Origin of the sequence: Paraburkholderia caledonica (assembly GCF_000383275.1) — a bacterium.
Classification (GTDB): Bacteria; Pseudomonadota; Gammaproteobacteria; order Burkholderiales; family Burkholderiaceae; genus Paraburkholderia; species Paraburkholderia caledonica.
The window spans coordinates 458596-573938 of sequence record NZ_KB911036.1 but is presented as its reverse complement, the minus strand read 5'-3'; the positions used below and the strand labels follow the sequence as shown (position 1 = coordinate 573938).

The following is a 115343-nucleotide window of genomic DNA, read 5'->3' as shown; positions in this document are numbered from 1 at the left end:
TTCGTCGATGCGCGTATGGATACCGAGCGTCAGGCCATAACCCGTCGTGCGGATCTGCTCGAGCAACTGGTCAAGCTGACTGCGACGGTAACGCACCACATGCAGCACGGGCCCGAACACTTCGCGCTTCAATTCGTCGATGCTGTCGAGCTCGATCAGCGTCGGCGGCACGAACGTGCCTTGCGCGCAGCCCTCCGGCATCGGCAGTTGCTCGACCTTGCGGCCCTTCTCACGCATTGCCGCGATATGCGCGTCGATGCCGCGCTTCGCGTCAACGTCGATCACCGGGCCGACGTCGGTCGACAGGCGATCCGGATTGCCCACCGTCAGTTCGCGCATCGCCCCCGTCAGCATTTCGAGCGTGCGGTCCGCAACGTCGTCCTGCAAACAGAGAACGCGCAGCGCCGAACAACGTTGACCGGCCGAATCGAACGACGATTGCATCACGTCCGCCACCACCTGTTCTGCGAGCGCCGACGAATCGACGATCATCGCGTTCTGACCACCTGTTTCGGCGATCAGCGGAATCGGTTTGCCTTCCGGGTCGAGACGGCCCGACAGCGTCTTGTTGATGAGACGCGCGACTTCGGTCGAACCGGTGAACATCACCGCACGCGTGCGCGGGTCGGCGACGAGCGCAGCACCGACGGTTTCGCCATCGCCCGGCAGCAATTGCACGGCACCGGCAGGCACGCCGGCTTCGCGCAGAATGCGCACGGCCTGGGCGGCGATCAGCGGCGTTTGCTCAGCCGGCTTCGCGAGCACGGTGTTGCCGGCTGCGAGCGCGGCGGCCACCTGGCCCATGAAAATCGCGAGCGGGAAATTCCACGGGCTGATACACACGACAGGTCCAAGCGGACGATGCGTGTCGTTCGAAAATTCGCTGCGAATCTGAGTCGAGTAGTAGCGCAGGAAGTCGATCGCTTCGCGAATTTCCGACACCGCGTTCGCGAGCGATTTGCCCGCTTCGCGCACCACGAGGCCCATCAGCGTATGCATCTGCGCTTCGAGCAGATCGGCGGCACGCGCGAGGCAATCGGCACGCGCTTCTACGGGAGTTGCTTGCCAGATCGGCGCTGCGGCAACCGCGTGCGCCAATGCGGCGCTCACATGTTCAGCACTCGCTTCGACCACCGTGCCGACGAGGTCGCGATGGTCCGCCGGATTGCGCACGTCGCGCGCATTGCCCAGAACGATCTGATCGTCGGCGAGCATCGGCGCGGCGCGCCACGGATGATTCGCGCTCGCCAGCAACGCCGACGACAGCGACGCGAGACGATGCTCGTTCGACAGATCGAGACCCATCGAATTGAGACGCTCCGCGCCGTACAGATTGCGCGGCAGCGGAATCTTTGCGTGCGGCGCACCGAGCGGAACGATCTTCGACGCTTCTTCGACCGGATCGGCGATCAGATCCTGGATCGCGACGTTTTCATCGGCGATGCGATTGACGAACGACGTGTTCGCGCCATTCTCCAGCAGACGTCGCACGAGATACGCGAGCAGCGTTTCGTGCGTGCCGACCGGTGCATACACGCGGCACGGACGGTTCAGCTTGCCTGCGGACAGCGGGCCCGTCACTTCTTCGTAGAGCGGCTCGCCCATGCCGTGCAGGCACTGGAACTCGTACTGACCGGGATAGTAGTTGTTGCCCGCGAGGTGATAGATCGCCGACAGCGTGTGCGCGTTGTGCGTGGCGAATTGCGGATACACCGCGTCGGGCGCGCCGAGCAGCTTCTTCGCGCATGCGAGATACGACACGTCCGTATAGATCTTGCGCGTGTAGACCGGATAGCCTTCGAGGCCATCCACTTGCGCACGCTTGATTTCGGTGTCCCAGTACGCACCCTTCACGAGGCGCACCATGATGCGGTGACGGCTGCGGCGCGCGAGGTCGACAATGTATTCGATCACGAACGGGCAGCGCTTCTGATAAGCCTGCACCACAAAACCGATACCGTTCCAACCGGCGAGTTCCGGATCGAAGCACAGCGCTTCCAGCAGATCGAGCGAGATTTCGAGGCGGTCGGCTTCTTCGGCGTCGATATTCAGGCCGATGTCGTAACGGCGCGCGAGGATCGCAAGCGAACGCACGCGCGGCAGCAACTCGCTCATCGTGCGCTCCTGCTGCGAGCGCGAGTAACGCGGATGCAGTGCGGAGAGCTTGATCGAGATGCCCGGACCTTCGTAGATGCCGCGGCCGCCAGCCGCCTTGCCGATCGCGTGGATCGCCTGCTCATACGACGCGTAGTAACGCTGCGCGTCCGCTTCGGTCGTCGCCGCTTCGCCGAGCATGTCGTACGAATAACGGAAACCGCGTGCTTCGTATTTGCGGCTGTTCGCCAGCGCTTCTGAAATGTTTTCGCCGGTGACGAACTGCTCGCCCATCAGGCGCATCGCCATGTCCACGCCCTTGCGGATCAGCGGCTCGCCGCCCTTGCCGATCAGCCGCGTGAGCGCCGACGAAAGGTTCGTCTCGCTGTTGGTGGTGACCAGCTTGCCGGTGATCATCAAGCCCCAGGTCGCGGCGTTGACGAACAGCGACGGCGCCTGGCCGACGTGCGATTTCCAGTCGCCCTTGCTGATCTTGTCGCGGATCAGCGCGTCGCGCGTCGCGCGATCGGGAATGCGCAGCAAGGCTTCGGCGAGGCACATCAGTGCGACACCCTCCTGGCTCGACAGCGAAAATTCGTGGATCAGCCCTTCGACGCCGCCGCCCTTACTCTTGCCGCGCAGCGTTTCGACGAGCTTCGCGGCGAGCGCTTGCACGTCACCTGCGAGATTGGCCGGCAAGCGCGCCTGACCCAGCAGGAACGGCACGCATTCCGGCTCCGGCCGGCGATATGCCGCGGTGATGGCCGCGCGCAACACCGATTGCGGTTGCACGTTCTGCGCAAAGTCGAGGAACGGGTGCGCCGCACCGTCCTCGTCCGGTTCGACCGACGCGCCGTCAGCCATGTCGGCGGAACCCGCCACGCCCGACAGTTCCGGCGGCAGTTGTCCCTGCTCGATCTTTTCCAGGTACGCGAAAATCGCCTGTTTGATCAGCCAGTGCGGAGTGCGTTCGAGGCGGGTGGCGGCATCTCGCAGCCGGGAACGCAGGAGGTCGTCGACCTTGACGCCAAGGGTGGTGCTAGCCATGTTTCCTTCTTCGGATACCAGACGAAATGCTGGCGAAAGACAAAAGTTGGCCGAATCGTACGCCTCCCAATAAAAAGGTGCAACCGGCATAGCGAAACGGTTGCACCTCGCTCAATCCCTTGCCTGTCGGGGCTTTCCGGCCGGTCCCCGTGAGAGGGCGAAGGCCGGTAAGGATCGGTATTTTCCCTGGCCAGATTTCTTTTCTTCGAACCCTTATCAAACCGGCGGGCGCGCCGTTATAGAGGACATAGCGGGCGCGGGGTCACGCGCGCACAAAAACGGTACGGGGTGAGGACAAGCGAAATGGAAAAGTGGCTGGTCGTATTGAGCATCTGGGCGATGTGCGCAACCTGCGCCGTGCTGTTTATCCGCGGCGCGACGGGCGGCTCAGACAAACGTGATGCGTCCGAAGGTCGGGAACGCGCGACGTCGGCCGCATCATCCGGTGACGCGCAGGCGGCATTGAACGACTGAGCGCAGCGGCGGCGCGATTAGCTGCGCGGTGTGTCCGGATGCCTGGCCTGACTGGCTGCCGCAGGCGTTTTTGCGGCGGGTTTGCCAGATCTGCCGGCCGTTCCCGCCGGGAAGTGAGAAGTGAACACTGTGAGATCCACCATGCTTTGTTCCAGCGACTACAGATCTTCCGCTCGCTATCGACAACTCGCGGCACGCGGCGCGCACGTTTCGTCGCGGGCATCGGCGGTGTTGGGTACGCGGACACGCACGCGCGCCGCGACTTCCACCGCAAGCTATTCGAACACGGTCCGAGCACGCGCCCGGAGCGCGCGCAGCCGCTGTCGATAGTGATTGATTGCTGATCCGAGTCGCGCCGACGCAAACCCGGGGGCACAGGCGCCGGCTCAAATATCGAGCGGGTCGACTTCGAGGTTCCAGCGAAGCACGCCCTTCAACCCGCGCAATAACGGCTGCCACGCGCGCAACGTGGCCTGCAGCGCCGCGCGCGACGCACTTTCTATCAGCAACTGCGCGCGGTGGACGTGCATCACCTTGACGATGGTGAGCGGCACCGCGTCGTAGACGGTCACGCGTTCGGCAGCCGCAATGCCCGTCAATTCGGCCGCGCCCTGCTGCAGAAAAGCGAGCGCAGCTTCGAGCGTGCGGCCTTCCGCACGCAGCAACGCCTGGTACACGAACGGCGGCAAATGCGCGTCGCGCCGCTCGGCCAGCGTCGAATTGGCGAAGCCGACGTAATCGTGGCGCCCAAGCGCGTGATAAAGCGCATGGCGCGGATAGCGCGTCTGCACCAGCACCTCACCTGGCAAACCCGCGCGGCCGGCGCGGCCGCTGACTTGCATCAGTTGCGCGAAGAGGCGTTCGCTCGCCCGAAAGTCGTGGGAAAACAGTGCGGTGTCGGCATTCAGCACGCCGACTAGCGAAACGCGCTGGAAGTCGTGTCCCTTTGCGATCATCTGCGTGCCGACCAGAATGTCGACTTCGCCCGCGTGCACGTCGGAAAAGAGCGCCTGCGCGCTGCCTTTGCGGCGGGTGCTGTCAGCGTCGATGCGCAGCACGCGAGCGCCGGGCACCGCACTCGCGAGCGTTTCTTCGACGCGCTGGGTGCCGCGACCCATGGGTGCAATGTCGACATTGCCGCACTCGGGACATGAGCGCGGAATTCGCGACTCCCAACCGCAGTGATGACAGCGCAGCGCGCGCTCCGGCTTATGCAAAACGACATACGCGCTGCAACGCGGACAACCGGCGACCCATCCGCAGGCATCGCAAGCAAGCTGTGGCGCGTAGCCACGACGGTTCAGAAACACGAGACTCTGTTCGCCGCGCTCTAGCCGCGTCTTCAGCGCGGCAATCAACGGGCCGGACAATCCTTCCACTGAAGCGCGTCCGCGCCGCCGCTCGTCCTCGAGATCGATCAGGCGCACCGTGGGCAGCACTGCATCGGCGACCGCGCGGCGCGACAAGGTAAGCCGCTTGTAGCGCCCCTGATCCGCCTGCCACCAGCTTTCGAGCGACGGTGTGGCCGATCCCAGCACGACCGGCAGGCCTAGCTGCTTTGCACGATAGATGGCGAGGTCGCGCGCCGAGTAGCGAAGCCCTTCCTGCTGCTTATAAGCCGGATCGTGCTCTTCATCCACGACGATGATGGCGAGCCGGGGCAGCGACGCGAGCACCGCGAGGCGCGTGCCCAACACGATGCGCGCGTGGCCCGCATGCGCCGCGAACCAGTTGCGCGCGCGCTCTCCCTCGGCAAGACCGCTGTGCAACGTGACGATGGCTGTGTCCGCAAGCGCCGCGAAGCGGGCGCGGAAAGCCGCTTCGAACTGCGGTGTCAGGTTGATTTCGGGCACCAGCACCAGCGCTTGCGCGTCTGCATTGGCGGCAAGAATCTCGGCGAGCGCGCGTAGATAGACTTCCGTCTTGCCGCTCCCCGTGACGCCATGCAACAGGAACGGCGCGAAGCCGTGCGCGTCGCGAATGGCTTCGACGGCGGCGGCTTGTTCGTCTGTGAGCGTAGGAAGCGGCTGCGACGGCGCCGGCGTGGCCGCGGCGGCAGGGGGTGCCGTGGCGGCATCGACCACGTCGAGCGCGACCCAGCCCTCGGCTTGCCATGCCGCGAGCGTCGAGATAGCTTTAGGGTGCAGCCCGCGGGCGTCGGCGGCACTCAGGAACTCTCCAGCGGCAAGCGCCTGGGCCAGGTTTCGCAGCGCAGTCGCGCGCGCGGGCAGAGCGTCGGGCAAGGCCGCGCGACCTTCCGGCGTGAGCCTGTAGCGCTCTTCCGGCGCGAGCAGCCGTGACCAGCGCGAGGCGTCACGCAGCGCTTGTGGAAGCGCCGGTAACGCCACTTCGCCAAGTCCACGTTGATAGTAATCGGCAGCGAACGCAGCTAGCGCGAGCCATTCAGCCGACAGCGGCGGGCATCCGGTGCAAACGCCGTTCACCGACCTAAGACGATCGGCGGGAACCTCACTGTGACCAGTCACTTCGCACACGAGGCCTACCACGTCGCGTTTGCCGAACGGCACGCTAACGAGCGTTCCCGGTACGGGCGACTGCGACGAATCGCAGCGGTAATCAAACAGGGTCGGCAGTGGATGGTCCAGTGCGACGCGGACGAACGCTTCACTCATTCGGCTGCGCGGATGCTGGCAAGGGCGAATGGCGTCATTGCGCCGCAGGTGGCAATCGAGATTGCCCCACTCTGGGGCGAGCCGCCGAAGTTAAAGTAAAGCTTCAATTTCGCCGCTAAGTTTTGGATTCCGCTGAACAATTGCTCTCGACCCCGGCTGCCTGTGGATAACTTTGTTGAGAACTTCGCTCCGAAAGCCCGGAAACCGCGCCGCAGCGGCGTTCTGTGGGGTTCCGCACACTTCTTCGGGAAGCCGCCAAACCCTTGCCACGTAAGGCCGAGATCAAATAAATGCGCGTTCTGCAAGGGTCAGGACAGGACTAAAGGTTCTACCGCGCCGCAGCGTGATGAATGTGTATAAGTCAAGTCTTGACAACTGCGAGACCGCCATCTGACGGCCCGCACGGTGCGAATTTTTCCTGAGTGGCAGAGCCCAGCGCGCTGCATCGCAACATAAAACGGCAATTATTACAGCGTTTAAGCCGGTGCGTGTGCGCCGCTGCGAATGGCGCGGCTATGACGATGGACTTCGTCGACGAGCTCTGCAACGTTTTCCGGCGGCGTGAATTGCGAGATGCCATGACCGAGGTTGAAGACGTGGCCCGGATGATTTCCGAAGCTGTCCAGCACGGCGCGCGCTTCCATTCGGATCGCCGCTGGCGGCGCGAACAACACCGACGGGTCGATGTTGCCTTGCAACGCCACCTTTGCGCCTACCTGTTCGCGCGCCTTACGCAGGTTCACCGTCCAGTCGAGGCCAACTGCGTCTACGCCAATGTCCGCAATCTCATCGAGCCACAGCCCGCCGCCCTTCGTGAAGGTGATCACAGGCACTTTTTCGCCGTCGTGCTCGCGCTTCAGTTGACTGACGACCTGCTGGATATAGTGCAGGGAGAAGCGCTGATAGGCGCCGTCCGCGAGCGCACCGCCCCACGTGTCGAAAATCATAACGGCTTGTGCGCCCGCTTCGATCTGTGCGTTCAGATAAGCGGCAACCGAATTCGCGTTGATCTCGAGAATGCGATGCATCAGATCTGGACGTGCGTACAGCATGGACTTGACCGTGCGGAAGTCCGCCGAGCCGCCGCCTTCGACCATGTAGCACGCCAACGTCCACGGGCTGCCCGAGAATCCGATCAGCGGCACGCGTTGACGGCCTTGAGCGTCGGTCAGCGCGGTGCGGATCTCGCGAACCGCGTCGGTTACATACCGCAACGTGGCGTCGATGTCGGGCACCGCGAGTCGCGCCACATCGTCTTCTGTGCGCACAGGGCGCGCAAACGTCGGTCCCTCGCCCGTGACGAACTCCAGACCCAAGCCCATTGCGTCGGGCACGGTGAGAATGTCGGAGAACAGAATCGCGGCGTCGAGCGGGTAGCGCTCAAGGGGCTGCAACGTGACTTCCGTTGCATACGCGGGATTCTTGGCCAGCCCGAGGAAGCTGCCAGCGCGAGCCCGCGTGGCGTTGTATTCCGGCAGGTAACGACCCGCCTGCCGCATCAGCCAGACAGGCGTGTAGTCAGTGGGCTGGCGCAGCAGCGCGCGCAGGAAGGTGTCGTTCAGAAGTTTATGGGCCACGTTGCATGCGACTAGGAGCAAAGGGGCATTTTACCGGACAGCGCGCACCGCATCCTGCTTGATGCAGCCAATAACTGTGATTTGCGAACGGTTTGAAGCCCATTTTCCCGGTCTGCGGGGATCGACGCAACCTGGTCGAATGGCCAATGTTCAAGCGGAAATCTCCTGGCTATTATCCAGCGGCCTGACCATAACAATGCACAATCAAGGAGACTCAATGAATAAGGCAGCAGTCGCATTGCTCGGCGTCCTGACGGGCGCTCTCATGCACACCGGCGCGGCGCAGGCGCAAGCATCGGCCACCACCGCGACACCTTCCCGGCTCGATGAAATCCCCGCGCGTGGCATCTTGCGCGCATGCACGACGGGCGACTACAAACCGCACTCGTTCTATAGGGCAGACGGTCAGTTCGAGGGCATCGACATCGATATGACAGAGTCGCTGGCCAAGTCGCTCGGCGTCAAAGCGGAATTCGTGAAGACTTCGTGGTCGAACCTGATGAACGACTTCGTGGCCAAATGCGACATCGGCGTGGGCGGCGTTTCGCCGACGCTGGAGCGGCAAAAGCGAGCCTTCTTCACCCAGGCGTTTATGGTGGACGGCAAGACGCCGATTGTCCGATGCGACGACGTCGACAAATACCAGACCGTCGCACAGATCGACCAGCCGGGAACGCGTGTAATCGTCAATCAGGGCGGCACGAACGAACGTTTCGCAAAGCAGTTCCTGTCGCACGCATCGATGACTGTTTATCCGGACAACGTGACGATCTTCAAGGAGATCCTCGCCGGCAAGGCCGACGTGATGGTGACCGACGCGTCCGAAACCCTGCTGCAGCAAAAGCTGAATCCTGGCCTGTGTGCCGTGCATCCCCAGAAGCCGTTCCAGTATGGGGAGAAAGCGTGGCTGCTGCCGCGCGGCGATGTCGCGTTTCAACAGTACGTTGACCAGTGGCTGCATTTCGCGCGGGCGACGGGTGAATATCAAGCCGTGCTGGACAAGTGGCTCAAGTGAGGTATTCCGCTCGGCCGCGTTCTTTCCCGGGGTGATTGCGGACGGTCGGCGGCCGCGCCGCTATATAGGGACGGTTTGCCGGTCGCATCATGTAACGGCGGCACGGAAAAGGCCGGCTAGAGGTAAACAAAGGTGAGCGCCAGGTGAATTCGTGAACCGTCCCTTACATTTTTGAAGGTCGCGCGGCGTTTATTGCGCCGCACTCAACTGCGCCGGTCGCTGCGCCCGATTTTCTCTGCACCGGGAACCAGTTGTAACAACAACGGTTTATTGTCGGAAAGATGAACGCGCAACTATTTCATGCGGAATCGACTTAACGCTTTATGCGGCGCTATGCTTCGCGAATATCATTAAACGGTCGTATTAAATTGCCGCGCAGTCATCGGTATATATTACTTTTTTAGCCCTTGAATTCCGCAATAAATCCCTCAGCGCCTTATCTGGCGGGCGTTACAACCTGAAACACTTTGTTACGGCGCTCCTTTGTTAATTCGCCCACAATGCCCTCAACGGTTTCAACACGGATGTGGCTGCGTGCATGGTGTGAGCGGATACGATGCACTTGCCGGTCGGCGTATGCCGAAGCCCTGTAAAGGGGCATCCCTGCTGGGACCGTAGTCGACGCCGGGTCGTCGTCTCAGTCGGTTCCTACATTGGTCTCCTCGCGCTAACCCCGTAGCGTGTGGTTTTTAGCGGGCTCCAGGCCCGCTTTTTTTTCGTCTAGCCAAACGTTTGCGCAGTGCAAGATGGCATGTTTTACATGCTTTTAGGCGCAATTTGCTGTTTTGCGGCGTATGCGGCGGTTGGCGTCGGCAGCACCTCGCTGCGCGGGCCCGCTCCCAAGCAGGTCACCCGCGTATCGCGCACTTATGGCTTGGCCGGGGCCCGTCAGGCCGTCTTCCCTTCCTGCAACTTCAGTTCGCTGATCATGCGCTCACGCATGACGAACTTCTGCACTTTGCCTGTTACCGTCATTGGCAGTTCGTCGACGAACCGGATGTACTTCGGCACCTTGTAGTGTGCTATCTGGCCATTGCAGAACTGCTGGATCTCTTCGGCTGTGGCCTGTTCACCTGGACGTAGGACAACCCAAGCGCACACCTCTTCGCCGTATCGGCTGTCTGGCACGCCGAAAACCTGCACGCTCTGGATCTTCGGGTGGCGGAAAAGAAACTCCTCGATCTCGCGCGGATAGATGTTCTCGCCGCCACGAATCAGCATGTCCTTGAGGCGACCGACAATGTTGCAATAGCCCTCGGCGTCGAGCGTAGCGAGGTCGCCGGTGTGCATCCAGCCGTCCACGATACTTTCTCGCGTTTTCGGCTCGTCGTCCCAGTAGCCTTGCATCACCGAATATCCTCGCGTGCATAGCTCGCCGGTCTCGCTCACCGGCACGATGTCGCCTACCGGATCGACTATCTTCACTTCGAGATGCGGCTGAATGCGGCCGACGGTGGTCGTGCGTTTGTCGAGCGGGTCGGTGGTCGAACTCTGGAACGAGACCGGGCTAGTCTCTGTCATGCCGTACGCAATCGTGATTTCGTTGAGGTGCATCCTCGACACGACTTTTTTCATCGTCTCGATCGGGCACGGCGAACCCGCCATGATGCCAGTGCGCAGGCGTGAGAGGTCGAAGGAGGCAAAGTCCGGGTGATCCAGTTCAGCTATAAACATGGTCGGCACGCCATGCAGCGCCGTGCACTGCTCTTGCGCGACGGCCGCGAGTGTCGCGGCGGGGTCGAAAGCCTCGCCCGGAAACACCATGTTCGCGCCCACCGAGACGCACGCGAGAACCGCGAGGACCATGCCAAAACAGTGATATAGCGGGACGGGAATGCACAGCGCGTCCTGCTCGCTCAGGTTCATGGCCATCGCGATATAGCGCGCGTTGTTGACCACGTTGCTATGCGTGAGCGTCGCCCCTTTCGGATTGCCCGTCGTACCGCTGGTGAACTGAATGTTGATCGCCTCGTGGCACGAGAGCGTCGCGCCGATCTCGTCGAGCTTCGCGACGTCGAGCGTGGCGCGCCCCTGCTCGATCACGTCCGAGAACGTGAGCATTCCGGGCGTTTCCGTGTCGCACATGCGGATCACGTAGCGCAGATCAGGCAGTCGTGCCGCGTGAAGATCGCCGGGCGCGTGTGTAGCAAGCTCGGGCGCGAGTTGCTGCAGCATTTCGAGGTACATCGACGTCTTGAAGCGCTCCGCCGCGACAATCGCCTTGCAGCCCACCTTGTTCAGCGCGTACTCCAACTCCGCAAGGCGGTAAGCCGGGTTGATGTTGACCAGCACCGCACCGATGCGCGCCGTCGCGAACTGCGTCAGCAGCCACTCAACCCGGTTCGGCGACCAGATGCCGACGCGGTCGCCCTTCACGATGCCGAGCGCCAGGAAGCCGGCGGCCAATATGTCGACTTCTTCGGCGAACTCTTTCCAGGTCCACCGGATTTGCTGCTCACGAAAAACCACGGCAGGCCGGTCGGGAAAGCGCTCGGCGGTCCTGCGCAAAAACTCGCCGATTGTCGCTTCGCTCAACGGAATCTCTGTCGATCCGCGGACATACGAGAGTCCGTCTTTCGGTTCAATGATTGCGCCTTCGCCTGACACTTGCGTCGCCATGGTGCTGTCTCCGTGAGCAAATCGCCCTATTGAAATGAATTTGAAACCGATTGTGCCACCGGTGGTTGCTTGCGCGGCATCAAGTCTTACCCGCAGCGGCCCGGCGTATTGGATGGCTGTCCATTGCTTGCGCCGGTCCGGACGGCCTCACAATCTCACTTACCTTTCCGTAAACGTCAAGTGAAGGATAAAAAAAAGGCAGCCACGCGGGCTGCCTTTTCTCTGATACGTGTTGCTTAGCTCTGACCGCGCAGTTTGCGCAGACGCTGGATCGCAGCAAGCTGAGCCGTCGCGTACGCCAGTTCCGCCTGGGCGGTTGCGTATTCGAGGTTCGAGCCCGTGTTCTGCAGCGCTTCTTCCGCACGTTTGCGCGCGTCTTCGGCCTTGGCTTCGTCGAGATCCTTGCCGCGAATTGCCGTGTCGGCGAGAACCGTCACTGCACCCGGCTGGATTTCGAGGATGCCGCCGGCGACGAACACAAACTCTTCCTCGCCGTTTTCAGCTTCGATGCGCACTGCACCCGGACGGATCCGGGTGATGAGCGGCGTGTGGCCCGGCAGAATGCCGAGTTCACCTGCTTCGCCCGGCAGCGCGACGAACTTCGCCTGGCCCGAGAAGATCTGCTCTTCCGCGCTGACGACGTCTACTTTAATGGTTGCCATAAGTGTCGACTCCTGTGGCGACCAGGGTTAGCGCTTTGGCGCTCGCTCTGGCCCCGTGCAAGGCTGGGTTAAGCGTAGTGAGAGGCGCCGGCTTTGCGGACGACTACCGTGCGGAAGTCATCGCGCGCGAGGCCGGCGCCCGCTTCGTTACACCCGACCTTTACTGGATCTTCTTGGCCTTTTCGAAGGCTTCGTCGATCGTGCCGACCATGTAGAAGGCTTGTTCCGGCAGGTGGTCGCACTCGCCTTCAACGATCATCTTGAAGCCGCGGATCGTTTCCTTCAGCGGAACGTACTTGCCCGGCGAACCCGTGAACACTTCAGCAACGTGGAACGGCTGCGACAGGAAACGCTGGATCTTACGAGCGCGCGCCACGGCGAGCTTGTCTTCCGGTGCAAGTTCGTCCATGCCCAGAATCGCGATAATGTCGCGCAGTTCCTTGTAGCGCTGCAGCGTTTGCTGCACGCCGCGCGTGATCGAGTAGTGCTCTTCGCCGATCACGTTCGGGTCGATCTGACGCGAGGTCGAATCGAGCGGGTCCACTGCCGGGTAGATACCCAGCGAAGCGATGTCACGCGACAACACGACGGTAGCGTCCAGGTGGCCGAAAGTCGTAGCCGGCGACGGGTCGGTCAAGTCATCCGCAGGGACGTACACGGCCTGAACCGACGTGATCGAGCCGGTCTTGGTCGACGTGATGCGCTCTTGCAGCTTGCCCATTTCTTCAGCCAGCGTCGGCTGATAGCCCACGGCCGACGGCATACGGCCGAGCAGTGCCGACACTTCAGTACCGGCCAGCGTGAAACGGTAGATGTTGTCGACGAAGAACAGCACGTCGAGGCCTTCGTCACGGAAGTGCTCAGCCATCGTCAGGCCGGTCAGCGCGACGCGCAGACGGTTGCCCGGCGGCTCGTTCATCTGGCCGTACACCAGCGCGACCTTGTCCAGAACGTTCGAGTCCTTCATTTCGTGATAGAAGTCGTTCCCTTCGCGGGTACGCTCGCCAACACCGGCGAACACGGAGTAACCACCGTGTTCCTTAGCGATGTTGTTGATCAGTTCCATCATGTTCACGGTCTTCCCGACGCCGGCGCCACCGAACAGACCCACCTTACCGCCCTTGGCAAACGGGCAGATCAGGTCGATAACCTTGATGCCGGTTTCGAGCAGTTCGGTCGACGGCGACAGTTCGTCGAACGCCGGAGCCTTCTGGTGAATGCCGCGAACCACGTCCGAGTTGATCGGACCGGCTTCATCGATCGGACGACCGAGAACGTCCATGATACGGCCGAGCGTCGGCTTGCCGACCGGCACGCTGATCGGATTGCCAGTGTTCTTGACGACCGTGCCACGACGCAGACCGTCCGATGCACCCAGACAGATGGTACGGACAACGCCGTCGCCCAGCTGTTGCTGGACTTCGAGGGTCAGTTCCGAACCTTCTAGAATGAGCGCGTCGTAAATCTTCGGCATGTCCGAACGCGGGAATTCCACGTCGATCACCGCGCCGATGCACTGTACGATCTTGCCTTCTACCAAAGCAGTAGTACTCATCGCTTTTCCTTTAGATACTCAATTCTTCACTCGCGCAAAGGCGCTGTTTCGATGGAATCGCCCAGACCGGTTGCCTGGACGGTGCGCCTCGGGGGCGCACGCAAGGCGACATGCTGACCAAGAAGGTCAGACGGCCGCCGCGCCACCGACGATTTCCGACAGTTCTTTCGTGATCGCGGCCTGACGGCTCTTGTTATACACAAGCTGCAGTTCGTTGATGACCGTCTTCGCATTGTCCGAAGCGGCCTTCATTGCGACCATACGGGCCGACTGCTCCGACGCCATGTTTTCCGCGACGGCCTGATAGACCAGCGCCTCGACATAACGCACCAGCAGTTCGTCCACCACTGCCTGTGCATCCGGCTCGTAGATGTAGTCCCACTGGGTGGTCGGCGTCGCGCTCTGCTCGTCCTTGCGCTCGAACTGATCTGCCGCCAGCGGCAACAGTTGCTCGATCACCGGCTCCTGCTTCATCGTGTTGACGAAGCGCGTGTATGCGAGATACACCGCCGAAACCTTGCCTTCCGAGTACAGGTCGAGCTGAACTTTCACCGCGCCGATCAGCTTTTCCAGATGCGGCGTATCGCCCAGATGCACGACATTCGATACCACCTTGGCGCGCAAGCGGTTCAGGAAACCCAAGCCCTTGGTGCCGATCGCAGTTGCTTCGATCGTCTTGCCCTGGCCTTCCAGTTCCTTGAACTTCTGCAGCGCTGCACGCAGCACGTTGGTATTCATGCCCCCGCACAGACCTTTGTCGGTCGTGACGAGGATGATGCCCGCCGTCTTCGCGCCTTCGTTCGACACCATGAACGGGTGACGATACTCGGGGTTCGCACGGCTCATGTGCGCAGCGATATCGCGGACCTTGTCGGCATACGGGCGAGCAGCGCGCATGCGCTCCTGAGCGCGGCGCATCTTCGATGCGGCCACCATCTCCATCGCTTTCGTGATCTTGCGCGTGTTTTGCACGCTCTTGATCTTGCCGCGAATTTCCTTCATTCCAGCCATTGCTTGCTCCTTGTCGGCCCGAGTTAGTGCTTCAACGCTTACCCGGGTCCCATGCAAAGCGATCGAAGCAGCGCGGGAGCATTCGCATGCGGCCCGCGCCGCTTCAAGGTCCGTTTATGCCTTGCGGATCACTCGCAGATCAATAAGCGCCGGACTTCTTGAAGTCTTTGACGGCCGTGTGCAGCAGGCCTTCGTCGTCCTTCGAGAGTTCCTTGTTGTCTTCGACGCGCTTGACCAGGTCAGCGTGGCTCGACTTCAGATATTCGCGCAGGCCCTTTTCGAACGGCAGAACTTGCGACACTTCCAGATCGTCGAGGTAGCCGTTGTTCGCGGCGAACAGCGAGATAGCGAGTTCCCACACTTGCAGCGGCTGGTATTGCGGCTGCTTCAGCAGTTCCGTCACGCGGCGGCCGCGCTCCAGCTGCTTGCGGGTTGCTTCGTCGAGGTCCGATGCGAACTGCGCGAACGCTGCCAGTTCACGATACTGCGCGAGGTCGGTACGAATACCGCCCGACAGCTTCTTCACGACCTTGGTTTGAGCCGCACCACCGACGCGCGACACCGACACACCAGCGTTAATTGCCGGGCGGATACCTGCGTTGAAGAGGTCGGTTTCAAGGAAGATCTGACCGTCGGTAATCGAGATCACGTTCGTCGGAACGAATGCGGTCACGTCGCCGGCTTGCGTTTCAATGACCGGCAGTGCCGTCAGCGAACCGCTCTTGCCCTTGACTTCGCCATTGGTGAACTTCTCGACGTACTCTTCCGAGACACGAGCAGCACGTTCCAACAGACGCGAGTGCAGATAGAACACGTCGCCCGGATATGCTTCACGGCCCGGCGGACGGCGCAGCAGCAGCGAGATCTGACGGTATGCCCAAGCCTGCTTGGTCAAGTCGTCATAAACGATCAGCGCGTCTTGACCGCGGTCACGGAAATATTCGCCCATCGTGCAGCCGGCGTACGGTGCCAGGTACTGCATGGCGGCCGATTCCGACGCCGAAGCGGCGACGACGATCGTGTATTCCAGCGCGCCGGTTTCTTCCAGCTTGCGGACCACGTTCATGATCGACGAAGCCTTCTGGCCGATCGCGACGTAGATACAGAAGAGGTTCTTGCCCTTCTGGTTGATGATCGCGTCGACTGCGACTGCGGTCTTGCCGCACTGACGGTCGCCAATGATCAGCTCGCGCTGGCCGCGGCCAACCGGCACCATTGCGTCGATCGACTTCAGACCGGTTTGGACCGGTTCCGAAACCGACTTACGCCAGATCACGCCCGGAGCGATCTTTTCGATCGCGTCGGTCTTCTTCGCGTTGATCGGGCCCTTGCCGTCGATCGGGTTACCCAGTGCATCGACCACGCGGCCGAGCAGTTCCGGGCCAACCGGCACTTCCAGAATGCGGCCCGTCGTCTTGACGATGTCGCCTTCCGAAATGTGCTCGTACTCACCCAGAATCACGGCGCCGACCGAGTCGCGCTCGAGGTTCAGCGCGAGACCGAAGGTGTTGCCCGGGAATTCGAGCATTTCGCCCTGCATCACTTCCGACAGGCCGTGAATACGCACGATACCGTCGGTCACGGAGATCACGGTGCCCTGGTTGCGAACGTCTGCGCTCGCTTCAAGGCCCTGGATCCGGCTCTTGATCAGCTCGCTGATCTCAGAGGGATTGAGTTGCATTATTCGCTCCTGATAGTCAATTCTGTTGCGTGCCAGCCGCTTCAGCGCGAGGCGCTTCAGGCCGTCAGAGCCGTTTGCATGCTGGCAAGCCGCGCGCGGACCGAGGTATCGAGCACTTCGTCGCCGACCGTCACGCGTACGCCGCCGATCAACGACGGGTCGATCTCGACCGTCGGCTTCAGCTTGCGTTTGAACTTGCGTTCGAGACTTGCGACGAGGTCGTTCAACTGCGCGCCCTCAAGCGGGAATGCGCTGACGATCAGCACATCGGCCGCCCCTTCGCGGGCGTTCTTCAACTCTTCGAACTGCACGGCGATTTCCGGCATCAATTGCAGGCGATGGTTGTCCACCAGCATTTGCACCAGATTCTTCGCTTGCGCGTTGTCCTTGAGCGGCGACTTGACCGCAGCCAGCAGCAGTTCGCTGACCTGGGCGCGGCTTACTTTCGGGCTCGAGGCGATCGACAGCACTTCGGGCAGACGCGCAACCTGTGCCAGCTCCTGCACGAGCGTGGACCAGGCGGCGATGTCACCAGCTTCGGCCACGCCAAACAGCGCTTCTGCGTACGGACGGGCGATGGTTGCAAGTTCGGCCATGATCAGAGCTCGGCTTTCAGTTGATTCAGCAGGTCAGCATGCGCTGCCTGGTCGACTTCGCGCTTCAGGATCTGTTCAGCGCCCTTCACTGCGAGCGCGGCGACTTCACCACGCAGCGTTTCGCGCGCCTTCACGACTTGCTGTTCAGCGTCGGCCTTCGCTTGCGCGATGATGCGAGCGGCTTCAGCCTGTGCTTGAGCCTTGATTTCGTCAGCGACTGCCACGGCGCGTTTTTCGGCGTCAGCGATACGCTGCTGACCGTCGTTGCGTGCCTGAGCAAGTTCCTGGTCGACGCGCTTGTGAGCGGCTGCCAGTTCTGCCTTGCCCTTTTCTGCAGCCGACAAACCGTCGGCGATCTTCTTCGCGCGCTCGTCGAGGGCGTTGATCAGCGGCGGCCACACGAACTTCATCGTGAACCACGCGAGGATCAGGAACACGACCATTTGCGCAAACAGGGTTGCGTTGAGATTCACGGTGTTTCCTTAAACGTTGCTAGTTCGGAAAGTGAAACGGCAAGGCGCTCATCGATTCTGTGTTCGATCAGCGCCTAAGTGCCCGTTCCGCCCTGCGCCTTTACCAGTTATAGCTCAGGCGCAAACTCCCGAGGAACCTCAGCCTGCCAGCTTCGACAGCAGCGGGTTCGCGAACGCAAACAGCATTGCCACACCAACGCCAATCAGGAACGCCGCATCGATCAGACCAGCCAGCAGGAACATCTTGGTTTGCAGCGGGTTCATCAGTTCCGGCTGACGAGCACATGCTTCGATGTACTTGCCACCCATCAGGCCGATACCGATACAGGCGCCGATTGCACCCAGGCCGATGATGATGCCGATACCGATGGCGGTCAGACCCTGGATGTTGGCGATGAAAGCTTGCATGATCACTCCTTTGTGAAAAGTCTTTTAGAACTGGTTGGAACTGGGATTTGAAAAACTACGATTCTTTAACGACTGCGCGGTTTAGTGCGTGTCGTGTGCCTGGCCGATGTACACCAGCGTCAGCATCATGAAAATGAACGCCTGCAGCAGAACGATCAGGATGTGGAAGATTGCCCACACGCTGCCGGCGATCACGTGGCCGATGAAGCCAAGCACCGTCGTGTCCGCGCCGAAGCTCCAGATGCTGCCGAGCAGGGCAATCAGCAGGAACAACAGTTCGCCCGCGTACATGTTGCCGAACAGCCGCATGCCGAGCGAGACCGTCTTCGCGACGAACTCGATGATGTTCAGTGCAAGGTTCGGGATCCACAGCAGCGGATGCGCGCCGAACGGAGCGGACAGCAGTTCGTGCACGAAGCCGCCGGCGCCCTTGATCTTGAAGTTGTAGTAAATCATCAGCGCGAACACACCGAGGGCGATGCCGAGTGTGCCGTTCAGGTCGGCGGTCGGCACGATGCGGTGGTGCGGGATGACTTCGGACAGACCAAGCCAGCCGATCACGTGGCCCGGCAGGTCGACAGGAATAAAGTCGAGCGCGTTCATCAGCGCGACCCAGACGAACACCGTCAGTGCCAGCGGCGCGATGAAAGTACGCGTGCCGTGGATCATCGACTTCGATTGATCCTCGACCATCTCGACCAGCATTTCGATTGCACATTGGAAACGGCCGGGCACGCCGGACGTTGCCTTGCGTGCAGCCATGTGCAGGATAAAGATGGTGGCCAGACCGCAAACGATCGACCAGAAGAGGGTGTCCAGATTCCACACGTGGATGTCGAAAATCGACGTCTGGTGTCCGGTGGAAAAGTTCTGCAAGTGGTGCGCGATGTACTCGGACGGATCCATTGCGCGCGTGCCTTCGCTAGCTGCCATATCGTTAAAGCCACCCAAATTGTCGAAAATCGTCTGAGGCCGCCCCGCCGCAATGCTGTATTGCGGGAACGCGCCGGGTGCGGATCCTGTCTTATCCGCACGCTCTCGCCGGCGCCGCGCGCCGGCTTTTGAATCTTGCTGTTACCTGTTGCCTCTTCAGCGCCACGCTAAAGCGATCCAGTACGTCTTGAGCGCGATGAGATAAGTCACGAGCAGCGGAACCCAGCGTGCGTCGTGATACCAGAAGGCGATGGCTACAAACATCGCGATCGTTGTCCCCATCTTGAGCGCTTCGCCGATCATCCAGCTCATTGCTGTTTCGGCGCCGCTCAGCGTTCTCAGCCGCGCCGCGAACAATGCGGCCGGCACCCAGCATATCGCCCCTCCCAGGAACGCGGACAGCGCAGCAGCGCCCGGCGGCTCATAGAACAGCCACCATACCAGCGTTGCGCCTAGGGACAAGACCATTTGCGCTGCCACGACCCTTAAAGGGGTGACGCGCGATGGACGGTTCACACTGGGACCAAACAGCTTTTCAGCCTCGGCCCGCGTGAGCGGAACGATATTTTCCTGCTCGGCGTCCCACGGTTCTTCGTGCGTGACTTGCTGAGCGGGAGACGCCTCTGAAAAGCTGCGTTTTTCGCGGTGCCCGTCTCGCCCATTTTTCGGCGCTTGATTCGACGTTTTGACCGCCATCGCAGTGTTCCGAAGTCTCGTTCCGGTCAGCGAGCTTTCGCTGCGCTTACGGGGTTGCCGTGCAATTAAATCCGGGCGATTGTAAGCGATAGTTGCAGGCAATTCAAGACTTTAGGCCGTTCAATAAACAGTGCGAAACGACTCCTCGCGATGCGGAAAAGGCTTCCGACGAATGGTCAGCCTGTCAACTGTAAGGCGGTCTTGCAAATGTAAAATGTGCTTGTTCATCGAGCCGTTTTTCGGGTCGACAAGCTGACTCGCAACTGTTGCAACAGCCGTGTCGAAAACGCAACAGAGCACAATGAGTTTGCCAAGCCGGCGCGGCGCGGCGCCTCCTCTGCAGACTGTTCGTCACAGCCGCCCAGGCGCCTATGCAGAACCAAAATTAGTTAGGATTCCCTGATATTCGGCCCCTGCTCGACCGTCGCAAACGGCGTTCGGCCGAGCCCACGAGTTCAACGTCCGGGAGTGCAATTGAGCGGCGCTCGACCATCTTTTTCGGCACCGCTCACCGAAGGATCTCCGGTCGTCAGACGCTCAAGCCGTGGCGTTTCCGCGCAACCGCACAAGAATACCCTCGAGCGCGTCCAGATCGCCGAAATCGACCAGCACCTGACCGCGACCGCGTCGGCCGAGCTTGATTTTGACGGTTGCTGCCAGCAGATCGGACAGTTCTTCTTCCAGCCGTCTCGTATCGCGGCCGCCGTCCGGGTTGGCGCGCGCCTTGACCGCCGGAGCCGCCTTCGTGGTCGCCGTCACCAGTTTCTCGGTTTCCCGCACGGACATCCGCTTGTTGACGACTTGATTCGCCAGCGTGATCTGCGTCGCTGCGTCGACCGCCAGCAGCGCGCGCGCATGCCCCATGTCGAGGTCGCCGGCAAGTAACATGGTTTGAACCGGTGTCGCGAGGTTGAGCAGGCGCAGCAGGTTCGACACGGCGCTACGCGAGCGGCCGACCGACTCGGCGGCCTGCTCGTGCGTAAAGTTGAATTCGTCGAGCAAACGCTGAATGCCTTGTGCCTCTTCCAGCGGATTCAGGTCTTCACGCTGAATGTTCTCGATCAACGCCATCGCGGCGGCCGCCTGGTCGGGCACGTCCTTCACCAGTACCGGGACTTCTTCCAGACCAGCAAGTCGAGCCGCGCGGAAACGCCGCTCGCCCGCGATGATCTCGTATTTGTCCGCCGACACCGGCCGCACGAGGATCGGTTGCATCAAGCCTTGTGCACGTATGCTGGCGGCCAACTCCTGCAACGCGCCTTCGTCCATCCGCGTGCGCGGCTGATATTTGCCCGCCTGCATTTTGCTGAGCGGCAACACGTTCGGCGCGCCGTCAATCACCACCGCCTCGGTGATGTCGGCGCTGCCGCCGAGCAACGCTTCCAGGCCGCGGCCCAATCCCTTCTTTCTTGCTACTGCATTCATCGTGCTTCCTCGATCCACTTAGGATGCTTGGGGCGCGTCATTCAGTGCGCGCACCCGCTCAATCATTTCCGCGCCGAACTGCACGTAGGCTTGCGCGCCGCGCGACGCCCTGTCGAACACCACGCCCGGCAGCCCATAGCTGGGTGCCTCGGCGAGGCGCACGTTGCGCGGAATCACCGCGTCGAACACCTTGTCGCCAAAGTGCTCCTTCAATTGATCGGAGACCTGCTGCTGCAGCGTGATCCGCGGGTCGAACATGACGCGCAACAAGCCGATCACTTTCAGGTCACGGTTCAGATTCGCGTGCACCTGCTTGATGGTGTTGACCAGATCGGACAGCCCTTCGAGCGCAAAGTACTCGCACTGCATGGGAATCACGACGCCATGCGCAGCGCAGAGGCCATTGAGCGTCAGCAGCGACAATGCGGGCGGACAGTCGATCAACACGAAGTCGTATTCGCTTTCGACTGTCGCAAGCGCGACCTTCAACTGCCGCTCGCGGTTCTGCACGCTGACCAACTCAACTTCCGCTCCCGCAAGTTCGCGGTTGGCAGGCAGTACGTCGTAGCCGACGGCTTCGGGACGCATCCTGGCATCAGCCACCGAGACCCCGTCAACCAGCACTTCATAGACGGTGTTGGCGCACGCTGCCTTGTCGATGCCGCTGCCCATTGTGGCGTTGCCCTGCGGGTCCAGGTCAATAAGAAGGACTCGCTGTCCCTGCGCTGCCAGGCTGGCCGCCAGATTGACTGCCGTCGTCGTCTTACCGACTCCGCCTTTCTGGTTCGCAACGCAGAAAATTTTTGCCATCGTTGGAGTGTCCCTTTGCTGCTTGAAGAAGTGATTACGTCGTCTATTCGGAATGGCGTCGTGCGCGAGTGAGGGCGGCTAGTCGCCTTCATCCACAAGAACCGTGACGAGGTGGCGCTCGGCATCGAGAAACGGCACGTCGAGGCGGACAATCTGTTCCACGTGGGCGCCCGCAGGCAACCGCTCGATTTCGTCATCGGGACGCACACCCTTCATCGCGAGAATGGCGCCCTGCTCTGCCACCAGATGACGGGCCAGTGTAACGAAATCGGCGAGTTCTGCGAATGCTCTAGAGACGATTACGTCGAACTTTGCCGACACTTCGGCGCCCGGCCGCAGCGTTTCTACACGCCCGGTCACGACCGAGAGGTTCGTCAGACCAAGTTCAGCCTTCGCCTGAGCCTGGAAGGCCGTTTTCTTGTGAACGATGTCGTTCACGGTCACGTCCCAATCAGGGCGGACGATCGCCAAGACGATGCCGGGCAAACCGCCGCCCGAGCCGACGTCCAGCACCGTCCCCGGGTTGCGCTGCACGAGGTGCGGCACGATCGAAAGGGAGTCGAGTATGTGTTGAATCAACATCTGCCGGGGATCGCGAATGGCCGTCAAGTTGTAGACGGCATTCCACTTCGCCAGCAGCGTCACGTAGTCGAGCAGCGTCCCGAGTTGCACATCGCGCAACTCGAGTCCGAGTTCGCCTACGCCATCGGTGAGAAGTTGGTACAGCGCTTCCCGGTCGGCCCCGCCCCTCTTCACCGTCATTGCACCACCGGCTTGTTATCCGGGTCCGGCGCGGCCGTCTTTGCGGGACGACGACCCAAGCCACGCTTGAGATGAACCATCAGCAGAGAGATGGCCGCAGGAGTGATCCCCGAGATGCGCGACGCCTGACCGATGGTTTCGGGACGGAATTGCATCAGTTTCTGCCGGGCCTCGAACGACAGACCTCTCACTTCGGCATAGTCGAGACCTTCCGGCAGACGCGTGCTTTCGTGCGCTTCGTTCCGCTCTATTTCGTCCGCCTGCCGGTCGATGTAGCCCTGATACTTGATACCGATCTCGATCTGTTCCTTGATCTGAGCCAGCAGTACGTCATCGTCGGCCAGTGTTTCCGGTGCAGCGCACGCGCCGTTTCGCAATGCCGAGACGCCGTCGTAAGTCACGCCGGGTCTGCGCAGCAAGTCCGCGAGGCTGTATTCGTGGTCGATTGGCTTGCCAAGCAAGGCCGTCGCTTCATCCGCCGACAGCGTCTTTGGATTCACCCAAGTCGTGCGGAGGCGCTCTGTTTCACGTGAAACAGCGTCGCGCTTGCGGCTGAATGCATCCCAACGCACATCGTCAACGACGCCAAGCTCGCGGCCAATCTCCGTCAATCGCATATCGGCGTTGTCTTCCCGGAGACTCAGCCTGTACTCGGCCCGGCTCGTGAACATGCGGTAAGGTTCTGAGACACCACGAGTCACGAGATCGTCAACCAGCACGCCCAAGTAGGCCTGATTCCGACGCGGACACCACGCTTCCTTGCCCTGAACGAACAGGCCAGCATTGATGCCGGCCAAGAGGCCTTGCGCCGCCGCCTCTTCATAGCCGGTTGTGCCGTTGATCTGCCCCGCAAAGAACAGGCCGTTGATCACTTTGGTTTCCAGCGACGCCTTAAGTCCCCGCGGATCGAAGTAGTCATATTCAATCGCATAGCCCGGACGGAGGATGTGCGCGTGCTCCAAGCCGCGCATGGACCGTACGAGTTCCAGTTGCACATCGAACGGCAGGCTCGTCGAGATCCCGTTCGGATAGAACTCGTTCGTGGTCAGCCCTTCCGGTTCCAAAAAGATCTGGTGCGATTCCTTCGACGCGAAGCGGTGAATCTTGTCCTCGATGGAAGGGCAATACCGTGGCCCTACCCCTTCGATCACGCCCGTGTACATGGGCGACCGATCCAGCCCGCCCCGGATGATGTCGTGCGTGCGTTCGTTGGTATGTGTGACCCAGCACGGCACTTGGCGCGGATGCTGTTCAGCGCGGCCGAGAAACGAAAAGACCGGTACTGGGTCGAGATCGCCAGGCTGTTCCTCGAGTTGCGAGAAGTCGATGGTCCGACCGTCAATTCGCGGCGGCGTACCGGTCTTCAGGCGCCCTTGCGGCAGTTTCAATTCCTTCAGACGCGCCGACAACGACACAGCCGCAGGATCGCCAGCGCGGCCGCCGGTGTAGTTGTTCAGTCCTACGTGGATCTTTCCGTCGAGGAAGGTGCCCGCCGTCAGCACAACGGCCCGCGAGCGAAAGCGGATTCCCACTTGCGTAACCGCGCCGACCACGCGGTCGCCCTCAACCATCAGATCGTCCACGGCTTGCTGAAAGAGCCACAAATTCGGCTGGTTTTCGAGCCGGTGACGGATCGCTTGTTTGTAGAGCAGGCGGTCAGCTTGCGCGCGAGTCGCGCGCACAGCCGGGCCCTTCGAGGAATTGAGGATGCGGAACTGGATGCCGCCCTCGTCCGTGGCCGCGGCCATAGCACCGCCGAGCGCGTCGACTTCCTTGACCAGATGACCCTTGCCAATGCCGCCGATAGACGGATTGCAGCTCATCTGACCGAGCGTTTCGATGTTGTGAGTCAGCAGGAGCGTCTTATTGCCCATGCGCGCTGAGGCCAAAGCGGCCTCGGTGCCGGCGTGGCCGCCGCCGACGACGATTACGTCAAATTCTGTGGGAAAAAGCATCGCGGATCTCACGCCAGATCGTCGCGTGAGCCTTCAAAGGAAAAAAGTATGGGCGAATTATAACGGGTTCGGTTTCGGCCCGAATTAGGCCGAATCGCCAGACAATAAAAAAGCGGCGTGTTTCACGTGAAACACGCCGCTAGAAACTGCACATGCGTTTGACTAGGCTGCCTTTTTGGCTAGCCCCAGATAGGTTTCGATCACTCGAGGATTCTGTGCCAAGTCAGATGCCGCCCCCTCCAGCGCTAGCTCGCCGGTCTCTAGAACGTAACCGTAGTCCGAAATCTGCAGAGCAGCGCGAGCGTTCTGTTCGATCAGAAGCGTCGCCACCCCGGTCTGACGCAGAGCGCTGATGATGTGGAAAATTTCTTTCACGATCAGCGGCGCGAGCCCCAAGCTAGGCTCGTCCAGCATCAGCAGATCCGGCTTGCCCATCAAAGCGCGCCCGACCGCGAGCATCTGCCGCTCGCCACCGGACAACGTTCCGGCTGCCTGCTTGCGGCGTTCCTTCAGACGCGGAAACAGCTGGAACACCGGCTCCATCTGGTCAAGAAAGTTGCGCTCACCCGCTCGCTTGCGCCGATAGGCGCCGAGAACCAAGTTGTCCTCGACACTCATCGACGCGAAAAGCTCGCGCTTCTCAGGCACCAGGCACATGCCGCGAGCCACGCGCTTTTCCACCGGCACCGCACTGACGTCCTCGCCCTGATACACGACCGCGCCCTTGGCATGACCAGTGGTCGGCAAAGCGCCCATGATGGCGTTCAGCAGCGTGGACTTGCCCGCCCCGTTCGGACCGATTACCGACACAATTTGCCCGGCTCGCACCTTGATGGCAGCGCCGTGGAGCGCCTCGACCTTGCCGTATCGGACGGACAACCCGTTCACGTCGAGAATGGGTGCAGCTACATTCATGAGGTTCTCCATTACTCCACTCCGCCAAGGTACGCTTCGAGCACCGCGGGATCTTGCTGCACTTCCTGCGGCAAGCCTTCGGCGATACGCGTGCCGAACTCCATCACGACGAGTCGATCAGTCAGATTCATCACGAAATCCATATCGTGCTCGACGAGCAGCACGCTCATGCCTTCCGCCTTCAACCGACGGAGCAAATCGGCCAGTTGCAGCTTTTCCTGATAACGCAGGCCGGCTGCCGGTTCGTCCAGCAGCAGCAAGGTGGGATCGCAGCACAGCGCGCGAGCGATTTCCAGAATCCGTTGCTGACCTAACGCCAGGCTTCCGGCTTCGTCGTACATGTGCTGTTCAAGGCCGACGCGGCGTATCTGGCGGGCGGCCTCCGCCATCAAGCGCGCTTCTTCTACGCTGTTCAAACGCACGATGCTTCGCCAGACGCCCGCATGCCCACGCAAGTGCGCGCCAATCGCGACGTTCTCCAATACCGTCATGCCAGGCAGCAGCTTGACGTGCTGGAAGGTGCGGCCAATTCCTCGCTTGACGATTTCACGTGAACTCAGCGCGTCGATGCGCTCGCCGCGGAACGTGATCTCGCCGCTCGTCGCCTGGAGCACGCCGGTCACGAGATTGAACGTGGTTGATTTGCCGGCGCCGTTTGGTCCGATCAGGCCAATGATCTGCCCTGCTTTGACTTCGAAGCTCACGTCGTTTACCGCGACCAAGCCGCCGAACTGCTTGCGAGCCTTGTTGACCGTCAACAGGTTTTCCCCGCCCGTCGGCTTGCTGCGCTGCGGCAAAGCTTCCGCCTGATCCGGCGGATGCGCGCGCGGGCCGCGCGGGAAAAAGCGCGCGACGAACGGCCACACGCCTTGCCGCGCATATTGCAGCAACAGCACCATCAAGATGCCGAACACGATCACTTCGAAGTTGCCGTTCTCGCCCAACAGTTTGGGCAGCAGCGTTTGCAGATAGTCCTGCAATACAGTGAGGATTGCCGCCCCGAGCACCGCGCCCCAAACGTGTGACACACCGCCCACCACGGCCATGAACAGGAATTCGATGCCGTGATTCAGACCGAAAGGCGTCGGGTTCACCGCGCGCTGCAAGTGCGCATACAGAAAGCCGGAAACCGACGCCAGCACCGCGGCGTAGACGAAGATGACGACGCGCATCCACGCCGTATTCACACCCATTGCTTCAGCCATCATGCCGCCGCCGCGTAAAGCGCGAATGGCCCGCCCCGGCCGGCTATTCAACAGATTCTGGACCGACACGACCGCGCCGAGCACGACCAGCCAGATCAGGTAATAGATATGGCGGCCGGACTCGAGATCGATACCGAAAACATTCAGCACTGGAATTCCGTTGATGCCGTCGTACTTGCCCAGCATCTCCAGGTTACCGAATAGATAGAACAGCGACAGCCCCCAGGCGATCGTGCCAAGCGGCAAAAAGTGGCCGGAGAGGCGCATCGTCACGAGGCCGAGAATCAGGGCGATCAGCGCCGTCACCAGCACCCCGGCGATCAGCGCAAGCCAAGGTGAGACACCGAAGCGCGTCGTCAGATACGCAGTTGCATACGCGCCGATGCCGACAAACGCGGCTTGCCCGAAACTCGTCATCCCGCCAATGCCGGTGAGCAGCACCAGCCCGATTGCCACGATCGAATAGAGGCCAATGTAGTTCAGCAGCGTGACCCAGTACTCGGGCACGTGGATCGGCTGCGGCAACACCGGCAAGGCGAACAGAACGACGAGGAAGAGCCAGAAGAACTTGTTTTTCATGATCCGTTTCATCGCTTCACTCCTCGTCCTCTTCAGCGTGCGGGCTGGCAAGACTGCGCCAGAGCAACACCGGGATAATCAGCGTGAACACGATCACTTCCTTATAGGCGCTAGCCCAGAACGACGAATACGACTCCAGCAGGCCGACTAGGATCGAACCGGCCGCCGCCAGCGGATAGCTCACGAGCCCGCCGATAATCGCCCCGACGAAGCCCTTCAAACCGATCAGGAAGCCCGAGTCGTAGTAGATGGTAGTCAACGGTGCCACCAGGATGCCGCACAGCGCGCCGAGGCCTGCCGCGAGCGTAAACGCGAGGCGCCCCGCTTGGGTCGTGCCGATACCGACGAGGCGCGCACCGAGTCGATTCACCGATGTCGCACGCAACGCCTTGCCTGAAATCGAGCGGTCGAAGTACAGATACAGCGCGCCGATCAGCACAACCGCTGTCCCGACGACCCACAGGCTTTGCCCCGAAATCGACAGGCTGCCGACGTTGAACGTTGCGTCCGAAAACGCCGTGGTGCGCGAGCCTTCCGCGCCGAACATCACGAGGCCAAGCCCGACCATCGCAAAGTGCACCGCCACCGCGACGATGAGAAGCAACAACGTGGTCGCTTCGGCGATCGGCTCATACGCGAGCCGGTAAACGAACGGGCCCATCGGAATCACGATCAGTAGCGTCAGCGCGATTTGCGCGATCATCGGCAGTGGATGCAGGAAGACGCCTTGGGTGAGCGCATACACCGCAATCGGAAACAGCAGATACTTGCCGACCAGCAGAGCCAGTGTGCGAGCCGCATGCCTGCGCCGCTCCGCGTGCCGTACGAGCCCCGCCACTTCGACCACGAAGCACGCAGCCCCCATTGCCATCAGCAGCCAGCAGGTGGCCGGAAATTTCTGTGTTTGCAACGCGGCGAGCGTAAGCGCGCCATACGAAACAAACTCGCCCTGCGGGATAAAGATCACCCGCGTTACGGAGAACACCAGCACCAGCGCGAGCGCGAGCAACGCGTAGATAGCGCCCGTGGTGATGCCGTCCTGCGCGAGGATCGCCGCAATTGATAGATCCATACTTCCTCGTCCTGAAGCGTCGAAATCGAAACTGGAAACAGTCGTGGCGGCGCAACCCTCAGCCGTCCATCGAACCGCAATGCCTGAAAGACGACCGCCGCGCTGAAGCACGGCGCGGCGGTCGGTGCCATTGTCGTTGAACACAATGGCAATGCGGCGTCATATGCCGCACTTCGCGAGAGGCGCGTACCGCTGTTGTATTAGTCGTTCTGCAGCTTCCACTTGCCGTCGACGATCTGCACGATCACGCGTGCGCGCTTGTCGAGGCCGTTGTGGTCAGTTGTCGTCGTGTTCATGATGCCGTGCGAGACCGGCAGTTCCTTGATGCTTTCGAGCGCGCTGCGCAGTGCCACGCGAAATGCCTCGGTGCCCGGCTGTGCGGTCTTTAGCGCTTCGGGAATCGCACGCTGCAGCATCTGGCCGGCGTCCCATGCGTGACCGCCGAACGTCGCGACCGAACCGGCGCCATACGCTTTCTCGTACGCAGCCTTATAAGCGAGGGAGGACTTCTTCACCGGATTCGATTCGGGCAATTGATCGGCGACGAGGATCGGACCAGCCGGCAGAATCTCGCCTTCGCAGTCCTTGGCGCAAACGCGCAGGAAGTCATTGTTGGCCACGCCGTGCGTCTGATAAACCTTGCCCTTGTAGCCGCGCTCCTTAAGCGTCTTCGCCGGCAGCGCAGACGGTGTACCGGAGCCCGCGATCAACACTGCGTCGGGATTGGCGCCCATTGTCTTCAGCACCTGACCGGTCACCGACGCGTCCGTGCGATTGAATCGCTCGTTGGAAACGATCTTCAGATTGTGTGCATTCGCCGCCGCGGTAAACACGTTGTTCCAGCTGTCGCCGTATGCATCCGCGAAGCCGATGAAACCCACCGTCTTCACGCCGTGATGCTCCATGTAATCAGCAATCGCGTCGGCCATCAGACTGTCGTTCTGCGGCGGTTTGAAGGCCCACGCACGCTTCGCGTCCATTGGCGAAATGATCGCGGCAGACGCGGCAAGCGAGATCACTGGCGTCTTGCCCTCGGAAGCGGGATCGAGCATGGCGAGAGAATTCGGTGTGACGGTCGAGCCGATAATTGCGTCGACGTGGTCTTCGTCGATCAGCTTGCGCGTGTTCTGCACGGCCTTGCCGGTGTCCGATGCATCGTCGAGGATGATGTACTGCACCGTCTTGCCGCCGATCTCCTTCGGCAGCAACGCGATCGTATTCTTTTCAGGAATCCCGAGCGATGCAGCCGGACCCGTGGTGGATAGCGTTACGCCGATCTTCACCTGAGCGATGGCGGCGCTCGCGCCGCACATCAACGCCATCGCGATGCCGGTGCGTACCCATTGTTTTGTCTTTGTCATTGCAAGTCTCCAAACGCTGCGAAGCGCGTATCTGTTATCCGGCTCGTGGGCCGGGTGTCTGAATCTAGTTATCGGATCCAGGTGTGCCAAGCATGGTTTTCCCTGCTCAACACACATGCCTTCTCCGTCTTTTATGTCACTCCCTGCTGCCTGCCGCCACTGCCTGCTGCCGCGATTCCTGAGTGCCTCGCCGAGCCGGCGGACACAAAACACTAACATGTTAGTAGTATTGCGTTGTGCATCGTTGACGGTCAATAGACTGCAACGCAAATGCGGGTTTGTCCTGAAGCCGCATAGCCACAAGTCTCGTGCGAAGCGGGCAATAAAAAAGACGCGTCGGACTGCACGCGTCTTTTGTTATGAGGTCCCCTATCGCTTTGCCTTCGCTCAGTCGCCGGACAACTTCCACTTGCCGCCGACAATCTCCACCATGACGCGCGCCCGCTGATCAAGACCGGCATGGTCGTTCGCGCTCATGTTGAAGATACCGTGCGACGCCGGCAGCTCTTTGGTTCCTTCGAGCGCTGCACGCAGCGCCTCGCGGAACGCCGGCGTGCCAGGCCGCCCTTTCTTCAGTGCGAGCGGAATAGCGCGTTGCAGCAGCAGGCCAGCGTCCCATGCGTGACCGCCGAAGGTGGACACGGAGCCGGCGCCATAGGCGGCTTCATACGCCCGCTTATAGGCGAGCGCGCTCTTCTTCACCGGATTCGAATCGGGCAGTTGCTCAGCAACGAGCAGAGGGCCGGCGGGCAGAAAGGTGCCCTCGCAATCCTTGCCGCACACGCGCAGGAAATCGTTATTCGCGACGCCGTGCGTCTGATAGTACTTGCCCTTGTAGCCGCGCTCGCGGAGCGTCTTCTGCGGCAACGCGGCAGGCGTACCGGCGCCTGCGATCAACACCGCGTCCGGGTTCTGCGACACGATCTTCAACACCTGACCGGTGACGGAAGCGTCGTTACGTGCAAAGCGCTCGTTCGCAACAACCTTGATCTTTGCCAGATCGGCGGCCTTGCTGAATTCCTTGAACCAGCTTTCGCCATAACCGTCGGAGAAGCCGATGAACGCCACCGTCTTCACGCCATGATTGGACATGTGCTGCGCGATGGCGGTAGCCATGAGAATGTCGTTTTGCGGCGTCTTGAAGACCCACGCGCGCTTGGCATCCATCGGCTCGACAATGCTGGCCGCTGCCGCAAGCGAGATCACCGGCGTGGTGCTCTCAGCGGCGACGTCTATCATGGCAAGCGAATTCGGCACGACGGTCGACCCGATCAGCGCGTCTACATGGTCTTCGCTCGTGAGCTTGCGGGCGTTTTTGACGGCCTGAGTCGAATCAGTCGCGTCGTCCAGCACGATGTATTCGATTTTTTGACCGGCCACTTCCTTTGGAAGCAGCGCGACGGTGTTCTTTTCCGGAATGCCTAGCGATGCGGCCGGGCCCGTTGCCGACACAGTGACGCCGATTTTCACATCTGCAAATGCATGGCTGCTCCATGCAGCCGAAATGCCCGTGGCGACCAATGCCGCACTGATCCAACGCAATGCCGACTTCATCCCGCTCCTCTATGCCCCGTTAAAACAATTCAGATTAAATTCGCAATTTAAATCCCGACCCAGCGGTCGGTGAATAAGGAGTGTAGCGGACGTGAGCCGCACGCGGCAAGCACTTTGCAGGGCGTCAGCGTGGGAAATGGAGCAATTATCGGAGACATAAAATAGGTCACCGATTTAGCGAAGGAATTGAACGAGGTAATTCAAAAAAGCAAAATAAAAAGCGCTGTTGGATATCAATCCAACAGCGCTTTCGTGTGGGCACTTAGTGCCTCATGTCTCCTCGTTCTCCACCTGCAAATTCGTGGTTCATCAGAACTGCATGAAGGTTAAACGAGCACCCAGCGTGCCACAACTAGCAATTACCCTAGTGGTGCACTGCGGCACTGAATTGGGGCAAGTTTAACCGGCGATGCGGCGCGATACATAAAATAAGGGCTCAAGTGGTTTGCCGACGTCATACTGCATGGCAGCGAAATCAGATCGGATGCCGAAGCAATTATCCGTGTGACCGCTTTCTCACGCGCGCAGCGGCCGCACCCGCGCGATGATCTCGCCGACAATCCCGCGCCTGAATGCGAGCACGCACGCAATAAAGATCACGCCTGTCACGATCGTTACCGACTCACCCAGCGAACGGAACCACTCGATGCCTGTTGTCGACGCGAGTGCGCCACCGATATCGCCGAGCCGATCCTCGAGTGCGACGATCAGCGCCGCGCCAAGCAGCGGTCCGAACAGCGTGCCCATGCCGCCGACAAGCGTCATCAGCACCACCAGGCCGGACATGGTCCAGTAAGCGTCGCTTAAAGTCTCGAAGCCCTGCACCACCACCTTTAGCGAGCCCGCGAGTCCCGCGAGTCCGGCCGACAGAATGAACGCTAGCAACTTGAAGCGATCCGTATCGTAGCCAAGCGACACCGCGCGCGGCTCGTTTTCCTTGATCGCGACCAGCACCTGACCGAACGGCGAATGCACGATGCGCACGATCAGCAGGAAGGCGAGCACTATCACGGCCAGCACAACAAAGTACAAGGTCACATCCGACGAAAGATTCAGCACGCCAAAGAGCTTGCCGCGCGGCACGCCTTGCAGGCCGTCTTCGCCATGCGTGAACGGCGCTTGCAGGAACACGAAGTAGACCATCTGCGCGAGTGCGAGCGTCACCATCGCGAAATAGATGCCCTGACGCCGGATAGCGAAAATGCCGACGATGAAGCCGAGGAGCGTCGCCGACGCCGTGCCTGCAAGCACTCCGAGCTCGGGCGAGAAGCCGAGCGTCTGCATCGCATAGCCGGTGATGTAGCCGGCCGACGCTAGGAACATGGCGTGCCCGAACGAGAGCAAGCCCGTGTAGCCAATCAACAGATTGAACGCGGCCGCGAAAAGCGCAAAGCACATCACCTTCATGACAAAGAGCGGATAGATGCCGAGCACGGGCACCGCGAGCAGCACCACCAGCAGCAAACCGTAGAGTACTTTTCTCTGCATCATTTTTCCTTGCCGAAGAGACCCGCCGGACGCACGAGCAACACGAGCGCCATGATGACGAACACGACGGTCGCCGACGCTTCCGGATAGAACACGCGAGTCAGTCCTTCGATTACGCCGAGCATCAGTCCGGTGAGAATCGAACCCATGATCGAACCCATTCCGCCGATCACCACTACCGCGAACACGGTGATGATCATCGGTTGGCCCATCAGCGGCGAAACCTGGATAACCGGCGCGGCCAGCACGCCGGCGAACGCGGCGAGCGCCACGCCGAAGCCGTAAGTGAGCGTGATCATCAGCGGCACGTTGATGCCGAACGCCTCGACCAGCTTGGGGTTCTCGGTCCCGGCGCGCAGATAGGCGCCCAGCCGGGTCTTCTCGATCACGAACCACGTCGCAAAGCAAACGATCAGCGACGCCACCACCACCCACGCGCGATAGTTCGGCAGGAACATGAAGCCGAGGTTGGTCGCGCCCGACAGCGCGGACGGCACGTCGTAGGGCTGGCCCGACGAACCATAGATAGAACGGAACACGCCCTCGACGACCAGCGTGAGCCCGAACGTGAGCAACAGGCCATAGAGATGGTCGAGCTTGTAAAGCCAACGCAGCATCGAGCGTTCGATCGCGACGCCGAACAGGCCGACGATCAGCGGTGCGAGCACGAGCATCGCCCAATACGGCACGCCGAAGTATGAGAAGCCCATCCACGCGAGCATCGCGCCGAGCATGAACAACGCGCCGTGCGCGAAGTTGATCACGTTCAGCAAGCCGAAGATCACCGCAAGACCAAGACTCAGAATTGCGTAGAACGAGCCGTTCACGAGCCCGAGCAGCAACTGGCTCAACATCGCGGGAAGCGGAATGCCAAAGATGTCCATTGAAGCCTTAACCCATCGTCAGGGTGAGATCGGTTGTGCACGATCCGGCCGGCACACGACAAGCGCTCATGACGCCGGCCGCGCGCGGCATATGAAAAGAACCGAAACGGACGGCTGCCCGCCCGCGCGCGGACAGCCAGCCGTCAGTCAGCTCTTCAACCCGCGCTTATTTCCACAGCGCGCAGCGGGTTTCCGACTTCGTCGTGAACGCCTGCTCGCCGGGAATCGTCGCGGTGATCTTGTAGTAGTCCCACGGCTCTTTCGATTCTCCCGGCGTCTTCACCTGCATCAGGTACATGTCGTGGATCATGCTGCCGTCCTGACGGATGTAGCCCTTTGCGTAGAAGTCGTCGATCTTGGTCTTTTTCAGTTGCGCCATGACCTTGTCGGCGTCCGTCGAACCGACTGCCTGCACGGCCTTCAGATAATTCATCGTCGCCGAGTAGTCGGCGGCTTGCAGACTCGACGGCATCTTGCGCATTTTGTCGAAGTAGCGCTGTGCCCACTTGCGCGTGTTCGCGTCCTTGTTCCAGTACCAGCTATCCGTCAGCACGAGGCCTTGCGTGGTTTCAAGACCGAGGCTATGCACGTCGTTGATAAACATCAGCAACGCAGCGAGCTTCATGCTCTTCGTGATGCCGAATTCTTTCGCGGCCTTGATAGAGTTGATCGTGTCGCCGCCCGCATTGGCGAGACCGAGAACCTGCGCCTTCGACGACTGCGCCTGCAACAGGAACGACGAGAAGTCCGACGCCGACAACGGATGGCGCACCGTGCCCAGCACCTGGCCGCCGCTCGCCTTCACGACGTCCGAGGTGTTCTTTTCGAGCGCCTTGCCGAATGCGTAGTCGGCGGTCAGGAAGTACCACGTCTTGCCGCCCTGCTTCACCACCGCGGAGCCCGTGCCCTTCGCGAGCGCCGTGGTGTCGTACGCATAGTGAATTGTGTACGGCGTGCATTGCTCGTTGGTCAGCGTGTCGGCGCCCGCCCCGATGCTGATGTACACCTTGTGCTTCTCGCCAGCGACGGTGTTCATCGAAAGACCCGTTGCAGAGTTCGTGCCGCCGACCAGTAGATCGAGACCTTCACGATCGAACCATTCGCGTGCACGCGAAGCGGCGATATCGGCCTTGTTCTGGTGATCCGCGTACAGCACCGTGATCGGCTTGCCGTTCACCTTGCCGCCGAAGTCCGCGACGGCCATGCGAATGGCTTCGAGGCCACCCTGACCGTCGATATCCGCATACAACCCCGACATATCCGTGATGAAGCCGATCTTTACCGCATCGTCAGCCGCTTGTGCGCTGCTCACGGTGATAGCGGCGCCGGCGGCGACCGCGAAACAAACTGAAGCAAGCCGCGCGAGTGGGTTCTTTTTCATTCCTGTCTCCTGGTTCATCGCTTGTGGTTATCAGAGGCAATTGGGCGCGCGCTGTCTATACGCCCAGTAGATCGTGCAGTGTCGGCATCTTGCTTTCGAGTTCACTTGCCCCGAAGTGCTCGACGATCGCACCGTGCTCCATCACATAGAAGCGGTCGGCAAGCGGCGCGGCAAAGCGGAAATTCTGTTCGACCATGACGATCGTGTAGCCGCGCGCCTTGAGCGTCACGATCATGCGCGCAAGCGCCTGCACGATGACAGGCGCCAGTCCTTCCGAGATTTCGTCGAGCAGAAGCAGACTCGCGCCGGTGCGCAAGATACGCGCGACCGCGAGCATCTGCTGTTCGCCGCCGGAGAGCCGCGTGCCCTGGCTCATGCGACGCTCCTGCAAGTTCGGGAACATCGAATAGATTTCTTCGAGCGACATCATGTGCGCCTTGTCGCCAACCGGCGGCGGCAGCAGCAGATTTTCTTCGCACGAGAGGGTCGAAAAAATCCCGCGCTCTTCGGGGCAATAGCCGATGCCGCAATGCGCGATGCGATGCGTGGGCAGGTTGATCGTTTCACGTCCGCCGATGCGGATCGAACCCGTGCGCCGTCCGGTCAGGCCCATGATCGCGCGCAATGTTGTGGTGCGCCCCGCGCCGTTGCGGCCAAGCAGCGTGACGACCTCGCCGCGGTCCACCGTCAGATCGACGCCGTGCAGAATATGGGACTCTCCGTACCACGCCTGCAGACCCGCGATCTCCAGCGCGGGCGCACCCGCCGCGGTGCCGCTCACTTCGAGGCTTTCGCGCTCGGCAATTGTATTCATGCGTGGGCTCCGGCGAGCGCCGCGTCGGCACTGCCCATATAGGCTTGCATCACGAGCGGATTCTTCGACACTTCTGCATAGCTGCCTTCGGCGAGCACTTCACCGCGTTGCAGAACAGTGATGGTGTCGGAGATGCCTGCGATCACATTCATGTTGTGTTCGACCATCAGGATCGTGCGACCGCTCGACACTTTTTTGATCAACGCCGTGACGCGGTCGACGTCTTCGTGACCCATGCCTTGCGTCGGTTCGTCGAGCAGCATCAGCTCAGGCTCCATCGCGAGCGTCGTGGCAATTTCCAGCGCGCGCTTGCGACCGTATGAGAGCTCGACGGTCAACACGTCGGCAAAATCAGTCAGGCCGACCTGCGTAAGCAGGTCCATTGCCCGGTCGTCGAGTTGGCGCAGCGTGCGCTCGCTCTTCCAGAAATGGAACGCGGTGCCGAGCGAGCGCTGCAAACCGATGCGCACATTCTGCAATGCCGTCAGATGCGGGAATACAGCGGAAATCTGAAAGGAGCGGATGATGCCGCGCCGCGCGATCTGCGCTGGCCGCTCATTCGTGATGTCCTCGCCGTTGAAGACAATCTGGCCCGCCGTCGGCTCGAGGAACTTGGTGAGCAGATTGAAGCACGTGGTCTTGCCTGCTCCGTTTGGACCAATCAGCGCATGGATCGAGCCACGGCGCACGCGCAGGTTCACGCCGTTCACGGCAATGAAGCCCTTGAACTCACGAGTGAGGCCGCGCGTTTCGAGAATCGTATCGCCGAGAATCATGTTCCCTTCCATACGGAGTAAGGCGAAGCACTACGATCTTACGCGCGAAACCCTGCGCGACTTTTTTGGACGGCGGCACCCCGTGCTCGCTCGTTGGCGTGGTGCACCAATCCGGACGGTAATCCATGGGGCAACACGCAGCATGGCTGCCATTGTCGCGCCAATGATGCAGCGCATTCATTGGGATTTGCACTTAGTGGATGACGCGTGTGAGCGATTGCGCACCGTAGTCTCCGACTGGAGACACGCAAAGCGTGCCGCCCTCGTCATCGCGCGTGTCACACAGCGGACATCGACACGGCCTGACCCGCATGCGCAGCAAGGCTGCCGGCCACGCGCGCACGGCGATCCTCGCGGATCATGTCGCTCGCGCGCTCGGCGATCATCAAGGTGGGCGAGTTTGTATTGCCCGATGTGATGGTAGGCATGACCGATGCGTCGACCACGCGCAGTCCGTCTACACCGATAACTCGTAGCCTGTTGTCGACGACCGCGCCGGGATCGTCGGTCGTGCCCATCCTGCATGTGCCGACCGGATGGAAGATCGTCGTGCCGACCAGTCCTGCTGCACGCTGCAGTTCTTCCTCGGTTTGATATTCGATGCCCGGCAATATTTCCCGCGGCTGATAACGGGCCAATGCCGGTGCCGCCGCAATGCGACGCGTGAGACGCAACGCGTTTGACGCGACATGGCGGTCGTAGTCGGTGGATAGATAGTTCGGCGCGATCAGCGGCGGTGCAGCGGCGTCTGTCGATTCAATATGAATGCTGCCGCGCGAAGTGGGCCTCAACTGACACACCGACGCCGTAAATGCATTGAACCGATGCAGCGGTTCGCCGAAGCGATCCAGCGAAAGAGGTTGTACGTGATATTCGAGGTCCGGACGCGTGAGCGAACGATCGTCGGGGTCCGACTTTGCGAATGCACCGAGTTGCGACGGCGACATCGACATCGGGCCGCTTTGAAAAAGCGCGTACTGCACGCCGATCATGAGCTTGCCCCACCAATGCGCGGATGCGGTATTGAGTGTGCGGACACCGTCGACCTGATAAGCCATGCGCAATTGCAAATGGTCCTGAAGATTTTCGCCGACGCCGCGCAGGTCGTTGACTACGTCGATACCAAGGTTCTGCAACCGCGCACCGTTACCAATGCCGGAGAGTTCCAGCAATTGTGGCGAGTTGACGGCGCCCGAACTCAGGATCACTTCGCAGCGGGCTTTGGCAAAGTACTCTGTTTCGTTGCCGCGATATTCGACGCCCGTGCAGCGGCGTCCGTCGAATACCACGCGCTGTGTGTGTGCGCCGGTGATGACGGTGAGATTGTTGCGCTTCATTGCGGGGCGCAAAAATGCTTTAGAAGCGTTCCAGCGAATACCTCGCTTCTGATTGACGTCGAAGTAACCGACGCCCGTGTTGTCGCCGCGATTGAAGTCGTCGGTGGCAGGAATGCCGGTCTCTTGCGCGGCCTTCGAAAACTCTTCGAGAATCTTCCATTTGAGGCGTTGCTTCTCAACGCGCCACGGTCCCCCGGCGCCATGCGATTCGCTCTCGCCCGAGTGGTGATCTTCGCTGCGTTTGAAAACCGGCAGCACGGAATTCCACGACCATGATGCGTCGTTCGTGACGCGCGCCCACTCGTCATAATCTTCGCGCTGGCCGCGCATATAGATCATTCCGTTGATCGACGAACTGCCGCCCAGGACGCGGCCGCGCGGATACGAAAGCGCGCGGCCGTTCAGGCCCGGTTCCGCCTGCGTTTTATAGAGCCAGTCAGTACGCGGGTTGCCGATGCAGTACAGATAGCCGACCGGCACGTGAATCCAGTGATAGTCGTCTTTGCCGCCCGCTTCGAGCAACAACACCTGCACATCCGGATCTTCGGTCAGGCGATTGGCGAGCACGCAGCCCGCCGTCCCAGCGCCGACGATGATGTAGTCGAATTCGCCTTCAAGACGCCGCCCGGAAGACGCGGCTTGCGCGTTGCTCATTGTTCCGTCTCCTAATCATTTTTCCCGGCCTATGTAGGACCGGTTTTTATCGATGCCTTCGGCGCGACAGGATCGCCGCCGCCGAAGGTCAACATCTCCAACTACTTTGCAACCGGCATGGTGAACTCAGCACCCTTCGCGATACTGTCAGGCCAGCGCTGCATGATGCTCTTATAGCGTGTGTAGAACCGCACGCCTTCCTCGCCGTATGCGTGGTGATCGCCGAATAATGACTTCTTCCACCCGCCGAACGAATGCCACGCCATCGGCACGGGAATCGGCACATTGATGCCGACCATGCCGATCTGAATCTGCCGCGAAAAGGCGCGCGCAATGCCGCCATCCGAGGTGAAGAGCGAGACGCCGTTGGCAAAGTCGTTGGCGTTGATCAATTCCACCGCAGACGCAAAGTCCGGCACGCGTACCACGCATAACACTGGTCCGAAAATCTCCTCGCGATAGATCTTCATATCAGTCGATACATCGTCGAACAGCGTACCGCCGAGAAAGAAGCCTTTCTCGTGACCGTCCACTCGATGACCGCGGCCATCGACCACGAGCTTCGCGCCCTCCGCGATGCCCGCTTCGATATAGCCGACCACTTTCTCACGATGCACGGCGGTCACCAACGGTCCCATTTCGGCGGCCGATTCCATACCGTTCATGATCTTCAGGCTTTCTACGCGAGGCGTGAGCCGCTCGATCAGTTCATCGGCGATATGTCCCACCGCAACGGCGACGGAAATCGCCATGCAGCGCTCGCCCGCCGATCCGTATGCAGCACCGATCAGAGCGTCGACGGCCTGGTCGAGATCGGCATCCGGCATGACGACGAGGTGATTCTTGGCGCCGCCCAATGCCTGCACGCGCTTGCCGTGCTTCGTGCCTTCCGTGTGGATGTACTCGGCGATCGGCGTGGAGCCGACAAACGAAACAGCGCTTACGTCGGGATGCACGAGCAGCGCATCGACCGCAACCTTATCGCCGTGCACGACGTTGAACACGCCGTCCGGCAAGCCGGCCTCCTTGAGTAATTCCGCGAGACGGTTCGACGCCGACGGATCGCGCTCCGAAGGCTTCAGCACGAACGTGTTGCCGCAAGCTATCGCGACCGGGAACATCCAGCACGGCACCATCATCGGAAAATTGAATGGCGTAATGCCGACGACTACACCGAGCGGTTGACGCAGGTTCCAGTTGTCAATGCCACCGCCGATCTGGTCCGTGAAGTCCGTCTTCAACAGATTCGGAATACCGCATGCGAACTCGACCACTTCAATGCCGCGCATCACCTCGCCCTTCGCGTCGGAGAACACCTTGCCGTGTTCGCGCGTGATCAGTTCCGCGAGTTCGTCGTGATGGCGGTCCAGCAATTCCTTGAACTTGAACAGCACCCGTGCCCGCTTGATCGGCGCGGTCTCGCTCCAGGCGGGAAACGCGGCGTAAGCGGCGGCCACAGCGGCATCAACTTCAGCGACGCTTGCGAGCGGCACACGTGCCGCGACGTCGCCCAGTGCGGGATTGAAGACGTCGCCGAAACGGCCGCTCGTTCCGTCAATCGCCTTGCCGTTGATGAAGTGGGTTAGCGCGCGTGTGCCGGCGTCCGCGCGGACGCCTTCTTCCTGATATGTCTCGCTCATGTTCTGTCCTCTCGGTGGTAGGCCATTCACAGATGGCTGCTGAGACTCTTCCGCCAAGACGCTGGCGTGCTCAAACGCCAGCGTAAGGCGCTTCGCCCCGCGAAATCCAATGAGTAATGCTCAACTGGACCATAAGCGGCGTTAATATCAGTGGATGGATCTGACTCTGCTACGCGCGTTCGTCACGGTTGCACGCGAGGGCAACCTCACGCGTGCTGCGGTGCAACTGCATTTGACCCAGCCGGCCGTTAGCCTGCAAATCAAGCATTTGCAGGAGACGCTGGGCGTGACGCTGTTCACGCGGACCTCGCATGGACTCTCGTTGACCCGTGACGGCCAGGCGCTTCTGCCGCACGCCGAGCGTGCGCTGGCCGCGGCGGGCGACGTGCAACGAGCGGCGCAATCGCTGCGCCAGGAAGTGCGCGGACGCTTGCGCATCGGCACGATTCTCGATCCCGAATTTCTGCGCCTCGGGGGTTTCCTCAAGCAACTGGTGGAGACGTGGCCGCACATCGAAACTGCTTTGCGGCACGGCATGTCGGGCTGGGTGCTCGATCAGGTCCGCGCAGGCGAACTGGACGTCGGCTACTACATTGGCGTGCCTTCCGAAGACGATGCGCGCGATGGGCCCGCCTTCCACACATTGACGCTCACACGGTTCCAGTACCGCGTGCTCGCGCCCGCCGGCTGGAGAGACCGCGTGAAAGGCGCGCGCGACTGGCGCTCGCTCGCCGCCTTTCCGTGGATCTGGACGCCGCCCGCTTCCGCACACAACCGCTTGCTGTCCCGCGCTTTTGGGGAGGCCGGCGTGAAACCGGTGAAGGTCGCGGAGGTGGATCAGGAGCCGTCGATGCTGGATCTCGTCAAATCCGGCGTGGGCCTGACGCTCGCGCGCGATGCGATTGCGATCGCCGAGGCTCACGCGCACGCGTTGACCATCGTCGAAGGCATTACCGTGCCCACGCAACTGAGCTTCATCACGCTCGACGAACGTAAGGACGAGCCGGCGATAGCCGCCGCGCTCAAGCTCATCGAACAGCAATGGACCGGCTGAACGCTTTGCGGCTGCGATATGAGCGGTCCTCATGACAGCGTTCGCGTGAATTCCACCGGATCATGGCGGGCTTAAACCGCGGCGTCATGCAGTTTTTGTTAGATTGACGGTTCTCTCACGCGCGCACGCCGTTGGCACCCGCCCTCACCCCTTTCGTTCCAACCGACTCTGTCCTTCCCGGCGGCTTGGCGCCGCTCACAGCACAAGCCGCCGACCACTCAATTCTTCGACAGGAGCCTGACATGGCACGCAACATCGAAATAAAAGCCCGCGCGCAACATTTCGAGCAACTGCGCGAACGCGCGGCGCAGCTCGCGCCGGACACGCCTTTAATCTTCCGCCAGCAGGATTTTTTCTACGACGTGCCGCGCGGGCGCCTTAAGCTGCGCCAGTTCGACGACGGCACGCCCGCCGAACTGATCTTCTATCAGCGTGACGACCGCGACGGGCCCAAGGCGTCGTATTACACGCGCAGTCCTGTGACGAACCCCGAAGCCATGCACGCGCTGCTTGCCACTGCGCTGACAACGCGCGGCATCGTGACCAAGGAGCGGCACGTGTATCTGGCAGGGCGCACGCGCATTCATCTGGATCGCGTCGACGGTCTCGGCGATTTCGTGGAACTCGAAGTGGTGCTCGCCCAAGACGACAATGAAGAAGACGGTCAGGCCGAAGCGCACGCAATGTTCGCGAGCCTCGGCGTTCCGGAATCGGATCTGGTTGCGGTCGCCTACGTCGATTTGCTGAGCCCGGACAGCGCGCCGACGCAAGTCGCATAAACCGCGCGCGCGGCCACCGTGCGTGCGTCAGGCGGCGGCCGTTCCCGGCGACAGATGGCCAAGCGGCAATGGCCCGTTGCGCTTGAACGTGGTGAGTACGATGTTCGAGCGCACGCTGTCGACGCCCGGCACGCGCATCAGCTTCTTCATCACGAAGGTGGACAGGTAGTTCAGGTCGGGCGCGACGATACGCAGCAGATAGTCGGCGTCGCCTACCACCGCATGGCATTCCAGCACTTCGGGCAAGGTGTCGATCTGCTGCTGGAATTGCTCGATGATCGAATCGCCATGATGCTTGAGCTTCAGGCTCGTAAAAGCCGTCACGCCAAGGCCCAGTTTCTCGGGCCGCAACACCACCCGATAACCGTCCACCACACCGATCTGTTCCAGCCGCTGCAATCGCCGTCCGATTTGCGACGGCGACAGCGGCACCTGTTCTGCCAGTTGCTGATGCGTTGCGCGCCCGAAGCGCTGCAGTACGTCGAGGAGTGCAAGATCGAAGTGATCGAGTTCTAGCATGTAGGGAATTTCATCGACTGTATTACCGCGTGTTAAAGAATTCGTCGTATTGAAAGGGCTTTGCAGGCGACGCGGGGCTCAAACCTTCAGTTCTACAGGCTATTCTTAAGGCGCACGTAAGAATCCCACGCTTGCTGCGCAAACGCGTCCAAACCATCACGCGTGAGCGTGTTCTGACGCTGTACAATCAGGAGCGCATACGGCTTGGAGAGCGCGCTTGCCTCCTTGCACAGAACGAGTTCGTCTCCGCTCGAAGGTGAGCGGGCGCGCCAGAAGTTGATCGCCGCTTCCAGTTCGTGAATGCTTATCTCGGACATGGCTTCGATTACCGGTGTGCGCCAGCAGGCTGCTCGACGACTGCTTCGTGGCCGGTTACGCCAGTTGGGCACAGCCACACCACACGCGGTCCGTGTAGCAGATCTGTGTAGCAGGCGCCCCGGCGAACCGCTTGCCCAAACGCCTAAACCCATTGTACTTGAGCGAAATCCATGCGACTCCTTCTGATCGAAGATGACCGTCCCATCGCGCGCGGCATCCAAAGCAGTCTCGAACAAGCCGGCTTCACCGTCGACATGGTCCACGACGGCATTTTCGCCGAACAGGCCCTCACGCAAAACCGGCACGAACTGGTGATTCTCGACCTCGGCTTGCCGGGCATCGACGGTATGACGCTGCTTTCGCGCTTCCGTCAGAGCAATCGCCACACTCCGGTGATCATCCTCACCGCGCGTGACGAGCTGAACGACCGTGTGCAAGGCCTGAATTCCGGTGCCGACGACTACATGCTGAAGCCGTTCGAGCCCACCGAACTCGAAGCGCGTATTCGCGCGGTAATGCGCCGTAGCGGCCCGCACGGCGACATGCCGCGTCCGGAAGTGTCGCTGGGCGGCGTGCGTTTATCGGGCGTCGATCGCCGCATTTTCAACGACGACAAGCCGCTCGAACTGTCGCCGCGCGAATTCGCCGTGCTCGAAATGCTGCTGCTGCGCCACGGCCGCGTGGTCAGCAAGGCGCAACTACAAGATCACCTCACGCATTTCGGCGGCGATCTCGGCGACACCGCAATCGAGGTCTATGTGCACCGTGTGCGCAAAAAGCTCGAGAACTGCCGTGTCGAAATCGTCACGGTGCGCGGCTTCGGTTATCTGTTGCAGGAAATCCGCCAGGCCGCATAATCGTCGTGAAGGCCGCAATCCGATTGCGGCCCGACGGCGCCGGGCCGGCGCAGCGCACTGCTTGCGCGATTCGCCGGCATCCGGCGAAACTTCACGGCGCGTTGCGCCTGCACTCTTCCCGCGCGTTCGATCATGCCCCAGCCGGCCGCCAATAGTCTGCGCCGCACGCTGCTGCGGCGCCTCGCTGCTCCTCTTTCGCTGCTCGCGCTCATGAGCGGCCTGATCGCCTACTGGCTCGCGTGGCAGTACACGCAGCACGTGGTCGACCGCTCGCTCGCCGACCTCGCGACCGCGATCTCCAAGCAGATCCAGATTGCGGGCCCCGAAGCGCCGATCACCGTGCCGCCGCTCGCGCAGGCCATGTTCTCGGATCCGGTCGAGCATCTCGTCTACCGGATCAGCAATGGCGAAACCGAAATCGCGGGCGATAAGAGCCTTCCACTGCAAGGCACGAGCGTTCGGCGCATGCATTACGCGTATGTGTTCGAAACCCAGCACCAGGGCGTCACCGTCCGCGTCGCGCAAGTGCGGGTCGATCAGCCGGTCGGCAATCCGATCGTCGTCGAAGTCGGGCAGCCGGTGCACCACCGTTTTCGTATCGCGGCCGAATTCCTCGTCGCCATCATGATGCCGCTGCTGTTGCTGCTGCTCGCCGGTTGGGTGATCGTCTGGCGAGTGGTCAATCAGCAGCTCAATCCCCTAACCGATCTCGCAGACTCGCTGAACCGGCAAACTCACACGTCGCTAGAACCGGTGGACGAAACCTATGTGCCCGTCGAAATCCGGCCGCTGACTGGCGCTGTGAACGCGCTGCTTGACCGGCTGAAAACCGCGCTCGACGGCCAACGCAAATTTATCGCCGATGCCGCGCATCAGTTGCGCACGCCGCTCACCGCCGTCAAGTTGCATGCGGAGCAGGCGGCCACTGCGCGCGATCCTCGGCAAACGCTCGCAGCGGTGCGCGAACTGCGTGCGGCGGCCGACCGCGCGGTGCGTCTGTCGAATCAGCTGCTGTCTCTTGCGCGCGCGGAGCCGGCCGAGCAGGCTGCACGTTTTGTGAACGTGGATATGGCCGCGCTCGCGTTCGATACCGGCGCGGAATGGGTGCCTCGCGCTTTGACTTCGCACATCGACTTGGGTTTTCAACGGCTCGACGACCCGACCAACGACCATCCGTTGATCGCGCGCGGCAATCCGGTTCTGCTTCACGAAGTAATCGCGAATCTGCTGGATAACGCACTGAAGTATGTGCCGCCGTCGCGCTTCGATGGAGGGCGCATCACGGTCACGGTCTCGCAGACTGTGATCGACGACGTCCGCATGGCCGAAATCGTCGTCGAAGACAACGGCGCGGGCGTGCCTCACACGCAGCAAGCCGATCTCTTCAAGCGGTTCTTCCGCGGCGACGGTCAGAGCGATAACGGTGTGGACGGCGGCGCCGGTCTCGGCCTCGCGATCGTTCACGACATCATGGCGTTACATCACGGCAGCGTGCATTACGAAGACGCATCGGAAGGCGGAGCGCGTTTCATCGTGCGTATTCCGCTCGTGCATGCCGCCGTTCCGGCTGGCCAGAAAGACGACGTGCAGCGCCACGAAAAAAAACCGGCGCATTCAGCGCCGGTCGATATGTAGCTGTGTGTCTGCTGAACGGGTTGCCTCGCCGTCATTCGCATGACGAACGGAGCAACTCGGGCGCTACTTCTTCTTGGCCTTCTTCGCCACCTTCGTTGATTTAGCCGATTTAGCAGACTTGGCCGTTTTGGCCGCACCCTTCTCTTTCTCGGGCGGTGCGAGCATCGTGCCGCGGCATTTGCGCGAGCCGCAACGGCATTCGTATTCCTTCTTGAGCTTCTTGGTCTGACGCGCGTCGATTACGAGGCCGTAGTCGTAGAAAATCTCCTCGCCCTCGGCGATGTCGCGCAGTGCGTGCACATACACGTGACCGTCGATCTCTTCGGCTTCGCAGTTCGGCGCGCACGAGTGGTTGATCCAGCGCGCGCTGTTGCCGTTCACCTTGCCGTCGATCACCTTGCCGCTGTCGAGCGCGAAGTAGAACGTGTGGTTCGGTTCGTCAGGATTATGCGGATGACGGCGCAACGCTTCTTTCCAGGAAATCCGCTCGCCCTTGTATTCGATTAGCCGCTCACCGGCCGCAATCGGTTCGAGCGCAAACACGCCTTTGCCGTGCACACCTGAACGACGCACGGCGATCCTGCGTGAACTCATTGAATGAATCCTTGTGAAGAACTGGGGATGAAGTCCGGCAGCCGTCGGAAAACGCCCGCGTCTGACGCGCTGATTTTTTCTGGCGCTGATAGCAAACGCGGCGCCCTGCGAGCGCCGCGTCGACTTGCGACGCTCATGCGCCACATCCGGCATCCTACACGCTGAAGACGGCTTCGTTCAACCGTCAAAAACGTGTGGCCGCGTCATGCCCTCGTTATCCGCTCGTTATGCCCTCGTATCGCCCGCGTTGTGCCCACGTCATGGCGATGTGCGGCTTCATCTTTGTCCGAACGAAATCTCGCCAAACAGCGCCTTTTGCTCGCGCGGTTGCGAACGCCAGTACTGCGGAGGCGCTTCAACCGTCGCCCCAAGTTGTGCCGCGGCGTGCCACGGCCAGCGCGGGTTATACAGCAGCGCACGGGCCAGTGCGATCAGATCGGCGTCGCCCTCTTCGATCAGTTGCTCGGCATGAAGCGGATCTGTGATGAGTCCGACGCCAATGGTCGTAAGGCCCGTCGCTTTTTTGACGGCCTTCGCGAACGGAATCTGATAGCCGGGTTCAAGCGGGATCTTCTGCAATGGCGACACGCCTCCGGACGACACGTCGATCCAGTCGCAGCCGCGCTTTTTCAACTCCTGCGCAAACGCGATCGTGTCTTCGAGCGACCAGCCGCCTTCGACCCAATCCGTCGCGGACACGCGCACGCCAACTGGTTTGTCGGCGGGAAACGATGCGCGCACGATGTCGAAGATTTCAAGCGGAAAGCGCATGCGGTTTTCGAGCGAACCGCCGTAGTCGTCGTCACGTTGGTTCGCGAGCGGCGACAGAAACTGATGCAACAGGTAGCCGTGAGCGGCATGCACTTCCAGTGCGTCGATACCGAGGCGCGCCGCGCGGCGGGCCGATGCCGCGAAGGCTTCACGAATGCGGTTAAGCCCCGGCGTGTCGAGCGCCAGCGGCGGCTCCTCGCCAGCCTTGTGCGGCAATGCCGAAGGTGCGTGCGGCAACCAGCCGCCTTGCGATACGGGAATCAACTGACCGCCTTCCCACGGCGCCTGGCTCGAAGCCTTGCGCCCCGCATGCGAGAGCTGCATCGTCACGTTGATATGCGAATGCTTGCGAATCGCGGCGAGCACCGGCTTGAGCGCAGCTTCAGTGGCGTCGTCCCATAAACCGAGATCCGCCGGCGTAATGCGGCCGTCCGGCTCGACGGCCGTCGCTTCGATGCACAACATGCCGGCACCGGATAACGCAAGACTGCCAAGGTGGATCATGTGCCACGCGGTAGCCTCGCCGCGTTCGGCGGAATACTGGCACATCGGCGACACGACGATGCGATTCGGAAGCGTCACGCTACGCAGCGTGAGTGGAGAAAATAGCGCGCTCATGGATCACCGCCCAGTTAAAACCCGAGAGCGAACGAGCATAGCACCGCAGGTCGTTTGCTGCAGGCAGCGAGGTGTCGATAAGAGTCGGCGTTGCGACTGCCGATCGTGTTCAGGCGGTCAGACAAACGGGACGCTCGAGCCACCGCTTGGACCTGTCAACGCGGCGCCAGCTTCAGTCCCGAGATCCGCTCCCGCTCAGGGCTTGCGTTCCACCTGATCCAGCCATTCGCCGAACATGCGGCAAGCGGCGGCTTCCAGAGCCGGACCGAATTGCGCAGTCTCCGCGCGCAACTGGCGTGCGTCGATTCCATGGCCGACGAGCTCACCGGCGTTGCCGATCAGCCAGGGCTCGAAGCGGTCAGCGCGAATCTCGGGATGACATTGCAACGCGAGCACATGGTCGCCCCATGCAAACGCCTGGTTTTCGCACGCGCTCGTGGATGCAAGACGCGTGGCGTTGGCGGGCAGATCGAAGGTATCGCCATGCCAATGCAGCATGGATGTCTGCGCGCCATCGAGATGACGCACCGGCGATGCGCGCCCGGCATCGGTCAGCGTGAGCGGTTCCCAGCCCAGTTCGACATGACCCGCGGGATAGACCCGCGCCCCAAGCGCACGCGCGATCAATTGCGCGCCGAGACAGATGCCGAGTGTAGGCAGCCCTGCCTCGATGCGTTTTTCGATCATCGAGAGCAGCGGCACGAGGGAGGGATAAAGCGCGTCGTCGGTGGCGCTGATCGGGCCACCGAGCACCACCATCAACGATGGCGAGACGGGATTCGGCGCTTCAATGCGCGCAAAGCCGACGTCGAGATAACGGACGGGACGTCCACGCTCGCCGAGCACCAGTTCGAGACTGCCCAGATCTTCGAAGTACACGTGGCGAATGGCCAGAACTTCCTGATTCATCAGCCTCTCACTTCGCGGTTGACTGGAGACCTGCCGCTACGCGGCGCCGAACGGCTGGGCGGGCGGCGAAGGCCGCCTGCCGGAACCGGCTTTGCAGTGTAGCGGATTGTCAGGAAAGCAGCCGCCTTATTGGGCGAAGATCTTCCAGGTCTTCTTCTGCGTAGCGGCGTCAGCGGTTTCATGCACCGCGCAATCGAGACGCAGGTCCGTGTCCGCCATGTTCAGATCGAGAAGCGCGCAGTGATGCGGCGTCTTCTTCGGATTCTTGCTGGGCTCGAAATGCGTGCAGCTCAGGCACATGCGGTGGGGCGGAATGTGGCCCTGCGCTTCCAGTTGATGAACCGTCTTGAGCAGCGTGCGGTAGAACATGGCTTGCTCGTCGTCGCGCAAGGTGCCGACTGCTTTGGCTAGAAAGTCCGGCCATTGCGCAGCGCGCTTGGCGGCTGTGCGGCCACGAGCGGTCAGGCGGACGGCGAGCGCGCGGCCGTCGTCGAGTGCGCGGCGCTTTTCGACAAGCCCCTTGGTTTCAAGCGTGCTGACGGCGTCGCTCGTGGTAGCGGCGGTCAACGCCGTTTCACGCGCGATTTCTCCGAGCCGCATCGGGCCCTTCCGCTGCATCAACAGAACCAGGATTTCGCCCTGCGTGGGTGTAAGACCCGCGCCCTCCGCCCACTCCCAAGCCTGGCTTCGCATGGCCGTGCTCAGTCGCAAGAGACTGTGGGTGACTCGCCCGGTTGCCTGTTCTCCGTATACGCCTTCGCTCATAATCTTCGATTCGTTTATTTACAGCTTTTGTGCGGTGCCGGACTTATTCGCCGGGAACGCCCGTAGCCTGTGTGGGGTAGCCCCGCCCAAAACAGGACGAGACGGATTCGACTATCTCAAAAATTCACCGCCTTGCAAGCCAAAGCAGTTAAGACGACATTCTATGCGAGAGCGGCGAATCGTACAGCTAAGTTATCCCATGCAAGTTGTGGATAACCATGGGACAACATGGGGGAATACATGTGCGCCGATTCTTGATAAGCGTCTGCTGCAAGTTTACCGGTCTTAAGTTGTCCTCGTTTACCGCCGCCCGCGCACTGCTCAACGGCCTACTTATGGTTTACGCAGCGCCTTGACTTTGCAGGGAATTATTCAGTTGTCCACAGCCCGTGGCAATGCTTGTTAACTACTACTACGTATGTATACGTACAAATTCGAAAAACCTTAAGGGCCCCGAACTGGAAAATTTAATTACGAAAAAAAACCCGCCGTCGGCGGGTTTCTTACGTTTGAATACGAAGCGCGCCCCGCGCCTCGTTATGCCCGCCACTTCAGACACTGCTGGCGAACCGCCTCATGCAGCGACTTTTCTTCTTCGACCACGCCTCTGAGCCACGTTGCGTCGTTGACCTGGCCGCGTGCAATCGTGCCGATCTCGGCCAGTGCGTGGCCCGAGGCCAACGCCTCGCCGTGCGGTGCGATCAGATCGAGCGTTTCGAGAATGTCTTCGGCAATCGTCTTGCGTTCGCCGGTTTGCGGATTGATGCAAGTGCCCGCAAGTCCGAAGCGGCATGCCTCGAAACGGTTGAACGTGTAGACGAGGTAATCGTCTTCGTGCGGAGTGATCGGCTTGTCGAGCAACAGATGGCGTGCGAGCGTCTGGATGTAGCACGCAATTGCCGCCGCGCGATCCACCGACAGCGGCGTATCCATCACGCGTACTTCGATGGTGCCGAAGCCGGGCTTCGGCCGGATGTCCCAGTAGAAATCTTTCATGCTGTTGACGACGCCGGTATGGACCATCTTCGAGAAGTATTCCTCGAAACTGTCCCATGTCAGCACGAACGGCGCGCGGCCCGAGAGCGGAAAAGCGAACACGGAATTCAGGCGTGCCGAATGAAAGCCGGTGTCCACGCCCTGCACGAACGGCGACGATGCCGACAACGCAATGAAGTGCGGGATGAAGCGTGACATGGAATGCAGAAGGAACAGCGCGCTGTCCGGATCGGGGCAGCCAATGTGCACGTGCTGGCCGAACACCGTGAACTGCTTGGCCAGATAGCCGTACAGCTCCGAAAGATATTGAAAACGCGGCGTATCCACGATCTGCCGCTCGCTCCATTGCTGGAAAGCGTGCGTGCCGCCGCCGCATAGGCCGACGTTCAGATGATCGGCCGCCGAAACGAGCGTATCGCGGATCTTGCGCAGATCGGCGAGCGCCTGTTCGTGCGTCGTGCAAATGCCGGTGGACAGCTCGATCATGCTCTCGGTGATTTCCGGCGTGATGTTGCCGGGGATCTTCTGATCCTTGACGAGGCGCAGCAGATCCGAGCCGGCTTTGGTCAGATCATAGTCATGCGTATTGACGATCTGCATCTCGAGTTCGACACCGAAAGTAAACGGCTTCGAATCGATGAAGGGTTCGAGTGACATAGCGTCCCCTGAGTGAGGTCGGCCGGGCAGTTGTCAGGCGCCCAGCCGTTTATTTGAGCGAATATGTGGATTAATGCGCGGCCGAAAGCGCGAAACGCTTATTCTTCGCGCCGTTCGGCGACCAGCGCGAGGCTGCGATACACGAGCCATGGCCCGAGAATTTGCAGCACGACGATCGAACACATGACAATCGCCCGGAGTTGCGGATCGAAGTTCGGATAAAGGTTGTACGTGTCGTCGACCAGCAAATAGGCCAGTGCCGACATCGGCGACAACGACAGACCGAGCGCCATGCCCTGCTTCCAGTTCAGACCGCTCGGCTTCGCAAAGGCGAGCACGCCGACAAGTTTCGCGACAAGACGCGCAACAATCAGGCCCAGCGCGGCAACACCGCCGAGCGCAATGTCTTTCCACTCGAACGACGTGAGCGTCAGCACGAACAGAATCACGGTGAGAAGCCACCCTGCGGTGCCGAAATGCTGAGGCCACAATTGCGGCCGCGCCTCCAGATTTTTCACAATAATGCCGGCGGCAAGCAGCGCGAGAATCGTCGACAGCTTGAACAGATGCGCGACCGCAATCGCGAGCAGCACGAGTCCGAACAGCGCGACGAACGAATGCTCGTCCTGCATGTTCATCCGGCGATAAAAGAACGTACAGGTGCGCGCGAGCAGATACGCGAGCACCAGCGAGCCGGCAAGCAGATAAAGCGGCTGAAGGATTGTCGCAAAGACGTTGCCGTAGGCTTCCTGATGCAACCAGCTCGATACCAGTTTTTCGATTACCACCGCATACATGCTGTTCAACGCAGTGAGCGTCAGCAAACGCTGCGTGACCTGACCTTCCGCGCGGAGCTCGGTCTTGAGCTGGATCACCATTGCAGGCGACGTCGCCATGGCGATTGCGGCGAGCACGGTCGCCACCATTAACGGCACGTTCAGGAACAGCAGCACCGGCAAAACCAGTGCGAAAGTCAGTGTCGCTTCGGCGACGCTCGACATGACGAGCCACGGGTTACGGCGGATCCAGCGCAAATCGAGCCGGCTTCCCAGTTCGAACAGCAGCAAGCCGAGCGCGACATCGAGCAACGGTCGCGCGGCCTTGGCCGATTCTGCGTCGATCACACCGGATCCCGCCGCGCCGGCAATCAGACCGATGACCGCATAGCCGGAAATACGCGGCAAACGCCACGCGCGATAACAGAGTTCGCCGCATAAACCCGCGGCAAGCAATGCGAGCCCCGCCCAGAAAATGGCGTCGGGTGCGAGCGGCCAGGCGGGGAAAAATGAAAACGCCGAATTCATCGTTATGGGTTCTCCTTTGCAGCAACGGCAGATGACACGAACCGGCGCAAACCGGCGCGAACACCGGCAAGCGGGTGCGCGCACAAGGCGCTCACTTTCGCAAACGATTCGCGTGATCCGCGTTGCGAGTTTTCAACGAGCAGATGATTCGAACGCGCCGCAGTCGCAGGGAGCCGGCGCATTCAGGGGTGCGGCCGTAGCAACCAGCACGGCACGGTGAAAGAACGCCGTCGACGTTGAATCAGAGTCTGATTGAACGGCACCGTTCCGTTGCTGCGGGTACTGCGAGAGCAGGCACCACGCGGAAAAGAACGGCGATTGTGCCATAGCTTTTTCAGCTTTAACCGAAAAGACGCCAACATGCAGGCAAAACGGTAAAAACATACTTTATCTTGCCGACGTGTGGAAAAAGCGACCGTTTTTCCCGCTCCTTTGGACTCATCGCCGGCGGTGTTGCGACGCTTGCCGACGAAGTTTGCGCCGTCGGCATGTGTTTTTCAGGACAGTGATTAGACAGAGTCGCACACCGCGCCGGGAGGGTTTGATGCGGGCGTCAACGCGTGAATCAGCTCGGGCCTTGCTGTTTACGTGTTTACTGTATGTATACGTAGTAACAGTTAACAAGCTGCACTGGATTCTGTGGATAACCGATGTTTACCGAAGTAAATCAGCGTCTTGCAAAGTTCATAACGGCAAGCACAGCGTGTGCGATGGCAGCGCGTATACGAGGGTAACTTTTCGCGGATTTCGACGGCGGTCGAGTTACCCCGTTTACATCCACAACGGTTCCACACGAGTTGCGCAGGTAAACAATGCGGTTATCCACAATTTGCGGTGGATAACCGGCCGCACTCAGACACGACCATTAACTGGCGATGCTTCCCTGCCGCAACGCCCGCAACAGAAAGCGTGCGGGGTCGATGTCTTCAGCGAGATCGCGCTCCAGCGGCCAAGGCTCGCTTTCTATCTGCGAGGCGATCAGTTCCGCGCCGAGCGCCGCCCACACGAGACCACGCGAGCCATAGGCGAACGCGCTGTAAAGGCCTTCCATCCGTGGCAAATCGAGCGGCCATGCGCCGCGCAAACGCTCGGCGTCGCGCGTGGCGAGCGCTTCATCGGCGACGTTGCCGATCATCGGCATGCGGTCGCTCGTCACGCAGCGAAATGCGACTCGGCCGGCGAGCGCTGCTGGATCGGCATTCGCGGCAACATCTGCGAACGCGGGCATCATCTGCGCAACGCGCTCGATATTTTCCAGATGACCGCCGGGCCGAAGCGACGTATCGGTGTCGTCGAGTTCATACGTGGCGCCCGTCAGCGTGACGCCGTCGGGTAGCGGTATCGCGTAGCCGTCGCCGATCACCGGCAACCCGAGCGAGGGCGCCGAGCCCGCGGGCAGCAAAGTGAGTTGCCCGCGTATGCTGCGAGTCGGCGCATGCTGCAACCCGGCGATGCGAGCCGCATCGTGTGCCCCGGCGACGATGACAACCGGCGCGCGCACCAGCTCTTTACCGCTGGTATCGAACACGCTCCACTGGTTGCCCAAACGCTCGACGCGTCCGACATCTACTCCAAAGCGCCGTTCGAGCAGATCGCCCGCCGCGGCACACTGCGCGGCACAAAGCGATGCCGGGTCGATCCAGCCGCCGTGGGGAAACAGCCAGCCGCCCCGCGCGAGCGGCACGCCGGCGAGCTTTTGCGCATCCGCGGCGGAGACCGGCGTGACGAATTCCGGCGGGTAGCGCAACGCCGCGATGGCTTCGCTCATGGAGTGCGCTTCGTCGTCGTTCTCGGCGATCTGCATCAGGCCCGGCGCGCCGCGTGACGGCGCGTAACCGAGCCGTTCGAGCGCCGCCCAGCGCCTGAGCGCATACAGGAAGCCGGCGCGTGTGACGCGCGAAGCGACGCTGTCGTCGCGCGAAATCATCGGATGGAACACGCCGGCCGGATTGCCCGACGCGTCCTGCGCAACCGACGCGTGCCGTTCCAGCGACGTCACGCGCCAGCCGCGAGCGGCGAGCCGCTCGATCACCGAGCATCCCGCCAGACCGGCACCGATCACGACCGCATGCCGCTCGCCGGGCGCGAGTGGTCCGACCGGCGACGGCGGTTCATGACGGCGAACGCGCCATCGCGGCGCGAAGTGGCCGGCCAGCATTGCCCGCTTCCAGCCGAAGCCTTCGACCTTGCGATACTCGAACCCGCACTGGGTTAGCGCGCGCTTGATGTCGCCGGCGCTGCTGTATGTCGAGAAAGTCGCGCCCTCGCCCGCGACCCGCGCCAGCGACTTGAAGACGGCGGGCGTCCACAGTTCGGGGTTTTTCGCCGGCGCGAAGCCGTCCAGGTAGAACGCGTCGGCGCGCAAGCGCAGGGTCTGCAAGCTTTGCTGAGCATCGCCGAAGACTAGTGTGAGGACTACGCGTCCATCTTCGAACTCGATTCGATGCGTGCCTGGCACGAGCATCGGCCATTCGTCAGCGAGCGATTGCGCGAGCGCCGCTATCGCCGGATCGCCGATGGTCGCGGCGTACGCCCGACGCAGATCGGCGAGCGTGAACGGATGTTTTTCGGTGGATACGAAATGGAGTCGCTCGCAACGCGACGGATCTGCGCGCCACGCAGCCCACGTCACCAGGAAGTTGATGCCCATGCCAAAGCCCGTTTCCAGCACGGTGAAAATGCGCCGCCCGTGCCAGCGTTCGGGCAGCGCATTTCCGCGTAGAAACACATGGTCGGCCTGCTCCAGACCGCCGACGGCGCTGTGATAGATATCGTCGTAGAGGGGCGAAAACGGTGTGCCGTTGTCCCGGAACGAGAGGACGGCGGGGATTAGCGGATCGGTCATGCGTGACGCAAAGTGACGCCCGCGACGAGCGGGTCGAACGTTACCGCCGGCGCGCGGCTCGCCGGGCGGCGAAGAAGACGCGCTGAGCGTTGGCAAAAACCAACGTCAAAGCCCCGTCCGTGCTGGGTTTCGGCGCTCGCGGCGTGCTCAGATACGCAAAAAGTACCGTTTCCTTGCTGTATCTGTTCTAAAACCGCGTAATTCTTCGAAACCCTTGTCCTGATTGGGTTTGCGCTGCGCTATCATAGCAAGCGCCGCGAGAGGAGCGGCAGCACGGCCGACGGACACTTGCTGTCCGGCGCTTTCGATCCGGAGGGGCTCCGGAGCCGTAGCTGCTTAACGGCGTGGCGCGCGCACGTATAATCGGCGCGTTCGCGCTGTTCGTGTCAACCTAAACTCAGAAAGGAACCTTAATGAACAAACAGGAACTGATCGACGCCGTCGCAGGACAGACGGGCGCCAGCAAGGCTCAAACCGGTGAAACGCTGGACACGTTGCTTGAAGTGATCAAGAAGTCTGTGTCGAAGGGTGACGCGGTCCAGTTGATCGGCTTCGGCAGCTTTGGTTCGGGCAAGCGCGCAGCGCGTACGGGTCGCAATCCGAAGACGGGCGAAACCATCAAGATTCCGGCCGCAAAGACCGTCAAGTTCACGGCTGGCAAGGCGTTCAAAGACGCAGTCAACAAGCGCTAAGCAGATTACTGCCAGGCAGTTGACACCCGCCAACGGCGGGTTTTTTTCGCCTGCGCTCCGCCCGTGAAGGTTGCGCGAGACGGGCGCGGTGCTGCGCCGCGGCCCGGATCTCGGCTTTCACGCTAATACGAAAGGCCGCTCAGTCGTGGCGATGCGTGACCTCGCCGTGACCGTGGTCGTGGTCATGGCCGTGGTGGTCATGATCGTGATCGTCTCCGTCGAAATCCCACGCTGGGAACGGGTCGGCGAACTGCTGCCAGCCTTGCGGTCCTAAGGCGTATTCGGCGTCGGTGAGAAGGCACGCGTCGAATTTCGCGGACCACAGCGCCGGGTCGATACCCACACCGATCATCACCAGCTCCTGCCGACGGTCGCCGATGCTCAGGTCGTCCGGCGCGCCGTGCCAGTCGGCGGCAATTTCAGCGGCCAGTTCGTCGTCGGCTTCGGGCCATTCGCTGCGGTCCTGGGCCGCCCACCACATGCCCGCGGGACCGTGCCGGCAGGCGCCGCCCGCCTGAGACAGCGAACCGGCGATGTCGTTACGCGTCGCGAGCCAGAAAAAGCCTTTGCTGCGCAACACGCCCTTCCACTCCTCATGCAGCAGCGCCCACAGGCGTTCCGGATGAAACGGACGACGCGCGCGATAAACGAAATTGCCGATGCCGAACTCGTCGGCTTCACTGTGATGGCTATGCCCGTGCGCGTGCTCGTGTTCATCGCTGTTGAGCGCCGCAAGCCAGCCAGGCGTGCTCGACGCCTCGTCGAAATCAAAGCGGCCCGTGTTCAGCACCTGATCGAGCGGCACGGCGCCGAAGCGGCTCACCACCTGCACCGCCCGCGGGTTGATTCGCGCGAGAATGCGTTGCAGACGCGTGAGTTCGTCGGCGCTGACCAGATCGGCCTTGTTCACCACGAGCACGTCGCAGAATTCAATTTGCTCGACCAGCAACTCGACCAGCGTGCGGTCGTCCTCTTCGGTGGCGGCAATGCCCCGTTCGGCAAGCGCATCTGCCGAGCCGTAATCGCGCAGGAAGTTGAACGCGTCGACCACCGTCACCATCGTATCGAGCCGCGCGACGTCGGATAGCGACGCGCCGTCGTCGTCGACGAACGTGAATGTTTCAGCGATCGGCATGGGCTCGGCCACGCCGGTCGACTCGATCAGAATCGCGTCGAAGCGTTTTTCCGCGGCGAGGCGTTTGATCTCGACCAGCAGATCGTCGCGCAGCGTGCAGCAGATGCAGCCATTCGACAATTCGACCAGCTTCTCTTCGCTATGCGAAAGCGCGGCGGCGTCTCGTACCAGCGTCGCGTCGATATTGACGGCGGCCAGATCGTTGACGATCACGGCGACCCGCAAGCCGGCGCGATTCGCGAGGATGTGGTTCAGGAGCGTGGTCTTGCCGGCGCCCAGAAAACCGGAGAGCACGGTGACGGGCAATGGCGGCTGGTTCATCGCAGTACGGGAAAGCTGGAAATTGGAGGGCTTGCCGGGCGCAGCATTGCTGCGTGAGCGTCGAAACGGGATCGACGCTCGAGCGCCGGCGGCAGCACGAAGCCGCATTGTGCATCAAATCCGGGAAGGCAAGCAGCCAGCGGCCGGCAGCCGGCTATGGACCGGGTCGATCGGCGGGCGGATCAACGGGCAGTCAAAGGACTAATCAGCGTGCCGCCCAGTGGCGTAATCAACAAGCCACTCAGCGCACAGCCGGCATCAGGTTCCACTTGCGCAGAATCGCGGCGATCTGTTGCGCGTACTTGTCGCGCAACGAGGGCGTCTCCGAGTGATACGCGCCGATCGCTTGCCACGTATTGCCGTACTTGTTCATCTGACGGCGCAGATGCCAGGCCGCGATATAGACGTTCTTGCACGGCTCCATCAGCGTGCCCTGCGAGATGCCGTATTGAGCAAGCGTGGGCAAGTGAATCGAGTTGATCTGCATGACGCCGTAGTCGGTCGAACCATTCGCGTTCTTGTGCTGCGCGTCCGGCCGATTGTGCGACTCCTGCCACGCGATCGCGCGCAGAATCAGCGGATTGACCTTCTGATATTTCGCTGCCTCGTCGAAACAATCGGCGCGCGCCGGCCCGGCTAATGCCAACAAGGTAATTCCTGCCAGGGCGGTAACGAGGGATCGATTCATCGGTCAAGCTGACTTGGCAAAACCGCAAGGGTAAGGCTTCGTAATGCGTTGCGTCGGCCATTGTTCAGACGCAGGAAGCCGGAAACCGCACTGTGGTCGGGCGTTGACGCAACATCGGGGAAAACCCGCGTTGGCAACAGCGAACCGGCGGCTCGAACGGCTCGTATGATACCGGCAGGCCGATACCCGTCAAGTTAGCTAACAGACATAAGAGCGCGGAACACGAAGTTCCGGCGCGGTTTTCAGTGCGTATCGGTTGCCTTTCAATGTCCCGACGAAGCGGGCGGATGCTGGAGGAAACTCTCGGCGCCTTTCCATTTGTGACAAATCCGACATGAAAAACTGTTACTGTTCACTTTTTTCGGACATTGGATGGCCAGCATTTTAGGGCGGGATTCCGCCTACCTGGCCCGCCAGCAGACCGACAGACCGGCGCTCTGCTCCCATGTCCGCGCTGCATGACCGCCGGCGGCTCGAGCTGCCGGCATCGACATTACATTCCATGAGAAGAAATCGTATGGCTTTGCGTCGCGTCGCAACGGCGTTGCTGGTGGCTGGACTGATCACTGCGCAGACGGCGGACGCACAGGTGACCCTCAACTTCGTCAACGCCGACATCGACCAGGTGGCCAAGGCGATAGGCGCTGCGACCGGCAAGACGATCATCGTCGACCCGCGTGTCAAAGGTCAGTTGAATCTCGTGTCGGAAAACGCAGTGCCCGAGGACCAGGCGCTGAAGACGCTGCAATCCGCGCTGCGCATGCAGGGCTTCGCGCTGGTACAAGACCACGGCGTACTAAAAGTCGTACCCGAAGCCGACGCCAAATTGCAGGGCGTGCCGACCTACGTCGGCAACGCGCCGACTGCGCGAGGCGACCAGGTCGTCACGCAGGTATTCGTGCTGAAAAACGAGTCGGCCAACAATCTGTTGCCGGTGCTGCGCCCGCTGATTTCGCCGAACAACACGGTGGCCGCTTACCCCGCCAACAACACGATTGTCGTGACGGACTACGCGGACAACGTGCGGCGCATCGCGCAGATCATTGCCGGCGTCGATACGGCGGCCGGCCAGTCGGTGTCGGTCGTGCAACTGAAAAATGCCAACGCGCTCGACATTGCCGCGCAACTGAACAAGATGCTCGACCCGGGCGCGATCGGCAGCACGGACGCGACGCTCAAAGTGTCGATTACCGCCGACCCGCGCACTAACTCGCTGCTAATTCGCGCGTCTAACGGCGCGCGTCTTGCCGCCGCGAGAACGCTCGCGCGCGAACTCGATGCGCCCACCAGCATGCCTGGCAACATGCACGTCGTGCCGTTGCGCAACGCCGAGGCGACCAAGCTCGCGAAGACCTTGCGCGGCATGCTGGGCAAAGGCGGCGAAAGCGGCTCGTCGGGAGGAACGAACGAGGCGAACGCGTTCAATCAGAACACCGGCGGTGGGCTCGGCGGCAACAATTCGACGGGCACCTCCGGCACTCCGCCGCTGCCGTCGGGCGGGCTCAACAGCAGTTCCATGTCCTCGCCGATGGGCGGCTCCGGTGCGGGCGGCTATGGCTCGAACAGCGGCAATGCTGCGGGCGGGCTGCTCGGTGGCGACAAGGACAAGAACGACGACAATCAGCCGGGCGGCATGATCCAGGCGGACGCCGCGACCAACTCGCTGATCATCACCGCGTCGGAACCTGTGTACCGCAATCTGCGCACGGTGATCGATCAGCTCGACGCGCGCCGCGCGCAGGTCTATATCGAAGCGCTGATCGTGGAACTGAATTCGAACACGAGCGGCAATCTCGGCATTCAGTGGCAGGTCGCGAACAACTCGCTTTTCGCGGGCACCAACCTCGCAACCGGTTCGAGCAACAGCATCATCAACCTGACCGCGGGCGCCGCGGCGGCCGGAGCCACTGGCGGTCTCGCCACGGCGCTGGCCACGCAAGGCGTGCAGCAGGGTTTGAACATCGGCTGGCTTCACAACATTTTCGGCGTGCAGGGTCTCGGCGCATTGCTGCAGGCGCTCTCGCAGACCGCCGACGCGAACGTGCTGTCCACACCTAACCTGATCACGCTCGACAACGAAGAAGCGAAGATCGTCGTCGGCACGAACATACCTATCCAGACGGGTTCGTATTCGAACCTGACGAGCGGAAGTGCAAGCTCGGCTTTCAACACGTACGACCGCGTCGACGTGGGCCTGACGCTGCACGTCAAACCGCAGATCACCGACGGCGGCATCCTCAAGCTGCAGCTCTACACGGAAGACTCGGCGATCGTGAACGGCACGACCAACGCGACGACGAACCCGGCCGGCCCGCAGTTCACCAAGCGTTCGATCCAGTCGACGGTGCTCGCGGACAACGGTGAAATCATCGTGCTGGGCGGTCTCATGCAGGATAACTACCAGGTCAGCAACAGCAAGGTGCCGCTGCTTGGCGACATTCCGTGGATCGGCCAGCTGTTCCGGTCGGAGCAGAAGAACCGCAACAAGACGAACCTGATGGTGTTTCTGCGCCCCGTGATCATCAGCGATCGCGACACTGCGCAGGCTGTCACGTCGAACCGTTACGACTATATTCAAGGTGTGCAGGGCGCCTACCGGCAGGACAACAACCTGATGAAGGACAAGGACGACCCGGTGGTTCCGCCGATGCCCGTCGGCCCGAGCCAGGGCGGATCGCCGTTGAATCTGTTCGATCTCGACCAGATGCGCCGTCAGCAGATGCAGCCGCCTCAGCCACGTTCGTCCGCGCCGCAGCCGAATAACGGCACGCCCTACACAGCGCCCGCCGCCCCCGCGGTGAACGGCGCCGTGCAGAGCAACCCAGTGCCGGTTGCGCCGTCCACCGCATCGCCAGGAGTTCAGCCGTGAATACGCCGTCCATGCCGCCGTCAGCCTCAACGTCGCCGGCATCGTCGCGGGCCGCCGGAGTTGCATCGGCGGCAATGACAGAGCACGCCGACCATGCGGAGCGCGCGGCGCCGTCGGCGATCGCCGCGCGGCTCGTGCCCTATGGCTTCGCGCGCAGCGGCCAGATTCTGGTCGCGCATCAGCACGCCGACAGCCTCGAAGTGTGGATCAGCGAGCGTACGAGTGAAGCCGCGCTCGCCGAAGTGGCGCGCAATTTCGGCGCGGTGTCCGTGGTGCGTATTCCCGCCGACGAACTCGCGCAGGCGATCAACCAGGCCTATGCGCGCCAGGACGGCAGCGCGGCGCAGGTGGTCGGCGAAGTGGAAGGCGAAGTGGATCTGTCTCGCCTCATGCAGGACATTCCCGAGGTGGAAGACCTGCTGGAATCCGAAGACGACGCACCGATCATCCGCATGATCAACGCGCTGCTCACGCAGGCGGCGCGCGAACAGGCGTCGGACATTCACATCGAGCCGTTCGAAACGTCGTCGGTGGTGCGTTTTCGCGTCGACGGTACGTTGCGCGACGTCGTGCGTCCGAAGAAAGCGCTGCATGGCGCGCTGATCTCGCGGATCAAGATCATGGCGCAGCTCGATATCGCCGAGAAACGTCTGCCACAAGACGGCCGTATCACGCTGCGCGTGGGCGGGCGTCCGGTCGACGTGCGTGTGTCGACTCTGCCGACTGGTCACGGCGAACGCGCGGTGCTGCGTCTGCTCGAAAAGGACGCGACGCGCCTGAATCTCGAAGCGCTCGGTATGGGCGCGGACACGCTCGGCAAGTTCGACAAGCTGATCGGCAGGCCGCACGGCATCGTGCTGGTAACGGGCCCGACCGGCTCGGGCAAGACGACCACGCTGTACGCGTCGATGTCGCGGCTCGAAACGGCGACCACCAACATCATGACGGTGGAAGACCCAATCGAATACGACCTGGCGGGCATCGGCCAGACCCAGGTGAACGAGCGAATCGGCATGAACTTCGCGCGCGCGCTGCGCTCGATCCTGCGTCAGGATCCGGACATCATCATGATCGGTGAAATCCGCGACCTCGAAACCGCGCAGATCGCGGTGCAGGCTTCGCTCACCGGCCACCTCGTGCTGGCTACGCTGCATACCAACGACGCCGCGTCCGCCGTCACGCGTTTGACCGACATGGGTGTCGAGCCGTATCTGCTCGCGTCGTCGCTGCTAGGTGTGCTGGCGCAGCGGCTCGTGCGGCGTTTGTGTCCGGTGTGCCGCGAAAAGCGCGTCGAAGAAGACGGTCGCGTGCATTGGCATCCGGTCGGTTGCGACAAATGCGGCCAGTCCGGTTATGCAGGCCGCCGCGGCGTGTATGAACTGCTGCTGATCGACGACGAAATCCGCACGCTGATTCACCGTAATGCGTCCGACGCGGACATCCTCGCGGCAGGCCGCGCGCAAGGCATGCTCACGCTGCGCGAGGACGCGGAGCGCTGGCTCGCTTCGGGGCTGACGTCGCTTGAAGAAGTGATCCGCGTGACGGGCGGAGCATAAGCGCATGCCGGCATTTCGTTTTGAAGCGATCGACGCGGCGGGCAAGGCGCAAAAAGGCGTGCTCGACGCCGACAGCGCGCGCGGTGCCCGCACCAACCTCCGTTCGCAGGGACTCACGCCGCTTGTGGTCGAACCGGCGGCCACACGCACGCGCGGCGAGCGCAATCAACGTCTGTCGTTGGGACGGCGGTTGTCGCAGCGCGAGCAGGCGATTCTCACGCGTCAGCTGGCCAGTCTGCTGATTGCCGGCCTGCCGCTCGACGAAGCGCTCTCGGTGCTCACCGAACAATCGGAGCGCGACTACATTCGCGAACTGATGGCCGCGATTCGCGCGGAAGTGCTCGGCGGCCACTCGCTCGCGAATGCGCTGACGCAGCATCCCAAAGACTTTCCCGAGATTTATCGCGCGCTGGTTGCTGCCGGCGAACATACCGGCAAGCTCGGACTCGTGCTGTCGCGGCTGGCTGACTACATCGAGCAACGCAACGCGCTCAAGCAGAAGATCGTGCTCGCGTTCACGTACCCGACCATCGTCACGATCATCGCGTTCGGCATCGTCACGTTTCTGTTGAGTTACGTGGTGCCGCAAGTGGTCAACGTGTTCGCAAGCACCAAGCAGCAACTGCCCTTCCTCACGATCATGATGATGGCGCTGTCCGGTTTCGTGCGGAACTGGTGGTGGGCCGTGCTGATCGCGGTGGCGATTCTCTTTTATGCAGTGCGTTCGACGCTCAGACAAGCCGGCCCGCGCCTCGCGTTCGACGGCTGGCTGCTCACCGCCCCGCTACTCGGCAAACTCGTGCGCGGCTACAACACGGTGCGTTTTGCGAGCACGCTCGGCATTCTGACGGCGGCCGGCGTGCCGATTCTGCGCGCGCTGCAGGCCGCGGCTGAAACGCTCAGCAATACGGCCATGCGCGGGAACATCGACGACGCCATCGTGCGTGTTCGCGAAGGTACGTCGCTCTCTCGCGCGCTCGGCAATACGAAGACGTTTCCGCCGGTGCTGGTTCACCTGATCCGTTCGGGGGAAGCGACCGGCGACGTCACGACCATGCTCGACCGAGCGGCCGACGGCGAAGCGCGCGAGCTCGAGCGCCGCACGATGTTTCTGACGAGTTTGCTGGAGCCGCTGCTTATTCTGGCGATGGGCGGCGTGGTGCTGGTGATCGTGCTGGCGGTGATGCTGCCGATCATCGAGTTGAACAACCTGGTGCAGTGAGGGCGGCGTGAGGGTGGCGTGGCGGCGCCTTTGTGCGGCGGCCGTGCTGCGAGCCGATGCGGAGCGGCGTGTGTGTCGCCCGGCTCTGCTCCGTTTAGCGGACGTAGATCGTGGGACCGGCCGCGTTGGCCGGCAGGAATACTTCGGAATGCGCGCCATTGCGGTCGATAACGATCGAACGGGCGCGGACTTCGGAGAGTTTGGCGCCTTGCATCAGTGTGCTGCCGAGCGATACCGCACGCGGAGGTTCGCCGCCCACGCTGACAATGGCCGCGGCGCCTTCACGCAAAGCAAGAATGCCGAACAGATGCACGTCCTGGTTCGCGGTGCGCGTGAGCTGGCCGCCGAACAGCGTGGCGGCCTGATCGGTCGAGACCTGCGCGTGCGCGGCGGCTGCGGGCAACGGTGCGCCCGACGTCGTGGTGAGCGTGATGATCCAGTAGGTCAGCGTCGCGCAGAACACGGCGAACAGCGCAAGCGACAGAAGGCGGATTTGGATGGCGTTCATGCGCATCATTGTACGGACTATTGTGAAAATTGCGTTGGGTTGAAACCCCGCGATTGCATGACATTAAAATGACCGGCCGGGCGTGTTCAATGGCACCGAAAGTGCTGGACGCGAATCCCGCCCAGTCGAAAATTCACCTGAAAAGAGGTAGCAAGCTATGCAACTGTCGACCACTCGCCGCACAGCAATCGCGGGTCCGCGCAGCCGTCGTCAACGCGGCTTTACGCTGATCGAAATCATGGTCGTGATCGCGATTCTCGGCATTCTGGCCGCGTTGATCGTGCCCAAAATCATGAGCCGTCCGGACGAAGCGCGGCGCGTTGCCGCGAAGCAGGACATCGGCACCGTGATGCAGGCGCTCAAGCTTTATCGTCTGGACAACGGCCGTTATCCGACTCAGGAGCAGGGCCTGCGCGCATTGATCGAAAAGCCGGCCACCGATCCGGTGCCGAACAACTGGAAAGACGGCGGCTACCTCGAACGTCTGCCGAACGATCCGTGGGGCAACGGCTACCAGTATCTGAATCCGGGCGTGCACGGCGAGATCGACGTGTTCAGCTACGGCGCGGACGGCAAGGCGGGCGGCGAAGGCAATGACGCCGATGTGGGCTCGTGGCAATAGACGACAGCAAAGCACGCGTGACGATCAGGCCGCCGCTCGCCGCGGCCGGCACGGCTACGCGCGCGCGTGACTGCCGCCGTTCGGCTGCATGGAGCGCAATGAGCGCAATGAGTGCGAGAGCCGGCCGTCGACATGCGGCGGGTTTCACACTGCTGGAAATGATGGTGGTGCTGGTGATCGCAGGCTTGCTGGTGTCCTTGACCGCATTGACGATGACGCGCAATCCGCGCACCGATCTGAACGAAGAAGCGCAACGTCTCGCGTTGCTGTTCGAGTCGGCCGGCGACGAAGCGCAGGTGCGCGCGCGTCCCATCGCATGGCAACCAATGGACGGTGGCTTTCGTTTCGACATGCGTACCGAAGACGGCTGGCGTCCGCTGCGCGACGATCTGCTGAAGCCCCGTCAGTGGGAAGGCGGCGTGACCGGCGTGACGATCGACTATCCGGGTTCGAGTTCGCAAGCAAGCCGTGTTGTATTCGGCACCGAGGCGATCGACGTGCCGGTGCGCATCACGCTCTTCTCCGCTGCGGGGCGCGCGACGATCGTCGGCACCGGCAACGGCCGTTACGAGGTTCACTGACATGCGTCGTTGCAGCAGCACGGCGGCGCGCAAGGCCGCTAACCGCCAGCGCGGTTTCACGATGATCGAGGTGCTCGTCGCGCTCGCGATCATCGCGGTGGCTCTCGCCGCATCGTTGCGTGCAGTAGGCAGTCTCGCGAGCGGCGAAGCCGATCTTCACCGGCGCCTGCTGGCTGGCTGGAGCGCGGACAACACGCTCGCGCAATTGCGTCTTACGCATGCATGGCCGAACGTCGGCTCGACGAGCTTCGATTGTTCGCAAGGCAATCTGCAGTTGATCTGTACCGAGCATGTGACGTCGACGCCGAACCCGGTGTTTCGTCGCGTGGAAGTCATGGTGACGATGCCTGGGCGTTCCGGCAACCTCGCTCAGATGGTCACGGTGGTCGCGAATGAAAACAACCGTTCGCTCTGAGCGCCGCCGCCGTGCGGGCGCGCGTGGCTTCACGCTGATCGAGCTGCTGGTCGCGATCGCGATCATGGCGGTGATCGCGGTGTTGTCGTGGCGTGGACTCGATCAGATCATTCGCGGCCGGCAGACCATCACGAATGCAATGGAAGACGAGCGGGTCTTCGCGCAGCTGTTCGACCAGATGCGTATCGACGCACGTCAGGCCGCCTCGGACGACGAATCCGGCCAACCCGCGGTGTCGCTCGCGGGCGGCGGCTTGCAGATCGTGCGGCAATTAACCTTGCCCGGCTCCGCGCCGCGTTTGCAGGTCGTGCGTTACCGCGTCACCGAAGGACGCGTGATTCGCTATGCGTCGCCGCCGCTTGCGAGCGTCGGCGATCTACGCTCGGCGCTGCGCGGCGGCGAAAGCGAAGGATGGACCGGCTTGCCTTTGATGGGCGGCGTCGGCGCGATTTCCGCGCGCCTCTACGTGCCGAGAGTCGGCTGGACGACGCAGATGAAAGACGTGCAGGGCGCGATCACGGAGGCCGACAATAACCTCAAGGTGCCGCAGCTCGGCAATGCGCCGTTGCCGCGTTCGGTGACAGGACTTGAAGTGAGCGTGGGCGCGAAGTCGCTCGCGCGGCCCATCACTCGCGTTTTTCTGATCGGAGAATGACATGAGATTCTCCTCGCTTCATACGCGACGTTCTGCCGTTTGTTCAGCCTCGATCGATGGCTCGCGTGGCTTGGCGCAACGTCGGGCGACGCGAGGCAGACAGGGCGGCCAGGGACGTGCGCGACAACGTGCACAGCAGCGCGGCGCGGCCATTATCAGCGCGTTGCTGGTAGTGGCGCTGTCGGCGATTCTGGTCTCCGGCATGCTATGGCGCCAGCAGGTTCAGGTTCGCCGAATCGAGAATCAGCGCCTGCTCGCGCAGGCCCAATGGGTTTCGCGCGGTGCGCTCGACTGGACGCGTCTGATTCTTCGCTCTGAAGGCGATACCTCCGCAGGCATTACGTATCTGGGCGGCGTGTGGGGCGTGCCGATCGCAAAGACGAGACTTTCCGATTTCCTCGGCCAGATCGGCGAGGTCCGCGCTCAGCAGGGCGCCGCCACCTACCTGTCGGGATCCATTGAAGACGCTCAGGCCAAGTTCAATCTTCGCAACCTGGTTGCGAGCCCCGCGCCCGGGGTCATGCAACTGGACACGGAGCAGATCGGCGCATACCAGCGTCTGCTCGTGTCGCTCGGCTTGAGCGGCCAGCTCGCCAAGAACACCGCCGTGCAGGTGCGTGCGAGCCTCGCACAGTCGGCAACGCGTTTTCAGACTGTCACGTCGACGTCCGGCACGACAGCGACGGCGCCCATTCAAGGCGGCGCAACGAGCGGCGGCTTTACCGACAAGCCCGGTATCGAAGACGGCGACGACAGCGCGGCGCACGCGCCGTTGCAAATGACCAGCGTCGACTCGCTGCTCGACATTCCCGGCTACACGCCGGAGATGGTCGCGCGCTTGCGGCCCTTCGTCACCGTGCTGCCCACGGTGTCCGCGGTCAACATGAACACGGCCTCCGCGGAGGTCATCGCCGCGATTGTGCCGGGCATGAGTCTGTCGTCCGCGCAGGCATTCGTCGCGCGCCGGCAGACAGTGTTTTTCCATAATGCCGGCGACGTGCAGCTTGCTTTGCGCGGCGCGGGTGCGCAGACCGTCTCGGTCGATCCGAATCAGTACGACGTCAATACGAACTACTTCCTGATTCACGGGCGCGTGCAGCACGAGCGCGCCGAGGTGGATCGCACGACGCTCGTCTATCGCGACGCTTTGACTCACACTACGCGTATCGTGCGGGTGCAAGACCAACTATGAATAACGCCTTTCCCAAAGAGAGTGGCCTTTGAGCACGCTGATCGTCTTATTGCCGCCGCGTGATCCGGCGGTGCCGTCGCAGGAATGGCAACTGCCGGACTTGCCATTCGTGCTGCTCGACAAGTCGGGACGCACGCAGCGCGCCGGCCGCTCGGCGCTTGCGCTGCTGCCGCGCGCCACGTCGACGGTGCTGATGGTTGCCGCGCGCGACCTGCTGATGATGCCCGCCACGCTGCCGCCGTTGCGCGGCCCGAAGCTGCGCCAGGCATTGCCGAATATCGTCGAGGATCAGCTGATCCAGGACCCGCAAACCTGCCATATTGCCGTCGATTCGCAATCGGCCGCGGGCGGTCGTCAAATGCTGGCGATCATCGACCGTGGATGGTTCCGCTTCATCTACGAGGCTTTTTCCGCAGCCGGCCACCGGAGTCTGCGCGCCGTGCCGGTCACGCGTTGTCTGCCGGAAGCAACGTTGCCCGCTGTGCCGGCCGAAGTTGCCGAAACCGTGAGCGCGACCGAGCCGGCCATGGCGGGGGCGTCGCTCGCCGACGCTGCGCCGGTGCCGGTTGCGGCCGACACTGCGCCCCAAGTCGTGCCGATGGTGGCGGCGGTGCTCGGCACCGTGGTTCAGACTGCGCCCGCGATGCTGCTGGAAGGCGCCGTCGAAAGCGGCATGCCGCGCGTGGAGCTGGCGATTGCCCGCGGCGCGCAAGGCGAAGGCCTTGCCGTGCCTGCAAACGCGGTGAACGCGACGCTTGCCGCGCTCGCCGGCGCAACGCCGGTTTCGCTCTATATGCTGACCGAGGTTCCGGGCAACGAGCCGAGTCTTGGTGCGAGCAGTCCGGCACGTCTCGGCGCACTCGTGCACGGCGCGAGTCCGCTGCCCTTCGAGCAGCTTGCGCGCCGCGCGCTCACATGCCGCTTCGATCTCTGCCAGTTCGAATTTGCGTCGCAGCCATGGCGGCTCGACCGCGCGACGCTGCGCCGTCTGCGCCTGCCGGTGCTGCTGGCGCTCGGCGCGCTGGTGGTCGCCATCGTCGGTGCAAATGTGCAGTGGTTGATGCTTTCACGTCAGCGCGACGCGATCAGCACGCAGATGACCGAGCTTTTGCTGACCACCTTTCCGAAGACGACGGTCGTGCTCGATGCGCCCGATCAGATGTCGCGTCAGTTGCAGCAGCTGCGCGTGGCCGCCGGTGAGCTTTCGCCGGGCGATTTTCTGTCGCTCGCCGATGGCCTCGCGAGGTCGCTCCCGCCTGTGCCGGTCAACGGCATCGCCGCGCTGGATTATCACGACCGGCGTCTCGACGTTACCTTCAAACCTGAAGTGAAGCTCGACCCGGATTTCGCCAAACGCCTTGCGCGCAACGGACTGAGCGGCGCGATCGACAGCAACACCGGCAAGTGGACCATCAGGAACGGACAATGAAAGCTGAACTCGCGCAAACCTGGGCAGGCTTCTGGTACCAGCGAACCGACCGCGAAAAAGCGTTGCTGACGTGGGGCGGCGGCGTGCTCGCAGTGGTGATCGCGTGGTCGGTGCTGTGGGCGCCGGCGCAGGAGGGCCGCGCGCGTCTGCGTGAATCGTTGCCCACCTTGCAGCGGCAGCTCGCGCAGATGACCGCGCAGGCCAACGAAGCGCGCCAGCTTTCGGCTGCGGCACAGGGCGTTGCGCCGACCGGCGGTGCGCTGAAGGACGCGCTCACCGCGTCGCTGAGCGATCATGGCCTTGCGGCCACGCAAGTGCAGGTGATCGGCAACGCGGTGCAGGTGCAGATGAAGAACGCGTCGTTTCCCGCGTGGACGGCCTGGGTCGACGACGTGCGCCGCCAGTTCAAGGTGCAGGTCTCCGAGGCGCACGTGACCGCGCTAAAAGAAGACGGCCAGGTGGATGTCACTGCGTCGTTGCAGCCATCCACGGCGAAATGACCGCGCTGTCACGGGATCTCGCATGACTTACTGGATGCGGCGCCTGCGCGCCGTGCTGCCCTGGGTGCTGGTTGCGGTCCTCTCGAACGCCGCCGTGATGCTCGCGCTGTTACCCGCTGCGTGGATCACGCCGCAATTTGCCCGCCAGAGCGGCGGCCATGTGAACCTTGTCGACCCGAGCGGTTCGCTCTGGCACGGCTCGGCTACGCTGATGCTGGCGGCCGGCTCCGACATGAGCGCCGCGACGCTGCTGCCGGGACGGATTGAATGGCGCACGGCGTTCTGGCCGCTCTTCACCGGCCGTGTGCGCATGACCATGCGCCATAGCGAGGCAATGCCCGATCCGATTACCATCGACGCGACGCCGCGCAGCGCGAACGTCACCCCCGGCACGATAGGCGTCCCTGCTTCGCTGCTAAGCGGTCTGGGCGCGCCGTTCAACACGCTGGATCTGCAGGGCGACGTGCGGCTTTCGTGGTCCGACTGGCGCAGCTTCAACCGCGAGGCGTTCGGCCAGCTGACGGTCGCGCTGAGCGACGTGAGTTCGCGCGTATCGCCGGTAAAGCCGCTCGGCTCCTATCAGCTCGTGTTCCAGGCGGAGGGCGTCTCGTCGACGATCGAGTTGCGCACAATCAAAGGCCCGTTGATGCTGAACGGCCGCGGCGTTGTGTCGCCGGCTTCCACGTCATTTCACGGAACGGCGACGTCCGCGCCCGAGGCTCGCGACAATCTCGCGGGACTGCTGAATTTGCTGGGACGGCCGAGCGGACCGGACACCGTCACGTTGTCTTTCGCTCATTGAGCGCGGTGTGGCGCGGCAACGGGGAAGGTCGCACTTACGTCAGGCCGCGCGAGTTCTCAGACAAAATAAAAAAGAGGCATGCCCGGCTCAGTTAGCCGCTCATGCCTCTTTCGTATTTCAGCGCCGTGCGGCGCTTGCTCACGCCCGCGAGTTCTATTTGCTTTGCGCCTGAATCTGCGCCTGAGCGGGCATTGACGTTTGCGGGGCATCGCTTCGCGCAACCGGCGTCGACGGTGACGTGGATGACGCTGGCAATGGTGCTGGTGCGGCCACATCGCCGGTTTCGCGGTTCATCTGCGTGACGTCCCAGCCACCGCCCAGCGCCTTGACCAGACCGACCGACGACACCATCCGCTGACCTGCGATGGTCTGCAGCTTCTGTTCGGCCGTGAACGCCGTGGTTTGTGCGGTGAGGACGTTCACGAAGCCCACCGTGCCGGCCTTGTATTCGTTCGTCACGATGGCAAGCGCCTGGCGCGCCGATTCCACGGCCTGCTGCTGCACCACGATTTCCTGTTCGAGGATGCGCTGCGACGCGAGGTTGTCCTCGACGTCCTGGAACGCGGTCAGCACCGTTTGGCGATAGGTCGCGACGTTCTGGTCATAGGCGGCCCGGGCGGCTTCGGTTTGCGCGCGGCGCAGCCCGGCGTCGAACAGGGTCGCCGCGAGCTGCGGACCGACGGTCCAGAAGCGCGACGGCGCGGTCAGCAGTTGCGAGAACAACGAACTCTGGAAGCCGCCGCTCGCCGACAACGTGAGCGATGGGAAGAAGGCGGCAATTGCGATGCCGATCTGCTCGTTGGCTGCTGCAGCCTTGCGCTCCGCAGACGCGATGTCGGGCCGCCGCTCCAGCAGCGCGGACGGCATTTGCGCGGGCACGGCGGGCGGCGTCGCGGTGAGCGGCATCGGCGGAATTGAAAACGTGGAAGCCGGTTCGCCCACGAGCACTGCGATCGCGTGTTCGTCCTGCGCGCGCTGAACGCCGTTGTCGATCGCGGAGGCCTGCGCCGATTGCAGCTGCGTTTGCGCCTGAATGACGTCGGAGCGCGCGGCCACGCCCGCGGCGTACTGGTTCTGCGTGAGTTGCAGCGAGCGTTGATAGGCCGCGACGGTTTCGTCGAGCAGCTTCTGGTTCGAATCGAGCGAGCGCAGCGCGAAGTACGTCTGCGCGAGCGTGGCCTGCGCGGATAGACGAGCGTTGGCCAGATCGGCGGCCGCGCTTTGTTGGCCCGCCTTCTGCGCGTTCACGGAACGACCCACCGAGCCCCATAGATCGGGTTCCCAGCTGGCGTCGAGTTGCAGGTTGTAGCTGTTGATGACGCCCGAGCGGTTGCTCCCGCTCGCTGCAACCGCATTCGATGAAACACCGCTGCCGGAGCGCGTAGCGCCCGCGGACAAGCCGACGGTCGGGAAATACGCCGCGCGCGCCTCACCGACCAGTGCGCGGGCCTGACGGTAAGCGGCGGCAAATTGGGCGACGGTCTGATTCGCGGCGTTCAGCTTGTCTTCGAGCGCATCGAGCTGCGGATCCTGATAGACGGTCCACCATGCGCCGCGATCCTGCTGATCCGACGGTTGCGCGACTTTCCAGCCTGGCGCGGCTTCCTTGTACGAGGCAGGAATCTCGGCGTCTGGACGCTTGTAATCTGGACCGACCGCGCACGCGGCCACGAGGCCCGCGACGGACACAGCTACCGCGAGGGTCAGGACGCGCGGGGCAAAGGTCCGCGCGGACGAGATTCGGTCAGACTGCATGCATTGATTTCCTTCTGGACGCCGCGATGCCGCCGATGACGGCGCCGGCCGGTATGGTTTGCCGGCATGTTAGCGTAAGAGCCCGCTGGGCGCGGGAAACAGAAAGGTTAATGCGGCGAGCGATGCAGGTGTGTTACCGACGGTGTCGCGAAGGTTACGCGCTGTTACTGGCGAGCGGCGTGGCTTTCGATGAAAGCGGCGAGGCCACCCATCACGCCCGCGAGTCGACCCGCGATTCCGCCGATGCTGGCTTGCGCGCGAGCTTGCCCGCGGCTGCCCGGCATGGGGCGTCGCCGCGCGATTGGCAGGCGCTCGCCGGGTTTTGCGCGGGGGCGGCGGCAGTCCCGGCCAGGCGCACGGGCTCCGCTGCGATTTCGACAGATGTGCTGCTCGAACTCTTGCGCCCACGCCGATGCTCGACCCACGCCAGAATCGCGACCCCTACCGATCCGCCGGGCAGTACGAACAACACTGCAAATAGCGCGAGCTTCCACCAGCGATGCGGGCCCTGGAAGCTATGCAATGCTGAATCGGTCAATGAGCGGCCGAGGCCGCCGAGGGTATTTTTGAGGTACAGCATGGGAGGAACATCCTTGGGTCACGCCGCATCGGCGGCGGACAAAAAAGCGGTCAGAACATAGTCTCGGGTGGCGCGGAACGCGTAACTCGTTGCTTCGTATAATATTGACTATGCAAGTAAATTTCAAGATACTGATGCGCGATATGTGGGTGCGCTGTTGTTTTTCGGCGGTTCCTTCGGGGCGGTCTGCGAAAATCGCCATTGATCTTCCTGCTTAGGCAGCTAAACTTCGCTTGCCCAGCGATGTTCCGGATACAAGATGACAGACGGCCCCTACAAAGCAGATGAAATTCGGCTCGAGTCTAGTCTCGGCTATTACCTGTCGAAGGCTCGCAACGTGCTGGTTGAGCGCACCGACCGCGCGGTGAAGCCGCTTGGACTGACCGCCCAGCAGATCGGCGTCATTCTGATGCTGGCCGCCGGCCGGGCGAACACGCCGTTCGAGTTGTCTCGCGTTATGTCGTACGACAGCGGTTCGATGACGCGTCTTCTGGATCGCCTTGAAAACAAGGGCTTTGTGTCGCGCACGCGCAGTGACGCGGATCGACGCATGATCAAGCTGGAACTGACGCCGCGAGGCCACGACGCGGCGCGCCAGTTGCCGGACATTGGCGCTGCGGTGCTGAACGAACAGTTGCGTGGCTTCACAGCCGCCGACCTTGCCACGCTGATCGATCTGCTCGGCCGTTTCATTGCGAACGGCGTCGATCCGGATTCGAGCGCCGGTTGTGGCTTGTGTTCGCCAGATGAGTTGCCCGACGAGCCGCTTCACGATTCATCGCCGGAAAACGGCAAGCAGTAGCTGGAGCGCCAATTACAGGCCGTACTGCGCATATGTCTCTGTCTGGGCAGAGTGTGATGGTGCATATATGCGCGATGGCTGGATCGACGCGATAAACGTGGCACAACAATCTTTTCCGCGCTGAGGAGAAAAACACATGGACGCTACGGCTTCCAACGCTACTGGACCGGCGGCCCAACCCGCTACTCCGCCCGCAGCCGAACCGGCGCCGCTTACGGGCGGCGCGCTTGCGCTGCTGACGGTGGGCCTCGCGCTCGGCACCTTCATGGAGGTGCTGGACACGTCGATTGCCAACGTGGCCGTGCCGACCATCTCCGGCAGTCTCGGCGTCGCGACCAGCCAGGGCACGTGGGTGATCTCTTCGTATTCGGTGGCCTCGGCGATTGCTGTGCCGCTCACCGGATGGCTGGCACGGCGCGTCGGCGAAGTGCGGCTTTTCACGCTGTCCGTTCTGCTCTTCACGATCGCCTCGGCGCTGTGCGGTTTCGCGCAGAACTTCGAGTCGCTGATCATGTTTCGCCTGGTTCAAGGCCTTGTGTCCGGGCCGATGGTGCCGCTTTCGCAGACTATTCTGATGCGCTCGTATCCGCCGGAAAAACGCGGGCTCGCACTCGGCCTTTGGGCGATGACCGTGATCTGCGCGCCGATTTTCGGGCCAGTGATGGGCGGCTATATCACCGACAACTACACGTGGCCGTGGATCTTCTACATCAACGTGCCGATCGGCCTTTTCTCCGCGGGCTGCGCGTTCGTGCTGCTGCGCGGCCGGGAAACGAAGACCACGCAGCAGCGTATCGACGCGGTTGGTCTTACGTTGCTCGTAATCGGCGTGGCGTGCCTGCAGATGGTGCTCGACCTCGGCAAGGACCGCGACTGGTTCAACTCGACATTTATCGTGACGCTTGCAGTGATCGCGGTCGTGTCGATTGCGTTCATGCTCGTGTGGGAGATGACCGAGAAAGAACCCGTGGTCGACCTTTCGCTGTTCAAGGACCGCAACTTCGCGCTTGGCGTGCTGATCATCTCGTTCGGCTTCATGGCGTTCTTCGGCTCGGTGGTGATTTTCCCGCTATGGCTGCAAACCGTGATGGGCTACACCGCGGGCCTCGCCGGTCTCGCCACCGCGCCGGTCGGCTTACTCGCCCTCGTTCTTTCGCCGATGATCGGCAAGAACATGCATCGGTTGAATTTGCGCGTGGTCGCGAGTTTCGCGTTTATCGTGTTCGCGTTCGTGTCGTTCTGGAACTCCACTTTCACGCTCGACGTGCCGTTTAACCACGTCATCTGGCCGCGTATCGTGCAGGGTATCGGCGTGGCGTGCTTCTTTGTGCCGATGACAACCATCACGCTATCGAGCGTATCCGACGAACGGCTTGCGAGCGCGTCGGGTTTATCGAACTTTTTCCGGACCTTGTCGGGGGCGATCGGAACTGCGATCAGTACGACGTATTGGGAAAACGATACGATTCGCCATCATGCGATGCTGGTCGACAACGTGAACGTCTACACGCCGAATACGAATGCGTACACCGATGCACTCGCCGGCGTCGGCTTTTCCGGTGGCAGCATTACCGCGCAGCTCGAGCAGGTGGTGACTGCGCAGGCTTATATGCTCGCCACGAACGACTTCTTCCGCATATCGTGCGCGGCGTTCCTCGTGCTTGCGGTGCTCGTGTGGATCACCAAACCGCGCAAAGGCGTCGGTCCTTCAATGGGACATTGATCGGCGCAACGCTTCGCTCATTGACTGACGGCTTCGCCGGTCGTTGGCGTCACCGACTGCCCCTGCAACGCGTCGGGGTGCATGGCGGTGGGTGCGGGCTGCGACGGCTTCACATCGGGTTTCTGTGTGCCCGCCGCGGTGCCTCGAACGTATTGCTTGAAGTCGGCGCCCGCTTCCCACGGGTTCGGCGTGCAGCCAAGCGATCCATCGCAATGTGCGGCGAAGCCGATCGTCGCGGTGCCGTCGGGATTTGCGGTGCGGGTGATCTGATACGCGAGCGCGCGTTTGCCACCATCGGGGCCGGCCGTCTGAATCAGCGTGTCGGTCGCGGATTCGACTTTATATTTTGAGTTGTTCGTGACCCACGTCTGCGCGCGCTGCCACCAGAGGTCGCACTGAGCTTTGTTCGAACACGTCAGGGGCGTGGTTGCTATCTGCATAACGTCGGGATCGACTTGTCCTTGCGTTGAACATGCGGTCGCGGCAACCGCCGCCGTCGCAATGCACAGTGCGGCCAACAGACTTTGCTTCATCACGTTGATCCTCCCTCTCGCTAGCGTGTCGTAACAGTTTGGACCGTTACGCGCGGAGGGCGTTTCCTTTACGTCAAAGAAACCTGCAAGTCGTGAACGTTTTGCCGACGCGCCCGCTGTTGTCCGCGTCGATTACATAGCCGTTACCGCGCATGCACCGCACAATAAAAAAAGCGGCTACTCGAGCCGCTTTCGCACGTTGCTTCGCGCATGTGAGCCGGTGTGCTCAGACGCTGAAACGATTCAACGTGTACGCCCGATAAGCGGCGACAAATGCATCGAACGAGCCTACTTCTTCGCGTTCGAGCTTCGCCTGCTCCTCGAGCGATTGTTTGGCCAGTTCTGCAAACTCCTTGGCCTCGCCGGGCTCCAGCGGACGCGCGCGGAAGTAGGCCGCGTGCGCTTCGCTTTGTTCCAGACCGAATTCGAGGAAGCTCTGCTGCTTGTCGCGCATCGTCTGCAACACCCGCGCCGATGGCGTAAGCGACGGATCGGCAAGTTTCGCCCGTTGAATGGCAACCGAGCGCGCGTGCGCGTCGCCGCCCTGCAGTGCGTCGAGCGTGGCTGCCGCGGCTTCGATCTTGACGAATAGCTCTTCGGCCCATTCGATCATCGCGAGCGGATGGCCGTCACGGATCAGTTCGAGGCCGGGCTTGCGCCCTTCGGTCGTTACGCGCGCGAAGTTCTGGTTGGCGTCCGCGTAGGGTTGCGGCGGCAATGGCGCGCTGTCGTCGAGCGCACACACAAGCAGATAGGCGTCGAGAAAGCGTGACGTCTCCAGAGAAATACCAACCGGCTCGAATGGGTCGATGTCCATGCAGCGCACTTCGACGTATTGCACGCCGCGCGCGGCCAGCGCATGCAAAGGACGCTCGCCGGGATACGTCACGCGCTTAGGACGGATCGTCGAGTAAAACTCGTTTTCGATCTGCAGCACGTTCGTGTTGATCTGCACCCACTCGCCGTTTCGCTGCGTACCGATTGCCTCGTATGCCGGATACGGCTGGCTGACGGCCTTCGCAAGTGCGTCGAGATAACCGGGCAGCGTGTCGTAGTCGGCATGCAGCGCTGCTTGCGCGGTGGTGTTCGAGTAGCCGAGATCGCTCATGCGCAGGCTGGTCGCGTACGGACGGTACAACGTGTCTGCGTCGAAGGTTTCGAGCGTATGTTTGCGCCCGCGCAAGAAGTGGCGATCGAGCGCCGGCGACGCGCCGAACAGATACATCAGCAGCCAGTTGGTGCGGCGGAAATTGCGGATCAGCGCGAGATAACGATCCGACTGGAAATCGACGGCGCTCGCGGTGGTTTGCTGATCCGCATGCAACAGCCGCCAGACTTCCTCGTTCAGCGAATAGTTGTAATGGATGCCGGCAATGCACTGCATCGTGCGACCGTAACGCAGCGCAAGGCCGATCCGATAGACGTACTTCAGCTTGCCGATATTGGAGGTGCCGTAGTTCGCGATTGGAATGCCGTCGTCGGTATCGGGCAAGAGGCCGGGCATTGAGTTGTTCCACAGAATCTCGTCGCCGAGTTCTGCGTACACAAAGCGATGCAGCCGGTCGAGCTTATCGAGCGTCAGCGCGACGTCCTGCTCGGCCGGCGTGATCAGTTCGAGCAGCGCTTCGGAATAGTCGGTGGTCAGCGAAGGATGCGTGAGCGCCGATCCGAGCGCGCGCGGATGCGGCGTCAGCGCGAGTTCTCCGTTGTGGTTCACGCGCAGGCTTTCTCTTTCTATGCCGCGCAGGCCGTGCAGCAGCGCGTCGCGTTGCGGGCCAGAAGTCAGCACGGACAGGCGGTGCGAGAACGCGTCGGTCGTGCGGGATTGTGTGGTGTTTGGCATTGATGCGAGTCGGGCGTTGTCGGCCGCCATGTGCCGCTTCGCTGCTCACTGGCAGCATGGTGCGGTCGACAACGTTCGGCGGAATTTTCAGTAGCGGGCACTTTAACATCTCGCCACGGCGCCTGCTTGAGGCCGCCTCGGCGGGCTGTTCCGGCCGGTCTGACCGACTGTTTTCACGCCGGATTCGCGAATCTGGCCACGGAAATTCGGGTTATTGCGGGTATTGCGGCGGTGAGGTTTCTAGCGGGCGGCGGTGCGTGCCGCACCCACGTTCGATGCGGCGCGACGGAGCAACAGCGAAACGGCAAACCCGCGCGAGCCAGCAAGCAAAGTTAACCGCCGCGCGCGGCGCCGGCGCGGTCCGCCACTTCATTCCACAGATGCATCGCCGCGTAAGCACGCCACGGTCGCCATGCGTCGGTGCGTGCGCGTTGCTGGGTCGCCCGCACGAGCGACGGATCGCGCGCGGAGATCGACTGCATCAACACGAGGTCGAGTGCAGGCCACGCGTCGGCATCGCGCCACGCGCGCATCGCGACGTACTCGACCGTCCACGGGCCGATGCCCGGCAAGGCGAGTAATTCCGTGCGCAGGCTGTGCGCGTCGGCGGTTGCGCTGTCGAGCGGTACGTCGCCGCTCGCGACGGCGCGCGCGAAACCCTGCAGCGCCGCGACGCGTTTGCCCGGCATTCCGATTTGCGCGAGATTGACTGTTGCGAGGGCGTCTGGCGTCGGAAAACGCCACGCGGTGCTTGCGTGCGGATGCCCTTCGATACGCTCGCCCGCGCGCTGTACCAGTCGTCCGATGATGGTTGTCGCGGCCTTCACGCTGACCTGCTGGCCGACGATCGCACGTACCACGAGTTCGAAACCGGACCACGCGCCCGGTACGCGCAGGCCCGGCGCCGCTTCGATCAGCGGCGCGAGCCAGGGGTCGGCCGCCAGGGCGGCACCGATCTTCTTCGGCTCCGCGTGCAGATCGAAGATCCTCGCGATGGGTGCTGCAAGCGCGTCAGCGTGACGGCTCACCGGTCCCTCGATGCTTGCGACGAGGCAGCGCTTGCGTGGGTGCTGCCGCACGCTGAGCGTGCCACTGTCGCCGTCCCATTCGATTGCGCGGCGATAGGCGCCGTCTTCGACCGTCTCGACGCCGGGCGTCGCCCGTCCGCCGAAAAAGCGCAGCAGGCGCGGCCAGTCGAACGGCGATTTGTACGGCAGTTCCAGGGTTGCGACTTCGTCAAGCGTGCTCACGCGGCGTGGTCCAGTTTGGTAGCGACGGTTTCAGTAGGACCCGTCTGGGAATGGCTGGGTTCATCTGCGGAAACGTTGCGCGCGTGCTGCGCCTCGTTGTCCAGAAGAGCAACCTTGCGCGGCAAGCCCCAGCGATAGCCCGCAAGCGCCCCGCCCTTTTGCACGACGCGATGACACGGAATGGCGAGCGCAACCGGGTTCGTCGCGCACGCGCTCGCCACGGCGCGCACGGCGCGCGGCGCGCCAACCGCCTCGGCGATCTCCGTGTAGCTGCGCGTCTGGCCATACGGAATGCGCCGCAGCGCGTCCCAGACACGCTGACGGAAGGCGGTCGCGGCAATATCGAGCGGCAGGTCGAAGTCCTGACGTGTGCCGCGCAGGTGCGCGTCGATTTGAGCGATGAACGGTGCGAGCCGCTCGGGATCGTCCAGCAGGGCCGCGTTGGCAAATTCGCCGCGCAATTCGTCGACGAGGAAGGCGGCGTCGTCGCCGAAACCGATTTTGCAGATGCCTTTGTCGGTCGCGGCCACCAGCACGAAGCCGAGCGACGTCGGCGCGCTCGCGTAGCGGACCGTCAGTCCCGCGCCCTTGCGGCGATATTTCGACGGCGCCATGCCCAATTCCGCCGATGCGCTGTCGTACATCCGCGAAGGTGAATTGAAGCCGGCGTCGAGCGTCGCACGCGTGACGTCCGCGCCGCTCTTGAGCGCGTCGCGCAACGCGGCGCCGCGCTGCGCGGCCTGATACTGGCGCGGCGACACGCCCACCACGCGCTTGAACAGCCGCTGCAGATGAAACGGGCTCACGTGCACGGCGTCGCTCAATTGGGCGAGCGTGAGACGTTGCTGCGGATCGGCGTCAAGCGCGGCGCACGCCCGGTTCACGATCTCCAGTTCGCGCGGCAATCCGCCCGGCTGGCAGCGCTTGCAATCGCGAAAGCCCGCGGCGCGGGCGCCGCCGGCGTCTGCGAAGAAGGCGACATTCTCACGACGCGGCTGGCGCGAAGCGCAGGACGGACGGCAGAACACACCCGTCGTCTTCACGCCGTAGAAGAAAGCGCCGTCCGCGAGCGGATCGCGGCGAGTGACGGCTTCCCAACGCTCGTCGTCGGAATTCCAGGTGGCGGTCTCGGCGGTAAGGCTAGTGTCAACAGGCTTGGCAGCGCGGTTCATGATGGTCCCGGATAGGTGCTCTCGATGCTCACCAATGTAGGCCGCATGCCGACACACTACGCTCCGGTTCTTGCTGTGTCATTGCGGTTCCTCGTTGGCGGACGGCCGTGTAACTCCCGCCAGGCACTCGTTTCGCCGCAAAGTGCGACAAATTTGCACGATATCGGGTTTTCCCTTAAAAAGTTATTGCGTCGCACCAACCCCGTGTGTATATTAGTACCTGTCTCCTCCATGTCTCCTCCTGATATGGATTCAGCCCGCTCCAAGCAGAGCGGGCTTTTTTTCGTCTGTACGTTCCGCATCTGGCCCTCACCGCAAGGCTTCCAGCGCCGCCGCTTTCTCATAAACTGGGTGGTTCATCCGTTCCGTAAGCCGGCCAGAGGACACGTTCCAAATGAAAATCCATATTCGCGAGATCGACCACGTGGTGATTCGGGCGTCGAATGTCGAGGTCATGGCGCGCTTCTACTGCGAGGTGCTCGGTTGCAGCCTCGAGAAGGAGCAGCGCGAGCTGGGTCTCACGCAGTTGCGCGCGGGCCGTTCGCTGATCGACCTGCTGCAGGTGGGCGCGAAGCTCGATCGCCCGGAAAACGGCGCGGTCGGCGCAGGGCGAAACATGGATCACGTGTGTTTGCGCGTCGAACCGTTCGACGTCGACGCGCTCAAGGCGCATCTCAGCGAACACGGCGCACGGCTTGGTGAGCAGGCGCTGCGCTACGGCGCGGACGGCTACGGGCCGTCGCTATATCTGTTCGACCCGGAGGGCAACATGGTCGAACTGAAAGGGCCGCCAGAAGCGGCTCGGGTCACGTCGCTCTGAAGGCGAGCCGCAAGGTCAGCCGCGAGTCGCCGACGTTTCAGCCGTTGGCGGCCGCCTTCAACACCGTCCACTCGATTTTCACCGCGTCGGCTTCCGCGCTGCCGAGCCACGCTTCGCCGTCCTGTACGGTGCATTGAAGCCGCATCGTGCGTTCGGCAAGCGCGCCCAACTCTGCCGCGACGTTCTCGCCAAGCGACCAGACCGTCACATTGCGCATGCGCTCAACCTTGTTGCGCACGCCCTGCCACCAGATATCCGAAGTGCGTCCGCCGTACGCAATCACGATCACGTCGTTCGAGCGGCCGCTCGCCTTTGCAATGCGCCGCTCGTCGGGCTGGCCGACTTCGATCCACGTTTCGATCGCGCCGGTCAGATCCTTCTGCCACAGATCAGGTTCGTCGACATCCGACAATCCCTTGCAGAACTCGAGCCGTTCCTGCGCAAAGAGCGCGAACGCGGCGACGCGGACCATCATCCGTTCGTCGGTTTCCGACGGATGACGCGCGATGGTGAGCGAATGGTCGGCGTAATAGTGCCGGTCCATGTTGGCGATCTGCAATTCCGCCTTGTAAATCGTCGATTTGAGAGCCATGCCGTTGCTAAACCAGACGCTCGCTCCAGCGGAGCGAACCGAAAATGAGTCGTCGACGGCACGCTGCCGTCTTCCGTGTTTGTTGTACATTTTGTCTCCCTCCCGTGCCGTCCGCCGGCCACCACATAGACGGGAAGAAGCATTTAACGAGCCAGGGCCTGCTCTGCGGGAGCGCCATAAACCTCGCCTGCTGCCTCGCGCAACGCGTCGAGCACCACTGAGGCCGCGGGAGAAAGCAGGTGCGACTGGCGCGTGATGATACCGAATGTATCCATCCTGCACGGTAAATCGATCGGCAAGCGCTTCAACACGCCGTACTGTTGGTACTGACGCGCCACTTCGTCGGGCAAAACCGCCAACATGTCGCTCTGGAGCAGCAAACTGGAAATCGCGAGGAAGTTGTTGGTGTTCACCACGTTCTGCGGCGGATTCAGGCCGATCTGCGAAAACATCAGGTCAAAACGATGCCGCAAAACACTGCCCGGCGGATGCAATACCCAGCTCGCGTTGACAATGCCGCGCAGCGTAAGGCCCGCTTCGTTTTCCAGCGGATGGCCTGGCCGCGCGACCACGCACAGCGGTTCGTCGGCGAGCGGTTCGTAGCGAACTTCGGTTTTGAACTGGTTCTGGCGCTCGAGCACGCGGCCGATCATGATGTCGAGTTCACCTTCGGCAAGCCGCGGCAGCATCACATCTGACGTTTCGACTTCCGCCCAGATCTGCAACTGCGGATAACGCTCCTTCACACTCGCTATGGCACGCGGCACCATGGTTGCAGCCGCCGCTGCGATCACGCCGATACGCACCTGCCCGGCGAGTCCCGCGCGCAGCGCCGAGATTTCGTCGTGCGCGTGGCTGAGATTGGACAGCACCATGCGCGCGTGACGGATCATGACTTCGCCGTACAGCGTTGCATGCATGCCGTGCGGCGTTCGGTCGAAGAGGCTCACGCCCAACATGTCTTCGAGTTCTTTCAGCAGGCGGGAAGCCGCCGGCTGCGTCATGCCGAGCACGTCGGCGGCGCGCCGCACGTTGCCCTCTTCTTCCATTGCGGCGAGCAGCAGTAACTGCCGCGTCTTGAGTCGCGCACGGACGAACCAGTTCGAGTAGCTACGCGTCATCGCCTGTCTCCAAAGCATTTTTTCGAATCGCCCCAATGATGCCATACCGAAATTGTTATCGGTGTAGCCCAAAAAGGGATTGGAAAGTTATTGCGCGCACTCATACCATTCGTGGACTTTAAGCTTCTCATGTGGCGCCTTTCCGTCGATGAACCGCGATCCGCTCGTCCCGCTCGTTGCCAGCCCGCTGCGCCATTACATCAATGGCGGATGGGAGACGGGTGCGACCACGGGGGTCTCGCTCAACCCGTCGGATCTGGACGAACCTGTCGGCGAATATGTCCGCGCCGACGTCCGGCAAACCGATAGCGCGATCGAAGCGGCAAGCGCGGCCTTCCGCGAATGGGCGCTCAGTTCGGCGCAGCGTCGCGCCGACGCGCTCGACGCAATCGGCAGCGAAATGCTGGCGCGCCGCGACGAACTCGGCCGACTGCTCGCGCGTGAAGTCGGCAAGACGTTGCCCGAGGCGTTGGCCGAGGCGACACGCGCAGGTCAGACGTTCAAGCTGCTCGCCGCCGATGCACAGCGCGCGTATGCCGAACCGCTTGCGTCGGCGCGCGCGGGCGTCGAAATCGACATGACGCGCGAACCGCTCGGCGTGGTCGGCATCATCGCGCCGTGGAGCGCGCCGCTCGCAATCGCCGCAGGGAAGATCGGCGCGGCGCTGGCGCACGGCAATTGCGTGGTCTACAAGCCGGCTGAATCCACACCGGCTTGCGCGGCGGCGCTCGCGTCGATCGTGAGCCGCGCCGGTTTGCCCGCGGGCGTCTTCAATCTTGTGATGGGCAGCGGCCGGCAGGTCGGCGCGCGAATCGTCGCTCATCCGCTCGTCGCGGCGATCAGCTTCAGCGGTTCGGCGGAAACCGGGACGCGCGTGTTGCAAGCTGCTGCCGCGCGCCAGGCGCGCGTGCAACTGGAAATGGGCGGCAAGAATCCCTTTGTCGTGCTGGCCGACGCCGATCTCGACAGCGCGGTCGATGCCGCATTGACCGGCGCGTACGGCTCGACCGGCCAGCGCAGCACAGCGGCGGCGCGGTTGATCGTCGAACGCTCGATATTCGAGCCGTTCGTCGACGCATTGCAGACGAAGCTCGCCAGGCTCAACGTGGACCACGCGCTCAAGCACGGCGCGGACATGGGCCCGGTAGCGAACGCCGCGCAACTCGAACGCGATCTCGACTACGTGGAAATCGGCAAGCAGGAAGGCGCGCAATTGCTGCACGGCGGCCGTCAACTGGAACGCGCGACGCGCGGCTACTTTTTCGAGCCCGCGCTGTTCGTCGGCGAGCCGGAACACCGCATTGCGCGCGAGGAAATCTTCGGTCCGCTCGCGGTCGTGCTCCGCGCCGACGACTACGATCACGCGCTGCATCTCGCGAACGACACCGCTTACGGTCTATGCGCCGGCATCTGCACACGTTCGCTCAGCCGCGCGCGGCATTTCCGCCGTCACGTGCATAGCGGTCTCGTCACGATCAATCTGCCGACCTCGGCCGTGGAGCATCACGCGCCTGGTGGCGGGCGCAAGGCGTCCGCGTACGGCTCGACCGACGCAGCATTCTGGACGGCCGTGAAAACGGCGTACGTCGCGAGCTGATCGTGAAGACCTTTTTGCGCGCGGCCGCCCGCCTCGATTCCATAGCCAAGTTTTTACGCCCCGGCTAGCGCCGCCGCGTATCGCCTCGCTGCACATAAACGAAATCAATGCAGCTTTTCAACCTCAGGAGACAGAAATGACCAGCAAGCTTCGCCGTTTGACGCTAACCGCGATCGCCGCCGCCGCAATCGCCGCGCCGTTCGCCGCCCAACTTTCCGCGCACGCGGACCAGCCGCTCAAAGTAGGCTTCCTCGTGAAGATGCCGGAGCAGGCGTGGTTTATCAACGAACAGAAAGCCGCGACCGCGCTCGGTCAGAAGGACGGCTTTTCGGTGGTGAACATCGGCACGCCGGACGGCGAGAAAGTGCTGTCCGCGATCGACAATCTCGGCGCCCAGGGCGCGAAGGGTTTCGTGATCTGCGCGCCTGACGTGCGTCTCGGACCGGCCATTCAGGCACGCGCCAAGCGCTACAACATGAAGTTCGTCACCGTCGACGATCAACTGGTCGATTCCAGCGGCAAGCCGCTCGCCAATGTGCCGCACCTCGGCATGTCCGCGTTCAAGATCGGCAACCAGGTCGGCCAGGCAATCAGCGACGAAATGAAGCGCCGCGGCTGGAAGCCCGAGGAAGTCGGTGCACTGCGCATCACGAACTACGAATTGCCGACCGCGAAACTGCGCACCGACGGCGCGACTGAAACGCTGCTCGCCGGCGGCTTCAAGAAGGAAAACATTTTCGACGCCCCGCAAAAGACGACCGACGACGAAGGCGGCTTCAACGCGTCGTCGCCGGTGTTGGCCAAGCATCCGAACATCAAGAAGTGGGTGATCTTCGCGCTCAACGAGGAAAGCGTGCTGGGCGGCGTGCGTGCTACCGAGCAGCTGCATATTCCGGCAGCGGACGTGATCGGTGTCGGCATCAACGGTGCAGGCGAGGCTTTCGCCGAGTTCCAGAAGAAAGAGCCGACGGGCTTCTACGGCACGATCGCCGTCAGCTCGACGATGCACGGCAAGGAGAGCACCGAGAACCTCGTGGAATGGATCAAGGACGGCAAGCAGCCGCCCGCCGATACGCAGACCACCGGCAAGTTGATGGTGCGCGGCAACTGGCAGGACGTGCGTAAAGAACTCGGCATTTAAGCCGCGTTCGACTTTGCACGCGGCGGGCCGCGCCTCGCATTTGCCTGACGCGAGAGCGGCCCGCACAGCTTGTCCACCATTGAGGTTTTTTGATGACGTCCTCACACACTGCGACATCCCTTGGCGGTGCCGACGCGCCGCTACAGACGCCCTCGCCTGTGCCCGCTTCGACCGAGCCGTATCTGCAACTCGACGGCATCACCGTGCGCTTTCCCGGCGTGCTGGCGCTCGACCAGGTGTCGCTCGAAGTGCGTCGCGGCGAAGTGCACGGCCTCATGGGCGAAAACGGCGCCGGCAAATCGACGCTGCTCAAGGTCTTGTCGGGCGTAAACCAGCCGGCGGCGGGCACGTTGTCGCTCGATGGCGTGGAGCAGCAGTTCACCACGACGAAGGCGGCAATTGCGGCGGGTGTCGCGATCATCTATCAGGAACTGCACCTGGTGCCGGAATTGACGGTGGCCGAAAACCTGATGCTCGGCGCGCTGCCCAACCGCTTCGGTGTGCTGGATGAAAAGGCGCTCGTCGCGCGCGCGGTGCGCGAACTCGAACGCCTCGGCGAGAAAATCGATCCGTCGCAGCAGGTGAAAAATCTGTCGATCGGTCAGCGTCAGATGATCGAAATCGGCAAGGCGCTGATGCGCGATGCGCGCGTGATCGCATTCGACGAACCGACAAGTTCGTTGTCGTCGCGCGAGACCACGCAGCTGTTCCGGATCATTCGCGCGTTGCGTGCCGAAGGCCGCGCGATCATCTACGTCACGCATCGGATGGATGAAGTCTACGAACTGTGCGATCGCGTCACCGTGTTTCGCGACGGCCGTCGCATCGACACGTTCGACGCAGGCGCAGGCCTCGACCGTGACCGTCTGATCAGCTGCATGGTGGGCCGTTCGATCGCCGACGTGTATGGCTATCGCACGCGCGATGTCGGCGACGTGCAACTCGACGTCAAGGGATTGATGGGACCCGGCCTGCGCGAGCCCGCCACTTTCTCCGCACGCAAAGGCGAAATCGTCGGCTTCTTCGGACTCGTCGGGGCCGGGCGCTCCGAACTGATGAAGCTCATCTACGGCGCGGTCAAACCCACGGCCGGCGACATCACGCTCAAAGGCAAGCAGGTGCGCTTCGCCACGCCGCGCGACGCAGTGCGCGCGGGCGTCGCGCTGTGTCCCGAAGATCGCAAGCAGGAAGGCATCGTTTCGATCGCTTCGGTTTCGGACAACCTCAACATCAGTTGCCGCCGGCACTTCAGCCGCTTCAACGTGCTCAACGGACGCAAGGAAGCGCAGACCGCGAAAGAGTTCATCGGCAAGCTCGCGATCAAGACGCGCAACGGCGAGACGCCGATCGGCACGCTCTCGGGCGGCAATCAGCAGAAGGTGATTCTGTCGCGCTGGCTCGCGGAAGACATCGACGTGTTTCTGATGGACGAACCCACGCGCGGCATCGACGTCGGCGCGCGCAGCGAAATTTACGGTCTGCTGTATGGGCTCGCGGACGCGGGACGTACGGTGATCGTGGTGTCGAGCGATCTTGCCGAAGTAATCGGCGTGACCGACCGCGTGATCGTCATGAAAGAAGGCCGCCTGGTTGGCGATCTGCCGAAAGCACAGGCGACACCCGATGCGCTCATCAAGCTCGCGCTGCCTCGCTAGAACACATGCTGGCCTCAGGTGCCAGACAAATGAAGGCCCCTGAAGAAGGCACCTGAACCGAACGCAACTGAATCGCGCCGTCGAACCGAACCACGCGGCATTGAAACGGAACACACATCATGCACACACCATCGACCGACCCCTCCACGCCAGCCGTCGCTTCCGCGGGCTTGAGCGCGCGCGCCGCGCGGACCTGGGATCTGATCAACAAGTCCGGCATCGTGATGGTATTCATCATCCTGTTTGCGGTGCTGTCGTTCACCGTGCCCGACTTCCTGAGTTCACGAAACATTCAGGGCCTGCTGCTTTCCGTCACGCTGATCGGCTCGATCTCCGTGACCATGATGTTCGTGCTCGCGCTCGGCGAGGTCGATCTGTCGGTCGCGTCGATCGTGGCGTTCGCGGGGGTCGTGGCATCCACGTTGATCACCGTCACGCATAGCGTATTGCTCGGCGTTGCCGCGGGCGTGCTTGCCGGCGGCGCGGTCGGGCTCGTGAACGGCGTGCTGGTCGCGCGCTACAAGATCAATTCGCTGATCGTCACGCTCGCGATGATGGAAGTCGTGCGCGGCCTCGCCTTCATCACGTCGAGCGGCGACGCGGTGATGATTTCGGAAGAACGCTTCTTCGATCTGGGCGGCGGCTCCTTCCTCGGCATTTCGTATCCGATCTGGAGCAACATCATCGGCTTCGTGGTGTTCGGTTTTCTGCTGAAGAAAACCGTGTTCGGCAAGAACGTGCTGGCGGTCGGCGGCAACAGCGAGGCGGCCCTGCTCGCGGGTCTGCCCGTCACGCGCATCAAGATCACCGTGTTCGTGCTGCAAGGGCTCGTCACCGGCTTTGCGGGCGTGATGCTTGCGTCGCGTATGAGTCTCGGCGATCCGAAGACGTCGGTCGGTCTCGAACTCGGCGTGATCTCCGCGTGCGTGCTCGGCGGCGTGTCGCTGACGGGCGGCGTCGCGACGATTTCCGGCGTGCTGGTGGGCGTGCTGATCATGGGTTCCGTGCAGGACGCAATGAGCCTGATGAACGTGCCGACTTTTTATCAATACCTGATTCGCGGCGGGATCCTGCTGCTCGCGGTGCTGTTCGACCAGTTCCGCCGCAGCAAGCGCGTGCACTAAGCGTGCAATGACGCGCGCCCTGCCCTACATGTTTGCCAACAGGAGATTTCATGGCTGATTCCAACCAGACAAAAAAGCCGCTGCGCAGCCAGGCGTGGTTTGGCCTCAAGGACCGCGACGGGTTTCTGCATCGCTCGTGGATGAAAAACCAGGGCATTCCGCACGACGAATTCGACGGACGTCCGGTAATCGGCATCTGCAATACATGGTCGGAACTCACGCCCTGCAACGCGCATTTCCGCGAGCTCGCGGAATACGTGAAAAAAGGCGTGCATGAAGCGGGCGGTTTGCCGCTGGAGTTTCCGGTGATGTCGCTCGGCGAGACCAATTTGCGACCGACGGCCATGCTGTTTCGCAACCTCGCTTCGATGGACGTCGAGGAATCGATTCGCGGCAATCCGATGGACGGCGTGATTCTGCTCGTCGGCTGCGACAAGACTACGCCTGCGCTGCTGATGGGCGCGGCGTCGTGCAACCTGCCCGCGCTCGCGGTGTCGGGTGGACCCATGTTGAACGGCCGGTTCCGCGGCAAGCATATCGGCTCGGGCACAGGCGTGTGGCAGATGTCCGAGGAAGTGCGCGCCGGTTCGATGACGCAGGAAGAATTCACCGAGGCGGAGTCGTGCATGAACCGCTCGCGCGGCCACTGCATGACGATGGGTACGGCGTCGACGATGGCTTCGATGGTCGAATCGCTCGGCATGGGCTTGCCGCACAACGCCGCGATTCCCGCAGTGGACGCGCGACGCCAGGTGCTCGCGCATCTGGCCGGCCGGCGCATTGTCGACATGGTTCGCGAAGATCTGACGATGGACAAGATTCTCACGCGCCAGGCCTTCGAAAACGCAATCCGCACGAATGCGGCGATTGGCGGCTCGACCAACGCCGTCGTGCATCTGATCGCGCTCGCGAAGCGCATTGGCGTAGAGCTTTCGCTGGAAGACTGGGAGCTCGGCTCCAACGTGCCGTGTCTCGTGAATCTGCAACCGTCAGGCGAATACCTGATGGAAGACTTCTACTACGCGGGCGGTTTGCCGGCGGTGCTCAAGCAACTGGGCGAGCAAGGGCTGCTGCATCGCGAGGCGCTGACCGTGAACGGCAAGACGATCTGGGACAACGTGCGCAACGCGCCCAACCATGACGAGAAAGTCATCACGACGTTCGCCGAGCCGTTCAAGCCGAAGGCGGGCATTGCGGTCCTGAAGGGCAACCTGGCGCCGAACGGCGCGGTGATCAAGCCGTCGGCGGCCACTGCGGAACTGCTGAAGCACCGAGGCCGCGCGGTCGTGTTCGAAAACATCGAAGAGCTGCACGCGAAGATCGACGACGAGTCGCTCGACATCGACGAAAACTGCATCATGGTGCTCAAAGGCGCGGGGCCGAAGGGTTATCCGGGCTTCGCCGAAGTGGGCAATATGCCGTTGCCGAAAAAGGTGCTGCAAAAAGGCATTACAGACATGGTGCGTATTTCCGACGGACGCATGAGTGGCACAGCGTACGGCGCGGTGGTGTTGCACGTGTCGCCCGAAGCCGCCGCGGGCGGTCCGCTGGCTTTCGTGCAGACCGGCGACATGATCGAGCTGGATGTCGAAGCGCGGCGCCTGCACCTCGACGTGAGCGACGACGAACTCGCGCGCCGACGCGCCGCGTGGCAGGCGCCCGAGTCGCCGAAGCGCGGTTACTACAAGCTCTATGTCGAGCACGTGCTGCAGGCGGATCAGGGCGCGGATCTCGACTTCCTGGTGGGTTCCAGCGGCGCGCCGGTGCCGCGCGACTCGCACTGAGCGGCGCGAGTCGTTTGAAGAGTTAAACGGTTGTTCCTGCGCTTTGCGAGAAGGCGTGCTGCCGATGCGGTTCCACATAACCGCATCGGCTTTTTTACGCGCATTGCACGGACACGTCGCACAAATAAAAATCGGCCGGACATTGAAAAATGTCCAACCGATTTTTTTAAGCACAAGCTCACAGTCTCCGGTTTTTAAAGCCAGAGCATCCACTGGAGCGCATGTCTTTCCGGCAACTCGCCGAAAGTCTGCGCACTCAGTGTTCTATAAGATCATTGCTTGATGAATCGATCGTTCGCCCAGAGGCCTTGCGTGTCGCTATTGCTGGCATTCACGAACTCAAAGTCGTGACCGACGACACGCACGACGCGGAAGCTCGAATTCTCCGGCGTCGAAACGCATTGATACCCGGAGAAGAACTCCTGCATTTTCTGCTGTTCACCGGCTTGCGCGTGCTCATTGACGGCGTCGAGCTTGTCTTTCGACAAACAGCCGTACGAGTTGGCTTTGAACTGAATGGTTTGCTGCGGCTTGATCATGACGTCTTGCGCCTGAACACTTGCGGCAGCCAGACTTGCAACGGCGAAAACCAGGGCGAGTCGAGTTTTCATATGTTCCTCCGGGTGCGGGCCGAATGCTCAGGTTAGCTATGTATTTAACTCCATCGTCTAGCCCGCACCTTGCACTTTAGGAGAACGCGCAAGAACCACAAGCACAACTTGTGTGCGGTCGCAACAGTGGCAGATTGTCGCACCGTGCGCGTCATATGAAGGATGGTTCGGCGACGCATCAAAGACACCAAATTAAGAGGGATAACTAAGCGACTCCACCCGCGCACGGCTTTAACCAGTAATGCTTTGCGGGCCGTATTAGCGTTAACGCGATATTCGATTTAAGCGATCTATTAGTAACGGCAAGGGCGCTTGGTGCATTGCACACAAAGTCATTTCGCCGACTTGTTAAAGCGGCGGATATAACGGTGTAAATGCAGAAGATAAACGATGCCAGGCACCGCTCAGCGTTGCGCCGCACCTGGACGGCAACTGGCCGACATTGCAGGTACGTGCGGTGCTCTACAATAAAAACCATGCAACGTGAGAACGGAGGCCGCCGTGCTCGAGAACCTCATATTGGGCGTTTTTCTCGTCCTGCCGCTGCTGATCGTCGCGTTTCTTTTCTCCGACGAATTGTGGCAGGAACACCGGCATCTGCACGACACGCGCCCCATGCAAGCGAGACCGCGTCGACTCGACTGGCGTCATCCGCTGCGCCGCTCGCGGCATCGGCTGTAACGCGGCGCTCGTGCTCCCGTGAGCGCACTCTACGAGCGCGCCGCTTGTCACTGAAGACGGAAGACTCGCGACTCAGTCCGCTCGCCAATGCGCGCGAATGCGTTTGGCCAGCGCTTCGAGCGTGTCTCCGTCCGCGACGTCGCGCGCGTGCATGCGTAACGGCTGACCTTCCCAGCGCGGAATCACGTGAAAGTGCACATGCGGCACCGTCTGCCCGGCAGCCGCGCCATTGAACTGGCCGATGAACACGCCGTCCGGACGCAACGCCGCGCGCACGGCGATGGCAAGCTTTTGCGTCATGCGCATGCATGCGACGGTCGCCGCGTCCGACAGGTCGAAGATCTCCGCAGCCGCTTCCTTCGGCACGACGAGCAAATGGCCGTCGGCTTGCGGCATCAGGTCCATGAAGGCGAGCGCGGCATCGGTTTCCGCGACCTTGATGCACGGTAGCTCGCCGCGCAGAATCTTCGCGAAAGGATTGCTGTCGTCGTAGTTCATCGCTTTTTCTCCTGATTTTTGTTGCACGCTTGTCGCGGGTAAGGTTTGACGCACGCCGTCGTGCCTATTGTCGGCCGCCACTATTACAGCAGCCCACCGCTTTGGCCGAAGCGAAACGAAGCGAGGCGCGGTGACGCGTCAGCGCCAGTCGGTCGCCACGTCGTCCGGGTCGGTCAGCGTTAATCCAGACGACGGCAGCGGCAGCGCCGTCTTATATCGCACCTGCTTGAGTGCAAAGCTGGAGCGAATGTTGGAAATGCCCGGAATCTTCGTCAAATGATCGACGATGAAGCGCTCCAGAGTCCGCATATCGGGCATCACCACGCGCAGCAGGTAGTCGGCATCGCCCGTCATCAAATAGCACTCCATCACTTCCGGTCGCTCGGAAATGGCCTGCTCGAAACGCAGCAGCGCGTCCTCCACCTGTTTTTCCAGACTTACCTGAATGAACACGTTGATGCGTAGCCCGAGCGGCTCGGGGTTCAGCAGCGTGACCTGCTGCTTGAAGAGACCGAGCTTTTCGAGCGCGCGCACGCGGTTGAAGCACGGCGTGGGCGAGAGATTTACCGAGCGCGCCAGGTCGGCGTTGGTGATGCGCGCGTTTTGCTGCAACTGGCTCAGGATGCCGATGTCGATCCGATCGAGCCGTCTGGGTGGCGTGGTCATAGATGAAATATTCCGTGAGCAAGGCGAAATCCGGAATAAATAGCCTATCGCAGCGCGCGATCGCAAGCAAATGAGACGCTCATTTTGCAAGCTCGTAAGTACCATTGACTCACTCGATCTTGAACCGGCGTGTCGATGCGGAGTGGTGCTATGACGGATTTGTCCAGCGGTAGTGAGCAGGTACGGAGCCTCGGCGTTCAGCGCACGGAGGCGGCGGACGCCGATCCGCAGGAAACAGCGGAGTGGCTGGAGGCGCTCGACGCTGTCGTGGAACACGTGGGCCGCGAGCGCGCGCAGTTTCTGTTCGACCGGCTGGCGAGTCACGCGGTGTCGCTCGGCGTCGAATCGGCGCGTACCAACGTCACGCCATACCGCAACACGATCGCGCCCGAAGATCAGCCGCGCTATCCGGGCAATCTCGAACTCGAGGAGCGGCTTGCCGCTGCGCTGCGCTGGAACGCGCTCGCGATGGTGGTGCGCGCGAACAAGGCGTACGGCGAACTCGGCGGCCACATCGCGAGCTATGCCTCGGCGGCCGATCTGTTCGAAGTCGGCTTCAACCATTTCTTTCGCGCGTCGATGCCGGGGGCGGGCGAAGGCACGGGCGATCTCGTGTATTTCCAGCCGCATTCGTCGCCGGGTGTGTATGCGCGCGCGTATCTGGAAGGTTTTCTCTCCGAGGACAATCTGCGGCATTACCGTCGTGAGATCGGCGGGCCGGGGCTCTGTTCGTATCCGCATCCGTGGCTGATGCCGGACTTCTGGCAGTTTCCCACTGGCTCGATGGGCATTGGGCCGATCAATGCGATTTATCAAGCGCGCTTCATGCGCTACCTCGCGAATCGCGGCCTCGCGCTCACTGAAGGCCGCAAGGTGTGGGGCTTTTTCGGCGACGGCGAAATGGATGAGCCGGAGTCGACCGGCGCATTGTCGCTGGCCGCGCGCGAAGGGCTCGACAATCTGGTGTTCGTCATCAATTGCAACCTGCAGCGACTGGATGGTCCGGTGCGCAGCAATGGCCGGATCATCGACGAACTGGAGGCGCATTTCGTCGGCGCCGGCTGGAACGTGATCAAGGTGATCTGGGGCTCGGACTGGGACGCGCTGTTCTCGCGCGACCACAGCGGCGCGTTGCTGCGCGCGTTCGCGAATACGGTCGACGGCCAGTTCCAGACTTTTTCGGCGAACGACGGCGCGTACAACCGCGAGCGCTTCTTCGGCCAGAACCCCGAACTGGCCGCGCTCGCCGCACAACTGAGCGACGAGGAGATCGACCGCTTGCGGCGCGGCGGTCACGACGTGCGCAAGCTGCATGCGGCTTACGCAAAAGCGCTCGCGCATCGCGGCCAGCCGACTGTGATCCTTGCAAAGACGATGAAAGGCTTTGGCATGGGCACCGCTGGCCAGGGCCGCATGACCACGCACCAGCAGAAAAAGCTCGATTTCGACGACCTCAAGGCGTTTCGCGACCGGTTCCGTTTGCCGCTCACGGACGCGGACGTCGAACAGGTGAAGTTTTACAAACCCGCGGAAGACAGTCCGGAAATGCAATACCTGCATGCTCGCCGGGCCGCTCTCGGAGGCTATCTGCCCAGAAGGCGGAGAGTTGCGTCGGAGGGGCTGATCGTCCCGCCGATGTCCTCCTGGAGCCAGTTCGCGCTTGATTGCAACGGCCGCGAAATGTCTACGACGATGGCGCTCGTTCGGATGCTGACCGCGCTGCTGAAGGACGCGGGTCTCGGCCCACGCGTCGTACCGATTGTTGCCGACGAGGCGCGCACCTTCGGCATGGCGAACATGTTCCGCCAGGTCGGTATCTACTCGCCGTTGGGTCAGCTTTACGAGCCGGAAGACCTCGGCTCGATGCTGTATTACCGCGAGGACACGCAAGGGCAGATTCTGGAGGAGGGCATTTCGGAAGCGGGCGCGGTGTCGTCGTGGATCGCAGCAGCGACGTCGTACAGCGTGCACGACCTGCCGATGCTGCCGTTCTACATCTACTACTCGATGTTCGGTTTTCAGCGGATCGGCGATCTCATCTGGGCAGCCGCTGACCAGCGCGCACGCGGGTTCCTGATCGGTGCGACGTCGGGCAAGACGACGCTCGGCGGCGAGGGCCTGCAGCATCAGGACGGCACGAGCCATCTGGCGGCATCGACCATTCCGAACTGCCGCGCGTACGATCCCGCGTTCGCTTACGAAGTCGCGGTAATCCTCGACGAAGGGATGCGGGAGATGGTCGAGCGTCAGCGCGACGTGTTCTATTACGTCACGGTGATGAACGAGAACTACGCGCAGCCTTGTGCGCCGGACGGCGATGTAGCTGCAGTGCGCGAAGGCATTCTGAAGGGCATTTACCCGCTTGCCGCCGGTGCGGAGAAGGGCGCGCCGGCGCAAATTCAATTGCTCGGCGCCGGAGCTATTCTTGGCGAGGTCATCGCCGCGCAACGCATGCTGAAGGACGACTGGCAGATCGACGCCGCGGTGTGGAGCGTGACCAGCTTCAGCGAATTGCAGCGCGACGGCATGGCGGCGGAGCGGCTTGCGCGTTATGGCGATGCGTCGTCGGCCGTGCCTTACGTCGCGCGAGTGCTGGGCGAGTCGGCGGGGCCGATCGTCGCGGCAACGGATTACGTTCGCGCCGTGCCCGAGCTGATTCGCGCATACGTGCCGCGCCGCTACGTGACGCTCGGCACGGACGGTTTCGGCCGCAGCGATACGCGCGAGGCTTTGCGCGAATTTTTCGAGGTGGATCGCAAGGCGATCGTCATGGCCGCGCTCAAAGCGCTAAAGGATGAAGGCGTGCTTGAGGGGCGTGTTCTAAGCGATGCGCGCCGGCGGTATTACGGCGATGCGCCGGTGCAAGCGGCGTCGTGGGAGCGTTGATCCGACCGGCCGATGGTGGCGGTTACACAGGTAATGTGTCGTTACCACTTGCAGCATCTATTTCTGCGCGCGTAGCCGACAATTCGTTCCATGCCTGAACGGCGGGAGCGAAAAATGAAAAAGTTAGCAGTGGCGTTAGTGATGGTGGGCAGCTTGAGCGTCGCGGGGCAAGCGTCGGCTCATGGCCATGGCGGTGGCGGCGGCGATGTAGTGGGCGCACTGATCGGCGGCGCGGTGCTGGGCGCGGTCGTGACGTCGATATTGAATCCTGCGCCCGCGGTGGCCTATCAACAGCCGGTCTATGCGCAGCCTGTCTATGCACAGCCGGTGTACCAGCCGGCACCGGCTTACGCGGGCCCGCCCCCGGGCTACTGCTACGACCAGTACCAGCGCGGCTATGTGGCGTGCGGAGCGCCGCAGCAGCAGTACGAATATGGTAAGCCTGCGCCCAGGTGGTAAGTGGTAGGCGCGTCGTAACTGCACGCTGCAGACAGAAAGGCCGTCGCTCACTGCGACGGCCTTTTGTTTTGACGCCGCAAGGCGTCGGCTTCAGTGCCTGTGATGCAGCCACTCGGCGTAGTGCGTATCCAGCCAGCGCTCGAGCTTTTGCGGTCCCGCCTTGTGGTGATAGCGGGAGGCCGCCCAGATTGCCCCGCCGACCAGCAGCATCACGGTCGGCCCAAGCAGGTAAGCGATCAACGATTCAGACATGGCAGCCTCCACGAAAAGGTTGCATCGTTGCTCCAGTGTAGGCGATCAGTCGCAGGAGAGAAGCGCCGCGTGATGCGAGGGCATGGCTTGGCGCTTTTGCGCTTGTGGGGATGTATTAATAACCTCGTGAACTACGCTCGTTTTCTTTACAGGGCAGTAGCTTCGAGCAACCTGCCGTGTCTTTGTGTACCTAAAACTGCAGGTCGGGGGCATTTCACCTTTACGTGCGTCCTGCTCCTTCGATCAGCCCGCGCCCACGGCTCTTTTCCGCGCTGCGTCGAGCTCTGCATCGACGAAATCCGCCCATTGCTGCGCGATTTGCCGCTGCCCGGTCGGATCGGATTCAGGCTCGCCTTGCGACTCGCTTTGTCGCGTTTGCGCTGATGTTTTGTCCCGTTGTGCATGCTCTGTCATCTCGCGCAGATGCGCCCACGCCGTCCGGCGGAAGTCGTGAAGAACGAAATGTTCGACTTCCAGGCCAAGCGCCTTCACCGCCTGGTTTAGCGTGCTCTTTGCAATCGGCCGGTCGTCGCCCCTTACGCTCGGAAAGACGAAGGTTTTGCTTGCTCGCGTGCGGTGCAACTGTTGCAGCATCGCGACCGCTTGCTGAGGCAGGTAGACGATGCGATCCGTATCTTGATGAAGACGCGCGGCGGAGATGCGCCACAGCGCGCGGTCGAGATCGAACTCGTCCCACGTCGCCTCCACGAGGTCAGATTTGCGTACCATCGTCAGCACCAGCAGATGCAGCGCAATCTTGAGCGGCTGGCGGATGCTCGACGTTTCGATCGAATGCAGCATCGTGCCGATCTCCTCGCCGGAAAGCACGCGGGTGCGGCTCTCGAAGGTAGCGATGGAGCGCGCCGGCACGACTTCCGCCGGGTTTGAGGTTGCCAGCTGGCGAGCGATCAGATACTCGTAGAGTCGCTTGATGACGTTGCGGGTATGCAGCGCCATCTTCGGCGAGCCGCGGCTTTTGATCGCCTCGCAGATGGCGACGACGTGCTCTGCGGTCACCGCCTTGACCCGCATGCCGCCGATTGCGGGCAACACGTCTTTGTCGAGCGCGCGGCGCGTGGTGCGTCGATATTCATCTGACTTCCCGGCCATCTCGGTCGCCATATATAGCTCGGCTGCTTCACGCAGTACGTCGGCTTTCGCTTCGGCTCCGCGGTCGCGGCGCGCAGTGGCGACGGGCGAAATGCCTTGCGCGACGAGCTCCGCGTACTTCTGCGCCTTCGCTCTGGCGACGCGCAGCGATATCATCCGGTAATCGCCGATGGTCGCAAGCGGCTGGCGCTTGCCGTTCAGCGAATACCGGAAGCGCCAGATCTTCGTACCCGTGGTCATCACTTCGATCACGAGGCCGTTGCCGTCGGCCACGCTGTAGCGGGCGGCGCGCGGTTCAAGTGCGCGTATCTGGGATTCGGTGAGCGGGGCGGCTAGGCGAGGCATGTTGGAGTGGCTGGTACGCGACAGACTAAGTTTAAACTGTCTGCGTTTGTGTACCAAGATGAAGCGCCGTTATTGGTCTACAAAGCGCGCTGATCCGGCTCGCCTTACCGCGCTCAAGCGGCCTAGAGTCGCGATTTTCAGCATTTTAAGGCGGCTTGCATGCCCAGTTCTACTTGCCGATACAAAACCTGCTGAAAATCACTCCCAACAGGTCGTCGGAACTGAATTCGCCAGTGATTGAGTTGAGCTGGTCTTGCGCGAGTCTCAGTTCTTCGGCGAAAAGATCCAGCGCCTGCGAGTTCTGATCGGCATGTGCAGCGGCCGTCGCAAGGTGGTCCTGCGCGGCGCGCAACGCAATCAGATGACGTTCGCGCGCAAGGTAGACGCTCTCCGCGCCGGCCTGCCAACCGGCAATGCGCAGCAGTTCGTCGCGCAACAAGCTCACGCCGTCGCCTTGTTTCGCCGACAGGCGGACTTCGCTCAGGTCGAAATCGGCATCGAGCGCACGAGCCTCCGGCGGCAAGCCGACAAGGTCCGTCTTGTTTAACACGCGCACGACCGGAACACCGGCCGGGAAGCGCCCGGCAATGGTTTCGTCTTCCACGGTCATGCCCGTGCGCGCATCCAGCAGATGCAGCACCACGTCCGCGCGCTCGATCTCGCTCCACGTCCGCGCAATGCCGATTTTCTCGACTTCGTCTTCGGTATCGCGCAGGCCGGCGGTGTCGATCACGTGCAGCGGAATGCCTTCGATCTGGATGGTCTGTGCGACCTTGTCACGCGTCGTGCCCGCAATCGGCGTGACGATCGCGAGTTCAGCGCCGGCAAGTGCATTGAGCAACGAAGATTTGCCGACGTTCGGCTGACCGGCCAGCACCACCGACAATCCCTCGCGCAACAGCGCACCTTGCCGTGCCTCGGCGAGCACGTGCGCGAGACGCTCGCGAATGCGCGTGAGCTTGCCGCGGGCGTCGGCAGCTTCCAGGAAATCGATCTCTTCTTCGGGGAAATCCAGCGTTGCCTCGACCAGCATGCGCAGCGTGATCACTTCTTCGACCAAAGCATGAATGTCGCGCGAGAACGTGCCGTCGAGCGAACGGCCTGCCGAGCGCGCAGCGGCCTCGGTGCTCGCTTCGATCAGATCGGCCACCGCTTCAGCCTGCGCGAGATCCAGCTTGTCGTTCAGAAACGCGCGGCGGGTGAACTCGCCGGGCTCGGCGAGCCGCAGGCCAAATCCGCGCCCTGCGTCGATGCAACGTTGCAGCAGCAGTTGCAGCACGACCGGCCCGCCATGGCCTTGCAACTCGAGCACGTGTTCGCCGGTGTACGAATGCGGCGCGGGAAAGTAAAGGGCAATGCCGCGATCGAGCGCGTTGCCGCCGTCGTCGAAAAAAGGCACATAACTCGCGTGACGAGGCGCGAGTGCTTGCCCGGTCAACACCTGCATCAGCGGCTGCGCCGCGGCCTCGCCCGCGCATCCAAATGAAATGCGCACGACGCCGATGCCTCCCCGGCCGGGCGCGGTGGCAATGGCGACGATGGGATCGGAGTCGGTGGTCAGCATGAGTGAGGCGGCGAAATCGGAAGAGTGGGCAGGGCGGCGCGGACATTTCCGGGGCGCCGGGCATTGTAACGCGGGCTATGTGCCGGCCGGTCTGCGCGTCACCTGACGACCAGAACGTGCTTTCCAAGTCGCCGTTGAGATTGATCCTAAGCAAGCTAGGATTTTTACTTGATGAATAGGACTGAGCCAGACTCAACGAGAACACTGTGCCGTGCAGACGCACGTCCCACATGGAAAAGGCGCAAAAATTGACATTGCGCTGAATCGCCGTTGTGCTGCGGCACGCAAGCTAAAATTATCTCAAATACGTTCAACATGAGCCTGATCAGTTGTCAACTGGGAGGACGCTGAATTGCACAATCTGGCCCATGCCAACCCCGAAAGAAAAAGCTGCCTTCTCGAAGAGGCTGAAGGAAACATTGGAGCCGCTGAAGATTCGCGGCGGGACCAAGCTCGCCGAACAGTTCAACCTTCGCTATCGCGGTGACCGTCCGGTTACTCCACAAACCGCGCACAAGTGGCTCACGGGTACGACGATCCCAAAGCCCGATAAGTTGCGCACGCTTGCCGAGTGGTTGAACGTGAAGGAGCACTGGCTGCACTACGGGCCTTCGCCCGGTGCGAGCGCCAGACCGATGGCCCGCGGCGAGAAGTATCCGCCGTCGCAGGAAACGATCGAACTCGCTTCGAAGATCGAGTCGTTGACGCCGAAAGACCGTTTTCTCGTCGAAGAAATGATTGGGCGCTTTTACGGTGAGGATACCGAAGAAGAGTAGCGCGTGCGCCGTCTGCCCACACAGATCGCATGAAAAAAGCCGCCCGGTTCGTTTGAACCGGGCGGCTTTGTTTTTGCAGGCAAGGCGACTTGCCCTCGGCGTTTCACGCAGGGATCAGGCCGGCTTGGCCTTCGACTGACCCATCATGCGCGTGATGTAGTACTGCTGCGCGATCGACAGCACGTTGTTCACGACGTAGTACAGCACCAGACCGGCCGGGAAGAAGAAGAACATAACCGAGAACGCAATCGGCATGAACATCATCATCTTCGCCTGAACGGGGTCCGGCGGCGTCGGGTTGAGCTTCGTCTGCAGGAACATGGAAACAGCCATCAGCACCGGCAGGATGAAGAACGGGTCCTGCTGCGACAGATCGTGAATCCACAGGATCCAGGGCGCGCCGCGCATTTCGACCGACGACAGCAGCACCCAGTACAGCGAGATGAACACCGGAATCTGCACCACGACCGGCAGACAGCCGCCGAACGGGTTCACCTTCTCGGTTTTGTAGAGTTCCATGAGCGCGGCATTCATCTTCTGCGGATCGCCCTTGAAGCGTTCGCGCAGCGCCTGCATGCGCGGCGTGATCGCCTTCATACGCGCCATGGACTTATAGCTTGCGGCCGACAGCGGGAAGAACACTGCCTTGATCAACAGCGTGAGCAGCACGATCGCCCAGCCCCAGTTGCCAACGTAGCTGTGGATCTTTTCGAGCAGCCAGAAAAGCGGCTTCGCGATGATCGTCACCCAGCCGTAGTCCTTCACCAGTTCGAGACCCGGCGCGATGCCTTCGAGCATGCGCTCTTCTTCCGGACCGGCGAAGAGGCGCGCGGACACGTCGACCGTCTGGCCCGGCGCGATGGCCGCAACCGGCTGCTTGACGCCAACGCGATAGAGCGTCGGATCGATCTTCTCGACGTAGATGTCGCGCTTCACGCCCTGCTGTGGAATCCACGCCGACGCGAAGTAGTGCTGCACCATCGCGATCCAGCCGTTGTCGGCTTGCTTCGTGAAGTCTTCCTTGTTCTTGTCGATGTCGCCGAACGTCATCTTCTGGAAGTGGTGCTGGTCGGTGTAGACAGCCGGGCCAATGAACGTGTGCGAGAAGCGCGGCGTTTCCACCGGCTGGTCGTCACGCACCAGTTCCATATAAACCGACGGGCTCACCGGCGCCGTGCCGACGTTCTGGATCTTCGTATCGACGCCGATCACATAGCTGCCACGGGTGAACGTGTAAGTCTTGATGACCTTCAGGCCGCCCTTAACCGGCGACTCGAAGCTGAGCTGGAACGATTTGGCGTCGCCCGTCAGGTCGTGCGGCTGGTTGGGCAGCGGCGTGAAGACGTCGTTGTGATTCGGGAAATCGCCGCCGAGCAGACCCGTACGCGCCAGATACGTGTGATTCGCGGTGCGGTCGAACAGCGTGATGACGAGATCCGGCTGCTTGCCGTCGCCTTGCTTGACGAGCGACAGCTTCGACAGCGTGCCGCCGCGAGTGTCGATTTCGCCGTTGTAGACGTCGGTGCTGAACTTGACGAGTTGCGACTGCGTAGCCGCCGGCGTGTTGGCCGGGGCTGCTGCGTTGGTGGCCGGCAAATCGGCGGGCTGGGTTCCCGGCGTCGTGGTTCCCGGTGCGGCGCTACCGACCGTCTTGGTCGGCGTGGCGCTCGGGAAGAACATCGACGGGCGTCCGTGGTCGCGTTGCCAGTTGTCGAACAGCATGACCGCTGACATGAAGAAGATGACCCATAGGACGGTGCGTTTGATATCCATGCGTTGTCTCAGTGTCGATGGAACGGCGCGTCAGCGCTTTTCAGAAGTGGGAGGCGGGACGAGATCGATGCCGCCCGCGGAAAACGGGTGGCAACGGCAAATACGCCTGGCGGCGAGATAAGTCCCGCGCGCGGCGCCATGATACTGGATTGCTTCGCGCGCGTAATCAGAGCAGGAAGGGTAAAAACGGCACCGATTGCCGAGCATTGGACTCACGGCAAGCTTGTAAAAACGCAGTAAAGCGATGAGTACCGTTTGCATGGCTGGTGCGGCCGGACAGCGCCGCGCAACGTGAAGTACCGGACGACACCCGCTGTTCAAGGCTGCCGGAGCTACTGCAGCCTGAGGGAAAAAGCGGGCGGTCACCTGAGCGTCATTCCGTCTTGGGCGCGTCCGCGGGCGGCGCCTGACGACGGGCAATTTCGCGTGCTGCCTTGTCGAGCAACGACTCGATTTCACTGCGGCACAACGCCTTTAACGGCGGCGACGCGGCGCTCGGCAAAGCCTTTTTGTCGAAGCGCGTGTGCAAACGCAGCAGCACGTCCCAACCGCCGAATTCCGCGCGACGCACCCGAAAGGCTTCACGCGCGACTCGACGTACCAGATTACGCGTGGCCGCGCGCGGCGCATACTTCTTGCCGATCACGAGGCCGAGGCGAGCCTCGTTGCCGGTAGGCCGGCCGTACACCACGAAGTGCGCAGTGCGGCGCCACGGGCGCAAACGAAAAACGGATGAAAATTCATCCGTTTTCAGTAGCCTTGCGGCTTTGGGGAAGGCGGCTTGCGCTCGCAACGGTACCGAGCCCTGCTGCGGCGCCTCTGCCGGTCCCGCTTCGCCACCGGTCTTGCCCGGTACGGACAGAGCGCGCAATCCGCTCGCCTGCCTTAGATGGCGAGGCGCTTGCGGCCCTTCGCGCGACGTGCATTGATGACCTTGCGGCCGCCAGCGGTCTTCATGCGAACGCGGAAGCCGTGGGTACGCTTGCGACGGGTAACGGAAGGTTGGTAAGTACGTTTCATGTTGCTCTCACTTGATCGAAAAAAAACCGCGCGATCATCGCTGAAAGCGCAATGGCCGGAGGTTTGCTGAATTGGTTTTCGCGGAACCCGCTATTTAAACCCGTTTTTCGTTGACCGTCAATACTTTAGCCGGTGCGGTATGGGCGCGCGGTGCGTTTGCGGAGTTGATCCGTCCCTGTGGATAACTCACTTCCGGCTCCCGTTTGGCGTTAGAATCTCGCCTTACTTCCCAAAAATGATGCACGCCGCTCCGGCTCGCTTGCCCGCAAATCCTTTGTGGCACAGGCGCCTGGGGCTGTTACGCCTGGCTGCTTCGGGCCTTGTTGCGTGCGCGCGACGGGGGCACCGGCGAACCTCGTGCACACCATAACGACAGCAACTCGATGAACGAATTCTGGCAACACTGTTCCGCATTGCTGGAGCGTGAACTCACGCCCCAGCAGTATGTGACGTGGATCAAACCGTTGGCCCCGGTCGCCTTCGACGCCGCTGCGAACACGCTCAGCATTGCTGCGCCGAACCGCTTCAAGCTCGACTGGGTCAAGAGCCAGTTCTCCGGCCGCATCGCGGATATGGCCCGCGATTTCTGGCAAACCCCGGTCGACGTGCAATTCGTACTGGATCCCAAAGCCGGCATGCGCGCCCCTGCGGCAGCCGCGCCGGCTGCGCCGCGTCCGGCTTCGGCGCCTCATTCTATGGGCGGTAGCGCGGGCAACGGCGCTGCCGTGGATGCGGCCGTTGGCGCCGTACAAGCGGCGCACGCCGCGCGCGCGAACGGCGCCAACAGCGCCATGGCGAACCTCAACGCGAACGCCCGCGCGGCAGCTGAGCACAATGCAAACGCTCGCGCCGCAGCTGAAGATTCCGCCGACCTGGACCTGCCGAGCCTCGACGCAAACGAAGCCGCGGCCGCGCGCCGCACTTGGCGTCCGGGCCAGAGCGCGAGCTCCAATGGCAACGGCGACAACGACTCGATGTACGAGCGCTCGAAGCTGAACCCGGTCCTGACTTTCGACAACTTCGTGACCGGTAAGGCGAACCAGTTGGCGCGTGCAGCGGCGATTCAGGTCGCGGACAATCCCGGCATCTCGTACAACCCGCTGTTCCTGTACGGCGGAGTGGGCCTCGGCAAGACCCACCTGATCCACGCAATCGGCAATCAGCTTCTGATGGACAAAGCGGGCGCGCGCATCCGCTACATTCACGCGGAACAGTACGTGTCGGACGTCGTGAAGGCGTACCAGCGCAAGGCGTTCGACGACTTCAAGCGCTACTACCACTCGTTGGATCTGCTGCTGATCGACGATATTCAGTTCTTTTCGGGCAAGTCGCGCACGCAGGAGGAGTTCTTCTACGCGTTCGAGGCGTTGGTCGCGAACAAGGCGCAGGTGATTATCACCAGCGACACGTATCCGAAGGAAATTTCGGGTATCGACGACCGTCTCATTTCGCGCTTCGACTCCGGCCTGACGGTGGCGATCGAGCCGCCCGAGCTAGAGATGCGCGTCGCGATTCTGATGCGCAAGGCGCAATCGGAATTCGTGAGCCTCAATGAAGACGTCGCGTTTTTCGTCGCCAAGCATCTGCGCTCTAACGTGCGGGAACTCGAAGGCGCGCTGCGCAAGATTCTGGCGTACTCGAAGTTCCACGGCCGCGAAATCACTATCGAACTGACGAAAGAAGCGCTGAAAGATCTGTTGACGGTGCAGAACCGCCAGATCTCCGTGGAGAACATTCAGAAGACCGTGGCGGACTTTTACAGCATCAAGGTCGCGGACATGTATTCGAAAAAGCGGCCGGCGAACATCGCGCGGCCGCGGCAGATCGCCATGTATCTCGCGAAAGAGCTGACGCAGAAGAGCTTGCCGGAAATCGGCGAGTTGTTCGGCGGACGCGACCACACCACGGTGCTGCACGCGGTGCGAAAAATCGCCGACGAGCGCAGCAAGGACGCTCAACTAAACCACGAGCTGCACGTGCTGGAGCAGACGCTGAAAGGCTGAGCGGTGCCGACGGAAAAATCGACCTGTTTATTTCGTAACTCGCCCCCATTTTAGTGAGGCGGTTCCTTTTTCAGGCACAATACAGGTTTAACCGCCCGGCGGCCGCGGGCGGATTTCACGCCGTGACGGGCGCTGCGTGGCGCCGGCGGGGAGCTGCGGTTGCGTGCCGGAAAAATGCCCAAAAGGGCTGAAAGGCGCGTGGGCCGTTATATCAACGAAGGAACTCTATGCAACTGGTCAAGACCGAACGCGATAACCTCCTCAGGCCGCTGCAAACTGTGAGCGGCATCGTCGAACGCCGCCATACGTTGCCGATCCTCGCCAATTTGCTGATTACCAAGAACGGCCCGGACGTGTCGTTCCTGTCGACCGACCTGGAGTTGCAGATCACCACGCGCGCCGATTTCGGCGTGGGCGGCGATTCGGTGGCCACCACGGTGGCAGCACGAAAGCTCCTCGACATTCTGCGCGCCATGCCCGACGGCCAGGTCACGCTTACGCTGAATGACAAGCGTCTGACGGTGCAATCCGGCAAGAGCCGCTTTGCACTGCAAACGCTGGCTGCAGACGAGTTCCCAACGGTTGCGCAAGCTAAAGACTACGGCGCGAGCCTCGTGGTTCCGCAAAAGACGTTCCGCCAGTTGCTCGGCATGGTCCATTTTTCGATGGCCCAGCAGGACATTCGCTACTACCTGAACGGCATGCTGCTGGTAGTAGACGGCGACCAGTTGATGGCGGTCGCAACCGACGGCCACCGCTTGGCGTTTTCGTCGATGAAGATCGAAGGTGCGTTCGCGCGCCAGGAAGTGATCATTCCGCGCAAGACGATTCTCGAGTTGCAGCGTCTGCTGGAAGACATCGACGACACGCTGAACATCGACATCGCGCAAACGCAGGTGAAATTCACGTTCGGTCAGGTCGAACTGGTGTCGAAGCTGGTGGAAGGAAAATTCCCCGACTTCCAGCGTGTGATTCCGAAGTCGCATAAGAACCAGTTCGTGATCGGCCGTGAAGAACTGCAGCGTTCGCTGCAACGCGCGGCGATTTTGACGTCGGACAAATTCAAGGGCGTGCGCTGCATTATCGAGCCGGGCCAGTTGAAGATCATGTCGACCAACGCCGATCAGGAAGAGGCGCAAGAAGAACTGGAGATCGCGTACGACGGCGACAGCGTCGATATCGGGTTCAACGTCACGTATCTGCTCGACGTGCTCGCGAACCTGAAGGTCGACATGTTGCAAGTGAGCCTTGGCGATGCCAGCTCCAGCGCGTTGATCACGATTCCCGAGAACGACGAATTCAAATACGTCGTGATGCCAATGCGCATCTAACGCGTCCAAAAACCAGAACACACCAAGGGGCGCAGCGCCCCTTTGGCGTTTTTATGGCATTTTGAAAAGTCCCGAGCAGCAACCCAGCAGTAATGCAGAACCGGAAAAAATCCATGACTGAAACGAACAATACGCAACCCGACAACAGCTACGGCGCCTCGTCCATTCAGATCCTCGAAGGTCTGGAGGCGGTGCGCAAGCGGCCGGGGATGTACATCGGGGATACATCGGATGGCACTGGTTTGCACCACCTCGTGTTCGAAGTGCTCGACAACTCGATCGACGAAGCGTTGGCCGGATACTGCAACGACATTCAGGTGATCATTCACGCTGACAACTCCATCTCGATCACCGACAACGGCCGCGGCGTGCCGACCGGCCTGAAAATGGACGACAAGCACGAGCCGAAGCGCAGCGCCGCCGAAATCGTGATGACCGAACTGCATGCCGGCGGCAAGTTCGACCAGAACAGCTACAAGGTGTCGGGCGGCCTGCACGGCGTGGGCGTGTCGTGCGTGAACGCATTGTCCGCATGGCTGCGTTTGACGGTTCGTCGCGACGGCAAGAAGCACTTCATGGAATTCCACCGTGGCGTGCCGCAAAACCGTGTGATCGAAGAGATCGGCGGCATCGCGGTGTCGCCTATCCAGGTGGTGGGCGAGACCGAAAATCGCGGCACCGAAGTGCATTTCATGGCGGACGAGACGATCTTCGGCAATGTCGAATATCACTACGACATTCTGGCCAAGCGGATTCGCGAGTTGTCGTTCCTGAATAACGGCGTGCGGATTCGCCTGACCGATCAGCGTTCGGGCAAGGAAGACGATTTCGCGTTTGTCGGCGGCGTAAAGGGCTTTGTCGAGTACATCAACAAAACCAAGAGCGTGCTGCACCCGACCATTTTCCATGTGAGCGGCGAGAAGGACGGCGTGGGCGTGGAAGTGGCAATGCAGTGGAACGACAGCTACAACGAAAACGTGCTCTGCTTCACGAACAACATTCCGCAGCGCGACGGCGGCACGCACTTGACCGGCTTGCGCGCAGCGATGACGCGCGTGTTGAACAAGTACATTGCTGATCACGAAGTCGCGAAGAAAGCGAAGGTCGAGACGTCGGGCGACGACATGCGCGAAGGGCTTTCGTGCGTGCTGTCGGTGAAGGTGCCGGAGCCGAAGTTCAGCGCGCAGACGAAGGACAAGCTGGTGTCGTCCGAAGTGCGCGCGCCGGTGGAAGATGTGGTCGCGAAAGCGCTCGAAGAATTCCTGCTCGAGACGCCGAACGACGCGAAGATTATCTGCAGCAAGATCGTCGATGCAGCGCGTGCTCGCGACGCCGCTCGCAAGGCGCGTGAGATGACGCGTCGCAAGGGCGTGCTCGATGGCGTTGGTTTGCCGGGCAAGCTCGCGGATTGTCAGGAAAAGGACCCGGCGAAGTCGGAGATTTACATCGTCGAGGGTGACTCGGCAGGCGGGTCGGCGAAGCAGGGCCGCGATCGCAAGTTTCAGGCGATTTTGCCGCTGCGCGGCAAGGTGCTCAACGTGGAGAAGGCGCGTTACGACAAGCTGCTTTCTTCGGAGCAGATCGTGACGCTGATTACGGCGCTGGGTTGCGGTATCGGCAAAGAGGATTACAACCTCGACAAGCTGCGTTATCACCGCATCATCATCATGACGGACGCCGACGTGGACGGCGCGCACATTCGGACACTGCTGCTGACGTTCTTCTATCGGCAAATGCCGGAGATGATCGAGCGCGGGTATATCTATATCGCGCAGCCGCCGCTGTACAAAATCAAGGCGGGTAAGGACGAGCGGTATTTGAAGGACGAGAACGAGGTCAATGCTCACATTCTGAAGCTCGCGTTACAGGGCTCGGAATTGTTGCCGTCTGAGAATGGCACGGCAATTACCGGCGATGCATTGGGCGAGTTGGCGCGTGCTTACCTGCTTGCGCAGGCGGTGGTCAACCGGTTGAGCAGGCTGTATGACGCTGGAGCGCTCGAGGCTGTGATGGATGGAGTCGTCATCGATCTCTCTAGCGAAAATGCCGCTGAGGCTTCTGCGAAAGCGCTCGAGGCTAAGCTGCGGGACGACGCGCTGAAGCCCGAAGTCACCGTTACGACGATGTATGACCCGGTGCGCGAGTTGCGGTCGCTGCGCGTGGCGAGGACGCATCACGGGAATCAGAAGGTTTCGGTGCTGGACGAAGAGTTTCAGCTGACCGCCGATTATCAGCAACTGGTCAATACCGCTAATACATTCAAGGGATTGATTGGTCCTGGTGCCGTTATCAAGCGCGGTGAGCGGAGTATGGCTGTTAGCGACTTCAAGTCTGCGATGAAGTGGTTGTTGGCTGATGCTGAGCGTAACGTTTCCAAGCAGCGCTATAAGGGGCTTGGTGAGATGAATCCCGGGCAGCTTTGGGAGACGACTATGGATCCGGCAGTGCGTCGTTTGCTGAGAGTGCAGATCGAAGATGCTATTGCGGCTGATGGGATCTTCACTACGCTCATGGGGGATGATGTGGAGCCGCGGCGGGCGTTTATTGAGTCTAATGCGCTTAGGGCTGGGAATATTGATGTTTGAGGGTGTTGTAGGTAGACGCATAACCTGAGAAAAAAAGACCCATAAGTTGAGAAACTTATGGGTCTTTTTTCTTAATAGTTGTGAGGTCACCAAAATGTGAAATCTGCCGACGGCGGGCTGCGTGAGGCACTTGCAGTACGTCGAATCCATCCTGTTTTCGAAGAAAGCCAGGCTTGCGAAGCTCGGCCTGACTTACGTCCTTGATGTCTTCGGCACGCCGCACCTGCTCATATTCGACAACGCCCAGAGACGGAGGGGCGGCGATTGGAGGGGCTGACCCGTCTCGACATCGACCCCATGCATTGCAAATCGCGTCATGCGCACGGAAAGCCCTTCGTTGGACGGCTAAACCGCTCGCTCAAGGATTACGAGAATCTGCGCACCATCCTTCTTCTTCCAACTGAACTCAAAGCGCAGTGGTAAAAAACACCATTCACCACGTCGGAATTTCTTTCTACGGGTATTCGTGCGTGCTGACACGACAGTGAGCAAAGGCACTGGACATGATTGGATTCACAGAAACGCACATGAACAGTGTACGGAAACGGCGTACGAAGCTTAGGCGTTGTACATAAAGCCCACGCTATTTTTCGCACACATGTAAGAAGATGTAGGTAATCGATCAAATTCCGGCTCTGGTTAATTTTACCGATATTGCGAACGCATGATTTCGCTGCGGAAGAGCTACCGATTTAACATTTGTTTTTTAAAGTGGGATTGCGATAATCATTTGATTTTATGTAGAATCGCGCGATAACGCGGGGGCGCGTGCCGAATAAGAAGAGGCGGTATGGGAGCACAGGACCTGATTGGTGCGATTACTGGCGGACTCGCTCAGACGGGACGCCTCCTGAAATTGGACAGTCCGTTAGGCATTAATGTTTTACTGCCGCAGCGGCTGGTGGGCCATTCCCGGGTTGGCCGTCACTATGAATTTACGCTCGATGCCGTCTCGACGAATGACAGTATTGAACTGAAAAAGCTAATCGCCCAACCTGTCACGCTGTGGATGCAGCAAGCGGACCAGTCGTACGCCGGGCATCACGGTTACGTTCATACCGCCCGTCGTCTGGGTTCTGATAGCGCACTAACCAGTTATCAGATCGTGTTTGCCTCATGGATGCATTTTCTGCGTTTCCGTAAAGATGCACGAATCTGGCAGGATAAGTCAGTCGATGCGATTCTCACCGATGTCTTCAATATGCATCCGCAGGCGCGAGGTGCATTCCGCTTCGCATTGCGCAATCCATTGCCGCAACGATCGTTTTGCGTGCAATACGAAGACGACTGGAATTTCTGTCACCGGCTGATGGAGACCGAAGGTCTGTTCGGCTATTTCGAGCAGGCCGCCGACGGCAAATCGCATACGCTGGTCGTCACTGATAATCTTGACGCCTTTCCACCGCTGTCACCGCAAACGGTCAACTTCTGTCGATCCGGTACCAATAGCGAAACCGACGCCTTCGTGCAGTGGAGCGGGACCCGGACGTTGCAGAGCACGACCCTCACGACGCGCACGTTCGACTACAAGGCGCCGTCGTCCGCCGCGAATCCGAAGGGCACCACGGTCCCCACACTTACCACACAGGGTGATCTGCCGTCGCAGGCTGAGGTGTACGAGTACACCGGCGCATATACCTATGCACAACAGGAGCGCGGCGATCAGCTGTCAAAGGTACGGATGGAGGAATGGGAATCGCGAGCGAAGCGCTTTCATGGTGTTGGAGCGGTCCGGCGTATCGACGCGGGCCGCTGGTTTGAACTCGCCGACCACCCGGATCACAGCTCCGGCGGTGAACAGGAGCGACAGTTCGCGGTGCTCGGTGTTGAATGGGCGATCGAGAACAATCTGCCTGCATCAAACAGCACGACAGACTTCCCCCATAGCCTGAACGCTCACCTTGCCGCCGCCCGCGCACAGCACGGCGCGCAGGGAATGACGATCCGTTCAGGCGACGGCAGCGAAGGCTTCTTCATGGCGAATGTCGAAACGCAGCGGCGAACAGTGCCTTTCCGCAGCCCTCTCGAGCACCACAAACCCGCGATGCATCTGCAAACCGCGACGGTAGTCGGTCCGGCCAACCAGGAGGTCTTCACCGACACACTCAACCGGATCAAGGTACAGATGCACTGGGACCGGTTGAATCCCGGGGACGAGAAGGCGTCGTGCTGGATGCGGGTCGCGCAGTCTAACGCTGGCGGCAGTTATGGCGCGGTGCACGTGCCGCGGATTGGTGAAGAGGTGATGGTGTCGTTTGTCGACGGCGACTGCGACCGTCCCGTCATCACCGGACGCGTGTACAACGGCGCGAAAGCTCCCGACTGGCATTCGAACGGAATTCTTTCCGGGTACAAGTCGAAGGAATATCAGGGCAGCGGATACAACCAGATGGTCATGGACGATGCCACCGGACAGAACCGCGTGCAGCTCTACAGCAGCAGCACGAACGCGCAGTTGCATCTTGGGTATCTCATCAGTCAGACCGGTAACGCTCGCGGTGACTATCTCGGAAGCGGGTTTGATCTGAAATCCGATGCGTATGGCGCGGTCAGGGCGGGGCAGGGGCTTTACGTGTCGACCCACCCTACCAGTGGCGCGGCGAGCCAGCCGCTCGATGTGCGCAACGCCAGCAACCAGCTAAGCAATTCGGAAGGCCTGATCGAGGCACTCTCGCAGGCGAGCGAGACGCATCAGGCGGAGAACCTGAAGGACGGGAGCGATTCGCTTAAATCGTTCGTCGATGCGACTCAGAACAGCGTGCAGGGCACAACAGGCACGGGCGGCAACACGGCAGGAGGCGGTACTGGCAGCGCCAACGCGTTCAAGGAACCAGTCATGCTGTTCGCGTCGCCTGCGGGTGTCGCGCTGTCGACGCAAAAATCCGCTCACGTTGCGACCGATCAGAACATCAATCTGGTCAGCGGGCAAAGCACGCATATCGCGGCCGGCAAATCGTTGCTGGTGAGCGCTGCGCAAAGGGTCAGCCTGTTTGTGCAGAACGCTGGAATGAAGCTGTTTGCGGCGAAAGGCAAGGTCGAGATTCAGGCGCAGACAGATAACCTCGAGATCACCGCTCAAAAGAGCTTGAAGTTACTGTCTGCAACCGAGCGTATCGATGCTGCTGCAAAGCAGGAGATTCTGCTTACTTCAGGCGGCGCCTATATCCGTCTCAAGGACGGAAACATCGAGATCCACGCGCCGGGCAAGATCGACATCAAGGGTAGTGATCATTCGTTCAGTGGACCGACGAGCCTCAGTCGAACCTACAACGCGGAAGGCAAGAAAGCCGACATGCGAATCCGCTATATGGACGCAGAGGGCAATGTGCCCGAAGGTGAACCGATCAAGCTCGCGTCGGAGGATGGTGCGTTGCATAACGTCGTTCTCGACGGAGAGGGCAAGGGCGAATTGAAGGGCATCGATTTCGGCAAGTTCGTGGCAGACCAAGTCAAGCGAAGCGGAGAATAAAAATGGGCGACCGTCCCCTTATCCAACATACCGTCTGCATTGATCTGCCGGGTGAACCGGTTGAATGCTGGGCCGAGACCGACATCACAGTTCTGCTTCGCAAGCACCGTGATGTGGTATTCGATATCCAGGTGAAGAAAGGCGCCACCTACACTATCGAGGCAACCGAGGACTGGATCTATGACGTGACCAAAAAGAAGCGCGTCAAGCAGGGGCAGTTCCAGGACGGCCAGCGCTATCACATCTGGATCAGCAGGGATTTCAAGGGGCATCTGATACTCAAGCAGGACGGCAAGGTGTACCAGAACTATTCGATGCAGATGTTCGGTTTAGTGAATACCGCCTCGTCGCCGAAAGCCAAGCCTGAGCCGATCATCATCGCGATCGGTACGAATCACGCCTCGCATCCGCCAACCGCTTCGGCATCGCCGAAGCCGACTAGCGTAGCGCCGCTGATCACGTACCCGCAGCCGCCCATCCCCGACTATCTGCGCCCTGCCCCGCCGTTTGATCCGCTACACGCGGATCAACTCTGGTCGTGCCCATTGCCGATCAAGCTGGCACCTCGCACCACCGTCGAGCCGATGCAGGAAGCGCACGTCTTTGAAGTCGACAAGAATTCGATTCCCAAGGAAGTCGTGGATACGCTGGCTGCAGGTGGCGCCGAAGATACGGCCATAGACACTAACAAGATTGCGACACGGAACTGGCTAATAGGACAACTGGCTGGTGCGACGGCATTTCTGAACGACAACAAGCAGTGGATTCAGGAGCTTTGGGGGGAGAAGTTCAGATTAATGAAGATCGTTCACAAGAACGTCGGGGAAAAGACTTACGTTGTTTTCACTGGCAACCCTCGACTGCGTAAGTTGGTGACGGCCGCGCGGTACGGCGTGAGAAACGAAAAAGTACTGACGATTGCAGGGGGAGCGGGTACGGCCGAGTCGGGCGCGGCTGCCGCGTGGGAGGGATCCAAAGGAGCATTCAAGAAAGCTGGCTTGATCGCTTTGATTTTTACCATCACGCTTGATACGGCTGAATGGCTGCATGATTACCAGGAAATCGGTCCAGACGGAAAGAGAAAGAAGGACATCGCCGACCTGCTGGGCAAGATTGGGATCGATCTTGCGAAGGCGGGTTTGAGTGCGGCGATTGCGTCTATGGCGGTCGGCGCGGCCGTCGCGCTACTCGCAGGAACCGTTGCTTTACCGGTGTCGGTAATCGTAGTAGGAACTGTCCTTGTGGCGGTCGCGGTAGGCTATGGACTTGACTGGATCGACAAGAAAACCCACACCACCGAGCATGTGACGTCATGGTTTCGGTCTATCGGGGAGTCGATGAAGCACGCAGCCGAATATCTGGAAAAGTCGATGCCCAAAGACTATGATCAGTACCCCATGATGTACATGCCGTGAGATGGCATCCACCGGAAAGCGAGCCCAGATGCAACGATCGCAATCGATGACGAAGCCCGAGACCGAACCGAAAGACGCAGTTTGGGAGATGACGAAGAAAGCCACGCCGGTGAACTTCATATTTCCCGTACTGGGCGCTGGTGTGTCGTACGCGGCATATGCGGATGATCTTGCGGTATCCGGATTGCCATGGAAAATCGGACTACTGGTTACGCTGGTTTGCCTCTTCGTACCGTTTGCTGTCTCGATGATGTACCGCCGTTCGAACCTGCTGTGGGTATGCGGGCTGATACTATCAATTGCGACATTTGCCATGTACTTCTTCTTTGGCATATTCGCCTATTTCTACTACTTCGTATTTGCACCGATGGCGCCCCTTCTGCGTTGGCCGGGGCTGCTTGGTGGGTTTGTGTTGACGCTGTATTGGGCAGTCATGACACGGCAAGCGGTGATGCATACGATCACAAACACCTCTTTCGTCAAACGGGCTTTCGAAGAAAACGCATCCGACTTTCGTTATCGAACGCAAGCAGGAATGGCACTGTTCGAGCGACTCAATAAAGAGCGCTCGCCTCTTCCAAAAATCTATTCCTATCTCGTCTTCGGTATCGCGCCGTTCTATCTGATACTGGGTCGGCTACTGTCGTCAAACTTCGGAACGAACGGTGTGTTGTTTGCCCTGGCGGTGTTGGGCATGCCCGTGTCACTCTGGTTTGCCGGCCTGATTGTTCGGCTCTATCTCGTGATGGTCAGCCTGCCCAGAAAACTGGAGAAGGAACATCGCAAGCCTGTGTTGGTCGCTGACTAGCGGCGCGGGCCACATTATGTGAAGCGATGCGGCCCGCGTTTGTTGGAACGCGAGGCTTTGGCCGCGCGTCGTGGAACGTGGCGGTGGCAAGCGATCCGCGAGCTTATAGAGTCAGACTTCAATAGAAGTCGAACCTTGGGAAGCGACCAGTTTCGGCGGTGGGTTGCAGTGACAGATGCACAGATCGTCGTTCAGCGCTGCCCGTCGCCCATCCGGTCCAGTCATCGCCAGACGCGGCCCGTCGCACTGGATCCTCCCGGTCGAATGGCAGGCTGGGCATGAGACATCGTCGCCTTCGTGCGCAATTTGACGACCCTGCAATTCGAGCGTGGTCGATCGGGCGACGACGGTCCCATTCGACGTCGTCTTGTCCCCGTTCAGAATCAGAAATCGCTTCATTGTGGACCTGTTCTTTGCCTGTTAGGCTTGGTCGCTGTAGGCAACCAGTTGCCATTCAACCTTTGCGAGATGTTGCCGGGCACCGATCCAGCGGTCCAGCAACGCAACCTTTCGCGGCTCATGTACAACAATCGAGGGTAGCGTGTCCCCCTTCAGGAAGCGCCGCTGTGCGTCGCCAATCTGACCAGCTTCGAGCTTTGCGCACCATACGCCTTCTTCCGGACACTGCTCACCTGTTTGCGCGACAGTACCAAGCGGCACCCTTGTCGCAACATTTGCGGGCTGCTCGTTCTGCGATGTCTTGCTCGAGGACCCGGCCAGCGGCAGTCCCGTAGCCGGATCAAGATTCTTCTCCTTGCTCAACCGGTCGATGAGTTCATCGGACGGCTTCTGCGGCGGAACGGCCGCCGCCCGCTCTTTCTCCCACTGGAATGTGCCATCCCACGGCGGAAGTTTCGCTGGTGGCAAAGGCACAATCTTGTCGATGTCGGGGACCTTGGGATTTCGACCTTCGTTATCGTCGAGGAAGTTGCCGATTTGCTCGTAACGGTGCGTACGTTCGGGGTCGTTTGGCAAGGCAAGATAGTACAGCCGGTCTGATTGAGGCGGTCCCTTGAATCCGTTTCCCAAAAATGATGCTGATTGCGCATCGCCGCTCTCTACACCCTTCTGGAATACTCTTACGGCATCAGCCTGAAGGTCATCATTTTTGAGGTTAACGCCAAGCGAACCCGCAGTTTTGCCATAGCCCTGATCAACCGCGCACTGGCGCATCTGTCTAGCTATTTCTGGAGCTTTGTCGTGCGGCGACAAAAGGTCTCCGACATACCCTTGCGCCTCGGGGTTTCCCAGGTCAGCCGCTTTACGGAAGTAGCGTAGCGACAACTCGGGATCCTGTTTCAAGCCGTAGCCGATTTCGAGGTAGTGGCCAATATCATAGTAGCCGCCGGGTATACCCTGTTCGACCAGTTGACTAGCAAGAGAAATGCTCTCTTTTGGCGCGTCAGGTGAGTCGGCCATTCCCTGAGAAATCAGGAGTTGCGCGTTTTGATTGGCTTTGTAGTGCCCATGGGCTGCTGCAATCCGGTAGTAACGGGCGATATCATTGAAGTTCTTGGGGCCATCAGCGTTCTGCAGGAAACGCGCGTACTTGAACAGAAGGTCTGCCTGCGGATCCAGTGTCGGCAGATGGTCAGCCTCATGCGTGCAGGTAAACGCAAGATTTGCGCGCACGGCGCTCATATCAGGCAGAGAAGTCAAGGGATCGTCCTTATGCGTACAGCCGAACAGGCAAAAAAACAGCGCT

The 115343-nt window shown here is 61.5% G+C and carries 97 protein-coding genes (2 of these 97 only partly in view); 36 read left to right on the top strand and 61 right to left on the bottom strand.

The window, feature by feature from the left end:
* A protein-coding gene (putA, locus tag H281_RS0112440; protein WP_027804525.1) for a trifunctional transcriptional regulator/proline dehydrogenase/L-glutamate gamma-semialdehyde dehydrogenase crosses the window boundary here: on the bottom strand, positions 1-3141 show its 5' portion. It extends 798 nt beyond the left edge of the window; the window shows 3141 of its 3939 coding nt (coding positions 1-3141); the start codon lies at positions 3139-3141; the stop codon falls past the left edge of the window.
* Between the two features lie 303 nt (positions 3142-3444).
* On the opposite strand from putA, the gene H281_RS36815 reads away from it, so the two are divergent.
* A complete protein-coding gene (locus H281_RS36815; protein ID WP_020067435.1) occupies positions 3445-3615 on the top strand; it encodes a hypothetical protein in 171 nt (56 codons plus the stop codon).
* Between the two features lie 386 nt (positions 3616-4001).
* Here the strand turns inward: H281_RS36815 and H281_RS0112425 are convergent, their stop codons facing one another.
* Together H281_RS0112425 and hemE are read right to left on the bottom strand one after the other, a co-directional pair.
* Positions 4002-6248 (bottom strand): primosomal protein N', encoded by a 2247-nt coding sequence (locus H281_RS0112425; protein ID WP_020067433.1) that lies wholly within the window; start codon positions 6246-6248, stop codon positions 4002-4004.
* Between the two features lie 476 nt (positions 6249-6724).
* Positions 6725-7825, bottom strand: a complete 1101-nt coding sequence (hemE, locus tag H281_RS0112415) for a uroporphyrinogen decarboxylase (RefSeq protein WP_020067431.1) — start codon at positions 7823-7825, stop codon at positions 6725-6727.
* Between the two features lie 217 nt (positions 7826-8042).
* Here hemE and H281_RS0112410 point away from each other — a divergent pair, with 217 nt between their 5' ends.
* Positions 8043-8840 carry a transporter substrate-binding domain-containing protein gene (locus H281_RS0112410; RefSeq protein WP_020067430.1) on the top strand — a complete coding sequence of 266 codons (798 nt, stop codon included), beginning with the start codon at positions 8043-8045 and terminating at the stop codon, positions 8838-8840.
* Between the two features lie 888 nt (positions 8841-9728).
* Here H281_RS0112410 and H281_RS0112405 read toward each other — a convergent pair.
* The 26 genes from H281_RS0112405 to H281_RS0112280 form a co-directional block, all read right to left on the bottom strand.
* Positions 9729-11459, bottom strand: coding sequence for an AMP-binding protein (locus H281_RS0112405; RefSeq protein ID WP_020067429.1), 1731 nt, complete (start codon positions 11457-11459; stop codon positions 9729-9731).
* 236 nt (positions 11460-11695) lie between these two features.
* Positions 11696-12121, bottom strand: a complete 426-nt coding sequence (locus tag H281_RS0112400) for a F0F1 ATP synthase subunit epsilon (protein ID WP_020067428.1) — start codon at positions 12119-12121, stop codon at positions 11696-11698.
* Between the two features lie 160 nt (positions 12122-12281).
* Positions 12282-13676, bottom strand: a complete 1395-nt coding sequence (gene atpD, locus H281_RS0112395) for a F0F1 ATP synthase subunit beta (RefSeq protein ID WP_020067427.1) — start codon at positions 13674-13676, stop codon at positions 12282-12284.
* 126 nt (positions 13677-13802) lie between these two features.
* Positions 13803-14687, bottom strand: coding sequence for a F0F1 ATP synthase subunit gamma (gene atpG, locus H281_RS0112390; protein WP_020067426.1), 885 nt, complete (start codon positions 14685-14687; stop codon positions 13803-13805).
* Between the two features lie 139 nt (positions 14688-14826).
* Positions 14827-16368, bottom strand: coding sequence for a F0F1 ATP synthase subunit alpha (gene atpA / locus H281_RS0112385; RefSeq protein ID WP_020067425.1), 1542 nt, complete (start codon positions 16366-16368; stop codon positions 14827-14829).
* A gap of 56 nt (positions 16369-16424) precedes the next feature.
* Entirely contained in the window at positions 16425-16964 is a 540-nt protein-coding gene (locus tag H281_RS0112380) for a F0F1 ATP synthase subunit delta (RefSeq protein WP_020067424.1), read from the bottom strand.
* Between the two features lie 2 nt (positions 16965-16966).
* Positions 16967-17437: a F0F1 ATP synthase subunit B gene (locus H281_RS0112375; RefSeq protein ID WP_020067423.1), complete on the bottom strand. Its 471-nt coding sequence runs from the start codon at positions 17435-17437 to the stop codon at positions 16967-16969.
* A 138-nt stretch (positions 17438-17575) separates the two neighbouring features.
* On the bottom strand, positions 17576-17845 hold the full coding sequence (atpE, locus tag H281_RS0112370) for a F0F1 ATP synthase subunit C (protein WP_007180033.1): 270 nt from the start codon (positions 17843-17845) through the stop codon (positions 17576-17578).
* 81 nt (positions 17846-17926) lie between these two features.
* The gene (atpB, locus tag H281_RS0112365; protein ID WP_027776916.1) at positions 17927-18778 is read right to left on the bottom strand and encodes a F0F1 ATP synthase subunit A; all 852 of its coding nucleotides are present in this window, start codon (positions 18776-18778) and stop codon (positions 17927-17929) included.
* A 156-nt stretch (positions 18779-18934) separates the two neighbouring features.
* Positions 18935-19474 carry an ATP synthase subunit I gene (locus tag H281_RS0112360; RefSeq protein WP_020067421.1) on the bottom strand — a complete coding sequence of 180 codons (540 nt, stop codon included), beginning with the start codon at positions 19472-19474 and terminating at the stop codon, positions 18935-18937.
* A 537-nt stretch (positions 19475-20011) separates the two neighbouring features.
* Positions 20012-20899, bottom strand: coding sequence for a ParB/RepB/Spo0J family partition protein (locus H281_RS0112355; protein ID WP_020067420.1), 888 nt, complete (start codon positions 20897-20899; stop codon positions 20012-20014).
* Between the two features lie 18 nt (positions 20900-20917).
* Positions 20918-21709: a ParA family protein gene (locus H281_RS0112350; RefSeq protein WP_020067419.1), complete on the bottom strand. Its 792-nt coding sequence runs from the start codon at positions 21707-21709 to the stop codon at positions 20918-20920.
* Between the two features lie 78 nt (positions 21710-21787).
* Positions 21788-22471, bottom strand: coding sequence for a 16S rRNA (guanine(527)-N(7))-methyltransferase RsmG (gene rsmG, locus H281_RS0112345; RefSeq protein WP_020067418.1), 684 nt, complete (start codon positions 22469-22471; stop codon positions 21788-21790).
* Complete coding sequence (gene mnmG, locus H281_RS0112340) at positions 22468-24426, bottom strand: tRNA uridine-5-carboxymethylaminomethyl(34) synthesis enzyme MnmG (RefSeq protein WP_020067417.1); 1959 nt, start codon at positions 24424-24426, stop codon at positions 22468-22470. The genes rsmG and mnmG overlap by 4 nt, the downstream gene beginning before the upstream one ends.
* Before the next feature lie 162 nt (positions 24427-24588).
* A complete protein-coding gene (locus H281_RS0112335) occupies positions 24589-25341 on the bottom strand; it encodes an ABC transporter ATP-binding protein (RefSeq protein ID WP_087752415.1) in 753 nt (250 codons plus the stop codon).
* Positions 25342-25352: 11 nt separating this feature from the next.
* The gene (locus H281_RS0112330) at positions 25353-27137 is read right to left on the bottom strand and encodes a branched-chain amino acid ABC transporter ATP-binding protein/permease (RefSeq protein WP_020067415.1); all 1785 of its coding nucleotides are present in this window, start codon (positions 27135-27137) and stop codon (positions 25353-25355) included.
* Between the two features lie 4 nt (positions 27138-27141).
* Entirely contained in the window at positions 27142-28197 is a 1056-nt protein-coding gene (locus tag H281_RS0112325; protein WP_020067414.1) for a branched-chain amino acid ABC transporter permease, read from the bottom strand.
* Positions 28198-28397: 200 nt separating this feature from the next.
* The gene (locus tag H281_RS0112320; RefSeq protein ID WP_020067413.1) at positions 28398-29558 is read right to left on the bottom strand and encodes an ABC transporter substrate-binding protein; all 1161 of its coding nucleotides are present in this window, start codon (positions 29556-29558) and stop codon (positions 28398-28400) included.
* 387 nt (positions 29559-29945) lie between these two features.
* Entirely contained in the window at positions 29946-31112 is a 1167-nt protein-coding gene (locus H281_RS0112315; protein ID WP_020067412.1) for an ABC transporter substrate-binding protein, read from the bottom strand.
* A 516-nt stretch (positions 31113-31628) separates the two neighbouring features.
* The gene (locus tag H281_RS0112310) at positions 31629-32600 is read right to left on the bottom strand and encodes a branched-chain amino acid ABC transporter permease (RefSeq protein ID WP_020067411.1); all 972 of its coding nucleotides are present in this window, start codon (positions 32598-32600) and stop codon (positions 31629-31631) included.
* Positions 32600-33484, bottom strand: coding sequence for a branched-chain amino acid ABC transporter permease (locus tag H281_RS0112305; RefSeq protein WP_020067410.1), 885 nt, complete (start codon positions 33482-33484; stop codon positions 32600-32602). Before H281_RS0112305 ends, H281_RS0112310 begins: the two co-directional genes overlap by 1 nt.
* Before the next feature lie 166 nt (positions 33485-33650).
* Complete coding sequence (locus H281_RS0112300; protein ID WP_020067409.1) at positions 33651-34865, bottom strand: ABC transporter substrate-binding protein; 1215 nt, start codon at positions 34863-34865, stop codon at positions 33651-33653.
* Between the two features lie 55 nt (positions 34866-34920).
* The gene (locus tag H281_RS0112295) at positions 34921-35679 is read right to left on the bottom strand and encodes an ABC transporter ATP-binding protein (protein ID WP_020067408.1); all 759 of its coding nucleotides are present in this window, start codon (positions 35677-35679) and stop codon (positions 34921-34923) included.
* Entirely contained in the window at positions 35676-36455 is a 780-nt protein-coding gene (locus H281_RS0112290) for an ABC transporter ATP-binding protein (protein ID WP_020067407.1), read from the bottom strand. Before H281_RS0112290 ends, H281_RS0112295 begins: the two co-directional genes overlap by 4 nt.
* 278 nt (positions 36456-36733) lie before the next feature.
* Entirely contained in the window at positions 36734-38446 is a 1713-nt protein-coding gene (locus H281_RS0112285; RefSeq protein ID WP_020067406.1) for a GMC family oxidoreductase, read from the bottom strand.
* 101 nt (positions 38447-38547) lie between these two features.
* A complete protein-coding gene (locus tag H281_RS0112280) occupies positions 38548-40086 on the bottom strand; it encodes a CoA-acylating methylmalonate-semialdehyde dehydrogenase (RefSeq protein WP_020067405.1) in 1539 nt (512 codons plus the stop codon).
* A 154-nt stretch (positions 40087-40240) separates the two neighbouring features.
* Between H281_RS0112280 and H281_RS0112275 the strand changes: the two genes are divergently transcribed.
* The gene (locus H281_RS0112275; RefSeq protein WP_020067404.1) at positions 40241-41140 is read left to right on the top strand and encodes a LysR family transcriptional regulator; all 900 of its coding nucleotides are present in this window, start codon (positions 40241-40243) and stop codon (positions 41138-41140) included.
* Positions 41141-41382: 242 nt separating this feature from the next.
* Complete coding sequence (locus H281_RS0112270) at positions 41383-41919, top strand: class IV adenylate cyclase (protein WP_020067403.1); 537 nt, start codon at positions 41383-41385, stop codon at positions 41917-41919.
* A 27-nt stretch (positions 41920-41946) separates the two neighbouring features.
* Here the strand turns inward: H281_RS0112270 and H281_RS0112265 are convergent, their stop codons facing one another.
* Positions 41947-42438, bottom strand: a complete 492-nt coding sequence (locus H281_RS0112265) for an Lrp/AsnC family transcriptional regulator (RefSeq protein WP_020067402.1) — start codon at positions 42436-42438, stop codon at positions 41947-41949.
* 92 nt (positions 42439-42530) lie between these two features.
* Entirely contained in the window at positions 42531-42755 is a 225-nt protein-coding gene (locus H281_RS0112260; RefSeq protein WP_020067401.1) for a DUF3717 domain-containing protein, read from the bottom strand.
* Between the two features lie 171 nt (positions 42756-42926).
* Here H281_RS0112260 and H281_RS0112255 point away from each other — a divergent pair, with 171 nt between their 5' ends.
* On the top strand, positions 42927-43613 hold the full coding sequence (locus H281_RS0112255; protein ID WP_013590077.1) for a response regulator: 687 nt from the start codon (positions 42927-42929) through the stop codon (positions 43611-43613).
* A 132-nt stretch (positions 43614-43745) separates the two neighbouring features.
* Positions 43746-45248 carry a sensor histidine kinase gene (locus tag H281_RS0112245; protein WP_020067400.1) on the top strand — a complete coding sequence of 501 codons (1503 nt, stop codon included), beginning with the start codon at positions 43746-43748 and terminating at the stop codon, positions 45246-45248.
* 63 nt (positions 45249-45311) lie between these two features.
* On the opposite strand, the gene H281_RS0112240 is transcribed toward H281_RS0112245, so the two are convergent.
* The 7 genes from H281_RS0112240 to mnmC all read right to left on the bottom strand — a co-directional run bounded on the left by H281_RS0112240 (position 45312) and on the right by mnmC (position 54707).
* Complete coding sequence (locus H281_RS0112240; protein ID WP_027804522.1) at positions 45312-45842, bottom strand: SET domain-containing protein; 531 nt, start codon at positions 45840-45842, stop codon at positions 45312-45314.
* A 276-nt stretch (positions 45843-46118) separates the two neighbouring features.
* Complete coding sequence (locus tag H281_RS0112235) at positions 46119-47231, bottom strand: NADH:flavin oxidoreductase/NADH oxidase (RefSeq protein WP_020067398.1); 1113 nt, start codon at positions 47229-47231, stop codon at positions 46119-46121.
* A gap of 195 nt (positions 47232-47426) precedes the next feature.
* Positions 47427-48140: a glutamine amidotransferase gene (locus tag H281_RS0112230; RefSeq protein ID WP_020067397.1), complete on the bottom strand. Its 714-nt coding sequence runs from the start codon at positions 48138-48140 to the stop codon at positions 47427-47429.
* 126 nt (positions 48141-48266) lie between these two features.
* Positions 48267-48905, bottom strand: a complete 639-nt coding sequence (locus tag H281_RS0112225) for a MarR family winged helix-turn-helix transcriptional regulator (protein WP_027776893.1) — start codon at positions 48903-48905, stop codon at positions 48267-48269.
* Between the two features lie 537 nt (positions 48906-49442).
* A complete protein-coding gene (locus H281_RS0112220) occupies positions 49443-50558 on the bottom strand; it encodes a YbdK family carboxylate-amine ligase (RefSeq protein WP_020067395.1) in 1116 nt (371 codons plus the stop codon).
* 98 nt (positions 50559-50656) lie between these two features.
* On the bottom strand, positions 50657-51862 hold the full coding sequence (locus H281_RS0112215) for a cation:proton antiporter (protein ID WP_020067394.1): 1206 nt from the start codon (positions 51860-51862) through the stop codon (positions 50657-50659).
* A gap of 865 nt (positions 51863-52727) precedes the next feature.
* Positions 52728-54707 carry a bifunctional tRNA (5-methylaminomethyl-2-thiouridine)(34)-methyltransferase MnmD/FAD-dependent 5-carboxymethylaminomethyl-2-thiouridine(34) oxidoreductase MnmC gene (gene mnmC / locus H281_RS0112205; protein WP_020067392.1) on the bottom strand — a complete coding sequence of 660 codons (1980 nt, stop codon included), beginning with the start codon at positions 54705-54707 and terminating at the stop codon, positions 52728-52730.
* 413 nt (positions 54708-55120) lie between these two features.
* Here mnmC and H281_RS0112200 point away from each other — a divergent pair, with 413 nt between their 5' ends.
* Positions 55121-55399 (top strand): HU family DNA-binding protein, encoded by a 279-nt coding sequence (locus tag H281_RS0112200; RefSeq protein ID WP_006050811.1) that lies wholly within the window; start codon positions 55121-55123, stop codon positions 55397-55399.
* Between the two features lie 139 nt (positions 55400-55538).
* On the opposite strand, the gene H281_RS0112195 is transcribed toward H281_RS0112200, so the two are convergent.
* Together H281_RS0112195 and H281_RS0112190 are read right to left on the bottom strand one after the other, a co-directional pair.
* Complete coding sequence (locus H281_RS0112195) at positions 55539-56855, bottom strand: GTP-binding protein (protein WP_020067391.1); 1317 nt, start codon at positions 56853-56855, stop codon at positions 55539-55541.
* Positions 56856-57096: 241 nt separating this feature from the next.
* Positions 57097-57543 (bottom strand): lytic transglycosylase domain-containing protein, encoded by a 447-nt coding sequence (locus H281_RS0112190; RefSeq protein WP_027804521.1) that lies wholly within the window; start codon positions 57541-57543, stop codon positions 57097-57099.
* Positions 57544-58060: 517 nt separating this feature from the next.
* On the opposite strand from H281_RS0112190, the gene gspD reads away from it, so the two are divergent.
* Genes gspD through gspF form a run of 3 tightly spaced genes read left to right on the top strand, consistent with a single transcriptional unit; the run spans position 58061 to position 63190 of the window.
* On the top strand, positions 58061-60412 hold the full coding sequence (gene gspD, locus H281_RS0112185) for a type II secretion system secretin GspD (RefSeq protein WP_020067389.1): 2352 nt from the start codon (positions 58061-58063) through the stop codon (positions 60410-60412).
* A complete protein-coding gene (gspE, locus tag H281_RS0112180) occupies positions 60409-61968 on the top strand; it encodes a type II secretion system ATPase GspE (protein ID WP_020067388.1) in 1560 nt (519 codons plus the stop codon). Before gspD ends, gspE begins: the two co-directional genes overlap by 4 nt.
* A 4-nt stretch (positions 61969-61972) precedes the next feature.
* Positions 61973-63190 (top strand): type II secretion system inner membrane protein GspF, encoded by a 1218-nt coding sequence (gene gspF, locus H281_RS0112175; RefSeq protein ID WP_020067387.1) that lies wholly within the window; start codon positions 61973-61975, stop codon positions 63188-63190.
* 94 nt (positions 63191-63284) lie between these two features.
* On the opposite strand, the gene H281_RS0112170 is transcribed toward gspF, so the two are convergent.
* A complete protein-coding gene (locus H281_RS0112170; protein ID WP_027776885.1) occupies positions 63285-63698 on the bottom strand; it encodes a type II secretion system protein N in 414 nt (137 codons plus the stop codon).
* 157 nt (positions 63699-63855) lie between these two features.
* Between H281_RS0112170 and gspG the strand changes: the two genes are divergently transcribed.
* The 8 genes from gspG to H281_RS0112130 all read left to right on the top strand — a co-directional run bounded on the left by gspG (position 63856) and on the right by H281_RS0112130 (position 69894).
* Positions 63856-64320, top strand: a complete 465-nt coding sequence (gene gspG, locus H281_RS0112165; RefSeq protein WP_020067385.1) for a type II secretion system major pseudopilin GspG — start codon at positions 63856-63858, stop codon at positions 64318-64320.
* Between the two features lie 98 nt (positions 64321-64418).
* A complete protein-coding gene (locus H281_RS0112160; protein WP_241077868.1) occupies positions 64419-64901 on the top strand; it encodes a GspH/FimT family pseudopilin in 483 nt (160 codons plus the stop codon).
* Between the two features lies 1 nt (position 64902).
* Positions 64903-65316: a type II secretion system minor pseudopilin GspI gene (gene gspI / locus H281_RS0112155; protein WP_020067383.1), complete on the top strand. Its 414-nt coding sequence runs from the start codon at positions 64903-64905 to the stop codon at positions 65314-65316.
* Entirely contained in the window at positions 65294-65971 is a 678-nt protein-coding gene (locus H281_RS0112150) for a prepilin-type N-terminal cleavage/methylation domain-containing protein (RefSeq protein WP_020067382.1), read from the top strand. The genes gspI and H281_RS0112150 overlap by 23 nt, the downstream gene beginning before the upstream one ends.
* 1 nt (position 65972) lies before the next feature.
* Positions 65973-67163, top strand: coding sequence for a type II secretion system minor pseudopilin GspK (gspK, locus tag H281_RS0112145; RefSeq protein WP_020067381.1), 1191 nt, complete (start codon positions 65973-65975; stop codon positions 67161-67163).
* Positions 67164-67191: 28 nt separating this feature from the next.
* Positions 67192-68592, top strand: coding sequence for a type II secretion system protein GspL (gspL, locus tag H281_RS0112140; RefSeq protein WP_020067380.1), 1401 nt, complete (start codon positions 67192-67194; stop codon positions 68590-68592).
* Positions 68589-69092 (top strand): type II secretion system protein M, encoded by a 504-nt coding sequence (locus H281_RS0112135; RefSeq protein ID WP_020067379.1) that lies wholly within the window; start codon positions 68589-68591, stop codon positions 69090-69092. The genes gspL and H281_RS0112135 overlap by 4 nt, the downstream gene beginning before the upstream one ends.
* A 22-nt stretch (positions 69093-69114) precedes the next feature.
* On the top strand, positions 69115-69894 hold the full coding sequence (locus H281_RS0112130) for a type II secretion system protein N (protein WP_020067378.1): 780 nt from the start codon (positions 69115-69117) through the stop codon (positions 69892-69894).
* Positions 69895-70047: 153 nt separating this feature from the next.
* On the opposite strand, the gene H281_RS0112125 is transcribed toward H281_RS0112130, so the two are convergent.
* The gene (locus tag H281_RS0112125; RefSeq protein ID WP_020067377.1) at positions 70048-71649 is read right to left on the bottom strand and encodes an efflux transporter outer membrane subunit; all 1602 of its coding nucleotides are present in this window, start codon (positions 71647-71649) and stop codon (positions 70048-70050) included.
* Between the two features lie 211 nt (positions 71650-71860).
* Positions 71861-72229 carry a hypothetical protein gene (locus H281_RS0112120; RefSeq protein WP_020067376.1) on the bottom strand — a complete coding sequence of 123 codons (369 nt, stop codon included), beginning with the start codon at positions 72227-72229 and terminating at the stop codon, positions 71861-71863.
* Positions 72230-72488: 259 nt separating this feature from the next.
* Between H281_RS0112120 and H281_RS0112115 the strand changes: the two genes are divergently transcribed.
* Together H281_RS0112115 and H281_RS0112110 are read left to right on the top strand one after the other, a co-directional pair.
* Positions 72489-73031, top strand: coding sequence for a MarR family winged helix-turn-helix transcriptional regulator (locus tag H281_RS0112115; RefSeq protein WP_020067375.1), 543 nt, complete (start codon positions 72489-72491; stop codon positions 73029-73031).
* 136 nt (positions 73032-73167) lie between these two features.
* Complete coding sequence (locus H281_RS0112110; RefSeq protein WP_020067374.1) at positions 73168-74754, top strand: DHA2 family efflux MFS transporter permease subunit; 1587 nt, start codon at positions 73168-73170, stop codon at positions 74752-74754.
* A 17-nt stretch (positions 74755-74771) separates the two neighbouring features.
* On the opposite strand, the gene H281_RS0112105 is transcribed toward H281_RS0112110, so the two are convergent.
* The 4 genes from H281_RS0112105 to ada all read right to left on the bottom strand — a co-directional run bounded on the left by H281_RS0112105 (position 74772) and on the right by ada (position 79552).
* Complete coding sequence (locus tag H281_RS0112105; protein ID WP_020067373.1) at positions 74772-75287, bottom strand: hypothetical protein; 516 nt, start codon at positions 75285-75287, stop codon at positions 74772-74774.
* A gap of 226 nt (positions 75288-75513) precedes the next feature.
* Positions 75514-77130: a glutamate--cysteine ligase gene (gene gshA / locus H281_RS0112100; RefSeq protein ID WP_027804519.1), complete on the bottom strand. Its 1617-nt coding sequence runs from the start codon at positions 77128-77130 to the stop codon at positions 75514-75516.
* Positions 77131-77462: 332 nt separating this feature from the next.
* A complete protein-coding gene (locus H281_RS0112095) occupies positions 77463-78380 on the bottom strand; it encodes a DNA-3-methyladenine glycosylase family protein (protein WP_020067371.1) in 918 nt (305 codons plus the stop codon).
* A complete protein-coding gene (ada, locus tag H281_RS0112090) occupies positions 78377-79552 on the bottom strand; it encodes a bifunctional DNA-binding transcriptional regulator/O6-methylguanine-DNA methyltransferase Ada (protein WP_020067370.1) in 1176 nt (391 codons plus the stop codon). The genes H281_RS0112095 and ada overlap by 4 nt, the downstream gene beginning before the upstream one ends.
* 394 nt (positions 79553-79946) lie before the next feature.
* Here ada and H281_RS0112085 point away from each other — a divergent pair, with 394 nt between their 5' ends.
* Positions 79947-80372, top strand: coding sequence for a VOC family protein (locus H281_RS0112085; RefSeq protein ID WP_020067369.1), 426 nt, complete (start codon positions 79947-79949; stop codon positions 80370-80372).
* 37 nt (positions 80373-80409) lie between these two features.
* On the opposite strand, the gene H281_RS0112080 is transcribed toward H281_RS0112085, so the two are convergent.
* Both H281_RS0112080 and H281_RS0112075 read right to left on the bottom strand, forming a co-directional pair.
* Positions 80410-80964, bottom strand: coding sequence for a YaeQ family protein (locus tag H281_RS0112080; protein WP_027804518.1), 555 nt, complete (start codon positions 80962-80964; stop codon positions 80410-80412).
* Between the two features lie 143 nt (positions 80965-81107).
* Positions 81108-82085, bottom strand: coding sequence for a LysR family transcriptional regulator (locus H281_RS0112075; protein ID WP_020067367.1), 978 nt, complete (start codon positions 82083-82085; stop codon positions 81108-81110).
* A gap of 148 nt (positions 82086-82233) precedes the next feature.
* Between H281_RS0112075 and H281_RS0112070 the strand changes: the two genes are divergently transcribed.
* The 5 genes from H281_RS0112070 (at position 82234) to H281_RS0112050 (ending at position 89386) form a co-directional block, all read left to right on the top strand.
* Positions 82234-83682, top strand: coding sequence for an aldehyde dehydrogenase family protein (locus H281_RS0112070; RefSeq protein WP_020067366.1), 1449 nt, complete (start codon positions 82234-82236; stop codon positions 83680-83682).
* Positions 83683-83818: 136 nt separating this feature from the next.
* Complete coding sequence (locus H281_RS0112065) at positions 83819-84823, top strand: arabinose ABC transporter substrate-binding protein (RefSeq protein ID WP_020067365.1); 1005 nt, start codon at positions 83819-83821, stop codon at positions 84821-84823.
* Between the two features lie 92 nt (positions 84824-84915).
* Complete coding sequence (gene araG, locus H281_RS0112060; RefSeq protein ID WP_027804517.1) at positions 84916-86478, top strand: L-arabinose ABC transporter ATP-binding protein AraG; 1563 nt, start codon at positions 84916-84918, stop codon at positions 86476-86478.
* 119 nt (positions 86479-86597) lie between these two features.
* Positions 86598-87602, top strand: a complete 1005-nt coding sequence (gene araH / locus H281_RS0112055) for an L-arabinose ABC transporter permease AraH (RefSeq protein WP_020067363.1) — start codon at positions 86598-86600, stop codon at positions 87600-87602.
* 50 nt (positions 87603-87652) lie between these two features.
* Positions 87653-89386 (top strand): IlvD/Edd family dehydratase, encoded by a 1734-nt coding sequence (locus tag H281_RS0112050; protein WP_020067362.1) that lies wholly within the window; start codon positions 87653-87655, stop codon positions 89384-89386.
* A 272-nt stretch (positions 89387-89658) separates the two neighbouring features.
* Here H281_RS0112050 and sap1 read toward each other — a convergent pair whose 3' ends face one another.
* Positions 89659-89997, bottom strand: a complete 339-nt coding sequence (gene sap1, locus H281_RS0112045; RefSeq protein ID WP_020067361.1) for a surface attachment protein Sap1 — start codon at positions 89995-89997, stop codon at positions 89659-89661.
* A 501-nt stretch (positions 89998-90498) separates the two neighbouring features.
* Between sap1 and H281_RS0112040 the strand changes: the two genes are divergently transcribed.
* Positions 90499-90678 carry a hypothetical protein gene (locus tag H281_RS0112040; RefSeq protein ID WP_020067360.1) on the top strand — a complete coding sequence of 60 codons (180 nt, stop codon included), beginning with the start codon at positions 90499-90501 and terminating at the stop codon, positions 90676-90678.
* Between the two features lie 72 nt (positions 90679-90750).
* Here H281_RS0112040 and H281_RS0112035 read toward each other — a convergent pair whose 3' ends face one another.
* Complete coding sequence (locus tag H281_RS0112035; protein WP_020067359.1) at positions 90751-91176, bottom strand: HIT family protein; 426 nt, start codon at positions 91174-91176, stop codon at positions 90751-90753.
* A gap of 138 nt (positions 91177-91314) precedes the next feature.
* A complete protein-coding gene (locus H281_RS0112030) occupies positions 91315-91842 on the bottom strand; it encodes an Lrp/AsnC family transcriptional regulator (protein ID WP_020067358.1) in 528 nt (175 codons plus the stop codon).
* A 150-nt stretch (positions 91843-91992) separates the two neighbouring features.
* Here H281_RS0112030 and mdeB point away from each other — a divergent pair, with 150 nt between their 5' ends.
* Both mdeB and H281_RS0112020 read left to right on the top strand, forming a co-directional pair.
* Positions 91993-94728, top strand: a complete 2736-nt coding sequence (mdeB, locus tag H281_RS0112025) for an alpha-ketoglutarate dehydrogenase (RefSeq protein WP_020067357.1) — start codon at positions 91993-91995, stop codon at positions 94726-94728.
* Positions 94729-94842: 114 nt separating this feature from the next.
* Positions 94843-95187, top strand: coding sequence for a hypothetical protein (locus tag H281_RS0112020; protein ID WP_027804516.1), 345 nt, complete (start codon positions 94843-94845; stop codon positions 95185-95187).
* A gap of 90 nt (positions 95188-95277) precedes the next feature.
* Here H281_RS0112020 and H281_RS36810 read toward each other — a convergent pair whose 3' ends face one another.
* The 3 genes from H281_RS36810 to mnmE all read right to left on the bottom strand — a co-directional run bounded on the left by H281_RS36810 (position 95278) and on the right by mnmE (position 98458).
* Positions 95278-95439: a hypothetical protein gene (locus tag H281_RS36810; RefSeq protein ID WP_020067355.1), complete on the bottom strand. Its 162-nt coding sequence runs from the start codon at positions 95437-95439 to the stop codon at positions 95278-95280.
* A 243-nt stretch (positions 95440-95682) separates the two neighbouring features.
* Positions 95683-96894 (bottom strand): tyrosine-type recombinase/integrase, encoded by a 1212-nt coding sequence (locus H281_RS0112010; RefSeq protein ID WP_027804515.1) that lies wholly within the window; start codon positions 96892-96894, stop codon positions 95683-95685.
* A 169-nt stretch (positions 96895-97063) separates the two neighbouring features.
* Positions 97064-98458, bottom strand: a complete 1395-nt coding sequence (gene mnmE, locus H281_RS0112005; RefSeq protein ID WP_020067353.1) for a tRNA uridine-5-carboxymethylaminomethyl(34) synthesis GTPase MnmE — start codon at positions 98456-98458, stop codon at positions 97064-97066.
* Positions 98459-98826: 368 nt separating this feature from the next.
* Here mnmE and H281_RS0112000 point away from each other — a divergent pair, with 368 nt between their 5' ends.
* On the top strand, positions 98827-99234 hold the full coding sequence (locus H281_RS0112000) for a transcriptional regulator (protein ID WP_027804514.1): 408 nt from the start codon (positions 98827-98829) through the stop codon (positions 99232-99234).
* Positions 99235-99348: 114 nt separating this feature from the next.
* On the opposite strand, the gene yidC is transcribed toward H281_RS0112000, so the two are convergent.
* The 4 genes from yidC to rpmH form a co-directional block, all read right to left on the bottom strand.
* Positions 99349-101007 (bottom strand): membrane protein insertase YidC, encoded by a 1659-nt coding sequence (yidC, locus tag H281_RS0111995; protein ID WP_020067351.1) that lies wholly within the window; start codon positions 101005-101007, stop codon positions 99349-99351.
* A 30-nt stretch (positions 101008-101037) separates the two neighbouring features.
* Positions 101038-101268 carry a membrane protein insertion efficiency factor YidD gene (yidD, locus tag H281_RS35970; RefSeq protein WP_006050604.1) on the bottom strand — a complete coding sequence of 77 codons (231 nt, stop codon included), beginning with the start codon at positions 101266-101268 and terminating at the stop codon, positions 101038-101040.
* A 112-nt stretch (positions 101269-101380) separates the two neighbouring features.
* On the bottom strand, positions 101381-101878 hold the full coding sequence (locus H281_RS0111985; protein ID WP_020067350.1) for a ribonuclease P protein component: 498 nt from the start codon (positions 101876-101878) through the stop codon (positions 101381-101383).
* A gap of 14 nt (positions 101879-101892) precedes the next feature.
* On the bottom strand, positions 101893-102027 hold the full coding sequence (gene rpmH / locus H281_RS0111980; RefSeq protein WP_004198824.1) for a 50S ribosomal protein L34: 135 nt from the start codon (positions 102025-102027) through the stop codon (positions 101893-101895).
* 383 nt (positions 102028-102410) lie between these two features.
* Between rpmH and dnaA the strand changes: the two genes are divergently transcribed.
* The 6 genes from dnaA to H281_RS0111945 all read left to right on the top strand — a co-directional run bounded on the left by dnaA (position 102411) and on the right by H281_RS0111945 (position 113638).
* Complete coding sequence (gene dnaA / locus H281_RS0111975) at positions 102411-104030, top strand: chromosomal replication initiator protein DnaA (RefSeq protein WP_027804513.1); 1620 nt, start codon at positions 102411-102413, stop codon at positions 104028-104030.
* Positions 104031-104257: 227 nt separating this feature from the next.
* The gene (gene dnaN, locus H281_RS0111970) at positions 104258-105361 is read left to right on the top strand and encodes a DNA polymerase III subunit beta (protein ID WP_020067348.1); all 1104 of its coding nucleotides are present in this window, start codon (positions 104258-104260) and stop codon (positions 105359-105361) included.
* A gap of 113 nt (positions 105362-105474) precedes the next feature.
* Complete coding sequence (gene gyrB, locus H281_RS0111965) at positions 105475-107946, top strand: DNA topoisomerase (ATP-hydrolyzing) subunit B (protein ID WP_020067347.1); 2472 nt, start codon at positions 105475-105477, stop codon at positions 107944-107946.
* Positions 107947-108736: 790 nt separating this feature from the next.
* Positions 108737-111415, top strand: a complete 2679-nt coding sequence (locus H281_RS0111955) for a type VI secretion system Vgr family protein (RefSeq protein WP_020067345.1) — start codon at positions 108737-108739, stop codon at positions 111413-111415.
* A 2-nt stretch (positions 111416-111417) separates the two neighbouring features.
* A complete protein-coding gene (locus tag H281_RS0111950) occupies positions 111418-112830 on the top strand; it encodes a hypothetical protein (RefSeq protein ID WP_020067344.1) in 1413 nt (470 codons plus the stop codon).
* 46 nt (positions 112831-112876) lie between these two features.
* Positions 112877-113638, top strand: a complete 762-nt coding sequence (locus H281_RS0111945; RefSeq protein WP_241077867.1) for a hypothetical protein — start codon at positions 112877-112879, stop codon at positions 113636-113638.
* A 111-nt stretch (positions 113639-113749) separates the two neighbouring features.
* Here the strand turns inward: H281_RS0111945 and H281_RS35965 are convergent, their stop codons facing one another.
* Positions 113750-114037, bottom strand: a complete 288-nt coding sequence (locus H281_RS35965; protein WP_084690089.1) for a PAAR domain-containing protein — start codon at positions 114035-114037, stop codon at positions 113750-113752.
* Between the two features lie 21 nt (positions 114038-114058).
* A protein-coding gene (locus tag H281_RS0111940; RefSeq protein ID WP_020067342.1) for an SEL1-like repeat protein crosses the window boundary here: on the bottom strand, positions 114059-115343 show its 3' portion. 23 nt of this gene lie beyond the right edge of the window; 1285 of the gene's 1308 nt are visible here — the last part of the coding sequence; the start codon falls outside the window, past its right edge — the gene reads right to left on this strand; its stop codon occupies positions 114059-114061.

Excerpts from the sequence above, each read along its gene's own strand:
- H281_RS36815 (WP_020067435.1), top strand. The coding sequence starts at position 3,445 with ATGGAAAAGTGGCTGGTCGTATTGAGCATCTGGGCGATGTGCGCAACC.
- H281_RS0112425 (WP_020067433.1), bottom strand. The coding sequence starts at position 6,248 with ATGAGTGAAGCGTTCGTCCGCGTCGCACTGGACCATCCACTGCCGACC.
- H281_RS0112410 (WP_020067430.1), top strand. The coding sequence starts at position 8,043 with ATGAATAAGGCAGCAGTCGCATTGCTCGGCGTCCTGACGGGCGCTCTC.
- H281_RS0112405 (WP_020067429.1), bottom strand. The coding sequence starts at position 11,459 with ATGGCGACGCAAGTGTCAGGCGAAGGCGCAATCATTGAACCGAAAGAC.
- H281_RS0112400 (WP_020067428.1), bottom strand. The coding sequence starts at position 12,121 with ATGGCAACCATTAAAGTAGACGTCGTCAGCGCGGAAGAGCAGATCTTC.
- atpD (WP_020067427.1), bottom strand. The coding sequence starts at position 13,676 with ATGAGTACTACTGCTTTGGTAGAAGGCAAGATCGTACAGTGCATCGGC.
- atpG (WP_020067426.1), bottom strand. The coding sequence starts at position 14,687 with ATGGCTGGAATGAAGGAAATTCGCGGCAAGATCAAGAGCGTGCAAAAC.
- atpA (WP_020067425.1), bottom strand. The coding sequence starts at position 16,368 with ATGCAACTCAATCCCTCTGAGATCAGCGAGCTGATCAAGAGCCGGATC.
- H281_RS0112380 (WP_020067424.1), bottom strand. The coding sequence starts at position 16,964 with ATGGCCGAACTTGCAACCATCGCCCGTCCGTACGCAGAAGCGCTGTTT.
- atpE (WP_007180033.1), bottom strand. The coding sequence starts at position 17,845 with ATGCAAGCTTTCATCGCCAACATCCAGGGTCTGACCGCCATCGGTATC.
- atpB (WP_027776916.1), bottom strand. The coding sequence starts at position 18,778 with ATGGCAGCTAGCGAAGGCACGCGCGCAATGGATCCGTCCGAGTACATC.
- H281_RS0112360 (WP_020067421.1), bottom strand. The coding sequence starts at position 19,474 with ATGGCGGTCAAAACGTCGAATCAAGCGCCGAAAAATGGGCGAGACGGG.
- H281_RS0112355 (WP_020067420.1), bottom strand. The coding sequence starts at position 20,899 with ATGAATGCAGTAGCAAGAAAGAAGGGATTGGGCCGCGGCCTGGAAGCG.
- H281_RS0112350 (WP_020067419.1), bottom strand. The coding sequence starts at position 21,709 with ATGGCAAAAATTTTCTGCGTTGCGAACCAGAAAGGCGGAGTCGGTAAG.
- rsmG (WP_020067418.1), bottom strand. The coding sequence starts at position 22,471 with ATGACGGTGAAGAGGGGCGGGGCCGACCGGGAAGCGCTGTACCAACTT.
- mnmG (WP_020067417.1), bottom strand. The coding sequence starts at position 24,426 with ATGCTTTTTCCCACAGAATTTGACGTAATCGTCGTCGGCGGCGGCCAC.
- H281_RS0112335 (WP_087752415.1), bottom strand. The coding sequence starts at position 25,341 with ATGAATGTAGCTGCACCCATTCTCGACGTGAACGGGTTGTCCGTCCGA.
- H281_RS0112330 (WP_020067415.1), bottom strand. The coding sequence starts at position 27,137 with ATGAAACGGATCATGAAAAACAAGTTCTTCTGGCTCTTCCTCGTCGTT.
- H281_RS0112325 (WP_020067414.1), bottom strand. The coding sequence starts at position 28,197 with ATGGATCTATCAATTGCGGCGATCCTCGCGCAGGACGGCATCACCACG.
- H281_RS0112320 (WP_020067413.1), bottom strand. The coding sequence starts at position 29,558 with ATGACAAAGACAAAACAATGGGTACGCACCGGCATCGCGATGGCGTTG.
- H281_RS0112315 (WP_020067412.1), bottom strand. The coding sequence starts at position 31,112 with ATGAAGTCGGCATTGCGTTGGATCAGTGCGGCATTGGTCGCCACGGGC.
- H281_RS0112310 (WP_020067411.1), bottom strand. The coding sequence starts at position 32,600 with ATGCAGAGAAAAGTACTCTACGGTTTGCTGCTGGTGGTGCTGCTCGCG.
- H281_RS0112305 (WP_020067410.1), bottom strand. The coding sequence starts at position 33,484 with ATGGACATCTTTGGCATTCCGCTTCCCGCGATGTTGAGCCAGTTGCTG.
- H281_RS0112300 (WP_020067409.1), bottom strand. The coding sequence starts at position 34,865 with ATGAAAAAGAACCCACTCGCGCGGCTTGCTTCAGTTTGTTTCGCGGTC.
- H281_RS0112295 (WP_020067408.1), bottom strand. The coding sequence starts at position 35,679 with ATGAATACAATTGCCGAGCGCGAAAGCCTCGAAGTGAGCGGCACCGCG.
- H281_RS0112290 (WP_020067407.1), bottom strand. The coding sequence starts at position 36,455 with ATGATTCTCGGCGATACGATTCTCGAAACGCGCGGCCTCACTCGTGAG.
- H281_RS0112285 (WP_020067406.1), bottom strand. The coding sequence starts at position 38,446 with ATGAGCAACGCGCAAGCCGCGTCTTCCGGGCGGCGTCTTGAAGGCGAA.
- H281_RS0112280 (WP_020067405.1), bottom strand. The coding sequence starts at position 40,086 with ATGAGCGAGACATATCAGGAAGAAGGCGTCCGCGCGGACGCCGGCACA.
- H281_RS0112275 (WP_020067404.1), top strand. The coding sequence starts at position 40,241 with ATGGATCTGACTCTGCTACGCGCGTTCGTCACGGTTGCACGCGAGGGC.
- H281_RS0112270 (WP_020067403.1), top strand. The coding sequence starts at position 41,383 with ATGGCACGCAACATCGAAATAAAAGCCCGCGCGCAACATTTCGAGCAA.
- H281_RS0112265 (WP_020067402.1), bottom strand. The coding sequence starts at position 42,438 with ATGCTAGAACTCGATCACTTCGATCTTGCACTCCTCGACGTACTGCAG.
- H281_RS0112260 (WP_020067401.1), bottom strand. The coding sequence starts at position 42,755 with ATGTCCGAGATAAGCATTCACGAACTGGAAGCGGCGATCAACTTCTGG.
- H281_RS0112255 (WP_013590077.1), top strand. The coding sequence starts at position 42,927 with ATGCGACTCCTTCTGATCGAAGATGACCGTCCCATCGCGCGCGGCATC.
- H281_RS0112245 (WP_020067400.1), top strand. The coding sequence starts at position 43,746 with ATGCCCCAGCCGGCCGCCAATAGTCTGCGCCGCACGCTGCTGCGGCGC.
- H281_RS0112240 (WP_027804522.1), bottom strand. The coding sequence starts at position 45,842 with ATGAGTTCACGCAGGATCGCCGTGCGTCGTTCAGGTGTGCACGGCAAA.
- H281_RS0112235 (WP_020067398.1), bottom strand. The coding sequence starts at position 47,231 with ATGAGCGCGCTATTTTCTCCACTCACGCTGCGTAGCGTGACGCTTCCG.
- H281_RS0112230 (WP_020067397.1), bottom strand. The coding sequence starts at position 48,140 with ATGAATCAGGAAGTTCTGGCCATTCGCCACGTGTACTTCGAAGATCTG.
- H281_RS0112225 (WP_027776893.1), bottom strand. The coding sequence starts at position 48,905 with ATGAGCGAAGGCGTATACGGAGAACAGGCAACCGGGCGAGTCACCCAC.
- H281_RS0112220 (WP_020067395.1), bottom strand. The coding sequence starts at position 50,558 with ATGTCACTCGAACCCTTCATCGATTCGAAGCCGTTTACTTTCGGTGTC.
- H281_RS0112215 (WP_020067394.1), bottom strand. The coding sequence starts at position 51,862 with ATGAATTCGGCGTTTTCATTTTTCCCCGCCTGGCCGCTCGCACCCGAC.
- mnmC (WP_020067392.1), bottom strand. The coding sequence starts at position 54,707 with ATGACCGATCCGCTAATCCCCGCCGTCCTCTCGTTCCGGGACAACGGC.
- H281_RS0112200 (WP_006050811.1), top strand. The coding sequence starts at position 55,121 with ATGAACAAACAGGAACTGATCGACGCCGTCGCAGGACAGACGGGCGCC.
- H281_RS0112195 (WP_020067391.1), bottom strand. The coding sequence starts at position 56,855 with ATGAACCAGCCGCCATTGCCCGTCACCGTGCTCTCCGGTTTTCTGGGC.
- H281_RS0112190 (WP_027804521.1), bottom strand. The coding sequence starts at position 57,543 with ATGAATCGATCCCTCGTTACCGCCCTGGCAGGAATTACCTTGTTGGCA.
- gspD (WP_020067389.1), top strand. The coding sequence starts at position 58,061 with ATGGCTTTGCGTCGCGTCGCAACGGCGTTGCTGGTGGCTGGACTGATC.
- gspF (WP_020067387.1), top strand. The coding sequence starts at position 61,973 with ATGCCGGCATTTCGTTTTGAAGCGATCGACGCGGCGGGCAAGGCGCAA.
- H281_RS0112170 (WP_027776885.1), bottom strand. The coding sequence starts at position 63,698 with ATGAACGCCATCCAAATCCGCCTTCTGTCGCTTGCGCTGTTCGCCGTG.
- gspG (WP_020067385.1), top strand. The coding sequence starts at position 63,856 with ATGCAACTGTCGACCACTCGCCGCACAGCAATCGCGGGTCCGCGCAGC.
- H281_RS0112160 (WP_241077868.1), top strand. The coding sequence starts at position 64,419 with ATGAGCGCAATGAGTGCGAGAGCCGGCCGTCGACATGCGGCGGGTTTC.
- gspI (WP_020067383.1), top strand. The coding sequence starts at position 64,903 with ATGCGTCGTTGCAGCAGCACGGCGGCGCGCAAGGCCGCTAACCGCCAG.
- H281_RS0112150 (WP_020067382.1), top strand. The coding sequence starts at position 65,294 with ATGAAAACAACCGTTCGCTCTGAGCGCCGCCGCCGTGCGGGCGCGCGT.
- gspK (WP_020067381.1), top strand. The coding sequence starts at position 65,973 with ATGAGATTCTCCTCGCTTCATACGCGACGTTCTGCCGTTTGTTCAGCC.
- H281_RS0112135 (WP_020067379.1), top strand. The coding sequence starts at position 68,589 with ATGAAAGCTGAACTCGCGCAAACCTGGGCAGGCTTCTGGTACCAGCGA.
- H281_RS0112130 (WP_020067378.1), top strand. The coding sequence starts at position 69,115 with ATGACTTACTGGATGCGGCGCCTGCGCGCCGTGCTGCCCTGGGTGCTG.
- H281_RS0112125 (WP_020067377.1), bottom strand. The coding sequence starts at position 71,649 with ATGCAGTCTGACCGAATCTCGTCCGCGCGGACCTTTGCCCCGCGCGTC.
- H281_RS0112120 (WP_020067376.1), bottom strand. The coding sequence starts at position 72,229 with ATGCTGTACCTCAAAAATACCCTCGGCGGCCTCGGCCGCTCATTGACC.
- H281_RS0112115 (WP_020067375.1), top strand. The coding sequence starts at position 72,489 with ATGACAGACGGCCCCTACAAAGCAGATGAAATTCGGCTCGAGTCTAGT.
- H281_RS0112110 (WP_020067374.1), top strand. The coding sequence starts at position 73,168 with ATGGACGCTACGGCTTCCAACGCTACTGGACCGGCGGCCCAACCCGCT.
- H281_RS0112105 (WP_020067373.1), bottom strand. The coding sequence starts at position 75,287 with ATGAAGCAAAGTCTGTTGGCCGCACTGTGCATTGCGACGGCGGCGGTT.
- gshA (WP_027804519.1), bottom strand. The coding sequence starts at position 77,130 with ATGCCAAACACCACACAATCCCGCACGACCGACGCGTTCTCGCACCGC.
- ada (WP_020067370.1), bottom strand. The coding sequence starts at position 79,552 with ATGAACCGCGCTGCCAAGCCTGTTGACACTAGCCTTACCGCCGAGACC.
- H281_RS0112085 (WP_020067369.1), top strand. The coding sequence starts at position 79,947 with ATGAAAATCCATATTCGCGAGATCGACCACGTGGTGATTCGGGCGTCG.
- H281_RS0112080 (WP_027804518.1), bottom strand. The coding sequence starts at position 80,964 with ATGGCTCTCAAATCGACGATTTACAAGGCGGAATTGCAGATCGCCAAC.
- H281_RS0112075 (WP_020067367.1), bottom strand. The coding sequence starts at position 82,085 with ATGACGCGTAGCTACTCGAACTGGTTCGTCCGTGCGCGACTCAAGACG.
- H281_RS0112070 (WP_020067366.1), top strand. The coding sequence starts at position 82,234 with ATGAACCGCGATCCGCTCGTCCCGCTCGTTGCCAGCCCGCTGCGCCAT.
- H281_RS0112065 (WP_020067365.1), top strand. The coding sequence starts at position 83,819 with ATGACCAGCAAGCTTCGCCGTTTGACGCTAACCGCGATCGCCGCCGCC.
- araG (WP_027804517.1), top strand. The coding sequence starts at position 84,916 with ATGACGTCCTCACACACTGCGACATCCCTTGGCGGTGCCGACGCGCCG.
- araH (WP_020067363.1), top strand. The coding sequence starts at position 86,598 with ATGCACACACCATCGACCGACCCCTCCACGCCAGCCGTCGCTTCCGCG.
- H281_RS0112050 (WP_020067362.1), top strand. The coding sequence starts at position 87,653 with ATGGCTGATTCCAACCAGACAAAAAAGCCGCTGCGCAGCCAGGCGTGG.
- sap1 (WP_020067361.1), bottom strand. The coding sequence starts at position 89,997 with ATGAAAACTCGACTCGCCCTGGTTTTCGCCGTTGCAAGTCTGGCTGCC.
- H281_RS0112035 (WP_020067359.1), bottom strand. The coding sequence starts at position 91,176 with ATGAACTACGACGACAGCAATCCTTTCGCGAAGATTCTGCGCGGCGAG.
- H281_RS0112030 (WP_020067358.1), bottom strand. The coding sequence starts at position 91,842 with ATGACCACGCCACCCAGACGGCTCGATCGGATCGACATCGGCATCCTG.
- mdeB (WP_020067357.1), top strand. The coding sequence starts at position 91,993 with ATGACGGATTTGTCCAGCGGTAGTGAGCAGGTACGGAGCCTCGGCGTT.
- H281_RS0112020 (WP_027804516.1), top strand. The coding sequence starts at position 94,843 with ATGAAAAAGTTAGCAGTGGCGTTAGTGATGGTGGGCAGCTTGAGCGTC.
- H281_RS36810 (WP_020067355.1), bottom strand. The coding sequence starts at position 95,439 with ATGTCTGAATCGTTGATCGCTTACCTGCTTGGGCCGACCGTGATGCTG.
- H281_RS0112010 (WP_027804515.1), bottom strand. The coding sequence starts at position 96,894 with ATGCCTCGCCTAGCCGCCCCGCTCACCGAATCCCAGATACGCGCACTT.
- mnmE (WP_020067353.1), bottom strand. The coding sequence starts at position 98,458 with ATGCTGACCACCGACTCCGATCCCATCGTCGCCATTGCCACCGCGCCC.
- H281_RS0112000 (WP_027804514.1), top strand. The coding sequence starts at position 98,827 with ATGCCAACCCCGAAAGAAAAAGCTGCCTTCTCGAAGAGGCTGAAGGAA.
- yidC (WP_020067351.1), bottom strand. The coding sequence starts at position 101,007 with ATGGATATCAAACGCACCGTCCTATGGGTCATCTTCTTCATGTCAGCG.
- yidD (WP_006050604.1), bottom strand. The coding sequence starts at position 101,268 with ATGCAAACGGTACTCATCGCTTTACTGCGTTTTTACAAGCTTGCCGTG.
- rpmH (WP_004198824.1), bottom strand. The coding sequence starts at position 102,027 with ATGAAACGTACTTACCAACCTTCCGTTACCCGTCGCAAGCGTACCCAC.
- dnaA (WP_027804513.1), top strand. The coding sequence starts at position 102,411 with ATGAACGAATTCTGGCAACACTGTTCCGCATTGCTGGAGCGTGAACTC.
- dnaN (WP_020067348.1), top strand. The coding sequence starts at position 104,258 with ATGCAACTGGTCAAGACCGAACGCGATAACCTCCTCAGGCCGCTGCAA.
- gyrB (WP_020067347.1), top strand. The coding sequence starts at position 105,475 with ATGACTGAAACGAACAATACGCAACCCGACAACAGCTACGGCGCCTCG.
- H281_RS0111955 (WP_020067345.1), top strand. The coding sequence starts at position 108,737 with ATGGGAGCACAGGACCTGATTGGTGCGATTACTGGCGGACTCGCTCAG.
- H281_RS0111950 (WP_020067344.1), top strand. The coding sequence starts at position 111,418 with ATGGGCGACCGTCCCCTTATCCAACATACCGTCTGCATTGATCTGCCG.
- H281_RS0111945 (WP_241077867.1), top strand. The coding sequence starts at position 112,877 with ATGACGAAGCCCGAGACCGAACCGAAAGACGCAGTTTGGGAGATGACG.
- H281_RS35965 (WP_084690089.1), bottom strand. The coding sequence starts at position 114,037 with ATGAAGCGATTTCTGATTCTGAACGGGGACAAGACGACGTCGAATGGG.